General features: G+C 64.2%; 96 protein-coding genes, 1 tRNA gene and 2 pseudogenes (2 of these 99 cut by a window edge). 46 read left to right on the top strand and 53 right to left on the bottom strand.

Annotated features, from left to right (window positions below):
* The 3 genes from BN1263_RS01505 to BN1263_RS01495 form a co-directional block, all read right to left on the bottom strand.
* Positions 1-162, bottom strand: the start of a protein-coding gene (locus tag BN1263_RS01505; protein ID WP_019661650.1) for a gamma carbonic anhydrase family protein. Its footprint begins 369 nt before the window's first position; 162 of the gene's 531 nt are visible here — the first part of the coding sequence; its start codon is at positions 160-162; its stop codon lies off the left edge, out of view.
* 168 nt (positions 163-330) lie between these two features.
* Positions 331-2220 (bottom strand): tRNA uridine-5-carboxymethylaminomethyl(34) synthesis enzyme MnmG, encoded by a 1890-nt coding sequence (gene mnmG / locus BN1263_RS01500; protein WP_058979060.1) that lies wholly within the window; start codon positions 2218-2220, stop codon positions 331-333.
* 548 nt (positions 2221-2768) lie between these two features.
* Entirely contained in the window at positions 2769-3248 is a 480-nt protein-coding gene (locus tag BN1263_RS01495) for a hypothetical protein (protein WP_058979058.1), read from the bottom strand.
* A gap of 159 nt (positions 3249-3407) precedes the next feature.
* Between BN1263_RS01495 and BN1263_RS01490 the strand changes: the two genes are divergently transcribed.
* Both BN1263_RS01490 and BN1263_RS01485 read left to right on the top strand, forming a co-directional pair.
* Positions 3408-4370: a pyridoxal-phosphate dependent enzyme gene (locus tag BN1263_RS01490; protein WP_058979056.1), complete on the top strand. Its 963-nt coding sequence runs from the start codon at positions 3408-3410 to the stop codon at positions 4368-4370.
* Positions 4355-4999, top strand: a complete 645-nt coding sequence (locus tag BN1263_RS01485; RefSeq protein WP_058979308.1) for a YdcF family protein — start codon at positions 4355-4357, stop codon at positions 4997-4999. Before BN1263_RS01490 ends, BN1263_RS01485 begins: the two co-directional genes overlap by 16 nt.
* A gap of 114 nt (positions 5000-5113) precedes the next feature.
* Here BN1263_RS01485 and bioC read toward each other — a convergent pair whose 3' ends face one another.
* The 5 genes from bioC to bioB form a co-directional block, all read right to left on the bottom strand.
* Positions 5114-5998 (bottom strand): malonyl-ACP O-methyltransferase BioC, encoded by an 885-nt coding sequence (bioC, locus tag BN1263_RS01480; protein ID WP_058979054.1) that lies wholly within the window; start codon positions 5996-5998, stop codon positions 5114-5116.
* A gap of 12 nt (positions 5999-6010) precedes the next feature.
* A complete protein-coding gene (locus BN1263_RS01475) occupies positions 6011-6790 on the bottom strand; it encodes an SDR family oxidoreductase (protein ID WP_058979052.1) in 780 nt (259 codons plus the stop codon).
* A gap of 29 nt (positions 6791-6819) precedes the next feature.
* On the bottom strand, positions 6820-7599 hold the full coding sequence (gene bioH, locus BN1263_RS01470) for a pimeloyl-ACP methyl ester esterase BioH (protein ID WP_058979050.1): 780 nt from the start codon (positions 7597-7599) through the stop codon (positions 6820-6822).
* An 18-nt stretch (positions 7600-7617) separates the two neighbouring features.
* Positions 7618-8841, bottom strand: coding sequence for an 8-amino-7-oxononanoate synthase (gene bioF / locus BN1263_RS01465; RefSeq protein WP_058979048.1), 1224 nt, complete (start codon positions 8839-8841; stop codon positions 7618-7620).
* A gap of 67 nt (positions 8842-8908) precedes the next feature.
* Entirely contained in the window at positions 8909-9952 is a 1044-nt protein-coding gene (bioB, locus tag BN1263_RS01460) for a biotin synthase BioB (RefSeq protein WP_058979046.1), read from the bottom strand.
* Positions 9953-10250: 298 nt separating this feature from the next.
* On the opposite strand from bioB, the gene BN1263_RS01455 reads away from it, so the two are divergent.
* From BN1263_RS01455 to BN1263_RS01435, 5 genes are all read left to right on the top strand, one after another.
* Positions 10251-10568 (top strand): hypothetical protein, encoded by a 318-nt coding sequence (locus BN1263_RS01455; protein ID WP_021203351.1) that lies wholly within the window; start codon positions 10251-10253, stop codon positions 10566-10568.
* A 142-nt stretch (positions 10569-10710) separates the two neighbouring features.
* Positions 10711-12051, top strand: coding sequence for a chloride channel protein (locus BN1263_RS01450; RefSeq protein WP_058979044.1), 1341 nt, complete (start codon positions 10711-10713; stop codon positions 12049-12051).
* Positions 12052-12148: 97 nt separating this feature from the next.
* The gene (locus tag BN1263_RS01445) at positions 12149-12844 is read left to right on the top strand and encodes a ComF family protein (RefSeq protein ID WP_058979042.1); all 696 of its coding nucleotides are present in this window, start codon (positions 12149-12151) and stop codon (positions 12842-12844) included.
* A 58-nt stretch (positions 12845-12902) separates the two neighbouring features.
* A complete protein-coding gene (locus BN1263_RS01440; protein ID WP_021203354.1) occupies positions 12903-13454 on the top strand; it encodes an HdeD family acid-resistance protein in 552 nt (183 codons plus the stop codon).
* Positions 13451-13921 (top strand): SecDF P1 head subdomain-containing protein, encoded by a 471-nt coding sequence (locus BN1263_RS01435; protein WP_058979040.1) that lies wholly within the window; start codon positions 13451-13453, stop codon positions 13919-13921. The genes BN1263_RS01440 and BN1263_RS01435 overlap by 4 nt, the downstream gene beginning before the upstream one ends.
* A gap of 52 nt (positions 13922-13973) precedes the next feature.
* Here the strand turns inward: BN1263_RS01435 and BN1263_RS01430 are convergent, their stop codons facing one another.
* The 6 genes from BN1263_RS01430 to BN1263_RS01405 all read right to left on the bottom strand — a co-directional run bounded on the left by BN1263_RS01430 (position 13974) and on the right by BN1263_RS01405 (position 21304).
* Positions 13974-15752: an MFS transporter gene (locus tag BN1263_RS01430; protein WP_058979039.1), complete on the bottom strand. Its 1779-nt coding sequence runs from the start codon at positions 15750-15752 to the stop codon at positions 13974-13976.
* Between the two features lie 192 nt (positions 15753-15944).
* A complete protein-coding gene (gene nagA / locus BN1263_RS01425) occupies positions 15945-17060 on the bottom strand; it encodes an N-acetylglucosamine-6-phosphate deacetylase (protein WP_058979037.1) in 1116 nt (371 codons plus the stop codon).
* Positions 17057-17833 (bottom strand): DeoR family transcriptional regulator, encoded by a 777-nt coding sequence (locus BN1263_RS01420; protein WP_031270180.1) that lies wholly within the window; start codon positions 17831-17833, stop codon positions 17057-17059. The genes nagA and BN1263_RS01420 overlap by 4 nt, the downstream gene beginning before the upstream one ends.
* A 33-nt stretch (positions 17834-17866) precedes the next feature.
* The gene (locus tag BN1263_RS01415; protein ID WP_058979034.1) at positions 17867-19201 is read right to left on the bottom strand and encodes a D-tagatose-bisphosphate aldolase, class II, non-catalytic subunit; all 1335 of its coding nucleotides are present in this window, start codon (positions 19199-19201) and stop codon (positions 17867-17869) included.
* A gap of 17 nt (positions 19202-19218) precedes the next feature.
* The gene (locus BN1263_RS01410) at positions 19219-20157 is read right to left on the bottom strand and encodes an ROK family protein (RefSeq protein WP_058979032.1); all 939 of its coding nucleotides are present in this window, start codon (positions 20155-20157) and stop codon (positions 19219-19221) included.
* On the bottom strand, positions 20150-21304 hold the full coding sequence (locus tag BN1263_RS01405) for an SIS domain-containing protein (RefSeq protein WP_058979030.1): 1155 nt from the start codon (positions 21302-21304) through the stop codon (positions 20150-20152). The genes BN1263_RS01410 and BN1263_RS01405 overlap by 8 nt, the downstream gene beginning before the upstream one ends.
* Positions 21305-21626: 322 nt before the next feature.
* On the opposite strand from BN1263_RS01405, the gene BN1263_RS01400 reads away from it, so the two are divergent.
* From BN1263_RS01400 to BN1263_RS01380, 5 genes are all read left to right on the top strand, one after another.
* Positions 21627-24986, top strand: a complete 3360-nt coding sequence (locus BN1263_RS01400) for a TIM-barrel domain-containing protein (RefSeq protein ID WP_058979029.1) — start codon at positions 21627-21629, stop codon at positions 24984-24986.
* Positions 24987-25119: 133 nt separating this feature from the next.
* Positions 25120-28095 (top strand): TonB-dependent receptor, encoded by a 2976-nt coding sequence (locus tag BN1263_RS01395; RefSeq protein WP_058979027.1) that lies wholly within the window; start codon positions 25120-25122, stop codon positions 28093-28095.
* A 65-nt stretch (positions 28096-28160) separates the two neighbouring features.
* Positions 28161-29516, top strand: a complete 1356-nt coding sequence (locus BN1263_RS01390; RefSeq protein WP_058979024.1) for a Gfo/Idh/MocA family protein — start codon at positions 28161-28163, stop codon at positions 29514-29516.
* Positions 29517-29662: 146 nt separating this feature from the next.
* Positions 29663-30367, top strand: a complete 705-nt coding sequence (locus BN1263_RS01385; RefSeq protein ID WP_058979023.1) for a DKNYY domain-containing protein — start codon at positions 29663-29665, stop codon at positions 30365-30367.
* A 41-nt stretch (positions 30368-30408) separates the two neighbouring features.
* Complete coding sequence (locus BN1263_RS01380) at positions 30409-30723, top strand: hypothetical protein (protein ID WP_222102691.1); 315 nt, start codon at positions 30409-30411, stop codon at positions 30721-30723.
* A gap of 119 nt (positions 30724-30842) precedes the next feature.
* On the opposite strand, the gene BN1263_RS01375 is transcribed toward BN1263_RS01380, so the two are convergent.
* From BN1263_RS01375 to BN1263_RS01340, 10 genes are all read right to left on the bottom strand, one after another.
* Positions 30843-30919 (bottom strand) — tRNA-Arg (locus tag BN1263_RS01375).
* Between the two features lie 116 nt (positions 30920-31035).
* A complete protein-coding gene (locus BN1263_RS19885) occupies positions 31036-32154 on the bottom strand; it encodes an endo-1,4-beta-xylanase (RefSeq protein WP_080398759.1) in 1119 nt (372 codons plus the stop codon).
* A gap of 29 nt (positions 32155-32183) precedes the next feature.
* A complete protein-coding gene (locus tag BN1263_RS19880) occupies positions 32184-33248 on the bottom strand; it encodes an acyltransferase family protein (protein ID WP_167692769.1) in 1065 nt (354 codons plus the stop codon).
* Positions 33245-34573: an O-antigen ligase family protein gene (locus BN1263_RS19875; protein ID WP_080398757.1), complete on the bottom strand. Its 1329-nt coding sequence runs from the start codon at positions 34571-34573 to the stop codon at positions 33245-33247. Before BN1263_RS19875 ends, BN1263_RS19880 begins: the two co-directional genes overlap by 4 nt.
* The gene (locus BN1263_RS01365; protein ID WP_058979016.1) at positions 34570-35706 is read right to left on the bottom strand and encodes a glycosyltransferase; all 1137 of its coding nucleotides are present in this window, start codon (positions 35704-35706) and stop codon (positions 34570-34572) included. Before BN1263_RS01365 ends, BN1263_RS19875 begins: the two co-directional genes overlap by 4 nt.
* Before the next feature lie 9 nt (positions 35707-35715).
* Positions 35716-36636 carry a glycosyltransferase family 2 protein gene (locus BN1263_RS01360; protein ID WP_058979014.1) on the bottom strand — a complete coding sequence of 307 codons (921 nt, stop codon included), beginning with the start codon at positions 36634-36636 and terminating at the stop codon, positions 35716-35718.
* 4 nt (positions 36637-36640) lie between these two features.
* Positions 36641-38083, bottom strand: coding sequence for an oligosaccharide flippase family protein (locus BN1263_RS01355; RefSeq protein WP_058979012.1), 1443 nt, complete (start codon positions 38081-38083; stop codon positions 36641-36643).
* 44 nt (positions 38084-38127) lie between these two features.
* On the bottom strand, positions 38128-39210 hold the full coding sequence (locus tag BN1263_RS01350; RefSeq protein ID WP_058979011.1) for a hypothetical protein: 1083 nt from the start codon (positions 39208-39210) through the stop codon (positions 38128-38130).
* A gap of 4 nt (positions 39211-39214) precedes the next feature.
* Complete coding sequence (locus BN1263_RS01345; protein WP_144435313.1) at positions 39215-40000, bottom strand: WecB/TagA/CpsF family glycosyltransferase; 786 nt, start codon at positions 39998-40000, stop codon at positions 39215-39217.
* 10 nt (positions 40001-40010) lie between these two features.
* A complete protein-coding gene (locus tag BN1263_RS01340; RefSeq protein WP_058979006.1) occupies positions 40011-41177 on the bottom strand; it encodes a nucleotide sugar dehydrogenase in 1167 nt (388 codons plus the stop codon).
* A gap of 602 nt (positions 41178-41779) precedes the next feature.
* On the opposite strand from BN1263_RS01340, the gene BN1263_RS01335 reads away from it, so the two are divergent.
* The 4 genes from BN1263_RS01335 (at position 41780) to BN1263_RS20650 (ending at position 47247) form a co-directional block, all read left to right on the top strand.
* Positions 41780-44005: a polysaccharide biosynthesis tyrosine autokinase gene (locus tag BN1263_RS01335; protein WP_058979005.1), complete on the top strand. Its 2226-nt coding sequence runs from the start codon at positions 41780-41782 to the stop codon at positions 44003-44005.
* 107 nt (positions 44006-44112) lie between these two features.
* Positions 44113-45006, top strand: a complete 894-nt coding sequence (gene ubiA / locus BN1263_RS01330; protein WP_021201974.1) for a 4-hydroxybenzoate octaprenyltransferase — start codon at positions 44113-44115, stop codon at positions 45004-45006.
* Positions 45007-45383: 377 nt separating this feature from the next.
* A complete protein-coding gene (locus BN1263_RS01325; RefSeq protein WP_186008943.1) occupies positions 45384-46808 on the top strand; it encodes a short-chain fatty acid transporter in 1425 nt (474 codons plus the stop codon).
* A gap of 274 nt (positions 46809-47082) precedes the next feature.
* On the top strand, positions 47083-47247 hold the full coding sequence (locus tag BN1263_RS20650) for a hypothetical protein (RefSeq protein ID WP_005414774.1): 165 nt from the start codon (positions 47083-47085) through the stop codon (positions 47245-47247).
* A gap of 55 nt (positions 47248-47302) precedes the next feature.
* Here the strand turns inward: BN1263_RS20650 and BN1263_RS01320 are convergent, their stop codons facing one another.
* Entirely contained in the window at positions 47303-47929 is a 627-nt protein-coding gene (locus tag BN1263_RS01320) for a YiiX/YebB-like N1pC/P60 family cysteine hydrolase (RefSeq protein WP_019661619.1), read from the bottom strand.
* Positions 47930-48135: 206 nt separating this feature from the next.
* Between BN1263_RS01320 and BN1263_RS01315 the strand changes: the two genes are divergently transcribed.
* The 4 genes from BN1263_RS01315 (at position 48136) to BN1263_RS01300 (ending at position 52689) form a co-directional block, all read left to right on the top strand.
* On the top strand, positions 48136-48660 hold the full coding sequence (locus BN1263_RS01315; RefSeq protein WP_019661618.1) for a hypothetical protein: 525 nt from the start codon (positions 48136-48138) through the stop codon (positions 48658-48660).
* Between the two features lie 52 nt (positions 48661-48712).
* Positions 48713-49288, top strand: a complete 576-nt coding sequence (locus BN1263_RS01310; protein ID WP_229301578.1) for a hypothetical protein — start codon at positions 48713-48715, stop codon at positions 49286-49288.
* 122 nt (positions 49289-49410) lie between these two features.
* Complete coding sequence (locus BN1263_RS01305; protein WP_058979003.1) at positions 49411-51135, top strand: peptidoglycan-binding protein; 1725 nt, start codon at positions 49411-49413, stop codon at positions 51133-51135.
* 141 nt (positions 51136-51276) lie between these two features.
* Positions 51277-52689 carry a TPM domain-containing protein gene (locus BN1263_RS01300; RefSeq protein ID WP_058979001.1) on the top strand — a complete coding sequence of 471 codons (1413 nt, stop codon included), beginning with the start codon at positions 51277-51279 and terminating at the stop codon, positions 52687-52689.
* A 1-nt stretch (position 52690) separates the two neighbouring features.
* On the opposite strand, the gene BN1263_RS01295 is transcribed toward BN1263_RS01300, so the two are convergent.
* Genes BN1263_RS01295 through BN1263_RS01285 form a run of 3 tightly spaced genes read right to left on the bottom strand, consistent with a single transcriptional unit; the run spans position 52691 to position 55337 of the window.
* Entirely contained in the window at positions 52691-53362 is a 672-nt protein-coding gene (locus BN1263_RS01295; protein ID WP_058978998.1) for a VOC family protein, read from the bottom strand.
* Between the two features lie 54 nt (positions 53363-53416).
* Positions 53417-54460, bottom strand: a complete 1044-nt coding sequence (locus BN1263_RS01290; protein ID WP_448226375.1) for an alpha/beta hydrolase family protein — start codon at positions 54458-54460, stop codon at positions 53417-53419.
* Between the two features lie 49 nt (positions 54461-54509).
* The gene (locus BN1263_RS01285) at positions 54510-55337 is read right to left on the bottom strand and encodes an AraC family transcriptional regulator (RefSeq protein ID WP_058978996.1); all 828 of its coding nucleotides are present in this window, start codon (positions 55335-55337) and stop codon (positions 54510-54512) included.
* 201 nt (positions 55338-55538) lie between these two features.
* Here BN1263_RS01285 and BN1263_RS01280 point away from each other — a divergent pair, with 201 nt between their 5' ends.
* Both BN1263_RS01280 and BN1263_RS01275 read left to right on the top strand, forming a co-directional pair.
* Positions 55539-57941: a TonB-dependent receptor plug domain-containing protein gene (locus BN1263_RS01280; RefSeq protein ID WP_080398756.1), complete on the top strand. Its 2403-nt coding sequence runs from the start codon at positions 55539-55541 to the stop codon at positions 57939-57941.
* A complete protein-coding gene (locus tag BN1263_RS01275) occupies positions 57941-59242 on the top strand; it encodes an aminotransferase class V-fold PLP-dependent enzyme (protein ID WP_058978991.1) in 1302 nt (433 codons plus the stop codon). Before BN1263_RS01280 ends, BN1263_RS01275 begins: the two co-directional genes overlap by 1 nt.
* Positions 59243-59503: 261 nt before the next feature.
* On the opposite strand, the gene BN1263_RS01270 is transcribed toward BN1263_RS01275, so the two are convergent.
* Genes BN1263_RS01270 through BN1263_RS01255 form a run of 4 tightly spaced genes read right to left on the bottom strand, consistent with a single transcriptional unit; the run spans position 59504 to position 63376 of the window.
* The gene (locus tag BN1263_RS01270; protein WP_058978989.1) at positions 59504-61018 is read right to left on the bottom strand and encodes an aminotransferase-like domain-containing protein; all 1515 of its coding nucleotides are present in this window, start codon (positions 61016-61018) and stop codon (positions 59504-59506) included.
* Positions 61019-61027: 9 nt separating this feature from the next.
* Complete coding sequence (locus tag BN1263_RS01265) at positions 61028-61627, bottom strand: DUF6436 domain-containing protein (protein ID WP_021201963.1); 600 nt, start codon at positions 61625-61627, stop codon at positions 61028-61030.
* Positions 61627-61905, bottom strand: a complete 279-nt coding sequence (locus tag BN1263_RS01260; protein WP_019336318.1) for a hypothetical protein — start codon at positions 61903-61905, stop codon at positions 61627-61629. Before BN1263_RS01260 ends, BN1263_RS01265 begins: the two co-directional genes overlap by 1 nt.
* Positions 61906-61960: 55 nt before the next feature.
* Positions 61961-63376 (bottom strand): aminotransferase-like domain-containing protein, encoded by a 1416-nt coding sequence (locus BN1263_RS01255; RefSeq protein WP_058978987.1) that lies wholly within the window; start codon positions 63374-63376, stop codon positions 61961-61963.
* A 183-nt stretch (positions 63377-63559) separates the two neighbouring features.
* Here BN1263_RS01255 and cyoA point away from each other — a divergent pair, with 183 nt between their 5' ends.
* The 5 genes from cyoA to BN1263_RS01230 are packed head-to-tail and all read left to right on the top strand — an operon-like array spanning position 63560 to position 68105.
* Positions 63560-64465: a ubiquinol oxidase subunit II gene (gene cyoA / locus BN1263_RS01250; RefSeq protein WP_058978985.1), complete on the top strand. Its 906-nt coding sequence runs from the start codon at positions 63560-63562 to the stop codon at positions 64463-64465.
* Positions 64466-64470: 5 nt separating this feature from the next.
* The gene (gene cyoB, locus BN1263_RS01245) at positions 64471-66447 is read left to right on the top strand and encodes a cytochrome o ubiquinol oxidase subunit I (protein WP_012481499.1); all 1977 of its coding nucleotides are present in this window, start codon (positions 64471-64473) and stop codon (positions 66445-66447) included.
* A complete protein-coding gene (cyoC, locus tag BN1263_RS01240; protein ID WP_010482111.1) occupies positions 66444-67079 on the top strand; it encodes a cytochrome o ubiquinol oxidase subunit III in 636 nt (211 codons plus the stop codon). The genes cyoB and cyoC overlap by 4 nt, the downstream gene beginning before the upstream one ends.
* A gap of 1 nt (position 67080) precedes the next feature.
* Positions 67081-67413, top strand: coding sequence for a cytochrome o ubiquinol oxidase subunit IV (gene cyoD / locus BN1263_RS01235; RefSeq protein ID WP_005411473.1), 333 nt, complete (start codon positions 67081-67083; stop codon positions 67411-67413).
* An 11-nt stretch (positions 67414-67424) separates the two neighbouring features.
* Positions 67425-68105: an SCO family protein gene (locus BN1263_RS01230; protein ID WP_058978982.1), complete on the top strand. Its 681-nt coding sequence runs from the start codon at positions 67425-67427 to the stop codon at positions 68103-68105.
* Between the two features lie 104 nt (positions 68106-68209).
* Here BN1263_RS01230 and BN1263_RS01225 read toward each other — a convergent pair whose 3' ends face one another.
* The gene (locus BN1263_RS01225) at positions 68210-68788 is read right to left on the bottom strand and encodes a hypothetical protein (RefSeq protein WP_058978980.1); all 579 of its coding nucleotides are present in this window, start codon (positions 68786-68788) and stop codon (positions 68210-68212) included.
* On the bottom strand, positions 68788-70554 hold the full coding sequence (locus BN1263_RS01220; RefSeq protein WP_058978978.1) for a S8 family serine peptidase: 1767 nt from the start codon (positions 70552-70554) through the stop codon (positions 68788-68790). The genes BN1263_RS01225 and BN1263_RS01220 overlap by 1 nt, the downstream gene beginning before the upstream one ends.
* 309 nt (positions 70555-70863) lie before the next feature.
* On the opposite strand from BN1263_RS01220, the gene BN1263_RS01215 reads away from it, so the two are divergent.
* Together BN1263_RS01215 and BN1263_RS01210 are read left to right on the top strand one after the other, a co-directional pair.
* Complete coding sequence (locus BN1263_RS01215) at positions 70864-71304, top strand: DUF2231 domain-containing protein (protein WP_021201954.1); 441 nt, start codon at positions 70864-70866, stop codon at positions 71302-71304.
* On the top strand, positions 71297-72607 hold the full coding sequence (locus BN1263_RS01210; RefSeq protein ID WP_058978976.1) for a PQQ-dependent sugar dehydrogenase: 1311 nt from the start codon (positions 71297-71299) through the stop codon (positions 72605-72607). Before BN1263_RS01215 ends, BN1263_RS01210 begins: the two co-directional genes overlap by 8 nt.
* Before the next feature lie 132 nt (positions 72608-72739).
* Here the strand turns inward: BN1263_RS01210 and BN1263_RS01205 are convergent, their stop codons facing one another.
* Positions 72740-73402, bottom strand: coding sequence for an exopolysaccharide biosynthesis protein (locus BN1263_RS01205; RefSeq protein WP_058978974.1), 663 nt, complete (start codon positions 73400-73402; stop codon positions 72740-72742).
* Positions 73403-73551: 149 nt separating this feature from the next.
* On the opposite strand from BN1263_RS01205, the gene yidA reads away from it, so the two are divergent.
* The 3 genes from yidA to BN1263_RS01190 all read left to right on the top strand — a co-directional run bounded on the left by yidA (position 73552) and on the right by BN1263_RS01190 (position 77565).
* Positions 73552-74385, top strand: a complete 834-nt coding sequence (yidA, locus tag BN1263_RS01200) for a sugar-phosphatase (RefSeq protein ID WP_058978971.1) — start codon at positions 73552-73554, stop codon at positions 74383-74385.
* Between the two features lie 379 nt (positions 74386-74764).
* Positions 74765-77083, top strand: a complete 2319-nt coding sequence (locus BN1263_RS01195; RefSeq protein ID WP_058978969.1) for a TonB-dependent receptor — start codon at positions 74765-74767, stop codon at positions 77081-77083.
* Positions 77084-77178: 95 nt separating this feature from the next.
* Positions 77179-77565: a hypothetical protein gene (locus tag BN1263_RS01190; RefSeq protein WP_058978967.1), complete on the top strand. Its 387-nt coding sequence runs from the start codon at positions 77179-77181 to the stop codon at positions 77563-77565.
* Between the two features lie 188 nt (positions 77566-77753).
* On the opposite strand, the gene BN1263_RS01185 is transcribed toward BN1263_RS01190, so the two are convergent.
* From BN1263_RS01185 to BN1263_RS01175, 3 genes are all read right to left on the bottom strand, one after another.
* Complete coding sequence (locus tag BN1263_RS01185; RefSeq protein WP_058978965.1) at positions 77754-79253, bottom strand: YifB family Mg chelatase-like AAA ATPase; 1500 nt, start codon at positions 79251-79253, stop codon at positions 77754-77756.
* 650 nt (positions 79254-79903) lie between these two features.
* Entirely contained in the window at positions 79904-81148 is a 1245-nt protein-coding gene (locus tag BN1263_RS01180; RefSeq protein WP_058978962.1) for an HlyD family secretion protein, read from the bottom strand.
* Positions 81145-83253 carry a peptidase domain-containing ABC transporter gene (locus tag BN1263_RS01175; protein WP_058978959.1) on the bottom strand — a complete coding sequence of 703 codons (2109 nt, stop codon included), beginning with the start codon at positions 83251-83253 and terminating at the stop codon, positions 81145-81147. The genes BN1263_RS01180 and BN1263_RS01175 overlap by 4 nt, the downstream gene beginning before the upstream one ends.
* Positions 83254-83650: 397 nt before the next feature.
* On the opposite strand from BN1263_RS01175, the gene BN1263_RS01170 reads away from it, so the two are divergent.
* From BN1263_RS01170 to BN1263_RS01155, 5 genes are all read left to right on the top strand, one after another.
* Positions 83651-83917: a hypothetical protein gene (locus BN1263_RS01170; protein WP_058978957.1), complete on the top strand. Its 267-nt coding sequence runs from the start codon at positions 83651-83653 to the stop codon at positions 83915-83917.
* 112 nt (positions 83918-84029) lie between these two features.
* The gene (locus tag BN1263_RS01165; protein ID WP_080398755.1) at positions 84030-85115 is read left to right on the top strand and encodes a lanthionine synthetase LanC family protein; all 1086 of its coding nucleotides are present in this window, start codon (positions 84030-84032) and stop codon (positions 85113-85115) included.
* Entirely contained in the window at positions 85115-87133 is a 2019-nt protein-coding gene (locus tag BN1263_RS01160) for a lantibiotic dehydratase (protein WP_080398754.1), read from the top strand. Before BN1263_RS01165 ends, BN1263_RS01160 begins: the two co-directional genes overlap by 1 nt.
* A gap of 209 nt (positions 87134-87342) precedes the next feature.
* The gene (locus BN1263_RS20345; protein WP_144435312.1) at positions 87343-87894 is read left to right on the top strand and encodes a hypothetical protein; all 552 of its coding nucleotides are present in this window, start codon (positions 87343-87345) and stop codon (positions 87892-87894) included.
* Positions 87895-88027: 133 nt separating this feature from the next.
* Entirely contained in the window at positions 88028-88894 is an 867-nt protein-coding gene (locus BN1263_RS01155) for a S41 family peptidase (RefSeq protein WP_080398753.1), read from the top strand.
* A 369-nt stretch (positions 88895-89263) separates the two neighbouring features.
* Here BN1263_RS01155 and BN1263_RS01150 read toward each other — a convergent pair.
* Positions 89264-90203 (bottom strand): annotated as a pseudogene (locus BN1263_RS01150) (YifB family Mg chelatase-like AAA ATPase); the annotation flags it as partial.
* A 540-nt stretch (positions 90204-90743) separates the two neighbouring features.
* On the opposite strand from BN1263_RS01150, the gene BN1263_RS19870 reads away from it, so the two are divergent.
* Entirely contained in the window at positions 90744-91667 is a 924-nt protein-coding gene (locus BN1263_RS19870) for an RHS repeat-associated core domain-containing protein (RefSeq protein WP_251102154.1), read from the top strand.
* 587 nt (positions 91668-92254) lie between these two features.
* Here BN1263_RS19870 and BN1263_RS01140 read toward each other — a convergent pair.
* Positions 92255-92784: pseudogene (locus tag BN1263_RS01140) on the bottom strand (cold-shock protein).
* Between the two features lie 45 nt (positions 92785-92829).
* The gene (locus BN1263_RS01135) at positions 92830-93186 is read right to left on the bottom strand and encodes a hypothetical protein (RefSeq protein ID WP_058978948.1); all 357 of its coding nucleotides are present in this window, start codon (positions 93184-93186) and stop codon (positions 92830-92832) included.
* Between the two features lie 643 nt (positions 93187-93829).
* Between BN1263_RS01135 and BN1263_RS01130 the strand changes: the two genes are divergently transcribed.
* The 3 genes from BN1263_RS01130 (at position 93830) to BN1263_RS19860 (ending at position 101152) form a co-directional block, all read left to right on the top strand.
* Complete coding sequence (locus BN1263_RS01130; protein ID WP_058978946.1) at positions 93830-94432, top strand: DUF998 domain-containing protein; 603 nt, start codon at positions 93830-93832, stop codon at positions 94430-94432.
* 583 nt (positions 94433-95015) lie between these two features.
* Complete coding sequence (locus BN1263_RS19865) at positions 95016-97325, top strand: RHS repeat domain-containing protein (protein WP_186008941.1); 2310 nt, start codon at positions 95016-95018, stop codon at positions 97323-97325.
* Positions 97325-101152: an RHS repeat domain-containing protein gene (locus BN1263_RS19860; RefSeq protein ID WP_080398749.1), complete on the top strand. Its 3828-nt coding sequence runs from the start codon at positions 97325-97327 to the stop codon at positions 101150-101152. Before BN1263_RS19865 ends, BN1263_RS19860 begins: the two co-directional genes overlap by 1 nt.
* A gap of 499 nt (positions 101153-101651) precedes the next feature.
* Here BN1263_RS19860 and arr read toward each other — a convergent pair whose 3' ends face one another.
* A complete protein-coding gene (gene arr, locus BN1263_RS01110; protein ID WP_058978937.1) occupies positions 101652-102086 on the bottom strand; it encodes an NAD(+)--rifampin ADP-ribosyltransferase in 435 nt (144 codons plus the stop codon).
* A 126-nt stretch (positions 102087-102212) separates the two neighbouring features.
* Positions 102213-102464, bottom strand: coding sequence for a ubiquinone biosynthesis accessory factor UbiK (gene ubiK, locus BN1263_RS01105; protein ID WP_005411375.1), 252 nt, complete (start codon positions 102462-102464; stop codon positions 102213-102215).
* Positions 102465-102619: 155 nt separating this feature from the next.
* Between ubiK and BN1263_RS01100 the strand changes: the two genes are divergently transcribed.
* Positions 102620-102958 (top strand): P-II family nitrogen regulator, encoded by a 339-nt coding sequence (locus BN1263_RS01100; RefSeq protein ID WP_005411374.1) that lies wholly within the window; start codon positions 102620-102622, stop codon positions 102956-102958.
* Between the two features lie 216 nt (positions 102959-103174).
* Here BN1263_RS01100 and BN1263_RS01095 read toward each other — a convergent pair whose 3' ends face one another.
* The 3 genes from BN1263_RS01095 to BN1263_RS01085 form a co-directional block, all read right to left on the bottom strand.
* Positions 103175-103984 (bottom strand): S1 family peptidase, encoded by an 810-nt coding sequence (locus BN1263_RS01095; RefSeq protein ID WP_058978935.1) that lies wholly within the window; start codon positions 103982-103984, stop codon positions 103175-103177.
* A 91-nt stretch (positions 103985-104075) separates the two neighbouring features.
* Positions 104076-104723: a hypothetical protein gene (locus BN1263_RS01090; RefSeq protein ID WP_227844576.1), complete on the bottom strand. Its 648-nt coding sequence runs from the start codon at positions 104721-104723 to the stop codon at positions 104076-104078.
* A gap of 117 nt (positions 104724-104840) precedes the next feature.
* Positions 104841-105500: an RIO1 family regulatory kinase/ATPase domain-containing protein gene (locus BN1263_RS01085; RefSeq protein ID WP_058978933.1), complete on the bottom strand. Its 660-nt coding sequence runs from the start codon at positions 105498-105500 to the stop codon at positions 104841-104843.
* Positions 105501-105935: 435 nt separating this feature from the next.
* On the opposite strand from BN1263_RS01085, the gene BN1263_RS01080 reads away from it, so the two are divergent.
* Positions 105936-106841: an aspartyl/asparaginyl beta-hydroxylase domain-containing protein gene (locus BN1263_RS01080; protein WP_032954620.1), complete on the top strand. Its 906-nt coding sequence runs from the start codon at positions 105936-105938 to the stop codon at positions 106839-106841.
* A 118-nt stretch (positions 106842-106959) separates the two neighbouring features.
* Here the strand turns inward: BN1263_RS01080 and speE are convergent, their stop codons facing one another.
* On the bottom strand, positions 106960-107811 hold the full coding sequence (gene speE, locus BN1263_RS01075) for a polyamine aminopropyltransferase (protein ID WP_058978931.1): 852 nt from the start codon (positions 107809-107811) through the stop codon (positions 106960-106962).
* A 191-nt stretch (positions 107812-108002) separates the two neighbouring features.
* Here speE and speA point away from each other — a divergent pair, with 191 nt between their 5' ends.
* The gene (speA, locus tag BN1263_RS01070; RefSeq protein ID WP_058978929.1) at positions 108003-109892 is read left to right on the top strand and encodes an arginine decarboxylase; all 1890 of its coding nucleotides are present in this window, start codon (positions 108003-108005) and stop codon (positions 109890-109892) included.
* 37 nt (positions 109893-109929) lie between these two features.
* Positions 109930-110250, top strand: coding sequence for a DUF6122 family protein (locus tag BN1263_RS01065; RefSeq protein WP_058978925.1), 321 nt, complete (start codon positions 109930-109932; stop codon positions 110248-110250).
* A gap of 132 nt (positions 110251-110382) precedes the next feature.
* Here the strand turns inward: BN1263_RS01065 and BN1263_RS01060 are convergent, their stop codons facing one another.
* Genes BN1263_RS01060 through BN1263_RS01050 form a run of 3 tightly spaced genes read right to left on the bottom strand, consistent with a single transcriptional unit; the run spans position 110383 to position 112648 of the window.
* Positions 110383-111702, bottom strand: a complete 1320-nt coding sequence (locus BN1263_RS01060) for a sensor histidine kinase (RefSeq protein ID WP_058978923.1) — start codon at positions 111700-111702, stop codon at positions 110383-110385.
* Entirely contained in the window at positions 111699-112358 is a 660-nt protein-coding gene (locus tag BN1263_RS01055) for a response regulator transcription factor (protein ID WP_058978921.1), read from the bottom strand. The genes BN1263_RS01060 and BN1263_RS01055 overlap by 4 nt, the downstream gene beginning before the upstream one ends.
* Positions 112358-112648, bottom strand: a complete 291-nt coding sequence (locus BN1263_RS01050) for a PepSY domain-containing protein (RefSeq protein WP_010482069.1) — start codon at positions 112646-112648, stop codon at positions 112358-112360. Before BN1263_RS01050 ends, BN1263_RS01055 begins: the two co-directional genes overlap by 1 nt.
* A 152-nt stretch (positions 112649-112800) precedes the next feature.
* Here BN1263_RS01050 and BN1263_RS01045 point away from each other — a divergent pair, with 152 nt between their 5' ends.
* Positions 112801-113235, top strand: coding sequence for a PepSY domain-containing protein (locus BN1263_RS01045; RefSeq protein WP_043401290.1), 435 nt, complete (start codon positions 112801-112803; stop codon positions 113233-113235).
* Positions 113236-113317: 82 nt separating this feature from the next.
* Here the strand turns inward: BN1263_RS01045 and BN1263_RS01040 are convergent, their stop codons facing one another.
* From BN1263_RS01040 to BN1263_RS01030, 3 genes are all read right to left on the bottom strand, one after another.
* The gene (locus BN1263_RS01040) at positions 113318-113800 is read right to left on the bottom strand and encodes a hypothetical protein (protein WP_005411364.1); all 483 of its coding nucleotides are present in this window, start codon (positions 113798-113800) and stop codon (positions 113318-113320) included.
* A gap of 126 nt (positions 113801-113926) precedes the next feature.
* Positions 113927-115135 carry an NAD(P)/FAD-dependent oxidoreductase gene (locus tag BN1263_RS01035; RefSeq protein ID WP_058978919.1) on the bottom strand — a complete coding sequence of 403 codons (1209 nt, stop codon included), beginning with the start codon at positions 115133-115135 and terminating at the stop codon, positions 113927-113929.
* Between the two features lie 12 nt (positions 115136-115147).
* On the bottom strand, positions 115148-115343 hold the final stretch of the coding sequence (locus tag BN1263_RS01030; RefSeq protein ID WP_058978917.1) for a lipocalin family protein. Its footprint extends 299 nt past the window's final position; only the last 196 of its 495 coding nucleotides appear in the window; the start codon falls outside the window, past its right edge — the gene reads right to left on this strand; it ends in the stop codon at positions 115148-115150.

The raw sequence follows: 115343 nt of genomic DNA, 5'->3' as shown, positions 1-115343 counted from the left end.
GCCGATGCGCACGTAGTTGACGTCACCGCGGATGATCGTGCCCGGCCACACCGAGACGTCCTCGCCCAGCTCCACGTCACCGATGATCGTGCACGACGGGTCGATGTACACGCGCTCGCCGAGGACGGGCATCTTGTCGCGGAAGGGGCGCAGCGGGTTCATCGATGTCTCCGGAAATCAGGGCGTCCGCGACGATGATACGCGCTCGGCCAATGGCGACCCCGCCACCCGCAACTGCCGGAATGCCTCATGCATCCGTGTCGACCAAGGTCGACACCTGCCAGAACGGATCGCGCGCCGCATTGGTGGATGGCATCCACCAATCCCGCGTTACGCCACGCGGCCGCGGCGTGCACGCTCCAGGTGCACCAGAAGCAGCGAGATTGCCGCCGGGGTCATGCCCGGAATGCGCTGCGCCTGGCCGATGGTCTGCGGGCGCACGCGCTCCAGCTTCTGCAGCGCTTCGGCCGACAGCCCGCGCACCGCCGCGTAATCGAAGGCTTCGGCGATCGGCGTGGCTTCATGCCGCTGCTGGCGCTCGATCTCCTCGCGCTGGCGGTCCAGGTAGCCGGCGTACTTCACGCCGATCTCCACCTGCTCGGCCACCTTGGCGTCGGCCACGGCCGGCCCCAGCGATGGCACCTGCATCAGCTGCGCGTAATCCAGCTCGGGGCGCTTGATCAGGTCCAGCACGTTGGTCTCGCGGCTGACCGCCACACCCAGCGTGTCCTGCACTTCACGGCCCAGCGCATTGGCCGGGGTTGCCCACAGCGCGCCCAAGCGTGCGCGTTCGGCAGCAACAGCGGCCTGCTTGGTCTCGAACGCGTTCCAGCGGCGGTCATCCACCAGGCCCATCTCGCGGCCGGCCGGTGTCAGGCGCTGGTCGGCATTGTCCTCGCGCAGCTGCAGGCGGTATTCGGCGCGGCTGGTGAACATGCGGTACGGCTCGTTGGTACCGTGGGTGATCAGGTCATCCACCAGCACGCCCAGGTAGGCCTCGTCGCGACGCGGGCACCAGCCGTCCAGCCCGCGCACCTGGCGTGCGGCGTTGAGGCCGGCCAACAGGCCCTGCGCGGCGGCTTCTTCATAGCCGGTGGTGCCGTTGATCTGGCCGGCGAAGAACAGGCCGTTGACCAGCTTGGTTTCCAGCGAAGCCTTCAACCCGCGTGGATCGAAGAAGTCGTACTCGATCGCGTAGCCCGGGCGGGTGATATGCGCGTTGCCGAAACCGCGGATGCTGCGCACCATCTCCAGCTGCACGTCGAACGGCAGCGAGGTGGAGATGCCGTTGGGGTAGATCTCGACGATGCCCAGGCCTTCGGGTTCGACGAAGATCTGGTGGCTGGCCTTCTCGGCAAAGCGCACCACCTTGTCTTCGATGGACGGGCAGTAGCGCGGGCCGATGCCCTCGATCTGGCCGCTGTACAGCGGCGAGCGGTGCAGCGCGTCGCGGATGATCTGGTGGGTCTGTTCGGTGGTGTGGGTGATCCAGCAGCTGACCTGCTGCGGATGCTCGTCCACCGAACCCAGGAAGGACATCACCGGGCGCGGCGAGTCGCCGGGCTGCTCATCCATCACGCTGTAGTCCAGCGAGCGGCCGTCGATGCGCGGCGGCGTGCCGGTCTTCAGGCGGTCCACCTGGAACGGGCGCTCGCGCAGGCGCGCCGCCAGCGTGGTGGCCGGCGGGTCGCCCATGCGGCCGGCGGCGTACTGGGTCGGGCCGACATGGATCTTGCCGGCCAGGAAGGTGCCGGCGGTCAGCACCACGGCCTCGGCATCGAAGCGCAGGCCGGTCTGGGTGATGACCCCGCGCACGGCATCGCCTTCGATGACCAGGTCATCGACCGCGGCCTGGAACACCGTCAGGTTGTCCTGGCCTTCGACGATGGCGCGGATCGCCATGCGGTACAGGTTGCGGTCGGCCTGGCAGCGGGTGGCACGCACGGCCGGGCCCTTCGATGCGTTGAGCGTGCGCCATTGGATGCCGGCGCGGTCGGCGGCATGCGCCATCGCACCGCCCAGGGCGTCGATCTCCTTGACCAGGTGGCCCTTGCCGATGCCGCCGATGGCCGGGTTGCAGCTCATCGCGCCCACCGTTTCGATGTTGTGGGTCAGCAGCAGGGTGCGCACGCCGGTGCGGGCCGCGGCCAGCGCGGCTTCGGTGCCGGCGTGGCCACCGCCGATGACGATGACGTCGTAACGATGGAAGGACGGGTTCATGGGGGCTGTTCAGCTTGGGGCAGGCGCGGCCGGGGGCGGCGCAGGGGTGGCGATTTTAGCGCCATTCGGGGTCCGGACGCCGGCGCCAGCCAGTTGGCGGCGAAATCGGCCCTAAAGTTGGCAGGATTTTTGCAGATAACCCAATAGCACCCATCGTGGCTGGCGCCGTAGGCGCCCGTGACCGGAATTGGAACAGGGGCCGGTACAGGCGCACGGTGGGGGAGCAGAGGGCCGGCAGTCGGGGGACTGTCCGGCCCTGTTTTTTTGCGGCTGTCGGGAAGGCGCCATCCACGCATGGCGTGGATCTACTGAAGCTGGGGCTTTCGCCGGTTGGCGACCTGACAAAACAAACGGCCCCGCATTGCGGGGCCGTCTGCCTTCAGAGGTGCCGACATCCGACAGGGCCGGAACAGGGGGGATCCAGATGTTCCTGTCGGATATCGACGTAGAGCTTTTTGCGGCGGCCCGTGTCGTTTTTGTCACTTTGTGACGTGGGCCGTCACTGTCCGCGTAGAGTGCGGCTTGGACCGTGTGAAATGCAAGACGGTTCAGCGCTCAACTGTGCGCTGCGTCGCACGATCCATGTTGCGCCAAGGGGAACCGTTCATCCTCGGCGCACTCGGTGCCGGTGCCGGACGGGCCTGGGGCGCCGAGGGCTGGGCGTTCGACTGCGGCGGGCGGCGCATCGAATCCATGTTCCGCCACGGGGAACCACCGTTGTACGACGGCCGTGACGGCGGCGGGGGACGATGCTCGCCACCATTGCCCGGGCGCGGCGGCGGGCGGTGGTTGTGCGGCGGTCGGTAGATCGGGCGCGAGTAATACGGGTTGCCGTAGCCGCCGTAGTAGCCGCCATAGCCACCGTAGTAGGGGCCGTAGTTGTAGGGATAGCCGGCCGGGTAGCGGTACTCCACCGACGGCGCACCGTGGTAGTAGCTGCCGCTGCGGCCCCCGCCGACATAGTCGTAGGTGGTGCAGCCGGTCAGGGCCAGCAACAGGCCCCCGGCAAGCATCAGGCGCATTTTCATGGTGGGTCCCCCCAGAGGACGGGTGTGCAGTCAGCTTCGGGCGCCAGCGTTGAATCGGCCCTTAATTCTGCCGGCCAGGATGAATGGAGGCGTAGGCCTGCATGCTGGCATGACCTGCGCCCCGGTCGCCAGCGCGAAGCCATACGTTAATCTTGCGTCATGAGCGATTCACTGTTGCCCCGCGCCGATGACGTCCTGCTTGCTGCGGCGAGGATTGCCCCGCATGCCAGCGTGACCCCGGTACTGCGCTCGCGCATGCTTGATGCGCTGGCCGGCGCGCAACTCGCGTTCAAGGCCGAGCACCTGCAGCGCGGCGGCGCATTCAAGTTCCGTGGTGCCTGCAACGCGGTGTGGTCGCTGGAGGCCGATCGCGCCAGTGCCGGCGTGGTCACGCACTCCTCCGGCAATCATGGCGCCGCCTTGGCGCTGGCCGCGCGCACGCGTGGCATTCCCTGTCACGTGGTGGTGCCGGAAGGCGCGGTGGCGGCCAAGCTGGCCAACATCGCGCGCCATGGCGCCACCCTCTGGCGCTGCCCGCCGACCACCGCCGATCGTGAGGCCGCCTGCGCCAAAGTGCAGGCCGATACCGGCGCGACTCTCGTCCATCCATACACCGACCCGGCGGTGATGGCGGGGCAGGGCACCGCCGCGCTGGAGCTGCTGCACAGCGACGGCCCGTTCGACGTGCTGGTCGTGCCGGTCGGCGGCGGTGGCCTGGCCAGCGGCACCGCGCTGGCCCTGCAGCACGCCAGCCCGCAGACCCGCCTGGTGCTGGCCGAGCCAGCCGGAGCCGACGATACCGCGCGCTCGCTGGCCGCTGGCGAGCGGCAGGGCGCGTTCGCCCCGGACACGATCTGCGATGGACTGCGTACCCTGATCGGCGCGCCGAATTTCGAATTGCTGCGCGCGGCAGGTGCCGAGGTGATCGTGGTTGATGACACCGCGACGATGGCGGCGATGCGCCTGCTGTGGGAGGTGCTCAAGCAGGTGGTCGAGCCGTCGTCGGCCACCGTGCTCGCTGCCGTGCTGGCACAGCCACAGCGCTTCGCCGGCCTGCGCGTGGGCCTGGTGCTGTCTGGTGGCAATGTCGACCTGCCTGCGCTGCGCTGGGGCGCGCCATGAGCCGCGACCGGCACCGGCCCCGCACCGGCCTGCTGGGCTGGCTGTGGCGGCTGTTCGTGCTGCTGGTGGTCTGGCTGCTGGGCGTGACCGCCTGGATCGTTTGGGTAGGTGAGCGCGACCAGGCCGCCAAGGCCGACGCCATCATCGTGCTCGGTGCGGCGGCCTATGACGCCAAGCCGTCACCGGTGTTCGAAGAACGCATCCGGCATGGACTAGACCTGTACGAGGCCCAGTACGCGCCGCTGCTGATCTTCACCGGCGGCTATGGTGGCACCGGTGCGCGCTTCTCCGAATCGCAGGTGGCGCGGCGCTATGCGCTGAAGCATGGCGTGCCGGACGATGCGATCCTGATCGAGACCGCGTCGCGCAACACCGTGCAGAACCTGGTGGAAGCCAAGCGACTGATGGACCAGCGCGACCTGCACCGGGTGATCATCGTCAGCGACCCGCTGCACATGGCGCGCGCGCTGCGACTGAGCAAGGCACTGGGCATCGATGCGCTGGCCTCGTCCACGCCCAGCACGCGCTTCCGCAGCTTCCACACCAGCTGGCGCTTCCTGGTGCAGGAAATCTACTTCTTCCACCGCGACCTGGTGCGCCCGCCGCTGAGCTCGCCGGCCAATACCTGAGGGCGAAAGCCTGCGTTGGGCGCGGCGTCGCATTGGGTAGTGCCGGCCGCTGGCCGGCAGATGCCCACCATGGAATCGTGAGGTTGCCGGCCAGCGGCCAGCACTACCAGACGATCAGGTCTGCTTGCGGCGGATTGGAATCGCCGACACCGGCACCGAGGCGACGTCATGCCCGCCTTCGCGGATCGGCGCGCCCGGGTCCGGTGCCCAGGCGTGGGCATAGATCACTTCCCAGCTGCTGGGCAGCTTGCCGTCGGCACGGCGCATCGGCTCGTATGCAGCGGCGGCAGCGGCGAAACGACCACGCCCGGTCAGCGTATGGCGGCGGTCCACCCGCGCATTGGTCGCGCCCATCGCGCGCAGTTCGCGCATCAGCGAGGGCAGGTCGTCGTAGGTCAGGGTGAACAGATCGCGGTCCAGCACCGGGTCACGGAAGCCGGCCATCATCAGCGCATCACCGAACTGGGCGATCTGTGCAAAGCGGCTCACGTGCGGACGATCATCGGCGGCGGCGAACGCTTCGTTGAGTTCCACCAGGGTTTCCGGGCCGAAGGTCGAGCACAGCAGCAGGCCACCGGGCTTGAGCACGCGACGGAACCCGGCGAACACCGCCGGCAGGTCGTCCACCCACTGCAGGCACAGGTTGCTGAAGATCACGTCCACGCTGTTGTCGGCCAGCGGCAGCGCAGCGGCGTCGCCGCACAGGCGCTGGAACGGCTTCCACCAGCCGGCCTGGCGCTTGGCCTGGTCCAGCATCGGCAGCGCCACGTCCAGCGCGATCACCTGCGCCTTCGGCCAGCGCTTCTTCATCAACGCACTTGCATGGCCGGTGCCGGCGCCGATGTCCAGCACCACCTCGGGCTTGCGTGCCTCAAGGTAGTCCAGCGATTCGATCAGCCGCGACTGCACCTCGCGCTGCAGGGCGGCGGCAGCGTCGTAACTGGTGGCGGCACGCGCGAACGCGCGGCGGACATGGCGGGCATCGAAGTGGGACGGCATTGCGAAAGTCTCTTAGAACGTACCGGGGTAGGCGCCGCCGTCGATCAGCAGATTCTGCCCGGTGAGGTAACCGGCCTGTGCACTGCACAGGAAGGCGCAGGCGGCGCCGAACTCGTCCGGCGTGCCGAAGCGGCCGGCGGGAATCTGCTGGCGGCGACGTTCGGCCACTTCGCCAGCATCGCCGTCCTTGCCCGCACTGTGGGCGAAGTTGGCGCGCAGGCGGTCGGTGTCGAACTGGCCGGGCAGCAGGTTGTTGATGGTGACGTTGTGGGCCACGGTGCGGCGCGACAGGCCGGCGACGAAACCGGTCAGGCCACTGCGCGCGCCGTTGGACAGCGCCAGGATGTCGATCGGTGCCTTCACCGCCGACGAGGTGATGTTGACGATGCGGCCGAAGCCGCGCTCGATCATCGCGTCGACGGTGGCGCGGATCAGCGCGATCGGCGCCAGCATGTTGGCGTCCAGCGCGGCGATCCAGTCGTCGCGCTCGAAATTGCGGAAGTCGCCCGGTGGCGGGCCACCGGCATTGGTGACCAGGATGTCCACCTGCGGGCATGCGGCCAGCGCCGCGGCACGGCCGGCCTCGGTGGTGACGTCGGCGGCGACCGTGCGGACCTCAGCGGCACCGGGCAGGGCGCTCAGCCCTGCGGCGGCAACCTGCAGTGCCTCCTCGCCACGAGCCACGATCACCACGTTGACGCCCTCGCGCACCAGCGCACGCGCGCAGCCCAGGCCCAGCCCCTTGCTTGCGCCGCAGACCAGTGCCCAGCGGCCGTTGATACCCAGATCCATGCGTCAATCCTGCGGAATTCGGAGGGGGCTCATTGTCCGCCATCGGCCGGTGACAGGCCGGCAACGAAGTGTTGCAGGGCGGCGGCCACCTCATCGGCATGGCCGAGGAAAGGCGCATGTCCACCATGGGCGATCGTCAGCGCCTGCGCGCCCGGGGCCAGCGCCGCGGCGGCCTGCATCGCCACCGGAGACACCAACCGGTCTCGCTGGCCGGCGATCCACAGGCTGGGCTTGCCCAGCGTCGGCAGCGCGCCGCGCAGATCGGTGCTTTCGAGCAGGCGCAGGCCTTCCAGCAGGGCGCGTTCGGTGGGCGCACCGCGCTCGACCAGGCGCTGCCGCAGGGCGCGCAGCTCCTCGCGGGCGTGTGCCGAGCCCATCACGTCCAGCGCGAGGAAGCGTTCCAGGGTGCCGCCGAAGTCGGTGGCCAGCTCGCGCCCGAACTGCTCGAACACCGTCGGCTCCACCGCGTGCGGCCAATCCTCGCCACGCACGAAGCGCGGCGTGGCCGCGATCATCGCCAGCCCGCGCACCTTTGGCAGCGTCGCGGCAGCGTGCAGCGCGAACAGGCCGCCCAGCGACCAGCCGCACCACACCGCCGGCGGTGTGGCCGCGGCAATGGCACTGACCACGAACGGCAGGCGCAGCGGCGTGGTGTCCTCGCGGCTGTGGCCATGGCCGGGCAGGTCGACCAGGTGCAGGGTGAACTGGTCCGCCAAGCGCTGCACCAGCGGCGCGAACACACCGCCCTGCAGGGCCCAGCCATGGATCAGTACCAGGTCCGGCCCTTGGCCGGTGACGTCGATATGCATGGGAAAACGACTGCAGGCTCAGGCAAAGACAGGCAACGGCGGGGGCGCGGCGTCGCGCACCGCCAGGTCCACGCGATCGCGCGCGCTGCCGATCGCGTCAACCAGGCCACGCACCTGTTCCGGCGTATGCAGCGCGGACAGTGTCACGCGCAGGCGTGCCTTGCCTTCGGGTACGGTGGGCGGACGGATCGCGCCGACCAGCCAACCGGCCTGTTCCAGCGCCCTGGACATCGCCACGGCGCGTCGATCGTCACCACACAGCAGCGGCTGGATCGGTGTTTCCGAGGCCATCAGGTCCAGGCCATGGCGACGCGCTTCACTACGGAACAGCGCGATCAGGTCGGTCAGCTTGGTGCGACGCCAGTGGTCGCGGCGCGCCAGGCGCACCGCTTCAAGCGCCGCAGCGGCCATCGCCGGTGGCACGGCGGTGGTGTAGATGTACGGGCGCGCGGTTTCGGCCAGATGTTCGATCAGGTCGTCGCGGCCGAGCGCCAAGGCGCCGGAACCACCCAGTGCCTTGCCAAGCGTGACCAGCTGCAGCGGCACATCGTCCACGCCCAGCCCGGCGGCGGCCACGGCACCACGGCCATCACCGACCACGCCTACACCGTGCGCATCATCCACATAGAACAGCGCCTGTTGCAGGCGTGCCACAAGCGACAATGCACGCAGCGGTGCGATGTCGCCGTCCATGCTGAAGACACCATCGGTGGCCAGCATTGCCGCGCCGTCGGGCGCGTGCTTGAGCTGGCGCATCGCGCCTTCCGCATCCAGGTGCGGGTAGCGGCGCAGGCGCGCACCGGCCAGCCGGGTGGCATCAAGGAGGCTGGCGTGGTTGAGCTTGTCCTGTACGCAGACATCGTTCTCTTCGCTCAGCAGTGCCTGCTGCACCGCCAGATTGGCGGCGAAGCCACTGCCGAACAGCAGCGCACGCGGATAGCCCAGCCACTCGGCCACCTCGCGTTCCAGCGCCTCATGCAGGGCGTGGTGGCCGCAGACCAGGTGCGAGGCACCGGCGCCAGCGCCTTCGCGTGCGGCGGCGTCCTGCAGCGCGTTGACCACGCTGAACTGCTGGGCCAGGCCCAGGTAGTCGTTGCTGCAGAAGCCGGTCAGCCACTGGCCGTCCACTTCCAGGCGCACGCCATCGCGACGGGTGACCGTGCGTCGCGGGCGGCGACGGCCTTGGGCATCGCGCAGGGCGCGCTGGGCGTGGAGGCGGGCGGTCAGGTCGGGGCGGGCCATGGTGGCTGAATGCGTCGACGGGGCGGCTAGGGTAGCGCGTTGCCGCGGCGCCTGCTTGCGGCCCGTCTCAGGCCGCGTGAGCGCAGCCACAGCCGGGCGTATCGGCACTGATATCGGCGTGCACGGTGCCGCCGTGGTCGTGGCCCTCGGCATCCACCTGCACCGCCATCGGCTGCAGGCCCAGCCGGGCGAACAAAGCCAGGTCGCGCTCGCTCTCCGGGTTGCCGGTGGTCAGCAGCTTGTCGCCATAGAAGATCGAATTGGCACCGGCCAGGAAACACAGCGCCTGCAGTTCGTCACTCATCGCCTCGCGCCCGGCCGACAGCCGCACCATCGCGCGCGGCATGGCGATGCGTGCCACCGCGATCATGCGCACGAACTCGAACGGGTCCAGTTCGGCACTGCCATGCAGCGGCGTGCCCGCCACCTGCACCAGCTTGTTGATCGGCACCGAATCCGGATGCGCCGGCAGCGTGGCCAGTGCCAGCAGCAGGCCAACGCGCTGCGCGCGCGTCTCGCCCATGCCGACGATGCCACCGCAGCAGGTCTTCAGGCCGGCATCGCGCACGCGTTCCAGCGTATCCAGGCGGTCCTGGTACTGGCGCGTGTGGATGATCGAATCGTAGTAGTCCGGCGCGGTGTCGAGGTTGTGGTTGTAGTAGTCCAAGCCGGCGTCCTTCAGCGCACGTGCCTGTTCTCCACTGAGCATGCCCAGCGTGGCGCAGGTCTCCAGGCCCAGTGCCTTCACCCCGGCGATCATCGCCGCCACCTTCGGAATGTCGCGATCCTTCGGTGAACGCCATGCGGCACCCATGCAGAAGCGCGACGCACCGGCGGCCTTGGCCTGGCGTGCCTTGGCCAGCACCGCGTCCGTGTCCATCAGCTTCTGCGCATTCACCCCGGTGCTGTAGCGCTGCGCCTGCGGGCAGTACGCGCAGTCTTCCGGGCAGCCGCCGGTCTTCACCGATAACAGCGTGGACACCTGCACCTGCGACGGGTCGAAGTGCTCGCGATGGACTGCCGCGGCGCGGAACAGCAGCTCGGGGAACGGCAGATCGAACAGCGCCTGCAGTTCGTCGTGTTGCCAGTCGTGGCGGATGGCAGCAGCCATGGCGGGACCTTGGGTGCGAGTGGAGCGAGGGCGGCAGTGTGGGTGGGGGGGCACGGGCTGTCAACTTTTAGTTTGATGTTTTGGTTTACTTTGCCGTGACTGGAATGGAATCCCATACAAGCGATGGCCATGGCGCTGCATCGATTGCGGGCATCGCTGCTGCCGCGGCGAACCCCGTCCTCGGGCCGGGAGCGGGGGCAGCCTGCGCGGTGAGCTTGGCCCGAACATCGTCAGGATCGACCTGCGCAGCGCGTTGGACGTAACCTCAAGCACACACGTTCAATCGGGCAGCGCTGCAATGGACAATCCGGACAACTGGCAGCCGATCACCCGGGAAGAACTGGAAACCCTGGTCGCACGGCAGTTGCAGGATTGCTCACCTGTCCAACGAGCCACCTTCGAATCCCTGCGCGTGCCATTCCATGCGGTTCGGTTGCACAGGCTGGGCATGATTGAGTGGGTCTGGGCGGTCGCACAACTGCCCGAAGGGTTGCTGTACTACGAGGACGTTGAGGAAGGATTCGAGGTGGGCACGCCGGGAGAGGATGGTGTGTTGCCGAACCAAGGTTGTTCTCAGCTGACGCTGACCCACATTCTCCATCGTTTGGTGATCTGAGCATCAGATCTCGCAGATCGCTGCATCTGCCCGAGTTCAGGACGCTCTTCTGGCGGCATACGTGCATTTCACCGCATCCTGCAAGACCTTCGGCCACAGTGGCCGCTGTCTAACCAAAGCGCTGGCGCGCAGACTTTGACTCATGACCGATCTCCATCGCCTCCGCGGCCGCATCACCGCGCTGGTTCTCAGCGAAGCCTGGCGCCGCCGCGCCGCGCTCTGGGGCGGCGCCGTGGCCGTGGCGCTGGTGGCGATCCTGTTCGCCAAGGCCAGCGATGCGGCCTTCCATCTGTTCCAGCGCATCACGTCACACTCGCCATGGTGGGCCCTGCTGCTCACGCCCGGCATCTTCGCGCTGCTGGCGTGGCTCACTTCCGGCGTGCTGAAGCCCACGCGGGGCAGCGGCATTCCGCAGGTCATCGCTGCGCTGGACAAGGCCGATGAGCCGTTCCGGAAAACCAACCTTTCCCCAGCGGTTTCGGCCGGCAAGCTGCTGCTGACCTCGCTGTCGCTGCTGGGGGGCGCATCGGTCGGGCGCGAGGGGCCCACCGTGCACGTAGGCGCAAGCCTGATGTATCTGTTCGGCCGCTGGTTCGGTTTCAAGGATCCCCGCGAGCTCTCGCACTTCCTGCTGGCCGGTGGTGCGGCGGGTATCGCGGCGGCCTTCAACACGCCGCTGGCCGGTATCGTCTTCGCCATCGAGGAGCTCAGCGGCCGCTTCGAGCATCGTTTCTCAGGCACCCTGCTGACCGCAGTGATCGTCGGCGGCGTGGTGTCGCTGGGCCTGCTCGGCAACTACACCTACTTCGGCCATGTGAGTGCACGCCTGCCGCTCGGCCAGGGCTGGCTGGCCATCCTGCTTTGCGGCGTGGTGGCAGGGCTGCTGGGCGGCCTGTTCGCGCGTGCGGTGCTGGCCAGTGCGGCGGGCCGCCCGCGTTGGCTCGGGCAACTGCGGCAGCGGCATCCGGTGCTGCTGGCCGCAGGCTGCGGCATGGCGGTGGTACTGCTCGCCCTGGTCTTCGGTGAAGGCGCGTTCGGCACCGGCTACGAGCAGGCGCGCAGCCTGGTGCAGGGGCAGGCGCTGGTCGGCCACGAGTTCGGGTTGATGAAGCTGCTGGCCAATCTGGCCTCGTACGTGGCGGGCATTCCCGGCGGCCTGTTCTCGCCGGCGTTGGCGGTCGGCGCTGGACTCGGCCACAACCTGGCAGTGCTGATGCCGGGCGTGGACCCGCGCGCGTTCGTGCTGCTGGGCATGTGTGCTTACCTGACCGGCGTTACCCAGGCCCCGCTGACGTCGGCGGTGATCTCGCTGGAACTGACCGACAGCGGCGACCTGCTGCTGCCGATACTGGCCACGGTGCTGATCGCGCGTGGCGTGTCCGGGCTGGTGTGCAGGGTGCCGATCTATCGCGGGCTGGCGGAGTTGTTGATCGGGCCCGCCGCTACGCCACCGGCGACCGGACAGGGTGAACGCCTTTCCTGACGGGCGGCGGCCCCCGTCGCAGTTGAGGGCAGTTCCGACACTGCAATCGGTGCTTCGCCGATGGCCGCACGCGGCGTGCGCCATCAAGTATTGGGTGATGCGTACTTATCTCCTGCGTTCGGCAACCCGTGTCTCGCGCGCACTGCTTGGTGTGCTGCTACCGCTCCGCTGCCTGGTCTGCGGCGACCCGGGCCACGATGATCTTGATCTGTGCTGCGCTTGCCTGGCCGATCTGCCCTGGGCAGGCCGTGCCTGCCTGCGCTGCGCGTTGCCGTTGCCCGACACCGCGTTGATCGTCTGTGGCAGCTGCCGCGAGGAGGTACCGCCACAGACGGCTACCCACGCCAGCCTGCTGTACCTGCCACCGGTCGACCAGTTGCTGGTCCGCTACAAGTTCCATCAGGATCTCGCAGCCGGACGCCTGCTCGCGCAGCTGATGCAGCGCGCACCGCCGCCGTGGTGGTGTCCACCGCTGGTGCCGGTGCCGCTGCACAATCGCCGGCTGCGCCAGCGCGGCTACAACCAGGCGGGCGAGCTGTGCCGGCTGCTGCCGATGCCGGTCTGGCAGGGGCTGTACCGGCGGCGCCACACCGCGCCGCAGTCCGAGCGCACGGCCGAACAGCGCAGGGAAAATCTGTTCGATGCGTTCGATGTGCGGGGCTTGGTGCCAACGCGGCTGACCGTGGTCGATGATGTGATGACCACCGGCAGCACGGTGATGGAGGTTGCCGAGACGCTGCGCCTGGTGGGCGCTGCGGAGGTGCGCGTGTGGGTCTGCGCGCGGGCGCCGTGATCGCCCTCTTCATCCACAGGGGCTAGGATGAGGCCGGTTCCGGATCGAAGGAGTGGTCATGAATTCCCCCTTGTCTCCCTTGCTGTCGGCGGTTGGCCGCAGCTGGTGGATCCTGCTGCTGTACGGGCTTGTCGCACTGGGTTTTGGCATCGTTGCCATCGGCTGGCCCTTGTCCGCAGCGATGGCGCTGGCGTGGACACTGGGCGTGATGGCCATCGTTGAAGGTGTCATCAGCCTGTTCGCACTGATCAGCGGCGGCAGTGGTGCCTCGCGTGGGTGGCTGGCGCTGTATGCCATCGCCTCGCTGGGCTTCGGCATCCTGGCGGTGATCAACCCGCTGGCCACCGCCAGCGTGCTGGTGTTGTTCCTCGCAGCGTGGCTGCTGGTGGCGGGCATCTATCGCATCGTGTTCGCGATCCGCGTGCGCAAGCAGATCCAGGGTGAGTGGTTGCTGATACTCAGTGGTGTGCTTGCGGTGGTGCTGGGCCTGCTGTTTGCGGCCAACCCGTACGCAGGCGTGGCGGTGACCACGCTGTGGATCGGCATCGGCAGCCTGCTGTATGGGCTGCTGCAGGTACTGGTGGCATTCAAGCTGCGGAAGCTGAAGTGAGGGCTGCGCTTTCCCTGTTGCTGGGCGTGGCGTTGGCCCTGACCGGATGCAGGCCTGGCGCCACACCCGGTGCCTTGGCAGGCAAGGATCATGCGCCACGCCCCGGCGTGGATGTGCGCCTGAGCGCGGTGGACGCCTCCGGCAAAGGCCGGCCGGCGCAATGGCAAGGCGAAACCCTGGCCCTGCGCGAGCCGCCGATTGCGGGCAGTGCGGACATTGCTGATGTGCGCTACGTACTGGACGATGCCAAGCAACCCGGCCTGCAGATCCGCTACCGGCCTGAAGCGCACCAGCGCATCCACGATGACACGGCAGCACTGGTGGGCCAGCGGGCAGCGATCAGCGTGGATGGCCGTGTGCTGATGGTGGCGACGGTGCAGGGGCCGTTCGGCGAATCGATGATGCTGAGCGGGCTGCCCAGCGTTGCCGAGGCGCAGGAGCTGGCCAGGCACATCACCGGCGAGTGATGGGCGCGCCAACACCCTCGCGCTGCGCGCGGAGGTCGACCGGGGTCGACCGCTACCGGGCGAACCGCGCCTCGATCTCTTCCAGCGACTTGCCCTTGGTCTCCGGCAGCCAGAATGCGGCCACCAGGAAGAACACGAAGGTACACGCCGCCCAGAACACGAACATGCTGGCGTAGCCGTAGTGGCCCACCGTGGGCAGGAAGATCGCGGCGATGGTGGTTGAGACGAACTGGTTGATCAGCAGCGCGATGCTCATGCCGTTGGAGCGGATGCGGTTCGGCATCAGCTCAGACAATGCCAGCCACACGCATACGCCGGGGCCGACGGCGAAGAACGCGACGAACACCAGGATGCAGGTGGCCACCGCCCAGCCGTGTGCCGGTGGCGGCACCGGGCCAATGCGGGCCTGCTCGATGCGCAGTGGCGCCTGGCTGGCACTGGCCGGGTCGGCAAATGGATTCAGGTGGAGTTTGCGGAAGAACGCACCGATCACGCTGTCCGGCTGCACGGTGCCGGTGCGCTCGATGCGCAGTTCGCGATCAATCAGGTTGTCGCTGCGCAGGGCGCGCACATTGGTGAAATCACCATAGGCGTACGACACGGTCAGCTGCATCGGTCGGCCCTGGCTGTCGATGCCATTGCTCAGGCGTTGCCACTGCGCGTCATCCAGCACCAGCTGCAGGCCTTCGCCGCTGACCGCCGCCTGCAGCTGAGGCTGCACATCGGCGCGTCCGCGCTCGGCCTGGAAGAACAGCGTGGCCGCTGCCAGCAGGGCCACGCAGATGCCACCGCTGCCCAGCATCAGCAGAAACTTGCGGCCCTTGCGGTCGACCAGCAGCAGCGCGACCACGGTCATCACCGCGTTGAGCAGCTTGATCGCCACGTCGGCACCGTTGGCCACCGAACCGGACAGGCCAGCCTGGTTGAGGATGTTGACCGCGTAGGCCAGCACCGAGTTGATGCCGGTGGCCTGGGTGCAGGCCAGCACCACGCACGCGAGCACGAACGGCACCACGTAGCGGCGCCTGAACAGCGGGTCGCGCTTGCCGTCGCTGCTGCTCGATTCCGGCGCCTGGATCTGGGCCAGCGTGGGCTCAACCTCTGCGGCGGTGAGGACGCGCTGAAGGCTGCGGCGGGCTTCATCGATGCGGCCGCGGCGCACCAGCCAGCGTGGTGATTCGGACAGCCAGAAGATACCGGCGCAGAACAGCAGGCCGGGCGCCAGGCAGGTCCAGAAGATGGTGCGCCAGGCGTGGTCCTTCACCGTGAACAGTTCCTGCGCCTGCTGCGCGACCGGCAGCGAGCGCACGGCCTCGGCGGCGGCATCCACGGCATGGGCGTGGTACAGGCCGATCAGCGCGGCCAGCACCAGGCCAACGGTCAGCAGCAGCTGGAACATCGCCGCACCGCGTCCACGCCGCTCGGGGCTGAGCACTTCGGCCAGGTACAGCGGAATCACCACGCCGATCAGGCCGCCACTGATGCCCTGCAGCAGCCGCCCGAGCAGCAGCGGCGTGTAGCCCGAGGCCAGCGCCATGATCGGAATCGAGGCGGTGAACAGCAGGCCGGCCAGCAGCATCGCACCGCGGCGACCGATCAGGTCGGCGACCATGCCGGCGAACAGCGAGGACAGCACGCTGCCCAGCAGTACCGCCGCCACCACGAAGCCGAGCTGCTGGCTGCTGAGCTGCCAGGCGTGACTGGCGGTCGCCTCAAGATAGGGCAGGGCACCGGCGATGATGCCGATGTCGATGCCGTACAGCAGGCCCCCCAGGCCGCCGATGAAGAGCAGGTAGCGTACGGGCCAGCGCGGGGCGGTGCTTGCAGTCATCGGCAGTTCCTGTGGTAGCGCCGGGCCAGGCCCGGCGGCGGTTCGTCGCAGAGTGCATTCTGTAGAGCCGAGCCATGCTCGGCTGCTTTCCGTTCCGATATCGAGGTTCCCCATGCCGCGCTTCGCGCGGTGAGCCGAGCATGGCTCGGCTCTACAGGGAGCCCGCGCGGCATCCGGGCCGCATCGCTTGCGTCAGGTCAGATCGACCACGCGCCCACCAATGACCACCTGCTGCAGGCGCAGTTCGGCGTCCAGTACCACCAGGTCGGCGCGGGCGTCGGGCGCAATGCGGCCGCGATCGCCCAGGCCCAGGTAGTCGGCGGGGAAGGTGGAAACCCGCTGCGAGGCGTCGGCCAGGTCCAGGCCGACGCGCACCAGGTTGCGCAGCGCCTGGTCCATGGTCAGTGCGCTGCCGGCCAGCGAACCCGTCGCCAGGCGCACGCAGCCGCCGCACTTGTGCACGCGCTGCTCGCCCAGCGCGTACTCGCCATCGGGCATGCCGGTGGCGGCAGTCGCGTCGGTCACCGCGTACAGGCGCGGAATCGCGCGCGCGGCCAGGCGGATCACGCCGGGATGGATGTGCTGCAGGTCGGGAATGATCTCGGCGTACTGCGCATGTGCCAGCGCCGCCGCGGCGATGCCAGGCCGGTAGTGGTCGACGCCGGTCATGCCGTTGAACAGATGGGTGAAGCCGGAAGCCCCGGCCTGCAGCGCAGCAACACCTTCTTCGTAAGTGCCGGCGCTGTGGCCCAGCTGCACACGGATGCCCATTGCCGAAAGCGCGGGAATCAGCGCGGTGTGCTCGCCGATTTCCGGCGCCAGTGTCATCACCCGGATCGGCGCCAGCGCGTGCAGCTGCTGCACCAGTGCCACCGTCGCCTCGATCGTACGATTGGGCTGTGCGCCCAGCCGCTGCGGGCTGATGAACGGTCCTTCCAGATGCACGCCGGCGATGCTGGCGGCGTCGGCATCGGGCGCCGCCATCGCCGCAGCGACGCCGCGCAGCGCGTGCTCGATCTCGTCCAGCCCGGCGGTCATGGTGGTCGCCAGCAGCGTGGTGGTGCCGAAGCGCAGATGGGTGCGGGCGATGGTGCGTGCCACGTCGCCGCCCTGCATCAGGTCCACGCCGGCCGCGCCATGCACATGCAGGTCGACGAAGCCGGGCAGGATCACCGGCAGCTGCAGGTCGTCGGCGCCGCTGTGGTCGTCAACCTGCAGCTGGCGCACGTGCGAATCGAAGTGGACCTGGCCACGCCGCCAGCCCAGCGGGGTGAGGATGCGGCCATGCAGGGTGCGGGTGTCGGTCATGCAGTGGGCTCGGCGATGATCACTTCGATGCCCACCCGCTGCAGCCCTTCACGGGTTGCGTCGTCGATGCCGGCGTCGGTGATGATGGCGTGGATCTGATCGAGAAGTGCGATGCGGTGCAGGCTGACGCGGCCGAACTTGGAGGCGTCGGTCAGCACCACGATGCGGCGCGCGCGCTCGACCATGCGGTGGTTGAGGCGGGCTTCGGCTTCATCGTGGGTGGTCAGGCCGAACTGCAGGTCCAGGCCGTCCACGCCCAGAAACAGGGTGTCGAAGCTGTAGGAGTTGAGGCTGGCTTCGGCCTGGCTGCCCTGCAGCGACAACGACTGCTGGCGCAGCAGTCCACCGGTCAGCAGTACGTTGATGCCGGGCGCGTTGGCCAGTTCCCAGGCGATGTTCAACCCATTGGTCATCACCGTCACGTCGCGCTGGGTGCGCAAGTGGCGGGCCAGGGTCATCGTGGTCGAGCCGGAGTCGATGATGATGTTGTCACCGGGCCGCACCAGGCGCGCGGCACACGCGCCGATCGATTCCTTCAGCGGCAGGTTCAGTGCGTCCTTTTCGTGGATGTCCTGTTCCTGTGGCGGCGTGCGCACCAGCGTGGCGCCGCCGTGAGTACGATTGGCCAGGCCCTGCGATTCGAAGTGGGTCAGGTCGGCACGGATGGTCACCGCCGACACGCCGAAGCGCTCGACCAGATCGGCCACCTGCACCGAGCCGTGCTCGATCAGCAGCTGCAGGATCTGTTGCCGGCGGGAGCGGGTGTTGCGCATGGCCATTCTCGGTGTCGCGGGGAAAGGTAGAGATTAGCCGTTCGCAGCAACGGCGGCAGCTGCGTCTGCGTGATGCGTGCGGGTTCCGGCCTGGTTGGCGCTGCACGCACGGGCGTACTCGCCCAGGCACAGGCCGATGCGGTGCTGCACCAGCGCGGTGGGCGTGTTGGCCAGCGTGCCCTCACGCACGGCGCGGTACTGCTCCGGCAGGTACTGGCTGAGCAGTACCAGTGGCGGCGCGTGCTGTTCCAGGTTGGCGAACAGGGTCTGCACCGCCTGCACCAGCGCGGGCTCGCCCCAGTAGTAGCGGCAGCGGTCGCTGAAGGAATAGCTGCGCAGCAGGCGCAGCGCTGCCTCATCGCCCTGGTAGTAGGACTGCCAGTACTTCGGCTGCGCCACCATCACTTCATCCAGCACCTGCGGCAGGCGCGAGCACTGTGCGGCCGGCAGCAGTTCGGCCTCGATCGCGGCCAGCGCGAACAGCGCTTCGCGGTAGGCGAAGGTCGCCGCCGGGCCGACCTTGAGGATGGCGAAGTGGTCGCGCACCAAGGCGTGCAGGCCACTTTCGCGCTGGTAGTCGGTGGAATGCGCTTCGAACACGATGCGCGGCTGCTGTTCGAGGAAGTCGGCCAGCGTGCTGGCGGCGGCCGGGTCGTACTCGTGCACACTGCTGTGGTCGAAGTCCACGCCCGGTTGCACCACCATGGCGATCACGCGCTGCCACGCATCGCGCAGCTGCGGCGTATCGAACGCCTGCTGATGAATCGCCAGGGTCTGCGCGGCAGCAGCGGGCGTGGTCACCTGCAGGCCCTCGGCCAGCGAGGCTTCACCCCCGGGAATCGGCACCTCGGTACCGATCACGTAGACCGGCGGCGGCAGGCCGTGTTCGGCGGCGGTGCGTTCGGCAATCTCGGCCAGCTCGGCCGAACGCGCGGCGACGATGGCGTCGGGCAGCGGCACCGGGTCATCGGCGCAGGACATGCTGCAATCGAGGTGGATCTTGTGGAAACCGGCGGCGACGTAGGCTTCGATCAGCACGCGCGCGTGGGTCATCGCTTCGGCCGCCGGGCGCTTCTGCCAGGCATTCGGGCCGAGGTGGTCGCCACCCAGGATCAGCCGCTCGCGCGGGAAACCTTCTTCATCGGCCAGCGTGCCCACGTAATCGCGGTACTGCGGCGGGGTCATCCCGGTGTAGCCGCCAAACTGGTCGACCTGGTTGGAGGTGGCCTCGATCAGCAGCACGGTACCGTGCGCCAGCGCCACGTGCATGGCCGCACGCAGCACCTGCTCGTTGCTGCAGCAGACGCTGTACAGGCCGACGTTGGCACCGGCGCGGTGGGAGGCGAGCAGGGTCTGCAACGGGGACATGGTCAGGCTCCGGTCAATCAGGAAAACGAGGGCTGGCAGGCGAGCAGGGCGGCACCACGTGCGCCACCGGCATCGCCGAAGCGCGGGGGCACGATCGGGGGGACCTGCACGCCGTTGAACAGATGGGTGGCGATGGCCGCCGGGAGCTGCTGGTACAGCGGCGCGTACTGCGAAAGGCCGCCGCCGAGCACGATCACGTGCGGGTCCAGCGCCAGCACCAGCGCGGCCAGGCTGTGGCCGAGCAGGTCGCGGTGGATGTCCAGCGCCTTGCGCGCGCGGGCATCACCGGCTTCGGCCAGGGCGATCACGGCGCTGGCGTCGGCGGCGCTGCCACCAAGGTGGCGCTCGATCATCGCCACGCCACTGCCGGACACATAACGCTCCACGCAGCCCTGCAGGCCGCAGGCGCAGTCGATCAGCGGCAGGCCGTGGCGCTGCAGCAGATGACCGGGCACGCTCCAGTGGCCCCATTCGCCGGCAAGCCCGTTGAAACCGGTCAGCAGGCGGCCCTGCAGGCAGAAGCCACCACCGGCACCAGTGCCGAGAATGGCGCCGAACATGCTGGGGTAGCCGTCAGCCGCGCCGCCGTGCGCTTCAGACAGGGCAAAGCACTGCAGATCGTTGCCGAAGTGCAGCGGGCGTTGCAGGCGTGCCTGCAGATCCTGCGCCACGCATTGGCCGGTCAGTGCAGGCACGTTCGCGCTGAGTTGGCGGCCGCTGCGGCGGTCGCGCACGCCGGGCAGGGCGATGCCGATGGCCGCATCGCTGCGGCCGAGGGCGGCGTCCGCCTCGGCGACCAGCGCCACCACCGCCTGCAGGAAGCCGTCGTAATCACCCTGTGGGGTGGCCACGCGGCGGCGCCAGGTGACCTGCATCGCCGCATCGCACGCCACCAGCTCGATCTTGGTGCCGCCGATGTCGATGCCGTAGCAGGCGTGGGCGATCAGCTCAGCCATGGTGGATGGTGACGCCCTTGACGACGCGGTTGACGGTGCCGTCCGGGAACGGGTTGTCCGGGGTCAGGCCCAGCGCGGCCGAGCGCTGCAGCGCGAACAACTGCGCGAAGCCCAGCCACACCGGTGCCAGCCACGGATCGTCCAGTGCCGGCACGGTGAGGGTGTATTCGTCATCGGCGCCGATGTCCGAATGCGGGCCGATCGCCAGCACCTGGCCGGCCACGCCGTCGCGGCGCAGTTCTTCCAGCAGGTCCTGTTCGTAGCGGCGCGCCAGCGGCTGCACGCTGCGCAGCACCACCACCAGGGTGTTGCCGTCCAGCGTCGACTTCGGGCCATGGCGGAACCCCAATGGCGTGTTGGCCAACGCCAGCACGCGGCCGGCGGTCAGCTCCAGCACCTTCAGCGCGCACTCGCGCGCCAGCGCTTCCAGCGGGCCGCTGCCGAGGTAGATCACGCGGTTGAACGGGCGCTGCGCAAGCGTTGCCACTGGTGCGTCCCACTGCGCCTGGCCTTCGCGGGCCAGCGCGGCGATCTGCTTCAGGCGCGCCACGCGCGCATCCCACGGCGAGCGATCGAACACCGTCAGTGCCGCTAGCAGCATGCAGGTCAGGCTGCTGGTCATTGCGAAGGCGCGGTCGCAGCTGGCCGACGGCATCAGCAGGGTGCAGGTATCGGCATGCCCAGCGCCACGACGGGCCAGTTCGCCATCGGCGTTGCAGGTGATGTCCAGGAAGCGCGCGTCATCCACATCGCTGCGCACGCGCTCCACCGCGGCCACGCTTTCCGGGCTGGAACCGCTGCGGCCGAACGACACCAGCAGGGTCGGGCGGTCGCGCTGCAGGTACAGTGCCGGATGGGTCAGCAGGCTGGTGGTGTGCACCACGCGCACCTCGGCCGGCCACTGCGCATTGATCGCGTCGGCCACCATTTCGGCGATGAAGCCCGAACTGCCGGCGCCGGTGAACAGCACGCGCTGGTTGGGATCGTTGAGGCTGTTGCCAAGAAAGGCCTGCAGGCGGTCGCGGGCACGCGACAGGTCCTGGGCGAGGGCTTCCCACAGCGCGGGCTGCTGGGCGATTTCGGTAGCGGTATCGGCTCCGCCCAGGCGCTGCCAGGCGGACACATCGGAAAGCAGGGTGACGTCCATTCGGAGGTTCCAGTTGGGCCAGCGCACCATCTGCGTTTTCTTTCGAAATGTCAAACATCGAAAGTAAAAAGAAAGAAAACAGCGTGATGACTTTTCTTGCAGCCGAGTGCTCGGAAAAACGAAAGAACGGGGCGAATGCCGTATCGCACAATGCTTAACAGGCGGCTGCAAGCGTTTACACAAAGTATTGCAATGCAACATCTTTCGTTTCAAAGGAATATATCTTCCTTTTTCCTTTCAATTTGTTGACATCTTTCGAATCGCTGCCCTAGAGTCGGCCCAACCGCTTTCGAAACGCCCGGTGAACGGGTTGGGAGTCCGTGTGGAAATCTGCGTTCGTCGCTCGCCGCTGATGCTGGCCCTGGTGCCGGCCTTGATGCTGGCGTCCATGACGGCCCGCGCCGAGCCGGTCGGCAACCTGCGTTCGGTTGCCGCCAGCGCCAGCCGCGACGGCGTGCAGGGCTGGGACCTGCAGACCGACAAGGGCGCGCGCATCCGCATCGAACTGCCGGCCACCGACATCATCCGCGTGCAGGCAGGCCGCAATGGCACGCTGACCGGTGCCGGCGACAAGGCCGCACCGATCGTGCTGCCGCAGCCCAATGCCAATGTGCAGGCGCAACTGGAGGAAGACGCACAGGAAATCCGCGTGCGCACCGAGTCACTGGTGTTGCATGTACAGCGGCAGCCGCTGCGCATGCGCCTGGAACGGCTGGACAACGGCCAGCCCACCGCGCTGTGGCAGGAACTGCAGCCGCTGGACCTGGATGCCACGCAGAGCGTGCAGGTGCTGTCCTCGCAGGCCGATGAGGGCTACTTCGGTGGCGGCCAGCAGAACGGCCGCTACCAGTTCAAGGGCCGCGAGCTGGAGGTGTCCTATTCCGGCGGCTGGGAAGAGGGCGACCGCCCCAGCCCTGCACCGATGCTGCTGAGCAGCCGTGGCTGGGGCATGCTGCGCAACACCTGGAGCGATGGCAGCTACGATCTGCGCGAGGCCGACCAGGCCACGCTGCTGCACCGCGAAGACCGCTTCGACGCCTATTACTTCGTCGGCGCCGACCTGCCGAAACTGATCGAGCGCTACACCCAGCTGACTGGCCGCCCGAACATGGTCGCGCGCTGGGCGCTGTCCTACGGCGACGCCGATTGCTACAACGACGGCGACAACAGCAAGAAGCCCGGCACCGTGCCCGAAGGCTGGAGTGACGGCCCGACCGGCACCACGCCGGATGTGATCGACTCGGTGGCCAAGCAGTACCGCGCCCACGACATGCCCGGTGGCTGGATCCTGCCCAACGATGGCTACGGCTGCGGTTACAAGAAGCTGCCGGAAACCGTGCAGGGCTTGGCCAAGTACGGCTTCCGCACCGGTCTGTGGACCGAGAACGGCGTCGACAAGATCGCCTGGGAAGTGGGCAAGGCCGGCAGCCGCGTGCAGAAGCTGGACGTGGCCTGGACCGGCAAGGGCTACCAGTTCGCGATGGATGCCAACCGCCAGGCGTTCAACGGCATCCTCGACAATTCCGATTCGCGCCCGTTCCTGTGGACGGTGATGGGCTGGGCCGGCATCCAGCGCTACGCCGTAGCGTGGACCGGCGACCAGAGCAGCAGCTGGGATTACATCCGCTGGCACGTGCCGACCCTGGTCGGGTCGGGCCTGTCCGGCATGGCCTACGCCAGTGGCGATGTGGATGCGATCTTCGGCGGCAGCGCCGAGACTTTCACCCGCGACCTGCAGTGGAAAGCCTTCACCCCGGTGCTGATGGGCATGAGCGGCTGGTCGTCGAACGCACGCAAGCACCCCTGGTGGTACGACGAGCCCTATCGCAGCATCAACCGCGATTACCTGAAGTTGAAGATGCGCCTGACCCCGTACATGTACGGGCTGGTGCACGAGGCCGCGCAGACCGGTGCACCGCCGGTGCGCGGCCTGATGTGGGACAACCCGCGCGACCCGCATGCGCAGGATGAAACCTACAAGTACCAGTTCCTGCTTGGCCGCGACCTGCTGGTGGCGCCGGTGTACCGCAGCCAGGCCGCCAGCCGTGGCTGGCGCCGCGACATCCACCTGCCGGCCGGCGGCTGGATCGACTACTGGGATGGCCGCCGCGTGCAGGCCGGCGCCGACGGCCGCCAGCTCGACCGCCAGGTGGACCTGGCCACGTTGCCGGTGTTCGTGCGTGCCGGTGCGATCCTGCCGATGTACCCGTCGATGCTGTTCGACGGCGAGAAGCCGCTGGATGAAGTGACGTTCGACCTGTACCCGCAGGGCGATTCGCAGTACACGCTGTACGAAGACGATGGCAACACGCGCCGCTACCAGCAGGGCGAGTCGAGCACGCAGCAGATCCGCGTGCAGGCCCCGGCGCAGGGCAGTGGCCCGGTGCAGGTGCAGATCGATGCGGTGCAGGGCCAGTACAACGGCCAGCTGGCGCAGCGTCGTTATGGCCTGCGCGTGCTCAGCCGCCAGGCGCCGCGCGCGGTGCAGGCCGGTGGCCGCGCGTTGCCGGCGTTGGCCGATGCGGCGGCGTTCAACGGTGCGGCTGAAGGCTGGTACTTCGATGCCAAGGAGCGCCGTGGCACGCTGCACGTGCGTACCGCTACCCAGGACATCCGCCAGCCGCTTCAGCTGCAGCTGGACTTCGAGGTGGCCGCTGCGGCCGCCGACGATGCCTATCCGGCTGCGCCGGTACTCGGCCGCGAACTGCCGGCCGACAGCCTGCTGGTGGTCAATCGCCCGGCCGAAGAGCCCGGCCATGCGCTGGAAAATGCCTTCGATGATGACCCGGCCACCTGGTTCCGCAGTGTGCGCAACCAAGCCGTGCGCACCGGTGCGCATGAGTGGGTGATCGGGTTCGGCGAGCGCAGGATGATCGATGGCATCGACATCGCGCCGCGCAACGACAAGAACTGGAAGCACGGCCAGGTACGCGACTACGAGGTGTACCTGGGCGACAGCAATGGCGAATGGGGTGAGCCGATCGCACGTGGCCGCCTGCAGCTGAAGGAAGGCGTGCAGCGCATCGCGTTCCCGGCCCATGCCGGCCGCCTGCTGCGCTTCCGCGTGCTGAGCGTGCAGAACCCGGAAGGCGATGGTGCCAGCAGCACCGATCCGATGGTTACCGCCGCACAGGGCAGTGCCCGCGCCTTCGATGCGCTGCAGCCGCGCGACGTCGGCCCGATCGCACTATCCACCTTCCACATCCTCGAACACCAGGAACCGGAGCGACCGGCCCGGCAGCGCTATCTCTCCGAGCTGCCGGTGCCGGCCGCGCTGGCCAGCCAGGTGCGCGCCGACCAGTCGTTCCGTGGCGACGCCGGCATGCGCATGAACGGCCTGCAGTTCCGCCGTGGCCTGGGCGTCGGCGCCAACAGCCGCATCGACCTGCGCCTGCAGGGCGGCTGGCACCTGCTGCGTGCCGACCTCGGCATCGACGACGCCTGCCGCAGCGCCGGTGGCCTGCAGTTCCAGGTCTGGGGTGACAACCGCCTGCTGTACGACAGCGGCCTGGTGAAGGCACCCGGCGTGGTCAAGCCGGAGCTGGACATCCGTGGCCTTTCCACCCTGAGCCTGCGCACGCTGGGTGCGCAGGGCAGCCAACCCGCCCAGGTCTGTGCCAACTGGGCCAACGCCGTACTGATCGGCCAGGAGGGCGACTCCGCCAGCATCGTCGCCCCATGACCCCCTCGTAACACCGCTCCTCCCCCCGCCCATTCCGACTACGGCCCTCGTGGCCGTGGCCCGGGAGCGTTTTGCCCGCCGAACGCCCACGCGCTCACTTATTGCGCTGCACCCCTGCCAGGAGAGAACCCCGATGTTGCCCGCCCGCCACCACCGCCCCCCCTGTCGTTCGATCGCTCCGCTGTCGCTGGCCATCGCCGGCGTGCTGCTGTCGGTCGCCGTTCCTGCCTTCGCCCAGGAGAGCAAGGACAAGGCCACCGACCTGGCCCGCATCGAGGTCACCGGCTCCAACATCCGCCGCACCGACGTGGAAACCGCCTCGCCGGTGCAGGTGATCAGCAAGCAGGACATCCAGAACATGGGTGCGCGCACGCTGCTGCAGGTGCTCGACAACCTGCCGGCCGCCCGCCCGGCGCAGCAGGACGCGCGTTCGCTGTTCACCGGTTCCGACGGTGCTTCGCAGGCCAACCTGCGTGGCTTGGGCGCGCAGGGCACCCTGGTGCTGCTGAATGGTCGCCGCCTGTCGTACTACGGTGCCCCGGCCGGCTTCCAGACCCAGTTCGTCAACATCGATGCGATTCCGGCCGCGGCCATCGAGCGCATGGAAGTGCTGACCGACGGCGCCTCGGCGGTGTACGGCACCGACGCGGTGGCCGGCGTGATCAACGTGATCACCAAGCGCAACTTCCAGGGTGCCGAGGTCAGCTTCACCAACGATACGTCCTCGCGCATCGACTCCTACGGCGAGCGCCAGGCCAGCATCACCGCCGGCTTCGGTGACTTGGCCGAGAACCGCTTCAACATCTACGGCGCGGTGAACATGTACCGCCGCGACGCGATCCCGCTGAGCGATTTCTACGACAAGCGGCCCGACCAGTACTACGTCAACAATCCGAACTACCTCAACAACCTGCGCCTGGGCGTGGGCAGCAAGCCGGGTGAATTCAATCCGGGCACTTACTTCGCCTTCGATCCGGTCACCGGCCGCCGCGTGCAGGAAGCTGCGCCGGGCTGCAGGAACGTGCTGACCAGTGAAGCGGCCGGTCCGCGTTGCGTCTGGGAAACTTGGATGAACAACGAGATCGATGCCGGTGCCAAGTCCGAGCGCAACACCGCCTACCTCAACGGCACGTTCCTGGTTGGCGACAACACCGAGATCTTTGCCGAGGCCACCTACACCGACATCGACCTGCGCGCCAACGGCGGCACGCCGCGCACCTACGGCACCACCACCGGCAACCCGACCAGCTGGTTCTCGCGCAATACCGGCAACACCGTCAACCAGTTCCTGTACCCGTTCCTGGGCCCCAACAACGAATACAACCATGCCAGTCCGCAGTTGAAGGCGATGATGGGCGGGGTGGTCGGCCTGAACTACCTGCTGCAGGATGCCGGCCCGAACTATTTCGGCCAGCGCAATACCGACAAGAGCTACCGCGTGCTGGCCGGTGCGCGTGGCAACCGCGGTGACTGGAACTGGGAGACCGCCTTCGCCAGCGCCGGTACCCACTCCACCACCTACCAGACGATCAACGTCAACACCAAGGGCTTCGAGAAGGCCTTCGGCCCGTACACGATCGATCCGGGCACCGGCCGCGTGATCATCTCCGACCACCCGGCGTACAAGTTCGGCGAGATCAGCGAAGCCAACGCCGCGCTGATCCGTGAAGCGTTCCCGACCTTCGACATCCAGTCGTGGACCCGCCTGCATACCCTGGACGGCAAGATCGAAGGACCGCTGTTCCAGCTGCCGGCGGGCGAGATGCGCGCCGCGTTCGGCTTCAACGCCAGCCGCGAGACCTTCTACACCCCGGGCAATGCCGATGCGGCCAACGGCCTGATCACCCAGCAGGGTGGCTCGTGGTTCGATGGCAAGCGCAACACCTATGCGCTGTTCGCCGAGACCGTGGCGCCGATCACCGACAAGCTGGAACTGGATGCGGCGGTGCGCGTGGACAAGTACCCGAACTTCAGTGCCAACGTGGCGCCGAAGATCGGCTTCAAGTACCAGGCCTTCGACCAGCTGATGCTGCGCGGCACCTATTCCACCGGCTTCCGCGCACCGAGCCTGGCCGAGTCCGGCAACGGCGGCGTGTTCGCACAGCTCGGTGGCTTCCGTGACGAGCTGCGCTGCGGCGAGACCAACGCCATCGCCAACCTGCTGCTGAAGTCGCAGCGGCCGGGTGACGTCGACCTCGGCAAGAACCTGCTGAACGTCGACTGCAGCCGCACCGTGGCGCGCATGACCCAGCCGAACAAGGACCTGAAGCCGGAAAAGGCCAAGATCGCCACCCTCGGCTTCGTATACGAGCCAGCAACCTGGCTGTCGGTGTCGGCCGACTACTGGTTCATCTACCGTGACAATGAAATCGTCGCGCCGGACTACCGCCGCATGGAAGACATCATCTCGATGTCGCGCTCGCCGATCACCGACAGCGACCGTGCCAATCTTGCCCAGTTGGCGGCGATGTGCGCCGACCCGGCCAGCGGCGTGAGCTGCCCGGCCACCCTGCCGGGCTACTCCGCCGGCAACGTGGCCAGCGTGGTTGGCCAGTACAAGAACCGCGGCAAGACGCTGATCGACGGCTTCGACATCGACGCGCGCAGCCGCTTCTCGCTGGGCGACTGGGGCAACCTGAACATCGGCCTGGCCGCCACCATCGCCAACCGCAACCGCTTCTACATGGACGCGGAGAACGGCTGGTACTACGGCGACGTGGTGGGCTACTACAACAACCCGCGCCTGCGTGCCACGCTCAATGCCGACTGGACCTACAAGCAGGTCACCACCAGCATGTTCGTCAACTACGTGGGTGGCACCAAGTGGGCCACCGACCAGATCGACGAAGAGAGCAACAACAAGGAAACCTGCACCGGCGGCTACCTGGCCCTGCAGAAGAGCAAGTGCGATGGTGCACCGTCGTGGTGGACCGCCAACATGAGCGTCACCTGGCGCCCGGATGACGCGTGGAACCTGAGCTTCACCGTCAAGAACCTGTTCAACCGCCTGCCGTTCTACGATCCGAACAGCTTCCTGGGTGACTCCAGTGACTACGCCACCATCTTCGGTCGTGGGTACAGTGTGACCATCGGCTACCGTTTCAAGTAATTCCATTTGCGTGACCCGGCGGGCCGGCTACGGCCGGCTCGCTGCCAAGAGGAGAGATGTCTGCCATGAAGCGTAGGGAATTCATCGCGGCCAGTGCCGCTGTCGCCGCCAGCAGCCTGCTGCCGCAGACCCCGGCGTGGGCACGCGGGCGCAAAGTGCGCCTGGCCATGATCGGCACCGGCATGCGTGGCCTGGTGCTGCTGAAGGAGCTGGTGCGCCGCGACGATGTCGAGGTGGTCGCGTTGTGCGACATCGAGCCGATCATGCTCGGCCGCGCCATGGACATGGTGGCCAAGGCCGGCAAGCCGGCCCCGAAGACCTACGGCCAGGATCGCGACACCAATGCCTGGAAGCGCCTGCTGGATCAGAAGGGCATCGATGGCGTGATCATCGCCACGCCGTGGGAGTACCACGCGCCGATGGCGATTGCCGCGATGCAGGCCGGCGTGGCGGTGGGCTGCGAAGTAGTGGCCGGCATCACCCTGCAGGACCACTGGGACGTGTTGAAGACCCAGCTGAGCACCGGTACCCCGTACATGCTGCTGGAGAACGTCTGCTACCGCCGCGACGTGATGGCCGCGCTGCAGATGGTGCGCCAGGGCCTGTTCGGCGAGCTGGTGCACCTGCAGGCCGGCTACCAGCACGACCTGCGCGGCGTGAAGTTCAATTCCGGCGACCCCAACCAGCCCTATGACAGTGGCGTGGAATTCGGCCCCAAGGGCTGGAGCGAAGCCCGCTGGCGTACCGAGCATTCGGTGGAACGCAACGGCGAGCTGTACCCCAGCCACGGCATTGGCCCGTGCGCGATGTACACCGGCATCAATCGCGGCAACCGCTTCACGCACATCAACGCCTTCGCGACCAAGGCGCGTGGCCTGCACGAGTACACCGTGGCCAAGAGTGGCGGCACCTCCCACCCCAGCACCAAGGTGAAGTTCAAGCTCGGCGATATCGTCACCACCACGCTGGCCTGCGAGAACGGCGAGACCATCCTGTTGCAGCACGACACCTCGCTGCCGCGCCCGTACTCGATGGGCTTCCGCGTGCAGGGCACCAAGGGTCTGTGGATGGACGTGAACCATTCGATCCACATCGAAGGCCGCAGCCCGCCGCACCAGTGGGAGGAGTTCAAGAAGTACCAGGACGAGTACGAGCACCCGCTGTGGAAGCACAACGCCGACACCGCCGCCAGCGCCGGCCACGGTGGCATGGACTGGTTCGTCATCCATGCATTTGTTGAAGCACTGAAGGCCAAGGCACCGATGCCGATCGACATCTACGACGCGGTGACCTGGAGTGCGATCACGCCGTTGAGCGAGCAGTCGATCGCCAATAGTTTCCAGACGCTGGAGTTCCCGGACTTCACCGCTGGCGCGTGGAAGCAGCGCAAGCCGATCTTTGCGTTTGACGGGAAGTACTGATTTGCACATCAACGGCAACGCCGCACATGCCTGGCGTTGCCGTCTGCATCGGTCCATTGACACCTGTAGAGCCGAGCCAACGCTCGGCTGCTTTTCCCGCCGACCGCATTGAACTAGCGGCCCCACCACTGGCGGAGCCCCAGACCATGCCATGGCAGAAGATCAGCGAACTTCCTGACCAGCGATTCGTCGGCCCCTACGGCATCGAACTCTGGCGCATCCACGATGGCCGGGTGTTCCACCAGGGCCGACTGCTGCGCAAGGCCGATGCAGCGAGCTTCGAGTTCATTCCGGCGCACTTCTTCATCGCTCGCGATGCGCACGCGGTCTATCACGCGTGGACCCGGCAGACCTCCATCGACCGCGACAGCTTCCGGCAGTGCGGCGCCTACTGGCTGGACAACCATGCCGTCTACTTCGAGTACGAGACCTCGCTGAAGGCGCTGGCCGGGGCGGATTGCACGACGTTCCGTGATCTCGGTGGCGGCTACGGGGCCGATGACCATGGCGGCTGGTACTGCGGCCGGCGCATGAAGCACTGCCTGCGTGGCGACCAGCTGCAAGGGGTGCCAGAGGACCCGCTGTACGCCGTTGATGACAGCAACGTCTACTGCGACGGGAAGCCGCTGCCCGGGGTGGATCGCGAGCGCTGGCAGCTGCTGGATGGGTGCTTTTCGGGTGATGGCAGCCGGGTCTACTACCTGGAGCGGAAGCTGCCGCGGGTGGATGCGGCTACGTGGCGCTGGCTGGAGGGGAGCTGGTCGCGGGATGCGACGCAGTTGTTCACCCTGCATCTGGTTGAGAAGGACGCTGGGGTGCGGGCGCGGTTTGGGTTTGCCGCAGCACCCTGAAAGACAGGAGAGGAGGCCCGATGGTGGAAGGAAGGAACGTGGTGGAACTCCAGTCCGATAGAGTGGTGTTCTACTCCAGACAGGATGAGGCGAGCTTCTTCGCGCGGCTGCAGCAGCTGCCCTGCGTGGTCGACGTTGCAGGGAAGGGGCGGATTCTCCATATCCAGGTGGATCGCCAGCGGGTGGATGACGAGGCGCTGACGGAGCTCCTGGCGCTGTTCCATCGCTATCAGGTGGACATACGGCAGTTGCGGGTGTTTGACGAGCGGCGCTTCGCACGCTGGTTCAGACGACGCCAGAGCTACTGGCACGATGCCGTGTTCGGGCAACCGGGGCGCGCCGACATCGTCGAGTGAGGTGGGAAGGCGCCCCTCGACGCGTGCTGCTTCGGCCGGACACGGCGTCGCACGGCCGATGCTGCAGGCCATGGTGCGTGTGGGGCTGGGGCTCCTGCGCTGATGAGGGCAGGGAAAGATGGCGCGCCCGGAGGGATTCGAACCCCCGACCAATGGCTTCGGAAGCCACTACTCTATCCGGCTGAGCTACGGGCGCGTTGTGGTGAAATAAACTGAATTGACCGCTATGGCAATCATCGTCGGTCACTTCCTCCCCACTAGGGGCCGGTGATTGTAACCATTTCGGGCATGGCGTGGCTACCATTCTGAGCTTTAAGACCGGTCGGGTGCCGCCCTGAGCGCGTCAGCGATTGCATACCACATCGGCTTCTTCTCCAGTGAAGAGCTCAGCGGGTGGGGGCGCGGGACTGCTCCGTCAGCACGAATGAATCCTGGATCGCCCTTTCGCTGACGGGCTGCCATCCAGGATTGGCCATCATTAAGGCCCCAGCTGACTATGCCTATGACCTTAGGCTCATCCAGAGTCACGTTGAGGTATCGAGAAGTCATGCTCGCAACCTGAGCATCCCGCCTAGCAATGTCCTCACTAAAGTATCGATCATTAACGTCAAGCTCTGAAACTATGATCTTGAGACCCATATCAGCTACTTCCTTGAGGAAGTCACGCCAGATTCGATCATCGTACTTGAGCTGAGATTTGAGATGTGACTGAACTCCGAGAGCCTCGACGGGCGCGCCGCGCTTTTTCAATGACTCCAGAAGTTTCAATACTGTCCGTCGACGTCTATCCGCAAAAATTGCGGTCGATTCTAGATTGTAATCGTTGTAGCAAAGCAATGCACTTGAATCGCACTCCTTTGCTCTGAAGAATGCATCGGAAATGTAAGAGGGGCCGAGTGCCTTCATGAACAGGGAGTTTCTAAGTCCATTGGCTAGATGGTCGTTCGGCTCAATGGCTTCATTTACGACGTCCCAAGAATGGACTTTACCCTTCCAACGGCTAGCTGCGTAACTGATCCTTCGATCAAAAGCCCTTCGCATTGCTGTTTTATCAAGCGCTTTTACCCAGTCGGGCATGAAGGCATCATAGATGAGCGCGTGCCCTCTAAGTAGCAGGCCGTGCTGGAAAGAAAATTGAGCAACTAGATCGGCTTCCTCTGGCGTCTCATGATCCTGGTATTGCCACATGATCGGCCATTTCTGCGCGCGTTGAGCAGTGATGATTCCACAGTCGTCAATGATTGCCTTTGCTTGCGCGTCATTGGTCAGCTCGCTGACGTTGACGGCAGACCCGAAGAACAACCCCTTTCTCCTGGCAATATCATTCAGGCCAGATTTTCTGTCGCCACCTGCAACCTGTAAAGGTAGCGCATGAGCAGAAAGTGCAGGGACCAGTAGCGAACTTGAGATGAGGAAATTTCGCCTGTTCAATTGGTTGCCTCGGAGTTAAGTGTAAAAGGCTAGGCTTGCCGAAGAATGGCGTTGGAAACCAACTTCTTGGATGCCTTGGACACCGGGCGCTCAAACAGTGCGTACACAAGATATCCGACGAGCTCGCACGCAATGAGGCCGATGGCGATGAAGCCTATAGCTGATGGCCAGTCATTCACTTTAATACCCAGTGCGCCGAACAAGGCGCGCAGAATGCCCAGTGTGAAAATGTGTGAGACATAAAGAGAATAAGAGGATTCGCCCAGCGCCAACAATAGCCTGTTACCTTTCTCTCTTTTCGATGAGCTCTCGATGTCTAGGCAGCCGAGGACGACCAATACAGCCGGAATACCAAAGTATAGGAATCGAAGTCGACCATCCTCAGGCATCCATATGGCTGTGAGGATGAATAAGGCAATTCCAACTGATAATAGCGTCACTCCCCGCGTGCGATTGCCAAATGTTCCGCTTAAGAACATCTTCGCCGTAACCATGCCGGCCACAAATTCCAGCGTAATCGTCGATCCATAATGGGATAGATAGGTTGATTTCTCTCCAAGTCCTGATGAAAAAATCTCGGATGAGACTATCAAGGTCAATAGTGTGATTGAGATAAAGGCAATTCTACTTTTTGATTCCTTAAAGAACAGGGAAATCGAGAAAAGTGCGTAAAAGAACATTTCATAGTTAAGCGTCCAGCCAATGGAGAGTAGTGGCCGGACCCTGCCGTCGTCCCACTCATATGGAATGAATGCAAGTGAGTTAATCAGGGCTGATGTACTGTACTCGGTCGATCTAAACGTGGAAGGTGCAATAATGAGTAGGCTTGCTAAGAGCAAAGTAAATGCCCAATAGAGTGGCGCGACTCGAGCCAGTCGGTGGATGAAAAAGGGTAGTGGATCATTGTTGCGACCATGCGAAACGTACATCATTATGAATCCACTAATAACGAAGAACACGTCGACGCCAGCGGACCCGAACGGACTCTGGAATAGCTGTTTTATTCCGGGAAACTGTTCCCGTGCGTGGTGTATCACAACAAGTGCAGCGGCGGTCGCCCTCAAATATTGGAGGCTGTACAGTGTTCTAGTCACAGGCTTGGTCTCGTTACAGGCTGACGGCGGCTTAGCCTCGCTACAGGCTGATGCCTGCTTGTAGAGGCCATTTGGTAGGACGAAGCGGCAATCATTACCAGTACGACACAGAGAGGTTGCTGTGGATTCATGAACGTAGTCTCGAGAAGGCTGTGCAGAGCAATGAAGGTGATAAGACCGATCATTCCTCCTCGCAGGTCCGAGTCATTGTCTTGCAGCCTCAGCGTCCAGCGTGTCGGGGATAAGAACATTGAAATCAAAAACAGTGCGAATCCAATAAAGCCGGTTGCCACGATTAGGTCAAGATAGCCGTTATGCCCGTGAGCAAAGGTTAGGTACGACCAGTTGGCATATCCGGAAATGGCCGATTCCGCGCCTGCTTGAAAAACTGACCCAAAACCAAAGCCGGAAATTGGTCGGTCAATGATCATTGTGACTAGAATTGCCCACATTCCCGCGCGACCGGTGAAGGACTCAGGCGTTGTAAGGATTGATGAAATCTGTGGGAAAAATATCGCAATAGCGGCAGATGCTGCCGCGGTACCTGTCAGAATGAGGGCTGCGTATCCCAGTAGTCGTGAGCGAGACATCGCAATATGAGTGCACACGTACCCGATTAGCAGAGCCGGCAGAAGCATGCCAATCGATGTCTTTGAGTTTGATAGTATGAGTAATGCAAATCCGCCAAAGGTGCCGAGCAATGGCAGGAAAATTTTACGTAGCCGAATCGATTTAAAGCTGAAGCCTGGAAACGCGGAGAAGACGCCGAGTATTAATGCGATTGCGGCGACTTGGCCTGCTTGATTTTTATGATAGAACACACCTCTCCATGCACCCACAAGCCCGGAATCCATTTCTCCTGCTTGATGGATAGCATTAGGTATCAAAAGGCCGCTAATCAGGCTTGCGAATACTAGGGCGAACGATACATTTTTGAGGGTTTGAAGAGATCTTTTCGGGCCGACAACTGCTGTTGCAGAATAGATCCAGATAAAAATTATCGCGTTAAAGGCTAGTCGCCTAAAGGAAATTTCTGGCGATGTTGCCCATGTGACCGTAATCGACCACCACAGAAGAAGTGCAACAATCGACCAAGGGAAGAAGTGTCTTGAGATCTTTCTCGAAACAATGCCCTTCAGAAAAAAATATGCTGCAACAGCAATGAAGAATATTTGCCGAATAATTGACCCAGAGCCACCCTCATCCAGGTCTATTCTTGTTCCACGATCTTGAAATGGAATGTCTTGGACAAACAAGTAGACTAGGGCAATCGTAAAAATAATGATTGGGGCGGATAGTCGTGAGTGGCTGTTCTTCAATTTCATTTTTCTGTGCCGATGCTCGCGTAAATTTGTCCGAGAGCTCTGGTTCTTGTGGAAAGGTCAAACGTTCGAATGACCGCGTCACGCCTCATTACTTGAAGATCATGAGAGGCTTTATCATCGCGAATAGCGAGGTAAAGCTTCTCCGCCAGTGAATGAATGTCTCCCTGTTCGGCTAGAAGATCCCAGTCTCCCTCCCAGACGGCCTCGCGGACAGGCCCTTGATCGAATGCCACAACGGGGCAGCCAGTAAGCTGAGCTTCGAGGTATACCATCCCCAGTCCCTCATTGTCCCCGCTTTTGGCTGGCATCGATGGCATGCAGAATGCGCTCGCTGAGCTCATGTGCTTGAGTACGGTCTCCCGATCCTGAGCTCCCAAGAACTCAATGCGGTCCTGGAGATCCTCAGAACTGCGCATCAATGGTTCCATCTGGGGGCCGGAGCCGATGATCAGAAGCTTTCCTTCAAAGCCATTGGCCACCATCTTTCTGAATGCCGCGATGAGATAGTGGCATCCCTTTTTCTCTACCAAGCGACCGACAAAAAGGATGTTCTTCCGCGGCTCTGAGCTGACCGCTGGTGCACGATCCAGGTCCGTTCCGAGGTAGTGCGTATGTGTCCGTTCCGTCGGATATCCTTTGCTGATTGCAGTGTCACGCAGGAAGTCCGAAACCGGCAGGAATGCCGCAGCTCTTTGGCGCAGCCGGCCTGCACGAAGCACGTACGGCCATTTGAAGGGGAGCTTCTTTGCGAAGTAGCTCGCCTTCGATGTTACGTCAAATCCGTGGAGAGTGACGATCAGTGGAATTCCCAGCCTCTCTGCGATAGGGAGGATTTCCGCAGCATCGGTAGCGAAGTGCGCGTGAATTACGTCAGGGGCAAGTGCACGTACTTCTGCTGCAAGCCGAGACCAATTCGGTGCCAGATTGAAGAGTGTCTTTTGCATCAGCCGCGCAAACTTTCCGCCATGCGCATCGCGGTTCTTTACGTGCCGGAATCGATCAATGCTATCGCCAACAGCCTCCTCGCAGGCGAACGCGCACTCAATTCCTGACCTTTCCAAGGCATCGTAGTGGTCGGCGATGAATGTCTCTGAGCCTGCGAGCAGCCGAGAGCGATATATCAGGATCTTCATGCGTCTACTTCATTTTTTCGATGAGCGAAGTCCAACACCAACATCCGCGACTTTGCGATACCAACCGTTGGCAAGTGCAACCTGGAGGAACACGATAGCGGCGTGCTTGGGTGCATAGGTGCCCGTCACCGCCGCTTCTAACCAGAGAGTCAGCCCCTTCAGCGTCTGGCCGTGCTCGGCGTAAGCCTTCGCCACGCGCCAACCCTTGAATCCCCTCAGCGCTTTCTTGGTAAGAAGCTGCTGCGCCTCCTCCGCCCAGCGCAGCCGAACCGCAGGATCTGTCCTTGCCGAAATCCTGCTTCCACTCTTCACATCGTTCCAGACTGCGCCCGGATCGTTGATCATATGCCACCGGTAGCCAGCACGCTCCACGCGGATGGCGAAGTCGACGTCCTGACCGTAGGGCAGCCATTCAAGATATCTGGCCGTCCGGGCGGTCTCCGTTCGGACGACTACCGTGCTTGTCTGCACGAAGCCGGCAGCGCATGAAAGGTACTCGGAAATGGGTTCGCCCTCCTTAGGTGCTCGTGGCGGCTTCAGAAATTTCCGATCGCTGCCGCGATCAACAACGATTCGCGAGAACACCGCACTCCCCGGGTCTTTCTCGAGGTGCCGGATCGAGCGGCTGATGTGGCCTGGAAGGAATGTGTCATCGGAGTCAAGCAGAGCGATGTACTCTCCCTGAGCTTCAGATATGCCACGGTTTCGAGCAACATTTGCGCCTGAGTTGGCTTGGCGGATGCAACGCACTGCCGGGTTCGCGATAGCGGCAACGACTTCGGAAGTACCATCGGTGGAACCATCGTCGATGACAATGACCTCCAAATTGGGGTAATCCTGAGAGATCGCTGACTGCACTGCCGCCCCGATGCTATGCGCTCGGTTGTAAGCCGGGATCACGACGGTTACGAGTGGGTTTTCGGAGGTCATTGACTCAATCTCTGTTCCTGGTCTTTCGATATGCCGGTTTCACAATTATCAAGGCGGACAGCACAAGTGCCGCTAGGGCGACAGTAAGTGCGATAGCGACTTGGAGAGCTGGTGTGAAATCAAGGCCGCTGACACTGTAGGCGGCCAGGCCTGCAATGGCGCCTGGCGCAAGACCTCGAAGAATGGAAATGCCGCCGGCGCGACTACTCACTCCTGCCGTTCTCTCCGCCAGTAGCATGTTGGGGTACACAAGCAGAAGATTGGCAACAGTCGTAGCAATGGCCAACTCCATGGCACTCCAGTCGAGCAGCCATGCAAGGAACACCGTAGAAATGAGAAGCGTCGCGAAACGACTGAGCGTGAATGCAAACTGCTTGCCGGTCGCGCCTGCTGCAGTAATGAAAGATAGAAAAACTGCTCCAACCGGAAGCACCGCCGATTGGATCGCGAATACCTGGACGAACGGAACGGCGGTTCGCCAGTGGTCACCCAAGAGAAGAGGGGCCAGTGTCGGGGCGACTGCGGCAAGAACGAAGAACGCTGCACCTGAGACAAAGCAGATCGTTACGATGGCGCGTTCATAGATCTGGCCCGCGGATGATCTACTGTCGAGCGAGTGGACGGCGGCGGGGAACAGTGCACGTTCAAGGGCCTGTACGATGAGGCGAGCTGGCTGTTCTGTAATCCGCCTTGCCATGCCGTATAGACCGAGCGCCTCCGTGCCGATGAGGAGTGCGACGAAAATCTGGTCGATCGACTGGATCGCAGCCGTCAGCAGGTTCATTCCGAAAAGGGGCGCGGTAAATCGCACGACCGGCTTGATGTCGCCAGGTGTGCTTCGCAGGGTGGCCTTCTCGGCCGGCGCTGGGAAGCCCCGGTGCCGTGCTGTGATGTAGATGAGGAGAGTCTCAACACTCCGTTGGGTTAGTGCATAAACAGCGACCGCGTACACGTCGCGCCAAATGTACAGATATGCCAGTCCCGCCGCTACGGCAGCGATGCTGGCGATGGTCTCCGCCAAAGAGATCTTGGCGAACTCCATCTCCTTGCTGAGGCGCGCCTGAGCAACCACCGCCATTGATGAAATCGGGGCGCTCAGTCCCATTGCGGCGATGATGATGAAGTAATCCCACGATTGGTTGGCGTACCCGAATGCGAGACCACACGCAGCAATCAGGATGAAGACGACCAGTCCTGAAACAAAGCTTGCCCGGGCAGTTTCACGATGGAGTCCATCCATCCAGGATTGATTCTGGATTAGCGCTTGCGTGAATGTCCGTGTTCCGAGCGTAGTGGCAATCTGGAAGGGAATCAGTGCGAGCGTGACGATTCCGAATTCCGTTGGGCCCAGCACCCGGCCCATGAGAAGGATGAAAAGCATCTGCAGCGCGACACGCGCGACTCGACCGCCCGCGTTCCACAGGACCGCAACCTTCGTACGCGACATGAGGTCTGCCGCTGAACCAGCTTTGCTCTCCAATTTGATCGACCTTAGAGCCAGTTCGCTGCCTTGATGACATCAAGCGGCTCACCGCCAGAGGCCGGTGAGTTTGAGGTTTCGACCAGCAGCGCACACTCATGATGCGTTGCCAGGGCCCCCGGAATCTTGTGGAGCGTGTAGCCTTCGCTGGGATTCTCAAAGAATGCTTCAATGCTGCGCATCAGTGCACGCGCGCGGTCGCGCTCCAGCGCGGTTGCGGGTGTCGACTGTTCGGCGGCAGTGCGAAGTGCCTGGATGATGTCGAAGTCCAAGCAGTAGGGGACCTTCTCCATGAAAGGACTGTTGCCCAGCAGCAGCCTGGATGCCTCGGCCCGGATGGCTTCCACGGCCATGTATCTGCGCCGCATTACATGGTCGACCCAAAGAACATGCGCGACGCCGCCCATGTCGCCCAGGTCTGGTGCGTGACGCAGGCCGTACGCGATGCGGAACAGTTTCTGCAGAAGGTCGCTGCGGTAAGCCCGGAGCAGGCCAGTACGCGGGTCCATGAGGGCGTCTACGGCATCGCGACAGCCCGCGGCCAGGCCAGTACGGGGCAGCAGGTGGGGAACGTTCGCTTCCAGAGAGATCAGGATGGAAGGTACGCCGCCGATCCAGTGGCTTACCCGCCAATTGTGGTGGGCCCATTTGGCTGAAAACACCGGACGCAATGTCTGCGGGTCGGCAAGCTCGGGAAGATGGAAGGTTCGTCCCGCCAGAACCTTGGCATACAGCCCGGGGAAGCGCGTGCCGAGCAGGTTCAGGGTGCCGAACAGATAAGCACAGTTATGGACCGAGATTCCTTCCTCGAGCACCTCTGTGGTTTTCCATCCTGGCAGACGGGTCTTCGCAGCGAGCTCGCAGAACGCGTCCACGGCCGACGGGCTGACATCGTCCAGGTCACCCAGCAGGAACAACGAGTAGACCATGTCGCAATGGTTCTCGATGGATGCCTGGGGGCGTTGTCCATCCCCCGTCCAGAACGCGAGCAACGTCGCATGCTGCTGGCTGAAGTGCTTGCGAACGTTGGTCTTGAACGGGGTCATCTTCGTCGCGGGAGCTTCGGTGGGCAAGGGCGCAGCGGCAAGGGGCATGGGCTCAGCTTCCACGGGTGGTTGCGGTCAGCAACCGGAAGAGGGAGTAGGGATTGGTCACAACGTAGCGGAAGGCAAGTCGCCTCGGCTCCTTTGCAGCCCGGAACAGCCACTCGAGGCCGGCTTTCTGCATCCACTCGGGCGCACGCGGTGCATCGCCTGCAAGGAATGCGTACAAGCCGCCGCAGGTCTTGATCCAGCCGACGCCCTTGAGCTTGTGCTTGTTACGCAGCGCCCAGTGCTCCTGCCGCGGCTTGCCCAGCGCAACCCAAAGGACGTCCGCCCCGCTCGCACGGATCTCTGCGCAGACCTCGTCATCCGCTTCGGCGGAGAAGTAACCATCACGCCGGCCCACGATCTCGGCTTTCGGGTACATCTTCTGGATCGCAGCCACTGCGGCCTTGTTCTGGTCATCCTTGGCGCCGAGGATGAAAAACTTCAGCCCATGGGCTTCTGCTGCACGAGCCGCGTCATGGAAAAAATCGGTCGTCGCGATGCGCTCTGGCAATGGGTGCGCGGTCATGCGGCTGGCAAACACCACGGGCATGCCGTCGGCATGGATGATGTCCGCCTGCGACATTGCTGCAGCGAACGATTTGTCCCGGCCTGCGAGAGCAATGCCCTGCCCATTGGAGGAAAGTACGACGCGGGGCGTCCAGCGCTCACGGTCAGCGCGCGCCTGCAGGCAATCGCGGACCATGCAGTCTGCGAGCGCCTGCCGTGATACCGACGCAGTTGGCAGGCCGCCGACAGTTACGACGGGGAACGTGTAGGGAGAAGTATTGGTCATTGCCGACGACTCAGTTTGATCCGAACAGATCACGGGTGTAGACCTTCCCGCTCACGTCCTGAAGTTCATCAGTCAGGCGGTTCGCGATGATCACGTCGGTCTGCTCCTTGAACCGGCCCAGATCATTGACTACGGCGGAATGGAAGAACTGTTCATCCTTGAGTACAGGCTCGTGCACGATAACCTCAATGCCCTTGGCCTTGATCCGCTTCATCACCCCTTGGATGGCCGACGCGCGGAAGTTGTCCGACCCGGCCTTCATCACGAGACGATAGATGCCGACGACCTTCGGCGCCCGACGAATGACTTCATCGGCGATGAAATCCTTGCGCGTGCGATTGGCTTCCACAATTGCGTGGACCAAGTTCTGCGGTACGTCGCTGTAGTTGGCCAACAGCTGTTTTGTGTCCTTCGGCAGGCAATAGCCGCCGTAGCCGAAAGATGGATTGTTGTAATGCGTGCCAATGCGTGGATCCAGGCTTACGCCCTCGATGATCTGGCGCGTGTCCAGCCCATGGGACGCCGCATAGGTGTCCAGCTCGTTGAAGTAGGCTACACGCATCGCCAGATAGGTATTGGCGAAGAGCTTGATTGCTTCAGCTTCGGTCGAATCGGTGAAAAGGACAGGAACGTCATCGCGCAGCGCACCCTCCCGGAGGAGCTTGGCAAAAGTGGCCGCGCGCTCGGAGCGCTCGCCGACAATGATGCGGCTTGGGTGGAGGTTGTCGTACAGCGCCTTGCCTTCGCGCAGGAACTCGGGCGAAAAAATGATGTTCGACGAGTTGAAGCGTTTGCCCAGCTCTTTGGTGCCCCCCACCGGAAGCGTGGACTTGATAACAATCACCGCATCGGGATTGATCGACGAAACGTCGCGGATCACTGATTCCACGGAGCTGATATTAAAGTAGTTGGTCTGGGGGTCGTAGTCCGTAGGCGTCGCAATGATCACGAAGCTCGCGTCGGCGTAGGCTTCCTCTGGACTCAACGTGGCCGACAGCTGCAGCGTGCGGGTCGCCAGATAGTCCTCGATTTCGCGATCTTGGATGGGCGCCTTGCGCGCATTGATAAGGGCCACACGCTCTGCGTTGATATCCAAGGCCACGACCTGGTGGTTCTGGGCGAGCAGGACGGCGTTGGAAAGGCCGACATAGCCGGTACCAACAACAGCGATCTTCATCTCAATTCCTTTTGCGGCAATCTGGGGAGGCTGGGGGCATCAGCGGCGGCACCGCTGGCAATGCAGGTGACGCGGGGCGCCGGCCGTTCAGGCAGGGGAGTAGCGAGCCCACGCTTGGTTCGGGGGGTTGCGATGCTACTACAGGCGGCCTCGAGTACTCCCCAGATGGCAGGCTGGCGGCCCGACATTCAGGTAGGAACACGCGCAGCCGCGTCCGTGTGCGAAATCGCGCACGCTGCGAGACGGGTGAAAATCGTTCATGAGTGGCATCCTGCCGGTTTAAAGTTGGAGTATCGGATCGTCCATTCGCTCGAGGGGATCATCAAAAAATGTGACATGGGTCACTTTTGCAATGCTTCCGAGCGCGATCGTAACAGAGCACTGGGGATTCAGGGCCGTTCATTTCCCAACTGAGCGTCGCCATAGCCTGTACATGGGCTAAACTGTAGGGCTTGTTCTGCTGTGGACTGCTGGTCGCGTGGCGCAACGGCCTCGACCTCGCGCCAACACGCGTCGTTTCACCACGCTGCGTTGCTGGTGCTGTGCAACCTCCCAAGACCTGCCTCTACCTGGGCAGTTGTTCCCGAATTGAAGTGGAAGCGATGACGAAGCAAATGGACTCTCGAGCGGTCAAGGATGATGAAATCGATCTGCGTGAGCTGCTAGGGGCGCTAATTGATCGCAAATGGTGGATCGTTGGCACGACTGCCGCGTTCTTCATTGCTGGCGTTGCTTATGCGCTGCTCGCGCGCCCGGTTTACCAGGCCCAGGCGATGGTGCAGGTGGAGTCGAAGATGCCGAGCATCCCCGGCTTGGCTGATCTCGCCTCGCTGGGTGGAAGTGGCAGCACGGCAGCCACCACCGAAGTTGCTCTTCTCACCTCACGCACTGTCATTGGGGACGCGGTAGACAAGCTCAATCTGGAAGTGGCAATCGAACCCAAGCGCCTTCCGGTGTTCGGCAACTTCTTCGTCCGCCGCTTCAAGCCTGAAACCGAAGATCAGGTGGCGCCGCCGAAGTTTGGTCTGGCGCGCTATGGCTGGGGTGGCGACGTACTTGGCATACATCGTCTTGAAGTGCCGCTCCCGCTCGTTGGCACTACCATGGCGTTGAAAGTTGGCGATAACGGTAAGGACTTCGTGCTGTTTGATGAGGATGGCGACGAGCTGTTGCAGGGTCAGGTTGGCGTGCCCGCCAAGGGCCGAGGAGTCACTCTGGAAGTGGACACGCTCCGTGCCAACCCGGGGATGCAGTTCGAGGTGACCCGTCTGCGCCGCTTGGACGTTGTTGCAGAGCTGCAGGAAGACATCAAGGCAACGGAGCAGGGCAAGGAATCTGGCATCCTGCAGCTGTCCTACGAGAATGCCGATCCGCTGCGTGCCGAGGCCCTCGTCCAGCACGTAGCCGATGCCTACGTTCGGCAGAACGTGGATCGCAGCTCGGCCGAAGCCGCGTCCCAGTTGCAGTTTGTGAAGGATCAACTGCCGACCATTCGCCGCCAGGTCGAACAGGCTCAGGCCGCCATGAGCGATTACCAGTCGCGCTCGAAGGCCGTGGACATTACCATGCAGACCAAGGGTCTGCTGGAACAGGAAGTGGCCGTCGAGGCCAGCATCCAGCAGCTGCGCCTGAAGCAGGCTGAGATGGATCGCAGCTTCACGCGCGAGCATCCGGCCTATCGTGCACTGCTGCGCCAGATCGGTGATCTGGAAGCCCGCAAAGGCGGCTTCCAGAAGCAGGTCGGTGACCTGCCGGAAACCCAGCAGGAACTACTGCGCCTGACGCGTGACCTGCAGGTGAGCAACGAGCTGTACACAGCGCTGTTGAATCAGGCACAGCAGCTCGATGTGGCCCGCGCGGGCGCGGTCGGCAACGTGCGTATTGTCGATCCGGCCATCGTTGACATCGCCAACCCGGTTGCGCCCCGCAAGGCCCTGATCGTAGCCATCGCCACCCTCCTCGGCGGCTTCCTCTCGATCGCCTTCGTCTTCCTCCAGCGCATGCTCAACCCGGGCATCGAAGACCCGGCAGACATCGAGGCCCTGGGCCTGCCGGTCTACGCCGCCATCCCGCTCAGCGAGTCCAGCACCCTTCCGAAGCTGCGCAAGGGCAAGCACGGTACGCGCGTGGTGGCCGACGGTCGCCAGCACCTGCTGGCGGTGACCGCTCCGGCCGATCCGACCGTGGAAGCGCTGCGCAGCCTGCGTACCAGCCTGCACTTCGCCATGCTGGAAGCGAAGAACAACATCCTGACCATCTCGGGCCCGCGCCCGGGCGTGGGCAAGACCTTCGTGTCCACCAACCTGGCCGCGGTCATCGCGCAGGCGGGCCAGCGCGTGCTGGTCATCGACGCCGACATGCGCAAGGGCACCCTGCACAAGATCCTGGGTGTGTCGCACCAGAAGGGCCTGTCGGACGTGCTGGGCGGCAAGCTCAGCGTCGACGACGTGATCCATCCAGTGTCCGGCCTGGACAACATGCACTACATGGTGCGTGGTGACATTCCGCCGAACCCGGCCGAGCTGCTGATGCACCCGCGCTTCGCTCAGCTGCTGCAGGAGATGTCCGGCAAGTACGACCTGGTGATCGTCGATACGCCGCCGATCCTGGCTGTGACCGATCCGGCGCTGGTCGCCACCCACGCGGGCTCGAGCCTGCTGGTCACCCGTTTCGGCGTGAACCAGGCCAAGGAAATCGAGCTGACGCTGCAGCGCTTCGAGCAGAACGGCGTGCAGATCAAGGGTGCGATCTTCAACGCGGTCGAGAAACGTGCCACCGGCTATTACAGCTACGGCTATTACGAGTACAAGTCCGACGAGAAGGCCTGACCACTTCGCAGGGCAGGACACCGGGGCCCGGTGCGCGCAGGCGCATCGGGCCCTGTATTTTCCAGGCCCGCGCCGCAGTCCTTCCAGCGCAGGAGTATCCTATCGCCATGGCTGATACCCCCCTCATTTCGCCGCAGTCGCCGGCGACGCCGCGTTGGCGGCATTACTGGAGTCTGATGCGCGCTGATCGCCCGATCGGCACGCTGCTGCTGCTGTGGCCCACCTGGTGGGCGCTGTGGCTGGCCGCAGGCGGCCTGCCGCCGCTGTGGACCCTGTTCGTGTTCACCGCCGGCGTGTGGCTGACCCGCTCGGCCGGCTGCGTCATCAACGACTACGCCGACCGCTGGCTGGACCCGCACGTGGAGCGCACCAAGTCCCGCCCGCTTGCGACCGGCGCAATCAGTGGCCGCGCCGCGCTGGCGCTGTTCGCGGTGCTGATGCTGGTAGCGTTCGGCCTGGTGCTGACCCTGAACGGGTTGACCATCGGCCTCAGCTTCATCGGTGTGTTCCTGGCCGCCAGCTACCCCTACCTGAAGCGCTACACCCATCTGCCACAGGTCTACCTGGGCATGTCGTTCGGCTGGGGCATCCCGATGGCGTTCGCCGCCGTGCAGGGCGAAGTGCCGATGCTGGGCTGGCTGCTGTATGCCGGCAACATCCTGTGGTCCACCGCCTACGACACCTGGTACGCCATGGTCGACCGCGAGGACGACCTGAAGATGGGCTCGCACTCCACCGCGATCCTGTTCGGTGATCTCGATCTGGTCATCCAGGGCGTGCTGTACGCGCTGTTCCTGGCCACCATGGCGCTGGTTGGCGTGCGCGGCGGGCTGGGCGGCTACTACCTGGCCGGTGTGGCCGTGGCCACGGTGCTGGTGGTGTACGAGTTCTGGATCTGCCGCAACCGCGAACGCGGTCCGTGCTTCAAGGCGTTCCTGCACAACAACTGGGTGGGTGCCGCGCTGTTCGCCGGTATAGCCGTGGACCTGGCGCTGCGTTGAACCTACGGTGGGGTAGAGCCGGCCGCTGGCCGGCTGCACCCGTGTGTGATCCCGAGGTTGCCGGCCAGCGGCCGGCACTACCGTCCTCGGCCAGCTCTACGACGATTCCCGTGCATGGTAGAGCCGGCCGCTGGCCGGCTGCACCCGTTTGTGATTCCGAGGTTCCCGGCCAGCGGCCGGCACTACCGTGCTCCGCCAGCTACGACGATTCCCGCGCATGGTAGAGCCGGCCGCTGGCCGGCTGCACGACCATCCCGATTGGGAAATTGCCGGCCAGCGGCCGGCACTACCGTTCTGTGCCACCTACGACCAATAGGTGGCTGACAGCCTGCACCCCACCGCCCAGAATCGATCCATTGAACCTGGGAGGGTAGGCGATGGCCTCGAAGGCAGCAGTACAGGATGGCTGGATGGCGCGCGCAGCGCTGCGCTCGGCCGCCTGGGCGGAAAAGTGGTTCCCCGACGCGTATGTGTTCGCGGTGCTGGGCGTGGTCATCGTCGCGCTGGCCGCGATGGGCTTCGGCTCGACCCCGCAGGCCACCGCCAGCGCCTTCGGTGACGGCTTCTGGAGCCTGATTCCCTTCACCATGCAGATGGCCTTCGTGGTCATCGGTGGCTACGCCGTGGCCACCGCGCCGGTGGTCGCGCGCTTCATCGACTTCCTGGCCCGGGTGCCGCGCACCGGCCGTGGCGCGGTGGTGTACGTGGGCCTGGTCAGCATGCTCGCCTCGCTGCTCAGCTGGGGTTTCTCGCTGGTGTTCGGCGGCCTGCTGGTCCGCGCGTTGGCCCGCCGTACCGAGCTGCGCATGGACTACCGCGCGGCCGGTGCTTCGGCATATCTTGGCCTGGGCGCGGTGTGGGCCATGGGGCTGAGTTCCTCGGCCGCACAGCTCCAGGCCAACCCGGCCAGCATGCCGCCGGGGCTGGTGGAGATCACCGGCGTGCTGCCGTTCACCGAAACCATCTTCCTGTGGCAGTCGATCGCGCTGACCGCAGTGCTGATCCTGGTCTCGCTGCTGATCGCTTGGCTGACCGCGCCTGCGGCCGGCAGTGCGCGTACTGCCGAGGAGTTCCCCGGCGCCGCGCAGGCCGAGCCGGAGCCGCTGCAGCGGCGCACGCGCCCGGGCGAGTGGCTGGAATACAGCCCGCTGCTGACCGTGCTGCTCTCGTTGCTGGCGTTCGGTTGGCTGTTCAACGAGTTCGCCAACAAGCCGGTGGTCACCGCCATCGCCAACCTCAACACCTACAACTTCCTGTTCATTTCGCTGGGCCTGCTGCTGCACTGGCGCCCGCGCAGCTTCCTCAACGCGGTGGCCAAGGCGGTGCCGAGCACCACCGGCGTACTGATCCAGTTCCCGCTGTACGGCGGTATCGCGATGATCCTCACCCACGCCGCCGGCGGTGACGGGCAGACCTTGGCGCACCGGCTGTCGAGCCTGTTCGTGCACGTGGCCAGCACCGATTCGTTCGCGCTGGTGATGGGCGTCTATTCGGCGGTGCTGGGCTTCTTCGTGCCGTCTGGTGGCGGCAAGTGGATCATCGAGGCGCCCTACGTGATGCAGGCCGCCAACGAACTGAAGGCGCACCTGGGCTGGGCCGTGCAGGTCTACAACGCGGCCGAAGCGCTGCCGAACCTGATCAACCCGTTCTGGATGCTGCCGCTGCTGGGCGTGCTGGGCCTGAAGGCACGCGACATCGTGGGCTTCACCTTCATCCAGCTGCTGGTGCATATCCCGCTGGTGCTGGGCTTGCTGTGGCTGCTGGGGATGACGCTGGCGTACGTGCCGCCGGTGATGCCATGAATGCAGCGTTGGCTTCCCTGTGTGAGCCGGGAAAGCCAGCCTCGTTCAGCGCGTGTCTCCGGCTGCGAGCGCCATGAATGCGTGCAACGCCGATGACGGCATGAGCACATGCCGAACCCGCATGAATCCTTCAGGCGCTTGTGCCGCAAGAGGTTCCGCGCGTTCATTCACAGGCGTACACATGAATGTAGCCGGCCACCCACGTGTGATTAACCAATCGCTGCAGACGATGGTCCCGTCCACCGCATTCCGCGCGTGGCTTTGGAGATCGGACATGGCACAGCAGAACCAGAACCCGAACCAGAAGCAGCAGGGCCAGCAGAACCAGCAGGATCAGCAGCAGGGGCGCGGCCGCGACCAGCAGCAGCAACAGCAGCAGGAACAGCAGCAGCGCAACCAGCGCAACCAGCAGCAGGGTGGGCAGGACGAGGAAGAGTGACTTCGATGCCCCAGCCTGGGCAACCCGCGAAGCCCCGCCCTGTGCGGGGCTTCGCTTATTCCAGCACGCCGATGCGCTGCAACACCGGCGCCGCCGACATGTCATTGGGATTGGTGCCGGGCTGGTCCTGCGGCACGTCCATGCCCATGCCGCGGTACAGATCCACCCAGTGCCGGGCGATCTGCCCGGTCTGCGGGTTGCGGAAGTTCATCGGCTGCAACGCGAACACATGGTGCGCACGGAATGCGCGCTCGATGAAGTCCGAGCAGTAGTAGCTGTCCTCGTTCAACACGTATGACGTGTTGTACGGCTTGCCCAGCATCGTGCGTGCGGTCGCGATCGCATCCTTGATGGCGGCCTGCTGCGGTGCCTGCAGGCGATAGACCACGATCTGCCGCTGCCTGGCGCGGGCGTCCTGGCGGAACTCGACCAGGGATTGCCGGCGCGATCCCTTCTCGTCGGCGTGCAGTACCTCCCACCCCTGCGACGCCAAGGCGACAAGGGCCACGTGGTCGAAGCTGGGGCCGTGCTGCTTGCCGGTGGCATCGTCGATGGCCGCGCTGAGGCCGCTGCGGCCGGCGGTGACGAACAGCAGGTCGCCTTCCCGGACCTCCAGTGCGGCCACAACACCAGGCCACAGCGTCGGCGCCAGCAGGGAGAGGGCAAGCAGGAATGCGCGCATGGGGGCCAGGGTCGAAGCATGTGCGGCGTAGTCTAACGGCTGCTGCGATGACGTTGATTTCAGTCCAAGTGTGATATGAGTCTCAATTCAGCATGTCGGGATATTCCTGACAGCGGATGTTGAAACTGAATCGACAGAGGCATGGCTATCCTTGCCTCCCTACCGCGCCGGAACCGCGCGCGACCGCCCGGAATCAGGAGGATCCCTTGAACCAGCTCCGCCCCGTTGCCCTGCTTGCGCTTGCCCTGGGGCTTGCGCTGTCGGGCTGCAAGCCTGCGCCCCAGGCTGCCATCACTGACGCCGCCGCACCGGCTCCGAGCAGCACGGCCGCCGCCACGACGCCGGCCACGCCGGTTGCCGCGGCCCCGGCAGACGCGTCTGCCAGCTGCCCCCATCCGGTCTTCGACGACTTCCTCAAGCATTTCGGTAACGAGATCGCACTGCAGGAAACGTCCACTGCCGATCCGCTGCTGGACAGCCACATCGATGGCGACGCCGAGCCGGAGCCACGCAAGGTGGAGGAGAAGGTGCCGCTTGCCAAGGTCGAATGGCCGGTGATGCCGGACCCGGCCACGCTGCAACGCCAGGGCCGCGAGATGCAGGTCACCCGCCTGCCCGACGGCCAGGTACAGGTGCAGATGCGCACCCCCGATACCAGCGACCAGCAGATCTACACCTTTGCCCAGAAGCCGTGCTGGCAACTGGTCAAGCGTGAGGACGAATCGATCTGACCCCTGAGCGACCGCCTTCGGGCGGTCGTGTGATTCACCCAAGGAGCACCGCATGCGTCTGTCTCCCGTTGCCCCCGTGCTGGCCCTGATGCTTGCTGCCTGCAGCGGCCCTGAGGCGGCTGCACCGGCGGCGGCCCCCGCTTCTACTGACCCGGCAGCGTCGCCGGCCGCACCAGCGGCTGCCGTTGCGGACCTTCCCACCTCTCTTACGCGCGACGAGACCGGCATGCATATCGATTGCCAAGGCACCCGCCTGCACCTGGCGGCCCAGCCCACCCAAGACACGGACGCTTCCCGGCTGACCACGCTGGAAATCGAAAAGGACGGCGCACGCCAGGCCATTGCTGCGCCCAAGGAGATGGACGGCTATACCGCCGTTGGCCTGGCCTGCGTGCAGGACCGCAGCGGTACGCCGTACTTCGTCGTGCAGTACGGTGAACTGCCGTTCGGCTGCAGCTTCTGCGAGTGGTACTACCTGTACGACGCCAGTGGCCGCCAGTTGACCCACAGCACACCCCCGCTGCGCGGCGCGGAAGGCGAGGAGCAGGAGCCCAACAACGACGAGTACGAGACGTTGATCGACTCGCTCGGCATCAAGCACCCGGAGGTGAACTACATCGAAGACTGAGCGCAGCGGCAGGACGTCGCACGCGCGCTGTGAACGCAGCACCGCAGTACCGCAGTACCAGAAGTACCAGGAGCAGTACCCCTTAAGGAAATCCCCTTTTTCATAGAATGGATAGCACAGACATGGCAGACATCTACCAGGACATGGTCCAGCCCCGCGGGGCGGCCTACAGCAGTGACCGCATCAAACCGTGGAGCCACTACCGGGAGCCGATCGACCAGAGCGACGGCCGCCTGCATGGCAATTCCCGCCGGTGGGGCGATGCGACCCCGGAAGTACAGTCACGGGTGATCGACACGATCATCGAGTCGGCGCGCGAGAAGGGCCTGACCCCGCGCGAAACCGCGCACGTGCTGGCCATCGCCCGCGTTGAATCGGGCTTCAACCCCGATGCAGCCGCTGGCACCACCTCGGCCTCGGGCCTGGGCCAGTTCATTGACAAGACCGGCAACCACTACCACCTCAACAGCCGCAACCGCTTCGACGTCGGCGCACAGTCCGATGCACTGGTTGACCATTACATCGATAACCGCACGCTGGCGCACAAGCGCGGCCAGGGTGAGGAGTACATCTACAAGTACCACCACGACGGCCCGACCCGCGATTACGGCGGCCTCACCCTGTCTGAAAAGAAGGTGATGCCGTACGTGGACAAGTACGAGCGGTTCGTGGAGCAGCGCCTGGGCCTGACCCACGGCCAGTCCCATGGCAGCCACGCGGCCCCCGCCGCAGCTGCGGCCACCCACGCGCAGGCCAAGCCGGCAGCGGCGCATGCCGAAGGCCAGACCCGCACCTTCGAGCAGACGATGCAGGTGATGCTGCCCCCGCAGAACGGGGTCAAGCCGCACATTACCGGTGAGTTCGGCGAACACCGCGCGCACAAGCCGCACGGTGGCACCGACTTCAACTATGTCGGCGGCCAGCACGGCCGTAATCTGCAGCACCCGACCGTCAACGCGCCGATCTCCGGAACGGTGACGTTCGTCGGTGGCGACTACGGCACGGTGAAGATCAGGGATGCACAGGGCAACTCGCACGAGATCCTGCACCTGCACTCGACCCAGGTGAAGGAAGGCCAGCCGATCAAGGCGGGCGAGCCGATCGGCACCATGGGCGGGCGTGGCCCGGGCGGTGCGGGGCAGTATGCCCAGCACGTGCATTACCAGTTGAAGGATCCGCACGGCAGGCTGCTCAGCCCGCAGGACTTCTGGGACCACGGCAAGCTGAAGGAAACCGGCAAGGGTGGCCATTCGCATGACGCCGACCACAACGGTGTGCTGCGCCAGGGGGCCAAGGGCGAGGAAGTGACTGCGCTGCAGAAGGAACTCAACCGCCTGGGCGTGCGTGACGGCCAAGGCAACCCGCTGAGCGAGGACGGCAAGTTCGGTGCCAATACCAGGGACGCACTGATCGCCTACCAGAAGCAGCACGGGCTCACCGCCGATGGCGTGGCGGGTCCGGCGACGCTGGGCAAGCTGGCCGAAGGCCGCAGCCATGCCGAGGCGGCGCCGAAGGGGCCGCAACTGGGCGACAAGGCGCATCCGGATACGCCGCTGCACAATGCGATCCGTGGCCACATGCCGGGCATGATCTGCAACGAGATGAGCGCGCATGTGACCGCCCAGGCCAAGGCCGCCGGCATCGATTCACCGGAGAAGCTGCAGGGCGTCACCGTGCAGGATGGCAAGGCCTTCGTCATCGGCACCGTTCCCGGCTTCCGTACTGCGGTGGACATGACCCAGACGGCACCGAGCCTGCAGGAGACCAGCGCTGCAATGCTGGCCAAGCATGAGCCTTCGCAGCAACACGTGCAGGACGAGCAGCAGCGCGTGGCCATGGGCCGTTGACCGCTGCGTGTGAAGAGGTGTGTGGTAAAGGAGGCCGGCCGGGGTAATCCGGCCGGCTTTTCCGTTCATGGGGCAAGGACATACACGGATGCCGTTTCGCATGATGCACAGCACGCCGCCATTGCAAAGCATGGCGTCCACATGAGCCGGGTGCTGCGGTGGCGCAACGCATGGCAGCGGGTAGGGCTGGCACTGCTGCTCTGCCTGTTGCCGCCGCCAGTGCTCGCGGAGGCCGCGATCCCGGCACTGGATGACCCGGTGGTGGACACCGCCAACGCGCTGTCCGCCAGCACCCGCGCCACGCTGCGCGAGCAGGCATTGCAGCTGCAGGCACGCAAAGGCGCGCAACTGCAGGTGCTGGTGGTGCCCAGTGTTGGCGATGACGGCATCGAAGCCTATGCACAGCGCGTCTTCGAACAGTGGCAGCTGGGCCGCGCCGGTGTCGATGACGGGGTGTTGCTGCTGGTGGCAGTGCAGGACAGGCGCGTACGCATCCAGACCGGCTATGGCCTGGAAGGCACCATTCCCGATGCCTATGCCGCGCGCATCATCGACAAGGCTATCGTGCCGCGCCTGCGTGAGGGAGACCTGGACCAGGGCCTGCTGGACGGCAGCAAGGTGCTGGTGGCGTTGATCGATGGCGAGCCGCTGCCGCCCCGGGAAGATTCATCCGCACGCAACCTGTTGCCAGCGGATTGGCGCACAGGGGATTCGGTCGTTGCCCTGACGTTGCTAGTGGGGTTCCTGGCCGGTCTGTGGCGATCACCGCCGCGCCTGCTGGCCACCAGGACCGAGGCCGAGTTCAGCGGTAAACGCCGTGAGCGGCGGCGCAAGGCATTGGCAGCCAATGCGGCAATGCCCAGGCCGAATTGGCCGACATTGCCTGCCTGGGGTAGACCGCTGCTGGTAACGGCAGTGATGGCCGCTGGGTTGGTTTCGGCGACGCTGCTGCTGCCGCGGCATGTGCTGCCTGCGCTGTTCTTCGTGCTGTTACCTGCTGTACCGGTGGCGGCGCTGCTGGGATGGTGCTGGCGTCGCAGCCGTGGTGTGCGCATCGTGCTGTGCGGCATGTTGGCCGTCAGTATCGGTTTCTTCGCGGTGATGCTGGTCCGTGGCCAGTTGCCGCCCAGCCTTGCCCTGCACACGTTGCTGAACCTGGCGGTCGCCCTTGCCGCCATGCTGGTGTTCTTCCTGGTGCAGGCCGGCCGCGCGCGCTGGCGCAAGAACCGCAACAGCTTCGCCGTGCGGCTGGTGGTACTGGTGCTGTTGACCGGCGCCTATGCGCTGGGCGCGCTGCTGGCCATCGACCGGGCCAGCGACGGGAACGCACGCGTGTTGGCGATGATCGTGTCCAGCGTAGGCACGCTGTTCCTGTACTTCATCTGGCTGTTCACCCTGCTGCCCGGCGAAAAAGCACGCAGCGGACGAAGGTCGTCCCAAGGCTACCGTTCCTCGTCCAGCACCTCGTCGTCGAGTTCGTCCTCGAGCAGTTCCGGCGGCTGGTCCGGTGGTGGTGGTCGCAGCGGCGGCGGCGGCGCTTCGGGCAGCTGGTAGCTCAGGCCGCCCACACCCGCCAGCCCAGCGCGGCATCGCGCAGTTCGCCGCTACCGTTCACATCACCCACCTGCAGCTGCACGCCCTGGGCACCGGGCAGGTCTTTCTGCTCGGGGAACCAGCGCCGGTCCGCAGCAACCACGATCAGCAGGCCTTCGTCGTCGCCCATCGGCGCGAACTGCGGCGACGGCGGGCTGATCGGCTGCAGGCCGAAGCGCTGGCTGGACTGTTCGCGCACCGCATCGACATCGTGGCTGGGTAGGCCAACCTCGCTCAGGCAGGTCAGCTCGCTGCCATGGAAGGCGCCTGCGCGCGTGCTGACTGGCAGACGGCGCCGGCCGATCAATTCGAGGATCAGGCCATCGGGACCGGTGAAGTACACCGACTGCGACTGCCAGCTGCTCTCCAGCGCAAAGTAATCCAGGCCATCAGGATTACGTTGCAGCGGGGTACGTTCGCGCAACCAGGCCATCGCCCCGCCGAAGCGGTTGTCCGGTACGTTGAAGGCCAGGTGCACGCCACCGACGGGGTGACCACCCGCCGGCTGCAGTTCGATGGTGCTCCAGCCGATGTGCACATGGTTGCCGACCACGCGCTGCTGCAGCACATCATGGAAATACGCGGCCACGGAAGCGACGTCGGATACCGGCAGGGTGAGGTGCAGCAGGCGCATGATCGATTCTCCGTGGACGCGCCCACTGTAGCGCCGGGCCACGCCCGGCGGCCACTAGCGCAGTGAATGGTCGAAGAACCGCACTGCTGCGTCCACTGTCTGCGCGTGGGTCTTTGCCTTTGGCACTGACGTGCTGCAGAGGTCCTGCAGCCGCTGCTGCCCGGTCGGGGTGCATGCGGCGAGGAAATCGTAATGGCCGACACCTGGCAGCAGCTGCAGTGCAGCGCCCGCAATCACTGCACGCGCGGCCGCGCCATTGGTCTGTGGCGGCGCAACCGTGTCAGCCTCGCCAAGCACAATCGACACGGGTAGCCGCAACGAGGACAGCTGCTCGGGCGCGAAGGCCTGGATGATCGCCGGTGCCAGCAGGAACATCGCGCGCACGCCGGGAATGGCGCGTGCGTCGTTGGCGTGGGACATCCACGGCGACAGCTCGGCCGACGCCGCAGCGGCAACACGCGCCTCCATCGTGTGCGTTGCCGCTTCCTGTTGAGGCCGGCAGACGCCGTCATCCGGATGCGCCGTGCAGAACGCCAGCAGTCGCTGCAGGTCCGGTTGCGCCCCAGCCGCCAACAGCGCGGTGTAGCCACCGGCCGAGAAACCGGCAACACCCAGGCGTTCAGGATCGACATGCGGGCCCAGCACTGGATCGGCCTGCACGGCCGCCAGTGCGGCGCGCAGATCATCCGCGCGCAGCCAGGTCAACATGCTGCCATGGAGGGTCATCTGGTCGGCACCATTGTTGCCGGGATGATCGACCGCGATCACCAGATAACCTTTCCGTGCCAGCGCGGTGCCCAGCCAGCCCATCATGCGCGCGCTGCCGCCGTTGCCATGCGACAGCAGCAGTGTCGGCAGGGGAGCGCCTGCGGGCGGCGCATCCATCGCCGAGCGACCAACATCGAACAGGGGCGTGCCAGGCGGCCCGATGGTCACCTCGACTTCGCTGCTATCGGCCGGTGCCGGATACCACACCGTGTAGCGCAGGGTGTTGCGGTGCTGCGCATCGCGCACGGCGGCACTGGCCACCGTCGTGGTGCCATGGCGCTCGCCGGCTTTCCAGGTGTCGCCTGCGTGGGCGGAGAGCGCCGGTGCCATCAGCAGCAGCCCGACAATTGTGATGTTCACGCGCATCTTCAGCTCCATGTCAGCAGGGACCTTCGTCTACCGGCAGCCAGATCTCCACGCCGCCGTTGCCAGTGTGCTCGTTGAACCGGGCGTCGTAGCGCTCCAGGTCCGGCGCGTCGGCCAGGCTGAGGCCGGCGCTGGGCAGGTAGTGATCCAGCAACCAGAACCAGGTCGAGCGGATGGCCGAGATGTGCCCGCCGTGCCAGGCCACCAAGTAGCGTCGTGCGGGCACATCCACGCGCTGCCAGTGCGCGGGTACAGGGCCAAGTGAACCAATCGGCAGCGCGGCGATATAGTCGAAGCCGCCGTCGTCGTCGTTGTTGCAGCACACCCCAAAACTGACCGGGGCCGGCGCCGGCCATTCCCGGTTGAGCTGGGCCCACTGCCCGGGAATGGCACCGCCGCTGTTGCGGGTATGGCGCATGCCGATACCGGCCAGCTGGAAGGCCGGGGTGTCGAGCAGCTGTGGCGCCTCAGCGCAGGCAGCCGGCGCCTCGTCCACGCGGATCGCCTGCACCAGCGCCAGCCCATCGGTGCCCTGTTCGCGTACCCGTTCCGGTGTCTGCCCGAACTGTTCGCTGAAGGCACGGGTAAACGCGGCATGAGTGGTGTAGCCCGCGCCAATCGCCACCTGCAGGATGTCGCATGCGCCGTTGGCCAGCCGCTGCGCGGCCGTTGTCAAGCGGCGCCCACGCAGGTAACGGACCACCGACGTGCCGGTGCGGGCCTGGAACAGGCGCGACAGATGGAATGGCGACAGTCCCACCGCAGTGGCGATATCGGCCAAGGCCAGCGGCTGCTCCGCATGGGTTTCGATGTACCACACCGCCTTGCCTGCCGCACTCATCCTGTCGTTCCATGAATCCGATGCTGGACACAGTAGCGGATCGGCAGGCGCGGCGTTTAGCAGTTCTTGCGCCTGCGCGGACTCAAGCTGTCGCACTGACGTCATGCCTCCTTCACAGATCGCGCCGAGACTGCGCGCCTTGTCCAGGCCTGTTGTGTCCGCACAGGTGCTGGCCCAGTCGCGTCCTCCCGGAGCCCTGCCGTGCATCGTTCGAAGCTTTCGCGTTCCATCCTCCTTGCCCTTTCCATGGCCAGTGCAGGAGGCGCGATCGCAGCGGAGGCCGATGCGGTCGATGCCGCAGGCGGCAGCCGCGCCGTACCCACCCAGCTCGACGCGATGCTGGTCACCGGTACCCGCGCGTCCAACCGAACCCAGTTCGAAACGCTGGCGCCGGTGGACGTGTTCACCAAGGAAGACATCAGGTCCGTTGAATCCACCGACCTGAAGGACGTGCTGGCGCAGCTGGTGCCGTCGTTCGTGGTGCAGCGCCTGCCGATGGCCGACGGGCAGGTGTTCGTGCGTCCGGCCACCCTGCGTGGCCTGTCGCCGGACCAGACCCTGGTGCTGGTCAACGGCCGCCGCTTCCATCGCAGCGCGCTGCTCGGCAACCGCGGTGCGCAGGCCGCTGATCTGGCACAGATTCCCACCAGTGCCATCAAGCGCATCGAGGTGCTGCGCGATGGTGCGTCGGCGCAGTACGGCTCGGACGCCATCGCCGGTGTCATCAACATCATTCTTGAGGACGGCCCCGGCACCGGGATCACCGCCGGCTATTCGCAGTACGCGCAGGGCGACGGTGCCTCGCGCGACTTCAGTGCGCGCACCGGCTGGTCGCTGGGCGACTATGGCAGCCTGGTGCTGTTCGCCGAGTCGTCCAATTCAGACGCCACCTCGCGTACCCGCCAGCGCCCGGATGCGATCGCCTTCCAGGCTGTACATCCGGAGCTGGAGGTGGCCAACCCGGTGCAGCGCTGGGGCCAGCCGGAACTGGAGAGTCGCCGCGTCGGCTTCAACATGAAGGCCAACGCCAGCGACGCGCTGGAGCTGTATGCGTTCGGTCTTTACAGCCACAGCGATGGCGTCAGTGATTTCAACTGGCGCAATCCGGACACCACCACCGGCGCCTACCGCACCACCGTCATCTTCCCGGGCTGGAACCTGCGCTCGATCTACCCGGTGGGTTTCAGCCCGCAGTACGGCAACGTCCAGAACGACCTGCAGCTGGTCGGCGGCCTGCGCGGCGAGATCACACCGAAGCTGCGCTGGGACGTGAGCGCCTCGTATGGCCGCAACGCCATCGACTACAGCCTGAAGAACTCGATCAATGCCTCGCTCGGCCCGGCCAGCCCGACCGACTTCGATCTCGGCCGCCTGACCCAGACCGAGAAGAACGCCAACGCCGACTTCAACTATGAGTGGGACGTGGCCGCGCTGACCAGGCCGATCAACGTCGCCTTCGGTGGCGAGTTCCGCCAGGAGACCTACCAGGTGCGCGCCGGTGACCCGGCGTCGTACGCGGTGGGTCCGGGCGCGGCTGCAGGCCTGGAGGCCAATTCCAATGGTGCGCCCGGTTTCTCGGCCAGCCAGGCCGGGCAGTGGAGCCAGCGCAGCAAGGCCGCCTATGTGGATATGGAAGTGCCGCTGGGCGAGCGCTGGAGCATCGGTGCGGCCAGCCGCTACGAGGACTTCTCCAGCTTCGGCAGCACGCTGGACGGCAAGCTGTCGGCGCGCTTCGCGATCACGCCGGATGTAGCCCTGCGCGGTACCGTGTCCACCGGCTTCCGTGCGCCGACGCCGGCGCAGCTCAACACCACCAGTACCACCCAGGGCCTGGACACGCGCACGCTGCAGATCTTCACCAGCGGCCGCCTGTCGCCGAACGATCCGCTGGCGCAGCTGCTCGGTGCCAGGCCGTTGAAGCCGGAAGAATCGCGTACCGCCTCGCTGGGCCTGACCTGGCGCACCGACCTGGGCCTGTCCGGTTCGGTGGATGTCTACCAGATCAAGCTCAGCGACCGCTTCAGCCAGTCGGCCAGTTTCGCCATTCCGGCCGGTACGCCCAATCCGCTGGGCTATACCTCGGTGAACTATTTCACCAACGACTTCGATACCACCACCACCGGCGTGGATGTGGTCGGCAACTACCTGCGTGATCTCGGCGCCGGCCGCATGACGTTGACCCTGGCCTACAACTACAACCGCACCCGCGTGGACAATGGCAGCACCTCGGTGGCGACCAACGAAACCCAGCGCGTGCTGTTCGAAGACCGCCTGCCCGAGCACAAGGGCAGCCTGACCGGCGGCTGGGACATCGGCGCCTGGTCGCTGATGGCACGCATGCGCTACTACGGCGCCTGGACCGATTCCAGCGGCAATGCAGTGGGCGATATCTACCAGCGCTTCGGCGCGATGAGCTTCCTCGACCTGGCCGTCGGCTATCGCATCAACGAACATCACAGCCTGCGTGTGGGTGCCGACAACGTATTCGACCGCTATCCGGACGAAGCCACCTTCCAGGCCAGTCGCGGCCTGGTCTACTCGCGCAACGCGCCGTACGACACCGACGGCGCCAACCTGTACGCACAGTACCGGCTGAGCTTCTGATGGACCCGGCCCGCCGCTCCCTGTTGCGTGCCGGCACCTTGCTGCCGGCCGCAGCCGCACTTTCTTCACTGCCGGCCATGGCTGCCACGCGTTACGCTGCGTCCATGCAGATTCCCGCAACGACCGTGGCGCCGGACGTGCTGGCCCGCGATGAAAACTACTGGGCCGCCGTGGCCAGCCACTTCGATGTCACCGACGAAGTGAACCATCTGGAGAACGGCTACTGGGGCGCGATGGGCCGCCAGACGCTGGCCAGCTACCAGCGCCATACCGCGGAAGTGAACCGAGGCAACGCCTGGTATGGCCGCCGTGAGTTCCCGGCGCAGTACATGGCGGTGCAGCGGCAGGTGGCCGAACTGCTGGGCGTGGGCGCCGACGAGATCGCACTGACCCGCGGTGCCACCGAGGCGATGCTGGCGCTGATCGGCGGCTACAACCGCCTGCAGCCCGGCGACCAGGTGCTGTACGCCGATATCGACTACGACAGCATGATCGGCGCGATGCGCTGGCTGCAGCAGCGCCGCGGCGTGCAGGCCGAGCGCATCGCGCTGCCGGCAGTGCCCGACCATGCGCAGATCCTGCAGGCCTACGAGGCCACGTTCGCGCGGCTGCCTCGCCTGAAACTGGTGCTGCTGACCCAGGTCAGCCATCGCCATGGACTGGTGCTGCCGGTGGCCGAAATCGCCGAACGTGCGCGGGCACGCGGCATCGACGTGATCGTTGATGCGGCGCACGGGTTCGGCCAGATCGACTACGCGGTGCCGCAGCTCAAGGCCGATTTCGTTGGCATCAACCTGCACAAGTGGATCGGCGCACCGGTCGGCGTCGGCGCGATGTATGTGCGCAAGGGCCGCGTTGCGGACCTCGACCCGTACATGGGCGAGACCGACGATGGCCGCGTGGGCAGCCGTGTGCACACCGGCACGGTCAACTTCGCCGCTTACCTGGCGCTGCCAGAAGCGATCGCGCTGCACCAGCGTATCGGCGCGGCCAACAAGCAGGCGCGCCTGCGCTACCTGCGCGAGCGCTGGACCGTGCCTGCGCGGCAGATGGCGCACATCGAAGTGCTGTCTTCACCGGACCCGGCGTTGGCGAGTGCATTGGCCAGTTTCCGCCTGCGCGGGCGCACCAGCGTGGCTGACAACATCGCGCTGCAGAAGCGCCTGTTGGACGAGCATCGCGTGTTCACCACGCATCGTGACGGGTTGGACTCCGGCGCCTGCGTGCGGGTGACGCCGTCGGTGTTCACCCGACCGGAGCAGTTGGATGCGCTGGTGCAGGCGCTCTCTGCCCTGGCCTGATCATGAACGGTAGTGCCGGCCGCTGGCCGGCAACCTCATGATCGTCGCCCACGAGCAGCTGCCGGCCAGCGGCCGGCACTACCGATCGGGTGGGTGCCGACCGTTGGCCGGCACATCCCATTCCACGATCTACCTCCGATCTGGCGGGTGCCAACCTTGGTTGGCACATTCCAACCGTGCCGGGGAATCTTCCGCCGGCCAGCGGCCGGTACTACCGATCGGGTGGGTGCCGACCGTTGGTCGGCACATCCCATTCCACGCCTACCGCTCGATCGCCGGCAACGCATCGGACAACAACAACCGGTCAATCCGCCGCAACGCACTCTCCAGCTGCCGTCGGTCCGCCGCCAGTCCCAGCGACAACCGCACGCCGTACTGGAGCGAGACCCCCGGCGGACAGAACGCCGATGACGGCGCAATCGCCAGCCCCTGCAGCTGTGCGGTACGCACCAGCGTGGCGTCGGTCCAGGGTGCCGGTATCCGGCACCAGGCATGCAGGCCCTCCGCGCGCTGCAGCAGCGACGGCGCGAGCAGGTAACGTGCCATGCGCATGCGCTCGCGTGCCTCGGCGCGTACCTGGGCCAGCAGTGACTGCGCCGAACCATCCAGCAGCAGTTGGCTGGCCAATGCCGAGACCAGCGGATGGCCCATCAGCCGCGTCGCCCGCAACGCAGCCGTCATCGCCTCGGCGTGCGCAGCGCTCGGGCACTGCGCGAACGCGGTGCGCAGGCCAGGGCTGATCACCTTCGACAGCGTCGCCACATAGAACACATGGCGCGGTGCCAGCGTTGCCAGGGGTATCGGTGCATCTTCGGCAAGGTGCCAGTACGGATCATCCTCGATCGCCAGCAGGCCTTCGCTCTCCAGTACACGCGCCAGCGCCTCGCGCCGCTGCAGCGGCAGGGTCAGCGCGGTCGGGTTCTGGCAGGTGGGATTGAGATAGACCAGGCGCGCGCCGCTTTCGCGCGCCTGCCGCAGCAGCGCTTCAGGGCACATGCCGTGTTCGTCGCTGTCCACCGGCATCAGCCGACGCCCCAGCGCCGCTGCGGCCTGCAGCAGGCCCGGATAGACCAGCGCATCGCACAGGATCGTATCGCCATCGCGGCCCTGGCTGACCAGGATCGCGGCCAATGCCACCTGCGCGCCTTCGGTCAGCAGCAGGCAGTCGTCATCCACGGCGCCCAGCATCGGCTGCAGCCAATGCGCCGCAGCATGGCGATCAGTGGGGTTGCCGCCACCCAGGTGATACGTCATCAGGTTCGGCGCGTTGCTGCGTGCAAGCACGGCGGCGGCACCGCGGCGCAGTGTCTCGGCCAGCGCATCGGCATCGGGCACCGGCGGCACGTTCATGCTCAGGTCCACCACCTGGTCGAAGCCGGCCTTGGGCGGTGCGATGAAGCTGCCCTGTGGTCCACGCGCTTCGATCAGGCCACGCTTGCGTGCTTCATCGAAGGCGCGGGTGACCGTGGTCAGGTCGATGCCCAGCTGCTGCGCCAACGCGCGCTGCGAGGGCAGGCGCTGTCCCGGTGCCAGACCACCACGGCGCACCGTGCGTTCCAGCGAATTGACGATGCGCAGGTAGATCGGACCGCTGTGCGCGAGCACGTCCTGCACCCACTCGCGCGCTGCGACATCCGGTCGCGGCATGTACGGAGCATGTCGGGGCGTATCGTTGCTTCCAACGGCGGGAGCCTGTCCATAACCATCGGTCGGTTCGGACAGGTGACCGCCGTTGTTGTTTGCGGCGGTCGCGCCACCCAGAGCCAGTGATGTCATTGCGCGTCCTCAGCGCTTGGCCTGCCACGGGCAGTAGCAGCCCACGGCAAGCAGTCCTTTGGGGCGCACGGTTTCACCGCGCACCAGTCTGTCCAGCAGCGGTTCGACGAAGCTGTTGGCCGAGTTGCAGACCATGCCGATGCTGTACGGGCCGGCATACGCCAGATGGCCGTGCCGGTCCCAGATCGCCACGGCAGGGCTGGCCGGGATGTGTTCGATACCGTCGATGGTCGGCAGGTTGATCACCTTGTTGCGCAGCGGCTCGGGCAGCGCGCCCTGCGTGCCAGGGCGGCGGATCGCGTAGAAGTCGATGCCGGCACGGCGGTACATGCTGATCAGGTAGCTCAGGTGCGCACCGGTCTCGCGGTTGCACACGCCGCAGGCCGGGTCCCAGAAATGCACCACGCGGATGCGGCCGGTATCTCCGGCCAGATCGGCCGGCAGGCGCAGCTGCGAGTCGTCGAAGACGATGGCCTGTTCGGTGAACGTGGACTGCGCGCTGTAACCGAAGTACTGCCACAGTGCAGCCGCCACGCCTGCCATGAACAGGCAGGCGAGGGCGATCATCGTCGGCAGCAGCCAGCGGCGGCGCGGCGCGGCTGCGCCCATCAGGAGTCTTCCCGGCCGAACTTGTGCACGTACTGCTTGCGCATCTCGCGGCAGGAATCGGCCTGCGCGCGGCGCTGGATCTCGCTACGCGACGGATCCTCGCTGCGCTGCAGGCACTGCTCGATGGCGTGGCGTTCGGCGGCCTGTACGTCCACGGTCTGTGGCTGCAGGCAGACCCAGGCCAGCGCGGCCAGCATCAGCACCACAAAGCCACCGCAACCGGCCATCACCAGGTGGAACTTCAGTTTCTCGGCGCGCATCGATGCACGTCCCTTCATCCATACATTGCATACAAAATATCATTTTGTATGGATTGGGCGCCATGCGTTCGGTTCAGACAATGGCGTTGTGCCGGGCCTCGGGAACTTCGGACAGGATCTCGTTCAGCTTGGCCAGCGCCCCGGCCAAAGCGCCCTGGTCGACCGCGCCGCCCAGCGACAGGCGGATTGCGTTGCCCGGCGGCGGTTCTTCCACGCTGAAGGCATCCGAGCTGGCGATGCCCAGGCCCTGTTCCTGCGCGGCCTGGATCAGCCGGTACTGGTCAAGCCGTGGCGGCAGCGGCAGCCACACATGCAGGCCGGCCGGATGGGCCTGGACGCGGGTGGGCAGATAGCGGGCGGCAATGGCCTGGCGCTCGCGCAGCTCCTGCTGGAAGCGCTGCACCATGTCCTGGGCCTGGCCACTGCGGATCCACTGCGAGGCCACCGCCACCATCGACTGGGTCGGCATCAGTGCGATCGCGCGCAGGGCGTCCAGCACTGGCTCCATCGGCTCGCCGGCCGGCACCACCAGGTAAGCGGTGCGCAGGCCCGGGGCCAGGCACTTGGACAGGGTGGAGATGTAGTAGACCGGGCAGCCGGCGTCGCGGTGGGCGGCCAACGGCGGCGCGGCGTCACCAGCCAGCAACCAGTAGGGATCGTCTTCGATCACGGTCAGATCGTGGCGCTTGGCAACCGCCAGCAGGGCCTGCCGACGCTGCGCCGACATCGTCGCCGTGGTCGGATTCTGGATGGTCGGCACCAGGTATAGCAGGCGCGGCCGGCGCAGCTGGCAGGCTTCTTCCAAGGCGTCGGGCAGCATGCCTTCGGCGTCCATTGCCACCGGCACCACGCCCCGCTGCAGCACGCGCGCGGCGGCCAGCAGGCCCGGGTAGGTCAGCTGCTCGGCGGCGATCAGCTCGCCCGGCTGGGTGCGGGCCAGGATCAGCGCGCACAGCGCGGTCTGCGCGCCCGGGCAGATCACCACATGGTCCGCACCGACCATGCCCAGCATCGGCGCCAGCCACTGCACGGCGGCGGCGCGGTCCTCACGAGTGCCGGCGCCGACGTGATAGCTCATCAGTTCGCCCTGGCCCAGCTGCTGGCCCACGTGCTGGAAACCGGCCTCCATGCCCTGTGCGAACGGCGCGCTGCCCAGCAGCGGCGGGATGTTCATGCTCAGGTCCACCGAGGTGCTGCGGTTGCCGGCCGACAGCGCAATGAAGGTGCCGCCGGCGCCCTGCGCATCGAGCAGGCCGGCCTGGCGCAGCTCGGCAAAGGCACGGGTGACCGTGGTCAGGTCCACGCCCACCTGCTGGGCCAGGTCGCGCTGCGGCGGCAGGCGGTCGCCCGGGCGCAGCACGCCGTCATCCACCGCCTCGCGCACCTGCTGGGCAATCTGCAGGTACAGCGGGCCGGCGCCCTCGCGGAAGGGGCGGACCCAGGTGCGATTGGGGTGTTTCAGGCGGCGGCCGGCGGCAGGTGGCGTCATCGGTCAGATATTTCCATACGTGCAGATGCACAAGTCCATACAATGCTGTATTTTGTATGGGCTTGATTGGAGTGGCTCGCCTGCTTGTAGGCGACCTCGTACCCACAGTGTAGCCGCTCCACGCCCGGGCGCTGCGCGCAGGCGAGCCGGTCAAGCGCGCTTCTTCAACAGGGTTGACCTCCAATGAATATCTGCTGGAACCGCATCCGCCTGGCGCTGGTCGCCCTGGCCTGCGTCGGCCTGTCGGGCTGTGACTGGGTGCTGCTGGATTCGAAGGGCATGGTCGGGCTCGCCCAGCGCGACCTGATCCTGATCTGCATCGGCCTGATGCTGATCGTGGTGATACCGGCCATCGTGCTGACCTTCGTGTTCGCGTGGCGCTACCGCGCCGGCAACACCAAAGCGAAATACACGCCGGACTGGTCGCACTCCACCAAGGTGGAGATCGTGGTCTGGGGCGTGCCGCTGATCATCATCGCGGTGCTGGCGGTGATCGTGTGGAAGTCCACCCACGAGCTGGACCCCTACAAGCCGCTGGACGTGGCTGGCGAACCGCTGCACGTGGACGTGATCGCCACCGACTGGAAGTGGGTGTTCGTGTACCCGGACCTGGGCATCGCCACGGTCAACCAGCTCAACTTCCCGGCCAATCGTCCGCTGGCATTCAACATCACCTCCAACTCGACGATGAATACCTTCTTCATCCCGCAGCTGGGTGGGCAGATCTACGCGATGGCCGGCATGCGCACGCAGCTGCACCTGATCGCCAACGAACCCGGCCAGTTCCGTGGCATGTCCGGCAACTACAGCGGGCATGGCTTCTCGAACATGAAGTTCATCGCCACTGCCAGCAGCAACGAAGACTTCGAGCGCTGGGTGGCCGAAGTGCGCAGCGCGCCGGACGCGCTCAGCTTCACGCAGTTCAAGGCGCTGGCCGCGCCGTCGAAGAACGCACCGGTGCAGCACTTCTCCAGTGTTGAACCGCTGCTGTTCAAGAAGGTCATCGACCAGTTCATCGTCGTCGGTGAGAACACCGCTGCTGCTACCCCGGCGGGCGCTGCCGGCGGTGCTCAGGTTTCCCAGGAGTAACGAACATGTTGGGTAAATTGACGTGGGAGGCTGTGCCACTGCACGAGCCGATCGTCGTGGTCACATTGGCGGCCATGGTGCTGGGCGGCCTCGCGCTGCTCGGCGCGGTGACGTACTTCAAGCTGTGGGGTCCGCTCTGGCGTGACTGGTTCACCACCGTGGACCACAAGAAGATCGGCATCATGTACGTGGTGGTGGCGCTGGTCATGCTGGTGCGTGGCTTTGCCGATGCGCTGATGATGCGCGCGCAGCTGGCGGCGGCCGGGCCAGGCAGTGACGGCTTCCTGCCGCCCGAGCACTACGACCAGATCTTCACCGCGCACGGCGTGATCATGATCTTCTTCGTGGCCACCCCGTTCGTGGTCGGCCTGATGAATATCATCGTGCCGCTGCAGATCGGTGCGCGCGACATGGCGTTCCCGTTCCTCAACGCCTTCAGCTTCTGGATCTTCGTAGTCGGCGCAGCGTTGATGATGATCTCGCTGGGCGTTGGCGAATTCGCCATGACCGGCTGGGTCGCCTATCCGCCGCTGTCGGGCATCGAGTTCAGTCCAGGCGTGGGTGTCGACTACTACATCTGGGCATTGCAGGCGTCCGGTGTCGGCACCTTGCTGACCGGCGTCAACCTGTTTATCACCATCCTGCGCATGCGTGCGCCGGGCATGACCCTGATGAAGATGCCGGTGTTCACCTGGACTGTGCTGGTCACCAGCGTGATCATCATCGCCGCCTTCCCGATCCTGACCGTGGCGCTGGGTGCGCTCACCCTGGACCGCTACCTGGACTTCAACTTCTACACCAACACATTGGGTGGCAACCCGATGATGTACGTGAACCTGGTGTGGGCCTGGGGCCATCCGGAGGTGTACATCCTGGTGCTGCCGGCGTTCGGCATCTTCTCCGAAGTGACCGCCACGTTCGCGCGCAAGAAGCTGTTCGGCTACAAGTCGATGGTCGGTGCCACGCTGGCGATCGGCATCCTGTCGTTCATCGTCTGGCTGCACCACTTCTTCACCATGGGCTCCGGTGCCAGCGTCAATGCCTTCTTCGGCATCATGACGATGATCATCGCCATCCCCACCGGCGTGAAGATCTTCACCTGGCTGTTCACCATGTACGGCGGCCGCGTCGAGTTCAGCGTGCCGATGCTGTGGACCATCGCTTTCCTGGTCACCTTCACCATCGGTGGCATGACCGGCGTGCTGCTGGCCATCCCGGGCGCGGACTTCCTGCTGCACAACAGCCTGTTCCTGGTCGCGCACTTCCACAACACCATCATCGGCGGCGCGCTGTTCGGCTACCTGGCCGGCTTCGCCTACTGGTTCCCGAAGGTGTTCGGCTTCACCCTCAACGAGCGCCTGGGCAAGTGGTCGTTCGCCTGCTGGGTGATCGGCTTCTACCTGGCCTTCATGCCGCTGTACATGCTGGGCTTCATGGGCATGACCCGCCGCATGAACCAGTACGACAATCCGGCGTGGACGCCGTACCTGATCGCCGCCTTCATCGGTGCACTGTTCGTGTTCGCGGGCATCATCCTAATGCTGGTGCAGATCTACGTGAGCGTTCGCGACCGCAAGCGCAACCTGGACCTGACCGGCGACCCGTGGAATGCGCGCACGCTGGAATGGGCCACGCCGTCGCCGCCGCCGTTCTACAACTTCGCCGTGGTGCCCAAGGCCGATGAGCTGGACGCCTTCCACGAAGCGAAGAAGCGCGGCCTGCCGCCGCCGCCGAAGAAGTACGCACCGATCCACATGCCGAAGAACACCGGCGTGCCGCTGATCCTCAACATCTGGATCCTGGTGCTGTGCTTCGCCCTGGTCTGGCACATCTGGTGGATGGCCGCGGCCAGCTTCATCGCGATGATCGTCACCCTGATCGTGCGGTCCTACGACGAGGACGTGGACTACTACGTCAGTTCCGAAGAGGTGGCGCGCACTGAAGCGGCCAACCTTGCCAAGCTGAAGGAGGTACGCGCATGAACCTGTTGACCCGCCCCGAGCTGGCCACCGGCACGCAGGCACACGAGGACCACCACGAACACGACCACAGCCACGAGCAGGGCGGCATGAAGGTGTTCGGCATGTGGGTCTACCTCATGTCCGACCTGGTGCTGTTCGGTTCGCTGTTCGCCTCGTACGCGGTGCTCAGCACCGCCTACGCCGGCGGCCCCACCGGCAAGGAGCTGTTCTCGCTGCCGTTCGTGATGGCCGAGACCTTCCTGCTGCTGGTCTCCAGCATCACCTACGGCCAGGCCGTACTGGCGATGCACCGCCACGACACCTCGGCGGTGCTGCGCTGGCTGGGCGTGACCTTCGTGCTCGGTGCCTCGTTCATCGGCATGGAGATCTATGAGTTCTCGCACCTGATCCACGAAGGCGCAGGCCCCAGCACCAGTGCCTACCTGTCGGCGTTCTTCGCGCTGGTCGCCACCCACGGCCTGCACGTGGCCAGCGGCCTGATCTGGATGGCGGTGGTCATGCACCAGGTCTACCGCCGTGGCCTGACCCCGACCAACATCACCCGCGTGTCGTGCCTGAGCCTGTTCTGGCACTTCCTGGACCTGGTGTGGATCTGCGTCTTCACCTTCGTCTACCTGATCGGAGCCTTCTGACATGGCCCACGTCGAAACCTCGCGCGCCGGCAATGCGCACGGCTCCACCAAGTCCTACCTGATCGGCTTCGTGCTGTGCGCGCTGCTGACCGTGGTGCCGTTCGCACTGGTGATGAACCCGGTGCTGTCGCGGCCGCTCACGCTGTTCCTGCTGGTCGGCTTCGCGGTGGCGCAGATCCTGGTGCAGCTGGTCTATTTCCTGCACATGGACCGCAAGTCCGAAGGTGGCTGGAACCTGGCCAGCTTCGTGTTCACCCTGGTGATCCTGTTCATCATCGTCGCGTTGTCGGTGTGGATCATCTGGAGCATGCACTACCACATGATGATCAACTGAGCCTGCGAACCGTGAAAGGCATCGCGTTCCCCCAACGTGGCCTGCGGCTGGCCGCAGGCCTGCTGCTCGGCCTGCTGGCCGGCTGCAGTGCGCAGTCGCGCATGGACTTCTACTCCAAGGACATCGCCTGCGAAGAGCTCGGCCAGCACTGGTCGATGCCCGACAGCCGCGGCGCCTTGCGCGGGCCCAAGGATCTGGAGGGGCAGGTGACCTATCTGTTCTTCGGCTTCACCAGCTGCCCGGACGTGTGCCCGACCACCATGGTCGAGCTCAGCCAGGTCAAGCACCTGATGGGCAAGGATGCCGACCAGCTGCAGGTGGTGTTCGTCAGCGTTGACCCGGCCCGCGACACCCCGGAGGTCGCGCGGACCTACGTGGAAGCGTTCGACCCCAAGGCAATCGCGCTGGTCGGCAACGAAGCGCAGCTGGCGGCGATGGCCAGCGACTTCAAGGCGTTCTACGAAAAGGAACCCGGTCAGGTACCGGATACCTACACGATGAGCCACATTGCCGGCGGCTACGTGTTCGACCGCCAGGGTCGACTGCGCCTGTTCGCGCCCTATGGCATGCCGGTGGACAAGCTGTTTTCCGACGTGCAGCGCCTGCTGCTGGAGCCCGCTCATCCCGCCGCCGGCAACGACGCACTGGCCAGCTGCAGTCTCAAGCAAAGCGACACACTCGCCGCGCGCTGACGTCACCTCCACTGCGGTGGGTGCCGACCGTTGGTCGGCACTTCCCCACACACCCATCCCCGGCCGGCCAGGAGAGCCAACCGGCCGGGGCACCACTCAACGCCTTACTTGGTCTCTTCCCACTGCACCACGTCCGGCTCGGTGGCGCGGATACCGGCGGTGGACAGCAGCTTGGTGCTCGCATCCAGCGCCGCGTTCACCGACGGGTACTCCACGATGGCCTGGCCAGAGGCCTTGGAGACCTTCACCACGGTACCGCCAGTGGCGGCGGCTGCGCGCTGGGCCGAGGCTGCATCGGTGAAGAACACCTTGACCCGCGACGTCGCCACCACCGGCGCGCCGTCACGTGAGACCGCCGCCGCGAACTTGCCGGCACCGGCATCAGCAGGCGCCGCCGCTGCGCCATCCAGCGTACGCTTGGTACGCGAGCTGGTGGTCGCCGCCGCCTGCGGGGTGATCGTGAACTGACCGCCGCTGGCCTGCTTCACGGTGGTCGAGGGGGATAGCTGGAAGCGCGTGCCGCCCACATCGAACGAACGGCCGGTAGCGGAGGCCTTCAGTTCCTGCGCGTCCACGGTCGACAGGGTCCTGGCTGGAGGGGTCTGCCCCGAGCTCTGTGCCCAGGCAGGGGAGGTCATCGCCGCGAAGGCGAGCGTGCTCAACAGAATGGTGGTCTTCATCATCAGTGCCCCAGAACGCGGATCTTGAAGAATTCGAGGTTGCCGCGCGAAGCTGCGGTCGCGACTTGCCCCATGTCGGTCACTTCCAGCGTCCAGGTGCCGCTGGCATTTTCATCCAGGAAGGCATTGCTGGACAGCAGGTCCCAGCTGGTGAAGTTGCTCTGCGCGCCACCCGTGCCCGAACCGATCGCGGTGAACGCCGGCTGCACCACGCTGCGGGTGCCGCTGGGCGACACCAGCACGAACTGCAGCTGGCGCGTGTTGCGGTGGTTGACCCGGAAGCCCAGCTGCACGCTTTCGATGTTGCGCGCGCCGTTGGCCAACTGGAAGGTCAGGCGTGCGGCGGCAGCCGAGGTGTTGCCGATGGCCACGGTACGCGTGGTGTTGCGCCAGCCGCTGTCGACCAGCGCACCGAGCGGCTGGAAGTTCTCGGCGACCTGCACTGCACGTGCAGCGTTGACCACGCCGAAGCCATACCAGTTGCTGTAGGCACGGCCGGCAGCATTCACCGTCCAGCCCGGCACCAGCGTGCGGCCGTCGGCCAGCGTCACCGCCGGCTGGTTCGGGTGGTTGCGGGTGGCGGTGGTGGCCAGGATGTACTTCACATCGCGATAGGACAGGTTCGGGTTGGCTTCCAGCACCAGCGCCGCCACGCCCGAGACCATCGGCGCCGACGCCGAGGTGCCGTTCATCTTGGCGGTGTAGTTGCAGGTGCTGTCGATGGCCGACAGGTTGCTGTCCAGCGTGTTCTGGCGGTTGGTGTTGGTGTTGCTGCCCTGCGCGCATCCGGTCACGTCGGTGGTGACGATGGCCGGGTCGTACGCGCGTGCCACCAGGCCGGGGGCGTACTGGGCCTGCAGGCCGTACTCACCGCCAAAGGCCGAGACCCACAGCGCCGAGCCGGTGGAGGAGTAGGACGAGCGCACGCCATCGGCACGCACCGCGCCTACGGTGATCACGTTGAACAGGTTGTTGCGCGGATCGCGTCCGGCCGGCACGCAGCCGGTATTGCGGTTTTTGGTGTCGGTGGTGCAGACATCCTGGGTCTGGCTGATCGAGGCATTGTTGAAGTTGTTGCCGGCCGACTTCACGTAGATGCCGCCACGGCCACCGCGCGTGCCCGACAGTGCCTGCTCGTACGAACGAATCGTGTTTTCGCTGTACGCCAGCGGCAGGTTCGGATTGCCCGGGCCGGCACCCCAGCTGTTGTTGAACACCTGCACGTCGGCCGACTCCGCGCCGTCCCACCAGGCGTACTCGATGTTGCTCTGCTGGTTGCCCAGGGCCGAGCGCGAAATCGGGTTGAAGCCTTTCAGCGTCGCCGCCGGCGCCACACCGCGCACGCCCAGGTTGTTGGCGCCCACCGCGCCCGCAATGCCGCCGACCATGGTGCCGTGGTTGTCGACATCCGGGTTGGTCGGGGTGGGGTTGTTCGAGCCATTGGTGAAGTTCTTGCCGGCCACCGCCGCCACGTTGGCGGCCAGGTCCGGGTGCGCGATCTGCAGGCCATCATCGACGATGGCGATGGTGACGCCCTGGCCGCGGATGCCGTTGCGGAACAGGCCATCCACGTTCAGGTCGTTGCCGGCCACCGGCAGGGTGTCAGCCGGGACCGTCTGCCCGGTGTTGAGCAGGTGCCACTGTATCCCCGCCAGTGGATCGGCCTGTTGGGCCTGGGCGGTGACGGCCAGGCTGCCCAGCACCAGGGCAGTGGCAAGGGCCAGGCGCGCAGAGCGCGGTGGCGCGGAGCGTTGCGTGTGTCGCTTCATACACGAATCCTTCTGTTGTGAATCGGCATGGCAGGACGGCGGGGCGGAACTGCCCCATCGCAACGAGCCAAACGCGACACAACGAAGAACCCCCTACCTCTTCACACACCCAATCTGCAGATGTGCCGATTGCGTCACAAACGCTTATGCCACGGGGTAATGACGACTGCCGAGCCCCGCATCTGGTGGACGCCAACCCTGGCTGGCACCCGCATCCACGCATGGCGTGGATCTACCATGTGTCATCGCGCGCCCTCACATCGCGCTGTGCTACTACAGCCCGTGCACCCTTCCGCACGGAGCACGATGATGGTCAATCCGCTCGCCCAGGCCCATCGCGGCCTTGGCACCACGCTGTTCAGCCTGTTGAATCCGATACCCTTCGGCTTCTTCGTCGGCGCACTGATCTTCGACGCGATCTATCTCAACAGCGCCGAGGTGATGTGGGGCAAGGCAGCCGCCTGGCTGATCACCTTCGGCCTGCTGATCGCCATCGTGCCGCGCCTGATCAACCTGTTCGCGGTCTGGCGCCGCAACGGCACGGCCACCCGCATCGACCGCATCGACTTCTTGCTCAACCTGGTCGCGGTGGTGCTGGCCATCTGGAACGCCTTCGTGCACAGCCGCGATGCGTACGCCGTTGCGGTGCCGGGCACGATCCTGTCGGCGCTGACCGTGGCCCTGATTGCCTTGGGCCTGATCCTGCTGTCACTGCAGCCGCCGGTGCTCCAGGGAGGTCGTCATGGCTAAGCACATCCTGCCCACCATGGGCGCCCTGGCGCTGGCCGTGATGCTGTCGGCCTGCGCCGGCAAGGCTGAATACCATCCCGCCGACCAGTCGGGCCCGCAGCCGCCGCTGCCCAAGCCGGCCAACTTCCTGATGCCGCCGATGCAGGTGCCCAAGGGCGTCGGCTGGGCTGATGGACAGACCCCCACGGTGGCCGAGGGCCTGAAGATCGAGCGCATCGCCGCCAACCTGCAGCATCCGCGGCGCCTGCTGACCCTGCCCAATGGCGACGTACTGGTGGTGGAAGGCAACGGCCCCGGCGAAGAACCGGTCACCACGCCCAAGCAGTGGATTGCCGGCAAGGTCAAAGCGCGCTCGGGCAAGGCCGGCAAGGGCGGGAACCGGGTCACCCTGCTGCGCCGCGCGCCGGGAACGAACACGTGGACCCAGCATGTCTACATCGAGGGCCTGCATTCGCCGTTCGGCATCCAGCTGATCGGCGACACGCTGTACGTGGCCAACACCGGCAACATCATGCAGTACCACTACGTGCCCGGCGAAACCCGCATGTCGGACAAGGGCCGCGAGTTCACCGACCTGCCCAGCACCATCAACCACCACTGGACCAAGGAACTGCTGGCCAGCCGTGATGGCCGCAAGCTGTATGTTGGCGTGGGCTCCAACAGCAACATCACCGAGAACGGCCTGGCCGTCGAATACCGCCGTGCGGTGGTGCTGGAAGTGGACGTGGCCACCCGTGGCAGCCGCATCTTCGCCTCGGGCATCCGCAACCCGACCGGCCTGGACTGGGAGCCGAGCACCGGAAAGTTGTGGGCTGTTGCGAACGAACGCGATGAGATCGGTGCCGACCTGGTGCCGGATTACCTGACCTCGGTGAAAGAAGATGGTTTCTACGGTTGGCCCTACAGTTACTACGGTCAGCACGTGGACGAGCGCGTGCAGCCGCAGCGGCCGGACCTGGTGGCCAAGGCGATCGTGCCGGACTACGCGATCGGCTCGCACGTGGCGCCGCTGGGCCTGCTGTTCTATACCGGCCAGGCACTGCCGGCGCAGTACCACGGCGGTGCCTTCATCGGCGAACACGGCAGCTGGGACCGTTCGCCACTAAGTGGCTACGAAGTGGTCTACGTACCGTTCAAGGACGGCAAGCCGACCGGGCGGCCGCAGACCGTGGTCAGCGGCTTCGCCTCGAAGGACGAGAAGACCCTGATGGGTGCACCGGTGGGCATGGCGATGGACGCCGAAGGCGCGCTGCTTGTGGCCGACGACGTGGGCGACGTGGTGTGGCGGGTGTCGGCGAAATAGCTGTGTAGCGTCGAGCCACGCTCGACTGCTGTGGATCCGACCTTTGTAGAGCCGAGCCCATGCTCGGCTTACGGGGCGCAGCGCGCGGGTTTCCGTGCACCGAGCGAACAGCAGCCGAGCGTGGGCTCGGCTCTACAGTTCGGCGGTACTGCTGCGGAACCCGCTGAACACCGACTCGGTGGCAAACCCCACGCCGCCCAACAGCACGCCGAAATACACCACCGTTGCCACCACGAAACCATAACCGGCCGCCACGGCCGCGCCATCGCGCTGGATGAAGCCAATCGCAAACGACATCAGCGCCAGTGCCGGCAGCGTGTTGCTGAAAGGAATCGGCCCGGCCGGCGCCATCAGCAGCAGGGTCGCGAACACCAGCATCAGGTTGTTCAGGCGCATCATCTTCTTCGAGCGCACCATCACCGCCAGCCGCATCGGCCGCGAAAGCCGCTCCATGCGGTGCACCCACTTCAGCGCACGGCTGAGGTTGGCCTTCAGCTTGTCGGTGGCGATCTCGCGGCGCGCCAGCTTCTGCGGCACCCACAGCGGGCGGTCGCGCACACGGCTCAGGCCGATCAACAGGATCGAGGCGCCAAACACGGTGCTCAGCCCTGGAATCGACACCGGGATGATGAAGATGGCCGAGAGCAGGATCACGATCAGCAGCAGGCCCTCATCGCCCAGCGCGCTGAGCAGGGTGCCGACGCGCACCTGGTCGCCGGGCAGCTCCTCGATCATCTGCTCGATCTGCTGGGCCAGGGGCGCGCTGTCATTGGTTTCGGGGGCACGGTAGGTCATGCGTCGCAAGGTTCTCCAGGGAAGGGCGGTCAGCGGGCCGTCTTGCGGTGGGGGACGCACAGGCCCCTGAAGTATCCCGGCCAACGTGGGCAAAGAGGTGAACCGGGCATGAGGGGGTAAACTGGCGTGCCCCGCACGAGTTGAACGCAATGGACATGGGCCGCAGGCAATCGACCATCGAACTGGTCGCCATCGACATGGATGGCACGCTGCTGGACCCATCGCACCAGCTCACCGCACGCGCTCGGCAGGCCATCGCGCAGGCGCGCGCGCTGGGCGTGCACATCGTGTTGACCAGTGGCCGCCCGGTTCCGGGCCTGGCGCCGTACCTGCACGAGCTCGGCATCACCGGCAACGACGACTACTGCATCGCCTGCAATGGCGGCCTGGTGCAGCGCATCGGTACGCGCGAAACCGTGGTCGAGTATCCGCTCAGCTTCGACGACTTCCTGTTCTGCGAGCAGGTCGCCCGCGACCTGGGCGTGCACTTCCAGGCGCTGGACAGCCAGCGCATGTACACGCCCAACCAGGACATCAGCTACTACACCGTGGCCGACTCGCATCTTTCGCGGATGCCGCTGTCCTATCGCCGCGTGGAAGACATGGACCCGTCGATGTCCTTCATCAAGCTGATGATGATCGACGAGCCCGAGGTACTGGATGCCGCCATCGCGCGCCTGCCCAGCGAACTGACCGAGCGCTTCGCGGTATTGAAGAGCGCGCCGTACTTCCTGGAAGTGTTCGACCACCGCGCAGGCAAGGGCCCGAGCCTGCAGAAGCTGGCCGAGCATCTGGGCATCGACCGCGCCAACGTGATGGCCATCGGCGACCAGGAAAACGATCTGACCATGCTGCAGTACGCCGGTACCAGCGTGGCGATGGGCAATGCCATCGACGCGGTGAAGGCGGTGGCGCGGTTCGAGACCACCAGCAATGCCGATGAAGGCGTGGCGCGCGCGATCGAGCGTTTCGTCCTGCAGTAACCACGCGTCCCTATGCCCTGGTAGGTGCCCACCTCATCCGCCCCGGTGGGTGCCAACCTTGGTTGGCACACGAGCACCGACCAAGGTCGGCCCCCACCACGCCGAAGCTATACCCACGTATAGCCCACCCATCCCCACCGCCATCGGCGCTGTACCACGGTGCAATGGCGGATGCGGCAGTGCGATGTAAGAATTTCGCACGTTGAAATCACGCCATCGAATTCTGAGGCAGAGGATCGTCTTCCTCTGCCACTGACCGGCGCGCACTGCGCCGTCACCCCCAACGCAACCGCATCGCCAGCCAGGGCGCCGACACCGGTGCTGCAACGCGCTGGGCGTGCGCCTGCGCCGCTCTCTCCCTGCACACGGATTTACTGCCATGAACACCCCACCCACGACGCGCCTCGCCCTGGCCATCATCGCGGCCATCACCGCACCTGCCTACGCAGCAGACGCGCACGACGCCGCGCTCGACACGCCCACCACGCTCAATGCCCTGCAGGTCATTGCCACACCGCGCGGTGCGGCCGTGGCACCGACCCAGGTGATCGGCCCCAACCGCTACATCATCAAGGCCGAAGACCTCGACGCGATGGTCACCGGCAACAACGGCCTGGCCATGCTGAAACAGGTGCCCGGTGCCAGCTACACCGCCACCGACGGGCTGGGCCTGGATATCTCGGCCACCAGCCTGTTCGTGCGCGGCTTCCGCATGAACGAAATGGGCATCACCTTCGAGGGTGTGCCGCTGAACGACAACGGCTTCCTCTCGCTCACCGGCACCAGCGTGGTGAACGTGGGCGTGCCCGATGGCATCGGCGCGATCACAGTCAGCCCCGGTGGTGCGCCGGTCAGCGTGTTCTCCAGCAGCGTCAACGGCGGCAGCCTGGAATACCGCCTGCGCGACCTGCAGGACACGCCCAGCCTGCGCGTGAAGCAGGGCGTGGGCAGCAACAACACGCTGGTCACCACCGTGTCCGGGCAGAGCGGCCAGCTCGGTGAGCATGGCCCGAAAGTGCTGGTCGACCTGCAGCGCGTGTCCACCGACAAGTACCAGGGCGAGGGCACGCAGAACTTCCTGCGCGGCGACCTGAAGCTGCAGCAGGACGTCGCCTGGGGCGATGTCACCGTGTTCCTGTCCGACAGCAAGGCCAAGGTCTGGGGCTACAACAACATCTCCTTCGACATGATCCGCAAGCTGGGCTGGAAGGCCGACATCTTCTATCCCGATTATGCGTGGGCGTGGTACGTGGCCTCGCCGGAAAACGCGGACAAATCCTGCGGCGCCTACACCTGCGGTGAGCTGTCCGAACTGATTCCGTACGACACCGGCCAGACCACCCGCGACCGCGTTTCCTCGATCAACCATCGCTTCCAGATCACCCCGGCGCTGAGTGGCAACGTGCAGCTGTACAACGCCAACAGCCACACCCAGGCCACGCTGACCGACCCGACCGTACCGTCGCCCAACGGCGCACCGTTCTCCGAACAGGTACAGACGCCGCGCCTCAACCGCCTGGGCGGCATGGTCAACCTGCAGTTCGAGACCGGCGCGCACACCTTCACTGCCGGTTTCTGGCAGGAGAAGAGCAAGGCCGCGGCCAAGACCGAGTGGTACCAGCAGCCACTGCTGGGCGAGGGCCCGCCGCTGAAGGCCACCGGCCCATTCGATGTGTATGGGCCCGCATTCAAGACCGACAACGCATCGAGCTGGGTGACCCGCTCGCGCCAGTTCTACCTGCAGGACGGCATCGTGCTGAACGACACGCTGAAGCTGGGTGTCGGCTTCAAGGCCGTGGACTTCCGCACCCGCGGTGGCGGCCTGGGTGATGCCAAGGACCGGCCGGTGAACGGCACGCTGCGCGCGAAGAGCAACTTCCTGCCGCACGTCTCGCTGTTCTGGAGCCCGACCGAATCCACCGACGCCTTCATCGACCTGGCCAACACCATGAACGGCTACCGCGTGGCCCAGCGCGGCAACATCGGCTACACCGCCTCGGCATGGACCATCACCGACCAGGAAGAGTTCGACCGCGTGGCCGGCACGCTGCGCCCGGAGAAGAACTGGAACCTCACCGTAGGCGCGTCGCATCGCTTCGATCGGCTGACGATCACCGGCGACGTGTTCTACAACGACATCCGCAACCGCCTGCTGTCGGCCGCCATCGGTACCCAGTTCGCGCAGATCAACACGGTTCGGCTGATGCCGAAGATGCATGTGATCGGTGCCGACCTCGGCATCACCGCCGACCTGACCGACCACCTGCAGTTCTATCAGGGCGTGGCCGTAGCCCGTTCGTACTACGACAGTGATTTCGTGGTGGGCGACACGGTGTACCCGATCAAGGGCAATGCCCAGCCGGGCTACCCGCAGATCTCGCTGGTCAGCGACCTGTCCGCCCACTTTGGTGACTGGCGTTTCGGTGCCACCAGCACCTCGTACCTGCGCCAGCCCTTCACCTACGAGAACGACATCCGCGTGCCGACCTTCTGGCAGGTCAACACCTACGCCGCCTACCGCTTCGGTGCCGATAGCGCGATGCCGGGGCTGGAGCTGCGGCTGGACGTGAGCAACCTGTTCAACCGCCACAACATCGGCACCGCCACCATTGCCGGCTCGTCGTTCTCGGGGGATTACCAGACCCTGCAGCGCAGCGCGCCACGGCAGCTGATGTTCAGTACCTCGATGGCGTTCTAGGTAGATCCACGCCATGCGTGGATAGCTGACCCCTGCCAGAAGCACGCCTTGCGCAATCAACAGGGATTTTCTGACGGCGACGCAAGGTTCCCACAATGTTGCTGGGTCATTCTGTTGGCATGGCACAGCAGACCCCGCCAACCCGGTTGTTCGGCATCCGAGGCCCAGTACGGCCCCGGCAAGCGCTGTCCGTGGCGCTCGCATTCGACCTGCGGGCCGAATACCAGTTCTGGCAGGTCTACGAACGCATGGTCCGCCCGCTACCCGGCGGGGGGCTGCCTCAAGCGTGGCTGGTGTGCCAGAAGGTGTATCGCGACCGTTGGCAGCACCCGGACGACAGCGACGAGGCGGCGTTGTCGCGGGTGCTGTTTGGCGGGAACATGACGGCTGGCCGGGCGTCGGAGCTGGCGGAGCTGCACGCGCTGGTCAGCCGTCGGGTGGCGCTGCTGGCGAAGCGGGGACGGGTGGATTCCGCAGCGTGATGCGCGGGGACGGCCTTGACGTCGCCCGGAGGGCCATGACCCGCTTTGGTTGCCCCGCTGCCGTGACCCGCGCTTGGTAGAGTCGACTGTTAGTCGACTGCCCTTCGCGTCGGCCCACCAAGAGACCGCGCTGCGCGCGCGAGTCGACTAACAGTCGACTCTACCAGCGACCACTCGGGACGGTGCTTCTAGGGCTTTCCCCGATCCAACTGTCGGTAGCCGATCGCCTCGGCCAGATGCGCCGTCTGGATCACCTCGCAACCCGCCAGATCCGCAATCGTGCGCGCCACCCGCAGAATCCGGTGCATCGCCCGCGCCGACAGCTGCAGGCGCTCGATGGCCTGTTCCAGCATGTCCTGATCTGCCTCGCTCAGTCGGGTACAGGCCCGCAGTGCCGCCGGCGGCAGATGCGCGTTGAGCCCGCCACGCACCTGCTGCTTGGCATGGGCGGCTTCCACCCGTGCACGTACCGCAGCACTGGGCTCCCCCAGCGGCGTGCTCTCCCGCAGCTCCACTGCGTCCATGCGCGCCACACTGATATGCAGGTCGATACGGTCCAGCAACGGACCAGACACCCGCGCACGGTAACGGTTGATACGCTCGTCGCTGCACAGGCAGCGGTTGCTGCGGTCACCGGCCCAGCCGCAGGGGCAGGGATTCATCGCCGCCACCAGCTGGAACCGCGCGGGATACTGCACGCTGCGTGCCGCGCGGGCGATGCGGATGTGGCCGGACTCCAGCGGCTCGCGCAGGGTTTCCAACGCACTTCGATTCCACTCGGGAAGCTCATCGAGGAAAAGGACACCGTGATGGGCCAGCGAGATCTCGCCAGGGCAGGGCGGATTGCCGCCACCCACAAGCGCCGCCGCGCTCGCACTGTGGTGCGGTGCCCGGAAGGGCCGCTGCCGCCATCGTCTTGGGTCCAGCCCCTCACCGCTCACTGAGGCAATCGCGGCCAGCTGCAACGCCTCGGCTTCCTCGGTGTCCGGCAACAGGCTGGGCAGGCGCGAAGCCAAGAGCGTCTTGCCGCAGCCAGGGCTGCCGATCAGCAGAAGGTGATGACCCCCCGCTGCGGCAACCTCCAACGCGCGCCGCGCATGCGCCTGCCCGCGCACGTCGGCCAGATCGGGCAGCGGCAACGGTGACGTGTCCACGCGCTCCACGGGTGGCAGCAGGCGCGGATTGCCCAGCCCGGCACAGCACTCCAGTAGCGTGCGCGCCACGCGCACATCAGCGTGCTCGGCCAGCGCCGCCTCGGCGGCATTCCCTGGCGGCACCACCAGAATGCGCCCGGCGTCTGCCGCAGCAATCGCCGCCGGCAGCGCTCCGGCCACCGGTCGCAGCTCGCCGGTCAGCCCCAGCTCGCCCAGGAACTCGTACTGCAGCAGCGACTGCGGATCGACCTGGCCACTGGCCGCCAGGATGCCCAGCGCGATGGCGAGGTCGTAACGCCCGCCTTCCTTGGGCAGGTCGGCGGGTGCGAGGTTCAGCGTGATGCGTCGCTGCGGAAAGTCGAAGCGCGCGCAGAGCAGGGCGGCACGCACGCGCTCGCGTGATTCGCGCACGCTGGTCTCGGCCAGGCCGACAATCTGGGTGGCGGGTAGGCCGCCAGAGAGATGCACTTCCACCCGCACCAGCGGGGCATCGACCCCGGCGCGTGCACGGCTGTGGACCAGCGCCAGGCTCATGTGTGGTTTCCTGCAGATGGATGTTCGATGGTGCGGCAGGCATTCGGCATGGCGCCATCGGGCATTGCGGGTGAGACGCCTAGGGGGATTCTGGTCAAGGGCGATCCTTTTCCCTGAACAGATATCGCTGCGCATCAGGAGTCGCCTCGCTGAAGTGCCAAGATCGCGCCATCGATCTAGGATGGCTGTGGCTGTGGCTGTGGCTGTGGCTGTGGCTGTGGCTGGTGCTAGCTGCTAGTTTGATCTGCTAGGGGGGAATTTGCGGACTGGCTTGAGGAATGCAAGCGCAGATTGGGGAACGCCCTGCCAGCAATGTCGGAGGGCGTACACACGCAGCACGAGCGGCAGCTGAGTAGATGCAGGACGCCAATGCTGGAGCGATGAGAATGCTACAAGGAACGACCGAGGGAGATTTTAGGTGGGCTGATGCCAGCCGCCGACGCCCAGCAATTGTGGGCCGGATCCGCCACAATGAAAACTCGCTTCCAGAGCCCTCTACTGAGGGGAGGGCTTTGCCATGTCAGTCTGCTTCTGAATCACTGGGCCCCAAGTGACGCCTCAGCGTGGATGTCGTATCGGCCCCCTCGGGCCAAACCTGCAGCATTGCTAGAGGTAAGCGGAAGGAATCGCCGGGCCTCTGCGTGCTAGTTCTAACTGGCGCCGAACAGGCGCCCAGAGACAGAGTAAAGAGGTTCCAGCACCCATTCGTAGATCTTTCGTCTATCGCCAACGATGTCAGCGTCAACCCGCATACCCGGCCTTAGCGGCTCTTGTAGCCCATAGGCTTGGACGGTCTGGCTGCGCAGGGAAACAAGAACCTTGTAAACCGGTTCTGATACAGAAGCCTCCGCAGAGCTGATCGCGCTTCTGGAGATCTTCAGAACGCGACCTTCATGGGCTCCAAATTTCTGGTAGGGGTAGGCCTGATAACGCAGAAGGACTAAGTCCCCTTCCCGGACAAAGCCTATTCCCGAGCTAGGAACAAGAAGCTGAGCTTGTAACATAGACCCTTCAGGCAAAAGACTCAGGAGGGGTTCGCCTGCAACAACCGACTTCCCTGGCTCTACCAGCCTGCTGGCAATCAAACCTGCTACTGGCGCTCGAACCAAAACCTCTCCGCCGGCGCGTGTCTGCACCTGCTCCTGACGAAGCTGTGCCAAGTCGCCGTTTGCTCCGGCGGAAAGAGCTCGCTGGCGAAATGGTATCTCGTGGATGGATTGGCGAACATCACTCAGTTCTCTACTTAACGCAATCTTCTGTCGCTCAAGGACCTGCATGGCATTCGTCAGTTCAAGCACGGATTGCTCTTGCTGATTCAGCTGCACAATGCTCACGTACTGCTGGCCCACAAGCTGCCGATAGCGGCCCAGGACCTCATTGCCGATCCGGACCTGCTCCCGCCTAGTCCCAATTTCGAGGTCAAGGTTAGCGATCTCTCTAGCAAGCCCCTGCTCGCGATCCAGCAGGCCGGTTCGCTGCAGTATGATCTGGCTCGATTGAGCCTTCATGCTTTCACTAAGTTCGTTCTGCCTAATAGTCATCTGCTTCTGAACCACATCGAGAGAATCCTCGCCTGAGGCAATAGCACGAGGAATGCTCATCAGGACAAGGGCTGCACCGCTCCGCACAGACCCACCTTCCTCGACGGCCACGCTCGATACGAGACCACCTGAGGGTGCCACCACCGTAGCCAAACCCAAGTCAGGCACAAGTTGTCCCGTCACCCGGGATCTTTTGCTGTATTCCCCAAACCATCCGATGGAGATGATGCCTATCGCGGCAGCTAGTGAAATCAGCATTAGTACCCAGAGTTTCAGGGGCTGCGAGACAGATATCGTTCCAAGCCATGAATCGCGTCTAGCGTCTATCGCCTCCCTTCGAAAAAGTGCGCTCATGACGTCGCCTCCTCCACAAATCTGAGGGGCGAACGATCGTACTGAGCGACATCGCTTACCAGTCCGTTCTCAAGAACAATGACGCGATCAGCGCTAGCAATCGTCTCTGGGCGATGAGCCACAATGATGCGACTTAGGTCCATCTGTTTAACAGCCTCGTTCACCAAGTGCTCTCGACGCACATCGAGGTGACTCGTGGCTTCATCCAGGATCAGCAGTTTCGGTTTTCTGTAAAGAGCACGTGCTAGAACAATCCTCTGCTTCTGGCCACCCGATAGTGTGCTTCCCATATCACCAATCAGAGTTTCATAACCCATTGGCAGTCCGCTTATGTCCTCATGAATGGCTGCAAGCCTCGCCACTTCAAGGATCCTGTTCTCATCGATGTTGTCATCGAAGAACGAAATGTTCTCGCGAATCGATCCTGCGAAAAGCTGGTCATCCTGCATTACTGCACCAATCAATGAGCGGTATCTTGATACACCCATGTCATCGATGTTGTGGCCATTGACCTTGATTGTTCCTTCGATTGGTCTAAGGACGCTGAGGAGTAGTTTTATAAGCGTTGTCTTCCCCGCACCGGAAGCGCCAATGATCGCGACAGACTGACCGGGCTCTACCGTGAAGGAGCAGTTCCTTACAATCCAAGGTTCACCATCTCCATAGCGGAAGCTCAGCCCTTCAATCTCAAGTTTTACGCCACTACTTAGATCAATTCCATATCCGGGTCGATCGTCTGTTTCCGGTTCGGTGAGAACGACCTCCGCGAGTCTCTCTCCATGCAAGCGCAACATCCTGAACTCAACGGCGCGATCAATAAGTGCCGATACGCGCAATGCGAACTGGTCCTTATACGCGAGATAAGCTACAAGCATGCCGACGGAGAACACTCCCTTCATTGCAAGTGAGGCGCCGATCCAGATGACCGCGACCTTCTCCAGACCGAAGATCAGCTGATTCGCGCCGGTAAACAAAAGCGAGAATCTCGAGACCCAAAGATCACGTCCTATTGATTCGCTGACCAGGTTCTGGAACCCAGACTTTCGGCTGCCTTCCTTGCCACCGATCTTGATTGACTGGATGCCACGAATAGACTCCAGCAGAAAGCTTTGCTGCTTTGCTCCAGCCACTAGTTGCGCTTCAGTGCCTGATCGTAGGGGCATGAAGGAAGCAAGGCGGGCGATAAAGTACGTGCACAGTGCTAGCAATGTGACAAGAGTCAACTTCCAGCTGTAGATGGCCATTACTAGCAGCGTGATGGTCGCCATCAGGCCATCAACAAATACTTCGACGAAGGTCGTCGTCATGGTCTTCTGGATCGCCTGGATGCTGCCCATGCGCGACACTACATCGCCCAACTGCCGCTTCTCAAAGAAATCGAGCGGAAGTCGAGTCAAGTGTCGGAACACGCTTACCGTCCACTGCATGTTGACGGTGCTGGATAGATGCGTAATCGCCCAGCCTCGACAGATGCCAGTCGCAACCTGAAGAACAACCAATGCTCCGAAAGCCACGCCAAGGATGGTTAGAAGATCGCTGTCCGCTGACAATAATACGTAGTCGACCACCCACTGCATGTAGAAGGGTGCAACCATCGCCAACGTCTGGAGTGCGATGGATATGCCGAGGATCAATGCGAGGGCACGCTTGAGTCCAACTAAGTTTCCAGTCAGTTGTCGCAACGAGACCCGGCGCGGTGCTGGAGCCGCTTGAAAGTTCGTCGATGGTGAAGCTTCAAGAGCAATGCCAGTGAACTTTCTAGAGAACTCAGCGAGAGGCACCTTGTACCGACCAATCGCGGGGTCCAGCAACGTTGCCGATCGCCGCCCGACGTCGACAAGAACAACGAAGTGATTGAACTCCCAGTGCAGAATGCATGGAAGTGCAAGCAGCTTGAGCTGATCCATGTCCACCCTCAGGGGACGACAGTCAAGCCCCAGCCGACCACCAAGCTCAACAAGGCCATGCAAAGTCATGCCCCGAGCCGCATTGGGATAGGAAAGGCGCGCTTCTCGCAAGGACACCTTTCTTCCGAAATGACTGCAGACCATTGCCATACAAGCCAGCCCGCACTCGGCCGACTCTGATTGCCTCACAACATCCATGTACTCTGCTCCAACTGCTGATGGAGTCCGCGGCTTGCGGCGCACTTGCCGCTAATCGCGATCGAACTCCGGCCCTTGCGTGACAAGCCGGCAGCCACTCTTGAGCATCACAGTGCTGGTGTCAACTTCAATTTTTCCTTGCGTTCTCGAAGGTGATCTCGTAGGTTCATAGCGAACCTAATGATGCGCGGCACGGACGCCGAAAGAACATGCAAGGAGTGCCATGTGTGTAGTACACAGACTAGGCGTAGTCCCAGTCGGCATCACACAGAAGATTCGCTGTCGCCCACCGAGGCCAGCTCCATGCTTTGATCTCAGGCCATAGCTCTGGCCGCCACCAATTTGCCAGATGGACTGGCGAATGCAGGGACGTTTTGTCCAAGAAAAAGGAGTTGTCATGAACAAGAAGCTTGAGTTGAATGCGCGCAGTCTGCAGGGGTTGAGCGAAGAGGAAATGAAGCAGGTTGCTGGTGGAGGCTGGCTCACCGACATCATCGGTACGCCGTCGGTCTTCAGCTGTGGTGGCGACCAACCCACTGCTTGGTGCACCGCTTTCGGTGGCGGCGGCGGCAGCGGCGGTAACGGTGGCGGTAGCAGTGGTGGAGGCGATAACGATAGCCCGGCACCGACCACGATGAATGTCTGCAGCCCTGGTCCCGCCTAATTAGCAATTAGTCCATTTGGGAGGGGGCGTCCTGCCCCCTTCCTCGCGGCCGGACAGCTTGATCATCCGCTGGTCCCGCCCGAGTTGCGTTGAGTAGTTCTGGAATTTCTTGATGAACATCCAAGATAGCGCATCGGTTGTGGCAGCGATCGCGCGAGCGGTGGCACATTCGCCACCCAGTAGGACCGCCGAACTAGCGCGAGGGGATTCAGGTAGAGTCGTGCTGCTAGGAACGTGTCTTGCTCTAGATGGAGGACGCGATGAGTTAGCTCTCCTTTCCAAGGAGATCGACCGTGTGCTGCAACAACTGAAAGACGCTGAAATGGGGCCGGCACTCTTCACTGGGCTCGCGGGAGCCTTCTGGACGCTAAGGCACTTCGCCGCTTCCGCAGCGATCCAGCATCAATTGGACGGCTACGACAGCATTCTACTTCCCAAGCGGCTACTTCACGCGCCTTTGGATATGATCACTGGATTGAGCGGAATTGCCATCTACGCGGCAACCAGTGAGAAGTCACAACTCTCAAAGGCCTGTGCTCTCGAGCTTGAGACGATGTTGCATAGGCCTGTTCGTCCTGGTGAGGATCTCGGTATTTCCCATGGCGTGGCGGGCACGTTGCTTGCCAGCATTACGGTGGCGCGCCGAAAGGCGGCCGATGTGTCGGATCGCTTCTGTGCCGCGCTGCGCCGGGCTTGTGAAGATTATTGCTCGGTGATCGAGGAACAGAAATTCGTTGTCGGTTACAGCGCTAACGATGGAAAGTTTGGGCGGCTAGCGTGGTGCTACGGCCCGCTGTGCTCGGCACTAGTTCTTGCTGGGGCAGGAGTCCTGTTCAGCGAAGTGCGCTTCACTTCGGCGGCAATGGAGATCATGCGCGGAGTAGATGGGCGGGAAAGGCATCTATGGGGCGTCGAGGACTATGGTCTCTGCCATGGAATCGCAGGGGTTGCTCTGATGCTCTCCGAGATAGAGCGCCTCACGGGCGGATCCTTCAGCTCAACGAAGCTGGCTATCAATGAGGCAACGGACACTGCGACCGGCATCCTTCAGTCTCAGATAATCAGCTTGGGTCCAGATCAATCATGTGGTGAGTTCAGTCTCCTGGGAGGGCAGTGGGGCCTCCTGCTGTGGTGGATCACCCAGCGGTTCCCGGAGGCGCCAGCGTACTGGAAAGCTCTATTCGTAGGAGACATGTAATGTCGCTAATTTTCCAGCGTCGATGGAGTGGTTACGCTGCGAGCAGAATTCTCTCCGACGCCGGAGGCAGTATTCCCCTCCATGATGGTCTTGTTGAGAGTGATCTCTGGGATTACCAAGACTTTAGGGCCAGCCTTTCATTGGCGAACCCTTCCCTTCATGGTCGCCTTCTCTCAGGAGATCTGGATCGCCGATCCTTGGCATCCTTGGTCAAGTATGCATCTAGATTTGCGTTCCGGGCGACGCCCACTGGAATGCTTGGTTGGTTTGATCATGCATCTAGCGTCCATGCTGAAGGATACGTCGAAGTTCACCATTCCTCGTCTGTCGCAGGCGGGCAGGGTGCCTTAAACACCGATGTCAAAAGAATGCTCATCCTCAGCCCAACTGCCTATGTAGTTGATGGCGAGGTCAGATACTATTGCCGAGAGAAGGACGAGGCGAGAACAGAGGTTCTTGAGTGCATCTCACGCACGGAAGTTCTCGACCTCATACTTAAGCATCTCAGCGACAGCCACAAGGTCACTTTCGATGATATGCGTACCTTCGTGTCGGAGCTAGCAGATTGCTCTATTGAGGACGCTAGTAAGTATGTTTGCTCTCTCGAGAAGCGTGGCCTGCTCGTCGAGCTTAAGGCGAAGAAGCCCGGTCTCGGGAAGCCTCTGCGCTTATTCACCATTGATTCGGGCCAAGCTTTCCCTTCAGTCGTGTCTCTCTTGGATCAAGAAGAGACTGCCTTGGGGGGGCAGGACTTTTCAAGCAAACGGCCGCTCCACGTGATTTCTCGATTGTCATCTGCAGCCGAGCCCCCGCCCTCCCATATTGCGGAAGAAGTGAGGCAGGCAACGGCGGCGATCCATAGTTGCTCTGATCCACTTGCGCGTTTCAAAGCGGACTTTGAGCACAGGCACGGCGGCGCTTGGGTTCCACTTCTTATGGTCCTTGATGCCGAAGTTGGTCTACCCTTCTCGCCAAAGCTCGCCAAGGTTTACACACGCTCATCAGACCTCTCTGCGAGCGCGAGCGAAGTTGCCAGTAGAGTCCGATCTCGGTTGGACCGGCTTACGAACGAGTTCGAGATTCGTATTGACGACATCATCAAAGACGTCATGCGTAGGGGCGGTAGCGCCACCGGCGGCATAAGCTTGCTTGAAAAGAACTCAGGGGGGCGTGAGGTATACACACTACGGCGGTGGTCGAGCGCAGGCATCTTCAGGCCGGTCATGCGCGGACTTTCGGAGGATGACTCCCGCTTGTTGGAGATTCGAAGAGCGATCGCCTCCCATGAGAGGTCTGACCTCGTATTTGCCGAAGTGGTGGATATCGCGCCAGACTCGGTGGCGGACATCGCGCGCTATCCAAATTTCACAAGCCACGTCATTGATATCTCGGGTACTAATTCGGGTCCTAGTCAAAGTCGAATTTCATTGGGCCAATTGGAGGTCAGCGTTTGCTCTGGCCATGTCGTACTTAGGCTCGCAGGTACGTCGACTCAGGTCGTTCCATTGCTAGGGAATGCACTTACTCCTGGCTTGGATGGCGGAGCTGTATCCTCGTTTCTCAACCTCATCGAAATTCAGGAAGCGCGGGGATTCTCCGATGACTGGATACGATCAGTAAGTTCGGCTGAGTACCACCCATCCATCCTGTTTGGCTCGATTCAGTTATCCCCCGAGCAATGGAAGGTGGCTGCTTCTGACTTCATCCGTGATGGCCGAATGGAGTTGCCTAACGTATTGCATGGGAGGGCGCTGCCCAGATTCCTGCGCTACGGCGGCGGAGATAGGGTTCTCACTCTTGATCGGAAGTCGCATCACTCGATCTCGGTCTTCCACGAAGAGCTGGAACGAAAGGGTGAGCTCTGGATTGAGAAGAGCCCAAATCAGAACCCGTACTCCGTCTCTTCCGATCACGGCGAATACGTCGTTTGCGACTTTGCCGGAATGATTAAAGGACGGGGGGGCGTTTTGATCAGTTCCAGAGATCAGGGGATGAAGACTGGCTGTTCTTTGAGATGAAGGGCACAAGCGCTGGCCTCCGCGCTTGCGGCGCGAGAGCAATTTCAGAGGCCCTGGCTACGGTGCGAGATTCCGGAGTTACTCGCCCGAAATGGCACTACCTATTCTATGGGGTCACGTTGAGATTTCGTATCCATATTTCTCGTTGTCTTCATCAAAGGGTTAGGGAGGCTGTCCTTCGTAGCTGTATTGGCGCTGGCGGGCTGTCGATGCTTGACGTTTCCGAGAGGCGCTATCTTCCCGAGTTTTCGAGGTATGGCAGCCTTATTGATGAGGTGGAGGATTACTGGACATTTGACAGCGAGAGACGGCTTGCTGGGCTGCGCGCTGATGTCGCGAAAGATCACTCGCTTTCAGCAGTTCGTGCTGTGCTCCAGGTCGCGCAAGATCTCAGATGCGGGCGAGCGAAGTTGGTCGACAGATTGCTGCGGGCCCGCCGATACTTCCAGCAGGAGTTTGGTCTATCCGAAGAAGATAGGGCCTATCTGCGGGAGGTGCGGAACTCCACTCGTGGCAGTGCCGACGTCCTCGATCTGGTAGGTCGGCTTTGTGGTGCAGAGTCGGACCGTTCAATCGTGGAAGACGACGAGCATCTTGAGTCCCGCGCTAATGCAATCGAAGTCTTTTTTCACGAGATAGCTCACATTTCTGTCGCACGCCTCTCGGGTGCGAATCCTAGAAGGCGGGAATGGGCAGCCTACGAGACTATCCATTCGCTTGTTCAGCAATTTCAGGCGCAACACGCGCATCATAAATCCTAGTCTCGGACTAATTAACATTAATAGATTATCAGTAGCTTCAATTTCCGCGGCTGTCGCCGTCATACTGGCTGCGGCTTTGGTGTTTCAGGATAGAATCCGCACTCGAACCCCAGCGGGATTCGCCGGTGTTGCGATGGAGAAAATTGATGAGCGCTCTCCGTATGCTGCTGACCCTCGCTGGAATGTGGCCAAGAGCGAGCTTCGGCATTTGGTGAGTATGGGGGCCACGAAGTCCGATGTCATTCTGAAGATCAATGCGACTTTGCGTCTTCTAGGTGATGAGCACTCCATGCTGGTTGATCCTGTGACCGTCAAGGAGAAGATGTCTGCCTTCAAGGGCGACGGTACCCCTAGGCGGATTGAAGTGGCTTCGATCGACGACTATATGTACGTCAAGTTGCCTACACTCACTGAGTTCGACGAAGCGATTGCCGCGAAAGCCAACGCTGATGTCAGCAATGGGGGCGCTGCGGCGGAATGCGGGGTGATTCTGGATCTTCGTGAGAATGGCGGAGGCAGCATGTGGAAAATGATTTCTGCGATCGCACCGCTCGTAGGCGAGGGGCGACTCGGATACTTTGTTTCTGGGGATGGTACGCGCCAGGCTTGGGGGATCCGGGAGAACAGAGCTTTTCTTGGGGAGAAGTCGATGGGTGCAATTCCGGCTTATGGGAAATCCATGCTTTCCGATTTGCCGGTGGCTGTGCTCATTGGACCCGGTACGCTGAGCTCCGGCGAAGTCGTTGCCTCTGTCTTCTCTACGCGCAGCAAGGCACGCTTGTTTGGCCAGCCTACCGGAGGAATGGCTGACGCTAGGGAGGCATTCTCTTTGGGAGACGGGAGTATTCTTTTCCTTACTACGGCCAGGCTTGCCGGTCGTGATGGGGTTACCGTTCCTGGTCGTCTAAGGCCCGACGTTTGGATCTCTCAGGAACGATCTGAAGAGAAGGATCTCACCCTTGTCGCCGCCGAAGAATGGCTTCAAAGCGGCTGTCGATAGACCGTTAGGGCGCGATGTAGATCTCCACTAGCATTACTCAACCATAGCAGCTGGTCGCCTTTCGCTAGAGCGGTAGGAAGGGTCGATTGCTGCGTCCGGTAAGCATCCCTTGGCCGATACCGGTCAAGGGGACCCATGTCCTGAACGGCGAAATTTCTTTCAACGAACAAGAAGGGCATGTCCGCTCGCCCGTGCGGTTCGCCGAGATGACGCCTCGAAGGGGAAGTGCCTCAAGTAGCTGTCGTTGCACAGTTGCTTGGACCAAGTGCGAGGAGGGGCTTCATCAGTGTCTACCAACTCCACATGGATCGCGGTCCACTCGAGAAGGCTGTTCTGCTTCTGTAACGGGCCGAGAGTGCGCAATGCGAAAATGGTTGTCATACAACTTGACAGCCTAAGGGTGAGCTCATCAAGGAACAGGACTCCATGGTAGGCCAGTGATATTTCACCGGGGGCAGGGCGGGTTGCCCCCACCCACCAGCGCCGCCGCGCTCGCGCTGTGATGGGGCGCTCTAAAGGGCCGCTGCCGCCAACGTCTTGGGTCCAGCCCTTCGCCACTCACCGACGCAATCGCGGCAAGCTGCAGCGCCTCAGTCTCTTCGGTATCCGGCAACAGGCTGGGCAGGCGCGAGGCCAACAGTGTCTTGCCGCAGCCAGGACTACCGATCAACAACAGATGGTGCCCACCGGCAGCGGCCACTTCCAACGCGCGCCGTGCATGCGCCTGCCCGCGCACGTCGGCCAGATCGGGCAGTGGCAATGGTGTCGTGTCCACGCGCTCCACGGGTGGCAACAGGCGCGGATTGCCCAGCCCGGCGCAGCATTCCAGCAACGTACGCGCCACACGCACATCAGCGTGCTCGGCCAACGCGGCCTCTGCGGCATTCCCCGGCGGCACCACCAGAATGCGCCCGGCTTCGGCGGCTGCAATCGCGGCGGGCAGCGCACCGGCCACCGGCCGCAGCTCACCGGTCAGGCCAAGCTCGCCCAGGAACTCGTATTGCAGCAGCGACTGCGGATCGACCTGTCCGCTGGCCGCAAGAATTCCCAAGGCAATCGCCAGGTCGTAGCGACCACCTTCCTTGGGCAGGTCCGCAGGCGCCAGGTTCAACGTGATGCGCCGCTGCGGAAAGTCGAAGCGCGCGCAGAGCAGGGCGGCTCGCACGCGCTCGCGGGATTCGCGCACGCTGGTTTCCGCCAGGCCCACGATCTGGGTGGCAGGCAGGCCGCCGGAGAGATGCACTTCCACCCGCACCAGCGGGGCATCGACCCCGGCGCGTGCACGGCTGTGGACCAGCGCCAGGCTCATGTGTGGTTTCCTGCAGATGGATGTTCGATGGTGCGGCAGGTGAGCTGCGGCCAACCATCGGGAATTGCTGGTGAAGCGGCTAGGGGGATTCCGGCAGACGGTTGGGGCATGCCTTCCTCCTCTGCGGAAGCAAGATTCGGCCATCAAGTGAACGATGGACGCCAATTCGCCGTGCTACTCAAATTGACGTGCTACTCAAATTGAATAGCGTCGGTTACACATGGCCACGCATTTCCAAGCGCTACGCCAATTCCACTTGGGGCATCCAGGTGGTGCAACCATGGATGCTTCTGGAAAAACAGCGTGGCAACAGCCACCGCTTGATTCACATCGACTCGCATTGGTTTTCAATGTGACTTCCCCAGCCATCGGGGGCTGTGATATGAAGACGGAATCTTGCTGGAAGGCTCTTTCAAGGGGATGGGGGGAATGGAAACGTTTGAGGAGGCTGATCGTCGTGTTTCCCTCGTCCTTTGGGGGGTGGCGAAGCGCATTCCCGAACGGGGCCCCGTGGGGGCCTGACTCTGTTGCACACTAATGATGAGCCTGGCGCTGACGCCATCGGCAAGTGCCGAGACGGTCACCTACATTCATACCGATGCGCTTGGTTCGGTGGTTGCCGAGACCGACGCCAATGGCAACGTGGTCAAGCGCTATGACTACGAACCCTATGGGGCCGTTGTTGGCGGGCAGGTTGCGGATGGACCTGGATATACGGGACACGTGAGCGACGCTGCCACTGGGCTGAGCTACATGCAGCAGCGCTACTATGATCCCCAGTTGGGACTCTTCCTCTCGGTGGATCCGATCTCTACGCATTCAAGCACGAAACACTTCAATCGATACAGCTACGCTTATGGCAATCCGTACTCCTTCACCGATCCGGACGGAAGGGTTCCGGTAATGCCATTCATCTACGGCGCCGTCCTGGGCGGCCTCGCAGACATCGCGGTCCAGAAAGCCATGAATCCGGATAAGCCTATCGACAAAGTGGAGGCTGGCATTGCTGCTGCGGTTGGCTCAGTCTCCGGAGGCGCTGGTGGAGTGGCCGTTGCGGCAGTGGGTTCCGGCACGATTTCGGTAGGGCGTGCGGTTGCCATACAGACCGTGGTCAATGCGGTGGCGGGCGGTGCTGGCTCCGCCGCAGAGAGCGCAATCAAAGGGCAACCCATCACGGCGGAGGGCGTCGCTTCAAATGCGATTGGCAGTGCAGCGGGTGGATTGGCAGCCTCCGGGGTTGGCGTTGCCATGGGTGATTTCGCAGGCCCAGCTGCACGCGGATCACTCCAACGGCTGAGTCAATCCCGCGGCCCAGGTGGGCCGAACATGGCAAGTGCCACTGCGTCAACCGGAACTGCCATTCCCAGGCAATCGGCACTCCAGGGTGCGGCGTCCCAAGCGGGTCAGGGCCTGGCGGGAGCAGGGGCGACTATCGTGCAGAAGGAACTGGAGAAGAAAAAATGAGTCCCTTGTTGAAAGGCCTCATAGGCACTCAGCTTCTCGCTGCGGTCTTTGGCGTTTCTTACTTCGCAGTTCTCACGTACCGCAATTACCCGGACGCTATGCATACGGGATTGCGTATTTGGGGCTACTTCGCGGTGATCTTCCTATTCCTTCATCTGTTTCTTGCGCTGAAGCAGTGGTGGGAAAATTCGCGTCGAAGGCGATAGGCGTGCCCCCTTCCGTGATCTCGTTTGCACTAGAGAACAAGTCGCCCAATGGGCGGCTTGTGCTTTTTGCGGGGAGGTTCACCGGCCTTCAAGTGAAAGCATGCCAATCTCCACATTGGCTGCTGGAAAAGCTGCGTTCACTTCAAGTCCCTGGCGGCTTGCGAGTACTGATGGCCCTCTCGCTCGCCATGGGCCTGCCGGGGTGCGGGGAAGAGGTGGAGAGTTCAACGTATCCCATTGGCCAGACGGGAGAGACGTGCACCGCCTACAAGGGCTTCGACCGCCAGCCTCCTGAAGTAGTTGTGGCGGAGCTTGGCCCCTCGCGATCGAGCATCGGGCGGCCCCTTGCTGTTCAGACGCAGCGCCACTGTGAGCGTCAGCCTACGATGGCACTTCAGCGCTGAAGTAGTTGGTGGGATCGGCTTGGCGGTGTCCTCGGGCCCCAAGCAGACACCGCTGCTCATCCTGCACCAACCCATTGAAGCGCCCAAACCGGGCCTCAACCCACGAAGGCCCCGCGCTTTCCACCAGCAACCGCCCTTGGCTCTGGTGCAGATCCAGCCAGCGCTCGAAGCTGATGCGCAGACGTTCGATATTCGGTGCCCGCCAGCGGGCATCGGCAGGCATGCGGATCAGCACGCGCGAGGGCGCGTTCTCCACCTCCATCACCAGCACGCCTTGCACCGGATCTCGAAGGACGTCGCCCCGGCATGGCGCGTGTGCAGTTCAAAGCCCTCGCGGGCCTTCGCGGTCACGAAGCCGAGCGCATCACTGTGCAGCAGGCGGTAATCGGCCGGCTGCAGCTTCTGGTAGGCCCACACCTGATCGCCCGCGGGCTCGGGCCGCTCTACCCACATCGCGCCGATCACTGCGATGCACACCACCGCAGCGGCCACGCCCTGCATCTTCATACGTCACCCCGCACACAGGCAGAAAGGTCCGCGCCATAAGCGCGCTCAGTCCTTGGGGCGCATCCGCTCGTGGATGAAGGCGGTCAGCGCCAGATCGGCCATCACCAGCCCCTCCATCACCCGGTCGCCCACGTACTGCTCCGGCTCGCTGTTCTGGCGCGTGCGCTCGGCCGCCAGCAGGATCTCCTGCACGATGCGCTGGCCGGTGAGCGCGCAGTCGGCGTCGGACAACGCGATCTGCCGGCTGCGCAGGTGGTGCCGCTCGGGCCAGGGCTGGCCGTCGGCCGCAGCGCCCGCACCGATGGCGTGCAGGATGGCGATGAGGCTGTTGGGGTCCAGCGCAGGCGCGGGTGACGGTGCTTCCTGGATGGGGCGTGGAGGAGGGGAGTGCGGTGTGGTCATGGCGGGCTCCGTGCAAGCAGGCGGACGCCGCCACCGATAAAGGTGGCGGGCAGAGCGTGGCTCGAAAACCGGATGTTGGGAACCGGCGGGGACAAGACCCCCACGCCCCGCCCGCCATAGCCGGCAGACGGATTGCCAGCCGGCACCACGCGCGGTGGTGCCGGCTGGCAAGCGCAAACTACTTCCCAACAAAACGGGCTTTCGAGTCCCGACCACCGATGCACGGTGGCGCAGTAACGATTACCTGCTGTTGTTCGGAATGCCAACGGGTAGGGGTCAATGCCGCCAAAACCCGAGACGCTTTTGGCATTGTCGCATAGCACCGGAAGCGGCGAGAGCCTTGGCGTGCCAAGCGGAACGGCACTTCTGGAACGGAGTCGTCAGAACCTTCCGCCAGAGATGCAAGGCGCGGCAAATGCGACAGTACTCGCCCATCGGACATGTGTGATCGCCCATGCAACCGAACCGCTGCGACACCCGCTAGTTGGTTTAGATGACTTCTTGCCTATTGAACCTATCGAGCGCCACGCGCAATCTGACTACTGCTGTAGTCAATCAAGATCGTCCTGCCCGCAGTAGGAAGGTTCTGCAGTGTTCGATTGGATTCCACCCACTGGCGCAGGCCAAACAAGGACCACTGCACGTGTCACGCCGCAGCCGACTGCTTCTCTGCGCGGGTCTGGTCCCGCTTCCCTGGTTCCTGTTCTGGACCAGCGTTGCCGCCGTATTCGCGCCGGGCTACAACCCGCTTGCACAGCACGCCAGCGAGCTGCTGCAGGCGCCAACGCTTGCAAGCATCTGCGGCAGGATTGCGGCTATCGGCTCCGGTATGGGCTTCGTGGCGTTCTCCATCGGGGTATGGCGGGAGTCCGGCCGGCGGATTGCCGTAGGTGCAATCTGCTGGTTGGTCTTTGGCATTTCCATGCTGACCAACGGGCTCTGGCCCATGGGCCATCCGATGCACGGCTTCTACACCATCGGTATCGCAAACATCATTGCACCGGCGATGTCGCACATCGAATTGAGCGCATGGTCTGCCAACCGAAGGGCGTACTCCGTGACTGCTGCGGTGAGCGTCGTGAGCATCGTCTATCTCTGGTTGAACGTGGTGGGAGCGGACCCGGAGGGGTTCAGGGGGCTGACGCAGCGCCTGTTCTCGTCGATCAACTCGCTGTGGCCGTTCCTGGTTGCGTTGTATCTGGTGCGCAGGAGCTTCAATGAGCTGACGACGCATCCGGTGAATTGAGGGGTAGGCATGGGACGGACATGGAGGGCCATTGAGCGCGTGGAGCTGAGAATGTGGTGAAGATTCTTCGCCGTTGGCTGATCTACGTGCGAGTGCATCAGGATAACTTTGCTGCGTGCATCGTCGCTGGGTACGGAACCACTCGACGCTAGCGCTACGCCCTTGGCAATAGCGGGTGCTTGTCAAGGACCTTTCTCCCCTCAGACTACGGCTAGGTACCCAAGCTGATGCCGGCTGGCATGCGCGAACCTCATCACAACGGCGCGCTTTCGAGTCCCTACTGCCGTTGCAGGGTGGAAGTGGCGATTATCTGCCGTTGTGTGGAACGCCAAGGATTTGGTCGGAGACCGCCAGGGTCCTAGTCGCTTTTGGCGTGGGCGCATAGCGCGGAAGTTGTGCAGATTCGTTGGGGACCCGTGTTCACGGATCCTGGAAGTAGGAGAATTCCTACGGCGAGTTGCGGCGTTCACTGACCTGTGCGTATCGAAATCTCAGTGCAGAATCGGCGTCGCTGCATGAACGGATTGTTCATTTTCGCCAGGGGAACGTTATGGGATCCAGGTGGTTGCGGTTCGCACCAGTATTGCTGTGCCTCGTTGCTTCGTCTGTTGCTGCCCAGCAGCTTGTGCAACCAGAATCGGAGTACGCGAATAAGGTGGGCAAGGCACAACAGATGGGGCGCCTTGACGAAAAGACCTTCGGCGAGAACATCTCACTGTTCAATGGTCAGCTCAGCTTTTCGGTAACCGATATCGCGATCCCAGGAAATGCCGGACCTCCAGTGGAACTGGTTCGGAAGCGCTCGATAAGCGAGCGCTATCTCTATCAAGACAGCAAACCTGGCGATCTTGCCGGCTTCTACGATTGGGACATCGATATTCCGCATCTTGAGGGCGTGTTCAGCAGCCGTGGGTGGGTGGTTGGGCCCGACGACGACGCTTCGCGCTTTCAAAGGTGTTCCCAGCAGAAAAAGCCCTACATCGGCGACGGCATGGGCAGTTTTCCGGAAGCCGCATTCTGGAATGGATATGGATTGAATCTCCCCGGCGATGGAACATCGCAGTTGTTGGTGGCTTCTGCTGGCGTGCCAATGCCTGCCGATGGGCTGACGTATGCATGGGTAACGACGGGTAATGTCCGGATCCGTTGTCTGCCGCAGACGCAGAATGGAGTACCGGGCGAGGCCTTTCTTGCATTGGCGCCGGATGGGACCAAGTACTACCTGAACTGGGTGGTCACCCGGGAAATGCCGTTGTTCAGCTACAGGGACAATCCGCTGGCACCGACCCGCGTTCTTTCGCGCAGCCATGTGTTCTTTCTGGCGACTCGGGTTGAAGATCGCTTCGGCAACTGGGTCAACTATGCCTACTCAGGCGACAAGCTCACCTCGATCAGCAGCAGTGATGGGCGATCGATAAGCATTGCCTACAACGGCGAACGAATCTCCAGCGCTTCGGCAAATGGTCGCACGTGGACCTATCAGTACCGCGAACCAGGTGCCCTTGGATCGGGCATCGACGGTGGCTTGGCGGCGGTTGTGCAGCCTGACGGCACTCGCTGGACCTACACGGTTACAGGCACCCTCAGGCCGCCCACGTTTGGTCCTACACAGGAAGGGTCAGAATGTGATCCGCGAATGGGAACCGTATACGGACCCTACAGTTACACCGTAGGTCACCCATCAGGTGCCACCGCAGCCTACTTGCTTGCCTATCGCTATTTTTACCGGGCGACAGACATAAGCCCCTGCTCGTCGCCGGAACAGATTCCCTATACCGGCGTCTGGAGCCTGCAGCAGCGCACGATCACGGGCGCCGGCCTGCCTACGATGGCGACGTCCTACTCCTTCCAAGACGGATTCTCCGCCGGCGGTCGATGGACGACGATTACCCAGCCGGACAGTAGCGTCGTGAGCTATCGTTTCGGGGTGCGGCCGCGCATCGATGAAGGAAAGATTCTGGAAACGCGCACCGCCAACGCTGCAGGAGCCACGCTGGAGGGTGTGACCTACCAATACCTGGCCAAGGAAGACGCCGCAGGGCAGTTCATTCCTCTAGTGGGGCAATCGCTGAGCATCATGACGCCCGCGGAGGGCCTCATCCAGCCGCAGAAGCTGGCAGTAACCCTCCGCGAGGGGACGTCCTACACCGAACGGGTAGATCGCTTCGACGCATTCGCAAGGCCGGTGGAAACCTATAGTGGCAGCGATGTCGGTGTATCCAAGGACCGGACCACGTTCCATGACGATCTCTCTTCCTGGACATTGGGACAGAAGGCGCGTGTCGTCGATATCGACACGGGGATCGAGCAAAGCCGGACTGAGTACAATGCCCAATCGCTTCCACAAGCAACGTGGCTGTTTGGCAAGCTGAAACAGACGCTTGCGTACGACCCATTGGGAAACGTGGTGCAGGCGAAGGATGGCAACGGCAACATTACGCAGATGCAGGACTACAAGCGGGGTACTCCCCGCCGTGTTATCTACGCGGATGGCACCAGCATCTCTGCCACGGTAGACGACAATGGCTGGTTGCTGAGCAAGACCGACGAAACATCAGCAACGACGGTATTTGCCTACGATGCGATGGGACGCGTGAGTCTGATCCGCTATCCGTCGGATGACACCGTTGGCTGGAACGATACCGTCATCAATCACCAACGTACTGCCGGTACTGAGCGAGGCTTGGCTGCTGGTCATTGGCGAGAAATCGAGGCAACAGGGAATGCGCGTCGGATTACCTATCGCGACGCACTCCTGCGTCCAGTGCTGAGGGAGGAGTACGACGCGACAAGTCGAAGCTCCACGCTGATGCAGGTGATTAGCGCGTACGACCACGCTGGAAGAACCACCTTCCAGTCCAATCCGGGCCGCTATCGTCTGGGGGAGCCGTGATGAGCATCCTGATGAATTCGGCGCTCACTGAGCGACTGGGCTGGATTCGTGCCATGGCAGTGGTGGTTCTGGTTCTGGCAGCCAGCCCCGCCGCGTATGCCCAGGCATGGGTGAAGCTGACCGGCCCCGCACAGACGGTGTATACCGCGCCCGCTACCGTCAGCATGACGGTCGGGTATGGCAGCACCAACGGCGGATCAAAATCGGAGTACATCGACAACGTACGCCTGACACAGAACGGAGTTCTGCTCAGCAATTTCGCCAACGGAACCTACACCGTTTACGGACTCCCACCTGGTACGTACCAGTACATGCTGACTGCCCAGGGCATCCGCAATCTCAACGGTGAGGAAATTGTCCGGTCGTTGCAGAGCGGACCGGTGGTCATCACGGTCAATCCACCGCCTGCACCCGTGGATTCCGCTGAGAAGGTTGCTGCATCGCTCAATACAGATCGGGTGGTCGCGGGGCAACCGTTCGTCGCAACTGTGACCATGAGGAACACGGGCGAGACCACCTGGTCACCGGAGGGAGGCTATGCGCTGAGCATGCCGGACAACGGGCTGGTCTACTGGAACGCAGCGAGCTCAGCCGTTCCTGCGGTCATACCTCCCGGTCAAAGCGCCACTTTCAACGTCACGCTTACACCCAGCACAGGGGCTGCCAATGGAGGCTGGTATGGCGTGACTTTCCAGATGCAGCGGAATGGAAGCTGGTTTGGTCTGAGCACGGGCCAGATTGGCTTCTTTGTGTGGCAGCCGGTGAACAGCGCCGAGTTTCAGAGTCAGAGCGTTGCGCCTGCAATGAAAACGGGTAGCACCCAGACGGCGTTTGTTAGGATGAAGAACACGGGCGATACGGTGTGGCAACCGGGTAGCCATTGGTTGGGGGCGCAAAACCCGACCGATTCCACCCAATGGGGAGCGGCGCGTACCGCGCTCCCACGAGCCGTAGCGCCAGGGGAAGTTGTGGATATCGCTGTCCCGCTGCAGGCGCCAGCGACGCCAGGAAACTACAACTTCCAGCGGCAGATGTGGGCGGATGGCAAAGGATGGTTTGGCCCTGCGACGTCGAATGTAGTGATCAGTGTGGCGGCACCGGTAAACAATGCGCGTACGGAGGAGGGAGGAGGCATCCCGGTTGAAGTGCAGGCAGGGAGCACTGTCCAGATGCGTCTTCGCTTTCGAAATACTGGCGAGACGACCTGGAGCAGTGGTGCAGGCTACAGCCTTGCAACGGAAAGCCCTTCGGACAATACCGTCTGGGGTGCAGCGCGAATCCCCCTGCCGCATGATGTTCCAACGAATGGAATCGTCGAGTTTCTGTTCTCCATAACTGCGCCATCAACGGCGGGTCAGTACCCTCTCCAGTGGAGGATGAATCAGGAAGGCGTTGGACGCTTCGGAGACGCTACCGCCAACACAAATACTCGCGTCGTCCTTCCACCATTGAAAGGTGTCTGGACCGAATACGATGCACTGGGGCGGGTGACATCGATTTCAAAGGATACTGACGCGGGACTCGCAACGACCGTTGTGGCCTACGAGCCCGGGAATCGGAGAGCGACGACCGACCCTCGGGGAGCCACTACGAGATTCCAGTATCAGGCTTTCGGTTCCCCTATCCAGTCGGCTGTGATCGCAATCAGTGCGCCCGAGGGGCAGTTTACTGATATCCCCCGCGACAGATATGGGCGCCCGACGGCCATTGTGCGTAGGGATGCTACTGGCAGCATCCAATTGCGCAGAACTCTGGTTTACGGCGAGGGCGGAAGCCTGTGCAAGTCGATCGAACCGGAGTCTGGCAGCACAGTGATGGGATATGACGGCGGGGACAATACCATCTGGACAGCGAGCGGCTTGGACCTTCCGGATCCGGGCAACTGCGATATAGCTGCCGCCCATGGCTCGCCTCGTCGTGTCGATCTGACTTATGACGCTCGCAATCGGGTGTCTACGCTCTCCTTCCCGGATGGCAATGGCAATCAAATCTGGACCTATGCCGCAGATGGGTTGCCTGCGCGCATCTCTACGGCTAATGACGGAGGAGCAAATCACACCATCAATGCCTACAGCTACAACAAGCGCAGGCTGCTGATTGGAGAGTCGAGTTCACAGGAGGGATGGTACACGTGGGGACTTGGCTATTCCTACGATGCCAACGGCTCGCGTAGCGGGATCCAGTATCCCAGTGGCCTGTATGTGGCCTTGGCGCCTGATGCTCTCGGCCGGGCAACCCGGGTTGGAGACTACGTGCTTGGCGCGTCCCATCACCCGGCAGGTGTTGCAAGCCGCTTCACGTATGGTAATGGCATCAGGTTCGAGCAGGACCTGAACGTCCGAGGGCTCCCGGCGCGCCTCAGTGCGCTTCCGAATGTCAGTATTCTGAACTACGACTACGATCTGAATGGAAACGTTGTCACGATTGCCGAAATCGGACAAGGAAGCCGCAGCCGCACGATGATGTATGACGGTTTGGATCGTCTCACCCAGGCCACCTCCGCCGCCTTTGGGGGGGATGGTGTTGTTCGTTTCACGTATGACGTCTTGGACAATATGCAGAGCGCAAAGCTTGCGGGTGGCAAGGATCATTCCTACTACTATGACCAGCACAATCGTTTGACCAACGTCAGATCCAGTGCTGATGCGACAACGATGGGGCTGTCCTACGACGTGCAAGGCAACCTGTCGATGCGAAACGGGCAGAGCTTTGTCTTCGACATAGGCAATCGAATGAGACTGGCGCCGGGCCCTGAGACATACCGCTACGATGCGCATGGTCGGCGCGTACTGGCATGGTTGCAGGGTAGTGGTTCCATTCACTCGATGTACGACAGGGAGGGAAGGCTCCGTCGCCAGCAGAGCGAGCGTGATGGGACATCCAGAGAGTACCTCTACCTGGGAGAGCTGCTAGTCGCGACATTGGAGACTGGAAGTGATGGCGTGACCCGGCCCAAGTACCAGCATCTCGATGCGCTGGGATCGCCCGTTGCGGTCACAGACACGGCCGCAGCCGTAGTCCAGAGAAGCGTTTACGATCCTTATGGGGAATTGCTGGAGCGCCCTCTTGCTGATGGCGTCGGCTATGCTGGCCATGTGAGCGACAGCACTAATGGTCTGTCCTACATGCAGCAGCGCTACTATGATCCGCAGGTGGGGCGGTTTCTGTCAGTGGACCCAATCGCTGCCCATAGAACTCCAGCGGGATCGTTCAATCGTTACTGGTACGCCGACAACAATCCGTATAGATATATTGATCCTGATGGCCGTTCCAGCATGAATCTGTTCGGCGACCACGATCCGGCGGGATTAAGGAGGGCTGGAGACGCGGTAGATTCACGCTCAATGTTTACGCTCACCGCTCACGCAAATCCAGATCTGGTACAGGACCAGCGCAACTCAACGCGCTACACGGACTTCAAATCGTCGGAGTCCCTTGATCGCGCTCGAAGTGACTTCGGCTTGAAACGTGGGCAAACCGTATTCATGGCTGCGTGTCATTTAGGCGTGGCCCCAATAGGATTGAACAAGTCAATTGGCCAGCTATGGGCCGATCTGAACGATTCCACCGTCTATGCGCCGAGTGGTTTTGTCATGTATCCCACAAACTACTCAGGTGGCCCTGTTACCCTGCGTGTTAACATGCAGCAGGACGGCAAGGGCGCGCCAGGTGTCTGGAATCGATTGACTCCAGGCGGTACGGGAAGTTCAGGCCCAGCCATCAAGACGATTCGATTCAATGCAAACGGCTCGACGACCATAACATTTGCTGGATCACAGACTGGAAGTAGGCTTCCTCTTACTCAGACCATCGGAAAACCAAAATGACAAGCCTTAAGGCTTCGTTGCCAGCTTGGCTGATGTTGCTTTTTTCGGCATGTGGCAATTCCGGAGGAACCTCTTCCGAGAAAGCCACAGGCGATGTGATCGCAGGGAGCAGAAGCGAAAGCTACGGCCCCGAATCCGCAGCACAGATGGAAGCCAGGGCCCGCTCTGGCGATGGGCACGCTCAGGGGTTGGTGGAGAATCACTACCGCGAGATAGGCAATGCAGCCCTCTATAGGCAATGGATGGAGGAGGGGGTTTCGAGAGGAGATCCTGCGGCGATGCAGCGCCTCGCTTCCCATCTCATTTCGTTGGGGGGGAGGGAGAATTGCCGCCGGGCTGAGGTGATGCTGGTGCGGGCGCGCGCGCTTGTGACAGACGACGATGCGTCGTTCCTTGGAGCGCTCGACTCCACGATGCGACGGCTGAAGGGCGAGCTACCGGGTAGCACACCCTGCAAATAGCGGCCGCAGGGAAGCGCTGATCTTCCTCCTTATCAGTGTCAGTTGATGATCTCCCCACTCCCCGAAGCAACAAACGCCTTCAACTGCCGAACGAATTCCGCGTCGTAGAGCTCCCACTCCACAATCTCCCCAACCACCCGCAACGGCTGCGCACTCCGATACGACCGCGTCGGGTTCCCGGGAAACTTCTTGTTGGTCACGTTCGGATCGTCCTCGAACGGCCCGGTCGGCTCCACCACATACACGCGCGGTCGCCCTTCACCGCGAGCCATCTCCGCAGCCAGCCCGGCGCCCTTGGGAATCGTGGTGAAGTAGATGTGGTTCATCACCACGCTGTCGCGATAGTTGGAGCGGAAGCCCGCGCTCAGCAGCTCGCCCACCGCCAGATCAGCGCGGGTGCCGTGATAGAACGGGCCGGCGATCTGGTCGCAGGTGTCATGCGAAACGGGTGTCCAATCGGTGTCCTGCGCCATCGCTGCTGCCCCTCTCTGTGCTGCCGGATCGACAGGCCGGCGAGTCTAGGGCGTCCGGTGGGCCTTGCTGCAAGGGCCCATCCGGGAAATAATCTGTAAACGGGAGGCGCAGTGCGCCTCCTTTTTTCATTCTGCGGCGCCGCGCCCTTCCAACTCGCGCACGGCCGTTTCCAGCGCGTCCAGCTTTTCGCGGGTCTTCAGCAGCACGGCGCGCTGCACTTCGAACTCCTCGCGGGTGACCAGGTCCAGCTTGGCCAGGCCGGCCTGCAGCGCGCTCTTGAAGGTGGCCTGCAGTTCCTCGCGCGATTCGCGCAGGCCCGGCGGCACCAGGTCGCTGAGGCGACGGGCGAGGTCATCGATTTGATTCAGGTCGATCATGGGGTGCTCCGTGGGGGTGGGCCCGTGCATCCGGCGCGGGCAGGCCGTTCGGGCACAAGGATACTGCCGGCACCCACTGCCCGGACAGGCGGCAGCGGCTTCGCACGGGCCGCGTTCAGGCGCTATCCTCCACGCCGGAAAACAGGAGATAGACGATGAAGATGGTCATGGCGGTGATCAAGCCGTTCAAGCTCGACGACGTGCGCGAAGCGCTGGCCGAGCGTGGGGTCACTGGGATCACGGTGACGGAAGTGAAGGGCTTTGGTCGCCAGAAGGGCCATACCGAGCTTTACCGTGGCGCGGAGTATGTGGTCGATTTCCTGCCGAAGGTGAAGCTGGAAGTGGCGGTGACGGATGACCAGGTGGAGGCGGTGGTTGAGGCCATCGTGAAGGCCGCCGGCACCGGCAAGATTGGTGACGGCAAGGTGTTCGTGTACGACCTGGGCAGCGTGGTGCGTATTCGTACCGGTGAGCTGGACGCGGACGCGTTGTAAGTGCATCGCCGGATGCGCGAACGCGACTGGTCCCGGGAACGCTACGGGGTAGAGTCGACTGTTAGTCGACTATCGCGCGCAGCGCGGGCATTTCGGTCACGGACGGGAAGAGCAGTCGACTAACAGTCGACTCTACCCCGTCAGGCATTCAATGCCACCAGGCTATACGGCTCTGTCGCTTGGCCGGCGGGTTGCTTGAGTCGAGCAGACTCGACTCTACGGCGCGGTGCGTATCATGGTGTCGATCCAGTCGGCATAGCGCGAGATGCGCACGTTGTGCACCACCTGCCCGTAGTAGCCGGCTTCAAGCGCATGCTCCGGCACTGCGGTGATCCACGAGCCCAGGCCGATCAGCTCCCAGCCATGAGCGCCGTGGATCATCAATGGGCCGCCGCTGTCACCGCTGCCGAGCACGCCCTCCAGTGGCAGGCCGCCGTCGGGCCCGTCGAATCGATACCAGAGATAGCGGCCATTGCCACCTGTCACTGCGTTTTCGGCGCGGCGCAGTACGCCGCGGTGCGATCCACCCGGCGCCAGCCCGGTCATGCCGGTGCCCGTGGCCCCCTTGCCGACCAGAGTAGCGATCTTTCCCGCTTCGGCCTGCCCGCGATAGAGGCGAACCGGCGCAACGTCGCTGACCGGTGCGGCCAGCTGAATCAGGGCGATGTCATCGGAGGCGGCCAGGAAGGCGTGGATGGGGCCTGGGTTGCCTGACACCAGCGCCGCCTGGCCAAGCGCTTCGGGCATGCGCCGGTAACCGGGATGCACGAACACGCGCTCGACACGGTACGGGCGACCGTTGATCTGCACCTCGGTGTCCATGCCTTCCATGGGCGCGGCGTGTGCGGCGGTCACCACCCAGCGCGGCGCGATCAGGACGCCGTGGCCCTCCCCGGGCAGGTCGGTCAAGGCCGGGAATGCGGATGCCGGTACGCGGTAGGCGCTGTCATCCACATCGCTGCGGATGACAATGGCGTCGGCGGAGAAGGGCAGGGTAGCCCAGGCGAGAAGAAGCCAGCGGCGCATGGTTCGCAGTCTTGTGCGTGGAAGGCCATGACCCTAGCCGGGATCGGATGGCGCGAACACCCGTGTGCGACGAAGTGCCGTCCCGGCGTGATCAACCGGGCGGAATGAGGGGTGACGACCGCCACTCCGGCAGACCGAGCGCGCGGCGGGTGCGCGTCACGATGGCGCCGATCTCTGCCTCGAAGCCGCCATCAGGTTGCAGCAGCGGCGTGAGTTCGGCACAGCGTTGCTTCAGCACATCGACCCATGGCGCTGGGTGGGTCTCCGTAGCGGCCAGTGCCAAGTGCCTGCGACCCTCGTCGTAAGCGCCCGCCAGCCCGGCAGTGATGCCCGCATGGATGTGTTCGCGGATGCCCGGTTTGGGGTGATGACTCATCAATGTACGCACGTGCCCCGGGGTGGGAAAGCGGTCACGCAGGGCCATTACCTCGGCTGCGGCCTGCTCGGCCAGTGTCTGTGCGGCCGAGGCAAACTCGGCGGTCTCGGTGAAGGGTTGGAATCCGGCAACGCGGCCGCCCACGTCGAAGGACAGGTAGTCCTTTTCTTCCCAGAGCCAGCAGGCGCCGACATTGAGATAGCTGCCCCTGTCCCATGCCGAAGGCTGGAACTCGACCACCCCGACCCACCAGCCCTGGTCGTCAAGCCAGGTGCGCGAACGGCCTTTCTGCACGCAGCCCAAGGGGCGCAGTATGGATCTTGCGGCTGCAGTCAGCAGGCGGGTGTGTTCAGGTGTCGGCATCCCCAGCATCCTTGCGAGTGGCGTGCCGACGAGTATCGCAGAGCACATCGGGCGTGTGGCCCGGGGCAAATGCAGGGGCAAACCGCAGTCGCGCAAGCAATGCAGGGCGAACAGCGCTTACCGCCGCTTGGCCCACTTGTAGAACCGCTTCCAGCCCTGGCGCACGGCTGCCACCCAGCCCGGGTCGGCCACCAGTGCGGCCTGCGCGGCACTCGGGGCCTGGCCGGTCATGCGCTGGCGGATCTTCAGCAGGTTCTTCATGTCGCTGCGGCGCATCTGCCGGCTGAGCGGGTTGCGGCGCAGCCAGCGCGGTACGCGCCAGGCCGAGGTGAAGTCCAGCAGCACGGGCACGCCGCCGCTGACCACCACGTTGGTGCCATGCAGGTCGTTGTGGGTGATGCCGGCGGCGTGCAGGCGGCTGAGCGCGTGCTGCAGCTGCTCGAACACTTCATTGCCCACGGCCTGCGCGCTGCTCAGGGTCTGGCCCGGGATGAACTCCATGCCCAGTGCCAGGCCACCCAGGGTGCCGAGCAGCGCGGGGGCGTGCTTCCAGCCGCCCAGGCGCTGCAGCATGCGGGCTTCCCGGCGCACCATCAGTCGCGCGATCAGCGAAACGGGAGTGCCGCGGTAACGGGAATAGTCCTTGATGACCGCCTCGCGCCCGTCCAGGCAGGTGCGGTAGACGTCGGGGGCCAGGAAACGCTCGCCGCGCTTGAGCAGCAGCGGGGAGGCGGCGTCATCGCCGCAGGACCGGGATGGCAGGGCAGGAAGATGCATGTCGGGGTCTCGGACGACCCGGTGGGTGGCGCAATGCGTCAAGCGAACCGGTGTTACAGGGAGTTACTAAGTTTTCGTTAATTTTAGTACTCGCCAGTTCGCTATTCCACGATTTGTCGGAGAAATGTCGGGGTCGTGGCTGGAACAGTTCGTCGCGCAGAATCGGACAATTCTGTCTCACTTATTCCGGTTGGCCTTTAGCATCAACAGCTTGCGCGCCCAGCCCTGCGCCTCCTTCGCAACCGGATGAACACGGCGCACGGGCAACTTGACCCCGGCGCACGGCCTGCCGACCATAGGCTGTTAATCCGCGACATCGGCGGCCGCCCCCTCCGGCACGTCCCCGTCCCCTGCCGCGTTCCCCACCGGTGCTGGCCGCCTGGCCGTGCATCGCCCCGTTTCCCGTTCCGGCCGCGGCTGGAGGAAAGTGCTTTGATCATCAAAATCGTCATTGCAGCGCTGTTCGTGGCCTGCGTGCTGTACATCCACTTCCGTGGCAAGGTCCGCGCGCGCTGGTCGCGCCAGCTGCTGGACCACTCCAGTTTCATGGCCCCGATCAACGTGGTCATGTACATGTTCTCGAAGGTACCGACCACGCCGTTCCTGGACCCGGGCAAGGAGTTCCCGCAGCTGGAGCCGCTGCGCCAGAACTGGCAGATGATCCGCGACGAGGCGCTGGCGCTGCGCGACGCGCAGAAGATCGCCGCCTCCAGCACGTTCAACGATGCCGGCTTCAATTCGTTCTTCCGTCGTGGCTGGAAGCGCTTCTACCTGAAGTGGTACGGCCCGTCGCATCCGTCGGCGAAGACGCTGTGCCCGAAGACCACGGCGCTGATCGAGTCGATCCCCGACGTGCGTGCGGCGATGTTCGCGCAGCTGCCACCGGGCAGCGAGCTGCGCCCGCACCGCGACCCGTTCGCCGGCTCGCTGCGCCTGCACCTGGGCCTGAGCACGCCCAACGACGATGCCTGCTACATCGAAGTGGACGGCATCAAGAAGAGCTGGCGCGACGGCGAGTGGATGATGTTCGACGAGACCTACATCCACCATGCGCACAACGAGACGCAGCAGGACCGCGTGATCCTGTTCTGCGATATCGCCCGTCCGCTGCGCTTCGGCCTGCCGGGGCTGTTCAACCGCGCGGTGGCGGCCACGCTGCTGGCCGGTGGTGCATCGCCGAACCTGCCGGGTGACCCGACCGGCGGCGTCAACAAGGCCTTTGGCAGCGTCTACAAGGTGCGCCTGAAGGCCAAGGCGCTGCGCGAGCGCAGCGTGGTGGCCTATCAGCTGATCAAGTGGGGCCTGGTGGTGGCGGTGATAGCCGGTATCTGGGCGCTTTGATCGTTACATGAGGTTGCCGGCCAGCGGCCGGCACTACCGGAACATGAAAAAACCCGCGCTGTCGCCAGCGCGGGTTTTTCTTTTGCATGGGTGGGTGCCGACCGTTGGTCGGCACGCCTTACTTCAGTGCCGCCTGCACGAACGGCGGGGTCACCAGCACGCCGGTGTGCAGCGCGGCGGTGTAGTACAGGGTGTTGAAGGTCTTGGCGGCCGAGTCGGCCTGGCGGAAGTCGAAGCTGCTGTCGCCCTTGCGCGCCATGGTCACGCTCCACCAGCCGGTGGGGTAGCACGGCTGCGGGAACGGCAGGGGCTTGAACGAGCCGAAGCCAGCCTTGCCCATCTCGGTGCGCATTTCGTTGATCAGCTCCAGCTGCATCAGCGGCGACTCGGACTGCTGCACCAGGATGCCGTCGTCCTTCAGGGCCTTGAAGCAGCTCTCGTAGAAGGCCTTGTTGAACAGGCCTTCACCCGGGCCGACCGGGTCGGTCGAATCGACGATCACCACGTCCACGCTGCCGGCCGGGCAGTTGGCCATGTAGGCCACGCCGTCGTCGAACAGCAGTTCGGCGCGGGCGTCGTCGTTGGAGTCGCACAGTTCCGGGAAGTGCTTGCGCGCCATCACGGTGACCTGCTCGTCGATGTCGCACTGGGTCACGCTCTCCACGCCGCTGTGCTTGAGCACTTCGCGCAGGGTGCCGCAGTCGCCGCCACCGATGATCACCACGCGCTTGGGCGCGGCATGGGTGAACAGCACCGGGTGGCTGATCATCTCGTGGTAGAAGAAGTTGTCCTTGCTGGTCAGCATGATGGCCCCGTCGATGGTCATCAGATTGCCCCAGTCGGTGGTCTGGAAGATCTCGATCTTCTGGAACGGCGACTGGACCTCGTCCAGCTTGCCGGTGATGCGGTAGCCGATGGCCGAGCCGGTGCGCTCGAAGTGTTCGATGTACCAGTTGTTGCTGTCAGTCATGGGAAAACAGTCCTGTTCGGAGGGGTGGAGCCGGGCTGGCGGGCGGGGCCGCGTGGCACAGATGCCACATCCGGACGGATCGGCCCGTTCAGGTTGGAACCTGTCACGGGCGCGGGCGCGCATGATAACGAACCTGTGGGCACATAGGCGTTATCATGCCCCCCCTTTTATTGCCAACAAGGCCGACTGAAATGACCGATTGGTCCCTCGACCAAGCCCGCAAGACCTACTCGATCCCGCATTGGGCGGACGGTTACTTCGACGTGGATCAGGCCGGGCACATGGTGGTGAGACCGACCGGGGCGGACGGCCCGGTGGTATCGCTGCCCAAGGTGGTGGACGCGGCGCGCGCGGCCGGTGCCAAGCTGCCGCTGCTGGTGCGCTTCCCGGACATCCTCGGCCAGCGCCTGGGCAAGCTGCAGGCGGCCTTCGCCCAGGCCCAGCAGGACTGGGAGTACAGCGGCGGCTATACCGCCGTGTACCCGATCAAGGTCAACCAGACCCGCGGCGTGGCCGGCACCCTGGCCAGCCACCACGGCGAGGGCTTCGGCCTGGAAGCGGGCAGCAAGCCTGAGCTGATGGCCGTGCTGGCGCTGTCGCGCCCGGGTGGCCTGATCGTCTGCAACGGCTACAAGGACCGCGAGTACATCCGCCTGGCCCTGATCGGCCGCAAGCTGGGCCTGCAGACCTTCATCGTCATCGAGAAGCCGTCCGAGCTGAAGCTGGTGCTGGAAGAGTCCAAGGCGCTGGACGTGAAGCCGGGCCTGGGCGTGCGCATGCGCCTGGCCTCGCTGGGCGCCGGCAAATGGCAGAACAGCGGTGGCGACAAGGCCAAGTTCGGCCTGTCACCGCGCCAGCTGCTGGACCTGTGGAAGTCGCTGCGTGACACCGAGTACGCCGACTGCCTGAACCTGCTGCACTTCCACATGGGCTCGCAGATCTCCAACGTGCGCGACATCGCCAACGGCATGCGCGAAGCCACCCGCTACTTCGTGGAGCTGTCGCGCCTGGGCGCGAAGATCACCCACGTCGATGTGGGCGGCGGCTTGGGCGTGGATTACGAAGGCACCCGTTCGCGCAGCTTCTGCTCGATCAACTACGGCCTGCATTCCTACGCCAGCAACATCGTGCAGCCGCTGGCCAATGCCTGCGAAGAGTTCGGCCTGACCCCGCCGCGCATCGTCACCGAGTGCGGCCGCGCAATGACCGCGCACCACGCGGTGCTGATCGCCAACGTGTCGGAAGTGGAAGAGGCGCAGGAAGGCCGCGTGCCGGACCAGCACGACGACGAACCGGCGGCGATCCGCCACCTGCGCGAAATCCACGACGAACTGGACGTGCGCCCGGCGGTGGAGCTGTTCCAGGAAGCGCAGCATTTCCATGCCGAAGGCCTGGCCAGCTACGCGCTGGGCCAGATCGACCTGCCGCAGCGTGCGCGCATCGACGATCTGTTCTACGCCATTGCCCACGGCGTGCGTGCGCGCCTGAGCTATGACGAGAAGAGCCATCGCCCGGTGCTGGACGAACTGAACGAGCGCTTGGTCGACAAGTACTTCGTCAACTTCAGCGTGTTCGAATCGATCCCGGACGTGTGGGCAATCGACCAGGTGTTCCCGATCGTGCCGATCGAGCGCCTGGACGAAGCTCCGGACCGTCGCGGCATCATCGCCGACATGACCTGCGACTCGGACGGCATGGTGGAAACCTATGTCGAGAACGAGAGCCTGGACAGCTCGCTGCCGTTGCACAAGATGAAGCCGGGCGAGAGCTATCGCATCGGCTTCTTCATGGTCGGTGCCTACCAGGAAATCCTGGGCGACATCCACAACCTGTTCGGCGATACCGACGCGGTGGAAGTGCTGGCCGATGCCGATGGATACGCCATCACCCAGCAGCGCCGTGGTGACACCACCGACGTGATGCTGGATTACGTGGGTTACCGCCTGGACGAACTGCGTGCGACCTATGCGCAGCGCGTGGCCGAGGCCCAGCTGTCGCCGGAACGCGCGCAGGAACTGTCGGACGCGCTGGAAGCCGGCCTGACCGGTTACACCTACCTGTCCGACGAACCGCTGGTGTGATGGACGGCACCGGGCCCGCCCGGTGCCACCGTTGCCGATGAGCGCGCGCGCGATCTTCCACCTGTTCCTGCATGCCGCCGTGCCAGCCCTGCTGGCATGGCTGTTCTGGCGCAAGCGCTTTGCCTCGGCGTGGCTGCTGATGCTGCTGGGCTGGATCATCGACCTGGACCATCTGCTGGCCGACCCGATCTATGCACCAAACCGCTGCAGCATCGGGTTCCACCCGCTGCACACCGCACCGGCCATCGCGGTCTATGCCGGGCTGTGCGTGCCGAAGAAAACGCGGTTGTTCGGTATCGGTCTGATCATCCACATCGTGCTGGACGCGAGTGATTGCTGGTGGATGCATCACCGTTGATGCTTGGTGTACGGCGACCGGTCGGATTGGCGCTTGGTAGAGCCGGCCGCTGGCCGGCTTCCCCAAGGCGTTCCCGGCGACCACGTGGTTGCCGGCCAGCGGCCGGCACTACCCACTGTTGGGTTGGTCGCGTCACCCCACCGGCAACCACAACGTTGCGCGCAGGCCGGGCTGCGCATTTTCCAGCGCCAGGCGCCCGCCATAACTGGCGGCGATATCCTCCACGATCGCCAGTCCCAATCCACTGCTGCCCTCGCGCTCATCCAGCCGCACACCGCGCTGGGTGACCTGTGACAGTGACTCCGCGGCCAAGCCCGGGCCGTCGTCGCGTACTTCGATGCGTAGCTGTCCGTCGCTGATGTCCGCGGTGATGTCTACCTGCTGTCGCGCCCAGCGCCCGGCGTTGTCCAGCAGGTTGCCCAGCATCTCCTCCAGATCCGCACTGGCGCCGGCGAACTGCAACGCTGGATCGATACCTGCTGCCGTGAACGCAATGCCGCGTTCGCCATGCACGCGTGCCATCAACCGGCATAGCGCCTGCGCGACAGTCGCAACGTCGCTGCGCTGGCGATGGTCTGCGGCCAACCCTGCCGCCAGGTAACGGTCAACACTGGCCTGCATGCGTGCGCTCTGTTCGCGCACGGTGGCGCGCCAGTGCGTACCGTCGCCGTCGGCCTCGGTGGCCAATACGCTCAGTGGTGTCTTCAGCGCATGCGCCAGATCCTGTGCACTGGTGCGCGCACGCGCGACCATGCGCTGCTGGTGGTCCAGCAGCGCGTTGAGTTCTTCACCCAGCGGCGCGACCTCCGCGCCCAATCCCTGCGTATCGATGCGCTGCGCATCGCCGCGCCGTACCTGTTCCAGCTGCACACCGAGGCGATGCAGCGGGCGCAGGCCGAAGCGCACCTGGCTGGCCAGCACCGCCAGCCACGCAGCGACCAGCACGCCCAGCGCGATGGCGGTGCGCTTGCGGAACGCGGCGACATCGGCATCCAGCGCGCTGCGATCGGTGGCGACCACGGCTACGAACGGTTCGCTGGCGCGTGGCAGTCGCACCTGCTGCACGCGTGCGCGCAGCGATTGCTGCAGCGGCCCGGCCAGGTTGCGGGTGGCCGGGCCGGCGGCCGCGGCCGCCAGCGTTTCATCCCACAGCGAGCGCGACTGCAGCAGAACACGGCCATCGGCACCGGCTATCTGCCAGTAGGCACCGGAGAACACGCGCTGGAAACGCGCGTCGTTGGGTTCCTGGCGCAGCTGCAGCTGGCCGTCGGAAGCAACTTCCATCTGCGCGACCAGCGTCAGCATGTCCTGCTGCAGTTCGTGGTCGAGGCGGTCGCGCGCGCTGCGCTTGAACAGTTCACCCAGCAGTGCACTGGCCAGCAGCGAGACCAGCAGCAGGCCGACGCCGCCGGCCAGCAGCAGCCGCCGCCGCAGCGAGGGCTGCCGCGTCACGGCGCCGCCAGCCGCCAGCCCTGGCCGCGCACGGTCTGGATCAGTTCGGTGTCGAGCTTGCGGCGTACGCGCCCGAGCAGCACATCCAGCGCGTTGGAGTCCGGGTCGTGGCCGCCTTCGAACACCTGCTCGCCCAGGCGATCACGGCCGATCACCTGGCCGCTGTGGTGGATGAAGTAACTCAGCAGGCGGAACTCCTGCGGGCTCAGCGCCAGCGGCTGTCCGTCCAGTTCGAAGCGGCCGGCGTTGACGTCCAGCTGCAGCGGCCCGCAGTGCAGGCGCGGGCTGGCATGGCCATGGCTTCGGCGGATCAGGGCGCGCAGGCGCAGCACCAGTTCGTCGGCCTGGAACGGTTTGGTCAGGTAGTCGTCGGCACCGGCATCGAAGCCGGCCAGCTTGTCGTGCCAGCGCCCGCGTGCGGTCAGCACCAGCACCGGAAAGCTGCGGCCATTGCCGCGCCAGCGCTCGATCACGCTCAATCCGTCAAGCCCGGGCAGGCCCAGGTCAACGATGGCCGCCTGCAGGTCTTCGATCTGGCTGATCTCCTCGGCCTGGCGGCCATCGGCAACCACATGCACCACGTAGCCGGCCTGCTCCAGCAGGGGCACCAGGCGCTGTGCCAGTGCGGCATCGTCTTCGGCCAACAGGATGCGCATCAGTCGTCGAGCTCCGTCTTCAGCAGCTTTCCGCTGCGCGCATCATAGTCCAGCTCCACCACCACGCCGTCGCCGCGCAGGATCTCCACTTCGTAGACACCATCGTCCAGCTCCACTTCCAGCAGCTGCCCCGGAAAGCGCTTGAGTGCATCGCGCACCACGCTTTCCAATGGCACGTAGCGGCCCTGCTGCACGGCACGGCGCGCGACCTGCTGCGCCGGGTCCTGGACGGGCGCGGCGGCGGTCGGGGCGTTGGCCAGGGCCAGCAGCAGGGGCAGGGTGGAGAGCATCGGGGCGCAGGGAGGGCTGTAGGAACAGGCGTGAGAGTGCCGGGGGTGACTAACAGCTGGCTAACAGTGCCGGCTAGGGCGCTGTTAACCACGGGGTGCATCGTGGCGTTGCCGGGATGGTCCGGCCACGAACACGAACAGGAGAACCCCCCATGTTGAAGTCGCTCACCCTCGCCACTGTTGCCCTGCTGACCGTCGCGCCGGCCGTACAGGCCGCGCCGCTGGGCATGGCCCAGGTTGAACAGACCCTGCGCAAGGCCGGCTACACCCAGATCCACGAGATCGAGCGCGATGACGGCCTGTGGGAGGCCGACGTGAGCCGCGCTGATGGCCGCTTCAGCGAGGTCTATGTGGACCCGAAGACCGGCGAGATCTTCGACGAGCACAGCGGCCGCGCGCTGCTGACCACCGAGCAGGTGCTGGCACGGGCACAGGCGCATGGCCTGCGCGAGATCCATTCGCTGGAACGCGATGGTGCGACCTGGTCGCTGGAGGCCCGCAATGCACGCAACCAGAAGGTGGACGTGCGCCTGAGCGGGTATGACGGCCGCATCCTGCACAGCGAGCGCGATGGCTGGCTGGATTGACGTTGGCCTCTGTAGAGCCGAGCCCATGCTCGGCTTTCCGGCCAACCGTAGCCGAGCATGGGCTCGGTTCTACAGGGCTGGCTTACCAGCCAAACGGCGGCGGGTAATCCCAATAGCCCGGGCCGCGGCCGTAGTAACCGCCGTACGGGCCGAAGAATCCCGGGCCCTTGCCTTCGCTCACGTGGATGTTGACGTTGACCCCGTGGGTCTTGCCCTCATCGGTGGTGTAGTTCTTGCTCAGGTTCAGCGTGGCCGCGTTGTAGTGGCTGTTGCCACCGTTCTTCGAATAGCCGATACCGGTGGTGAAGCTGCCGGACACCTTGACCTTGTCGTCGGTGACGTCGGCGATCTTCGCGTCGTCGTGCACGCGCGGGCCGCTCTTGTCACCGTAATAGGTGCCGGGCGGGTCCTGCTGCAGGGCCGGGTCGTTGAGGTAGCGCATTGGCGCCTGCGGCAGCGTCAGGTCCAAGCCAGCGGCCTGCGGCGCAGTGGCGCCAGCGGCGGACTGGGCCAGCACGGTTCCCGGCAGGGCCAGGCACAGCAGCAGGGTCAGGGGGCGGATCATGACGGCGCTCCAGCGGACAGGTGGCCACGCAACACGCGGCGGTACAGGCCGACGCTAGCAGGGGTTGCTTGAATGATGCCTGTCGGCACCGGATTGGGGTAGAGCCAGGCCGTGCCTGGCCGCAGGTCACAACCGCCCGAATCCGAACAACCCCTCCAGCGCATGCCTGCGCCGCTCGATCCGGGCCCGCAGCAGCTGCGCGCCGATCATCGAATAGGTGATGCCGTTGCCGCCGTAGGCCATGGCGAAATGCACCCGCGGCCCCCACTGGTCGTGCGGGCCAAAGAACGGCAGGCCGTCGGCGGTTTCAGCGAAGGTGCCGGCCCAAGAGAACGCCGGTACCGGATCCAGACGCGGGAACCAGTGCAGCAGCTGATCCATCAGCTTGTCGGCCTTGTGCTGCACGCGCCGGTCGCGGCGAGCCGGAATGTCGATGGCGTCATCCAGCCCGCCCACCAGCAGGCGGCGGTCGCCGGTGGCGCGCAGGTACAGGTACGGGCGTGCGCTCTCCCACACCATGGTGTTGCGCAGCCGGCCGAGCGCGCCCGCATCAATGGGATCAGTGATGAAGGCATAGCTGCTGCGGTTGCGTGCGACCCGCTGCTCGAGCCAGCGCTGGCTGGCGTAGCCCATCGCCAGGACCACATGGCGGGCGCGGACCGTGGCGCCGGCCTCGGTCAATGCGGTTACGCCCTGCGCGCCGGGCTTGAGCGTGTGCAGCACCGTGCGGTCGTGCACATGGCCACCGCGCCGGCGCACCCGTTTGAGCAGGCCGTAGGTAAGGCAGTAGGGGTCAACCCGGGCCGCCTGGCGGGTCAGCAGGGCGCCACCGGCGTCCACGTCGAAGCGTTCGCGAAGGGCTTCGCGGTCCAGCCAGCGGGCGTCCAGTCCAATGCCGCGGCGCGCAGCACCTTCGGCCATCAAGCGCGGCACGTCGCGCCGCCGGCTGGCCAGATACAGGCTGTCCATCTGCTGGAAATCCACGTTCTTCAGTCCACGTGCCACTTCGCCCAATGCCGGGATCGCATCGGCACAGGCACGGTAGGCCAGGGCGGCCGCATCGTTGCCATAGCGCTGGGCCAGCTCCAGCAGGTGGGTGTCGATCTCGTACTGCAGCAGCGCGGTGCTCGCGGCCGTGCTGCCCCAGCCGATGTCGCGCTGCTCGATCAAGGCCACGTCATGGCCATGCCGGGACAGCTCGTCGGCGATGAGTGAACCGGTGATGCCGCCACCGACCACCAGCACGTCGCAGCGCAGGTCCTTTTCCAGCGGCGGGAACGCCTGGATCAGTCCGTTGCGTATGGCCCACCACGGGTAGCCACTTTTCAGGTCCATGAAGTGTGCTGCTCAGGCGGTCGGGTGGCCGGTATGCGGGGTCTGGATCAGTTCGGACAGATCGAAGCCCTGCAGGCGCGCTGCGGCCAGATAATGTTCCTGCACGGTGGCGTCCAGCTGCGGCTCGCGTGCCAGCAGCCACAGGTACTTGCGATCCGGGCTGCCCACCAGCGAAACGCTGTAGTCCGGGGCGATCTGGATCACCCAG

The organism is Stenotrophomonas thermophila (assembly GCF_001499715.1).
In the GTDB taxonomy this organism is placed as follows: Bacteria; Pseudomonadota; Gammaproteobacteria; order Xanthomonadales; family Xanthomonadaceae; genus Stenotrophomonas; species Stenotrophomonas hibiscicola.
The sequence above is the reverse complement of the archived record's forward strand: the minus strand, read 5'-3'. Positions and strand labels throughout refer to the sequence as shown.

Excerpts from the sequence above, each read along its gene's own strand:
- mnmG (WP_058979060.1), bottom strand. The coding sequence starts at position 2,220 with ATGAACCCGTCCTTCCATCGTTACGACGTCATCGTCATCGGCGGTGGC.
- BN1263_RS01495 (WP_058979058.1), bottom strand. The coding sequence starts at position 3,248 with ATGAAAATGCGCCTGATGCTTGCCGGGGGCCTGTTGCTGGCCCTGACC.
- BN1263_RS01490 (WP_058979056.1), top strand. The coding sequence starts at position 3,408 with ATGAGCGATTCACTGTTGCCCCGCGCCGATGACGTCCTGCTTGCTGCG.
- bioC (WP_058979054.1), bottom strand. The coding sequence starts at position 5,998 with ATGCCGTCCCACTTCGATGCCCGCCATGTCCGCCGCGCGTTCGCGCGT.
- BN1263_RS01475 (WP_058979052.1), bottom strand. The coding sequence starts at position 6,790 with ATGGATCTGGGTATCAACGGCCGCTGGGCACTGGTCTGCGGCGCAAGC.
- bioH (WP_058979050.1), bottom strand. The coding sequence starts at position 7,599 with ATGCATATCGACGTCACCGGCCAAGGGCCGGACCTGGTACTGATCCAT.
- bioF (WP_058979048.1), bottom strand. The coding sequence starts at position 8,841 with ATGGCCCGCCCCGACCTGACCGCCCGCCTCCACGCCCAGCGCGCCCTG.
- bioB (WP_058979046.1), bottom strand. The coding sequence starts at position 9,952 with ATGGCTGCTGCCATCCGCCACGACTGGCAACACGACGAACTGCAGGCG.
- BN1263_RS01455 (WP_021203351.1), top strand. The coding sequence starts at position 10,251 with ATGGACAATCCGGACAACTGGCAGCCGATCACCCGGGAAGAACTGGAA.
- BN1263_RS01450 (WP_058979044.1), top strand. The coding sequence starts at position 10,711 with ATGACCGATCTCCATCGCCTCCGCGGCCGCATCACCGCGCTGGTTCTC.
- BN1263_RS01445 (WP_058979042.1), top strand. The coding sequence starts at position 12,149 with ATGCGTACTTATCTCCTGCGTTCGGCAACCCGTGTCTCGCGCGCACTG.
- BN1263_RS01440 (WP_021203354.1), top strand. The coding sequence starts at position 12,903 with ATGAATTCCCCCTTGTCTCCCTTGCTGTCGGCGGTTGGCCGCAGCTGG.
- BN1263_RS01430 (WP_058979039.1), bottom strand. The coding sequence starts at position 15,752 with ATGACTGCAAGCACCGCCCCGCGCTGGCCCGTACGCTACCTGCTCTTC.
- nagA (WP_058979037.1), bottom strand. The coding sequence starts at position 17,060 with ATGACCGACACCCGCACCCTGCATGGCCGCATCCTCACCCCGCTGGGC.
- BN1263_RS01420 (WP_031270180.1), bottom strand. The coding sequence starts at position 17,833 with ATGCGCAACACCCGCTCCCGCCGGCAACAGATCCTGCAGCTGCTGATC.
- BN1263_RS01415 (WP_058979034.1), bottom strand. The coding sequence starts at position 19,201 with ATGTCCCCGTTGCAGACCCTGCTCGCCTCCCACCGCGCCGGTGCCAAC.
- BN1263_RS01410 (WP_058979032.1), bottom strand. The coding sequence starts at position 20,157 with ATGGCTGAGCTGATCGCCCACGCCTGCTACGGCATCGACATCGGCGGC.
- BN1263_RS01405 (WP_058979030.1), bottom strand. The coding sequence starts at position 21,304 with ATGGACGTCACCCTGCTTTCCGATGTGTCCGCCTGGCAGCGCCTGGGC.
- BN1263_RS01395 (WP_058979027.1), top strand. The coding sequence starts at position 25,120 with ATGTTGCCCGCCCGCCACCACCGCCCCCCCTGTCGTTCGATCGCTCCG.
- BN1263_RS01390 (WP_058979024.1), top strand. The coding sequence starts at position 28,161 with ATGAAGCGTAGGGAATTCATCGCGGCCAGTGCCGCTGTCGCCGCCAGC.
- BN1263_RS01385 (WP_058979023.1), top strand. The coding sequence starts at position 29,663 with ATGCCATGGCAGAAGATCAGCGAACTTCCTGACCAGCGATTCGTCGGC.
- BN1263_RS19875 (WP_080398757.1), bottom strand. The coding sequence starts at position 34,573 with ATGAAATTGAAGAACAGCCACTCACGACTATCCGCCCCAATCATTATT.
- BN1263_RS01365 (WP_058979016.1), bottom strand. The coding sequence starts at position 35,706 with ATGAAGATCCTGATATATCGCTCTCGGCTGCTCGCAGGCTCAGAGACA.
- BN1263_RS01360 (WP_058979014.1), bottom strand. The coding sequence starts at position 36,636 with ATGACCTCCGAAAACCCACTCGTAACCGTCGTGATCCCGGCTTACAAC.
- BN1263_RS01355 (WP_058979012.1), bottom strand. The coding sequence starts at position 38,083 with ATGTCGCGTACGAAGGTTGCGGTCCTGTGGAACGCGGGCGGTCGAGTC.
- BN1263_RS01350 (WP_058979011.1), bottom strand. The coding sequence starts at position 39,210 with ATGCCCCTTGCCGCTGCGCCCTTGCCCACCGAAGCTCCCGCGACGAAG.
- BN1263_RS01345 (WP_144435313.1), bottom strand. The coding sequence starts at position 40,000 with ATGACCAATACTTCTCCCTACACGTTCCCCGTCGTAACTGTCGGCGGC.
- BN1263_RS01340 (WP_058979006.1), bottom strand. The coding sequence starts at position 41,177 with ATGAAGATCGCTGTTGTTGGTACCGGCTATGTCGGCCTTTCCAACGCC.
- BN1263_RS01335 (WP_058979005.1), top strand. The coding sequence starts at position 41,780 with ATGACGAAGCAAATGGACTCTCGAGCGGTCAAGGATGATGAAATCGAT.
- ubiA (WP_021201974.1), top strand. The coding sequence starts at position 44,113 with ATGGCTGATACCCCCCTCATTTCGCCGCAGTCGCCGGCGACGCCGCGT.
- BN1263_RS01325 (WP_186008943.1), top strand. The coding sequence starts at position 45,384 with ATGGCCTCGAAGGCAGCAGTACAGGATGGCTGGATGGCGCGCGCAGCG.
- BN1263_RS20650 (WP_005414774.1), top strand. The coding sequence starts at position 47,083 with ATGGCACAGCAGAACCAGAACCCGAACCAGAAGCAGCAGGGCCAGCAG.
- BN1263_RS01320 (WP_019661619.1), bottom strand. The coding sequence starts at position 47,929 with ATGCGCGCATTCCTGCTTGCCCTCTCCCTGCTGGCGCCGACGCTGTGG.
- BN1263_RS01310 (WP_229301578.1), top strand. The coding sequence starts at position 48,713 with ATGCGTCTGTCTCCCGTTGCCCCCGTGCTGGCCCTGATGCTTGCTGCC.
- BN1263_RS01305 (WP_058979003.1), top strand. The coding sequence starts at position 49,411 with ATGGCAGACATCTACCAGGACATGGTCCAGCCCCGCGGGGCGGCCTAC.
- BN1263_RS01300 (WP_058979001.1), top strand. The coding sequence starts at position 51,277 with ATGAGCCGGGTGCTGCGGTGGCGCAACGCATGGCAGCGGGTAGGGCTG.
- BN1263_RS01295 (WP_058978998.1), bottom strand. The coding sequence starts at position 53,362 with ATGCGCCTGCTGCACCTCACCCTGCCGGTATCCGACGTCGCTTCCGTG.
- BN1263_RS01290 (WP_448226375.1), bottom strand. The coding sequence starts at position 54,460 with ATGGCACCGGCGCTCTCCGCCCACGCAGGCGACACCTGGAAAGCCGGC.
- BN1263_RS01285 (WP_058978996.1), bottom strand. The coding sequence starts at position 55,337 with ATGAGTGCGGCAGGCAAGGCGGTGTGGTACATCGAAACCCATGCGGAG.
- BN1263_RS01275 (WP_058978991.1), top strand. The coding sequence starts at position 57,941 with ATGGACCCGGCCCGCCGCTCCCTGTTGCGTGCCGGCACCTTGCTGCCG.
- BN1263_RS01270 (WP_058978989.1), bottom strand. The coding sequence starts at position 61,018 with ATGACATCACTGGCTCTGGGTGGCGCGACCGCCGCAAACAACAACGGC.
- BN1263_RS01265 (WP_021201963.1), bottom strand. The coding sequence starts at position 61,627 with ATGGGCGCAGCCGCGCCGCGCCGCCGCTGGCTGCTGCCGACGATGATC.
- BN1263_RS01260 (WP_019336318.1), bottom strand. The coding sequence starts at position 61,905 with ATGAAGGGACGTGCATCGATGCGCGCCGAGAAACTGAAGTTCCACCTG.
- BN1263_RS01255 (WP_058978987.1), bottom strand. The coding sequence starts at position 63,376 with ATGACGCCACCTGCCGCCGGCCGCCGCCTGAAACACCCCAATCGCACC.
- cyoA (WP_058978985.1), top strand. The coding sequence starts at position 63,560 with ATGAATATCTGCTGGAACCGCATCCGCCTGGCGCTGGTCGCCCTGGCC.
- cyoB (WP_012481499.1), top strand. The coding sequence starts at position 64,471 with ATGTTGGGTAAATTGACGTGGGAGGCTGTGCCACTGCACGAGCCGATC.
- cyoC (WP_010482111.1), top strand. The coding sequence starts at position 66,444 with ATGAACCTGTTGACCCGCCCCGAGCTGGCCACCGGCACGCAGGCACAC.
- cyoD (WP_005411473.1), top strand. The coding sequence starts at position 67,081 with ATGGCCCACGTCGAAACCTCGCGCGCCGGCAATGCGCACGGCTCCACC.
- BN1263_RS01225 (WP_058978980.1), bottom strand. The coding sequence starts at position 68,788 with ATGATGAAGACCACCATTCTGTTGAGCACGCTCGCCTTCGCGGCGATG.
- BN1263_RS01220 (WP_058978978.1), bottom strand. The coding sequence starts at position 70,554 with ATGAAGCGACACACGCAACGCTCCGCGCCACCGCGCTCTGCGCGCCTG.
- BN1263_RS01215 (WP_021201954.1), top strand. The coding sequence starts at position 70,864 with ATGGTCAATCCGCTCGCCCAGGCCCATCGCGGCCTTGGCACCACGCTG.
- BN1263_RS01210 (WP_058978976.1), top strand. The coding sequence starts at position 71,297 with ATGGCTAAGCACATCCTGCCCACCATGGGCGCCCTGGCGCTGGCCGTG.
- BN1263_RS01205 (WP_058978974.1), bottom strand. The coding sequence starts at position 73,402 with ATGACCTACCGTGCCCCCGAAACCAATGACAGCGCGCCCCTGGCCCAG.
- yidA (WP_058978971.1), top strand. The coding sequence starts at position 73,552 with ATGGACATGGGCCGCAGGCAATCGACCATCGAACTGGTCGCCATCGAC.
- BN1263_RS01195 (WP_058978969.1), top strand. The coding sequence starts at position 74,765 with ATGAACACCCCACCCACGACGCGCCTCGCCCTGGCCATCATCGCGGCC.
- BN1263_RS01190 (WP_058978967.1), top strand. The coding sequence starts at position 77,179 with ATGTTGCTGGGTCATTCTGTTGGCATGGCACAGCAGACCCCGCCAACC.
- BN1263_RS01185 (WP_058978965.1), bottom strand. The coding sequence starts at position 79,253 with ATGAGCCTGGCGCTGGTCCACAGCCGTGCACGCGCCGGGGTCGATGCC.
- BN1263_RS01180 (WP_058978962.1), bottom strand. The coding sequence starts at position 81,148 with ATGAGCGCACTTTTTCGAAGGGAGGCGATAGACGCTAGACGCGATTCA.
- BN1263_RS01175 (WP_058978959.1), bottom strand. The coding sequence starts at position 83,253 with ATGGATGTTGTGAGGCAATCAGAGTCGGCCGAGTGCGGGCTGGCTTGT.
- BN1263_RS01170 (WP_058978957.1), top strand. The coding sequence starts at position 83,651 with ATGAACAAGAAGCTTGAGTTGAATGCGCGCAGTCTGCAGGGGTTGAGC.
- BN1263_RS01165 (WP_080398755.1), top strand. The coding sequence starts at position 84,030 with ATGAACATCCAAGATAGCGCATCGGTTGTGGCAGCGATCGCGCGAGCG.
- BN1263_RS01160 (WP_080398754.1), top strand. The coding sequence starts at position 85,115 with ATGTCGCTAATTTTCCAGCGTCGATGGAGTGGTTACGCTGCGAGCAGA.
- BN1263_RS20345 (WP_144435312.1), top strand. The coding sequence starts at position 87,343 with ATGCTTGACGTTTCCGAGAGGCGCTATCTTCCCGAGTTTTCGAGGTAT.
- BN1263_RS01155 (WP_080398753.1), top strand. The coding sequence starts at position 88,028 with ATGGAGAAAATTGATGAGCGCTCTCCGTATGCTGCTGACCCTCGCTGG.
- BN1263_RS19870 (WP_251102154.1), top strand. The coding sequence starts at position 90,744 with ATGAGCCTGGCGCTGACGCCATCGGCAAGTGCCGAGACGGTCACCTAC.
- BN1263_RS01135 (WP_058978948.1), bottom strand. The coding sequence starts at position 93,186 with ATGACCACACCGCACTCCCCTCCTCCACGCCCCATCCAGGAAGCACCG.
- BN1263_RS19860 (WP_080398749.1), top strand. The coding sequence starts at position 97,325 with ATGAGCATCCTGATGAATTCGGCGCTCACTGAGCGACTGGGCTGGATT.
- arr (WP_058978937.1), bottom strand. The coding sequence starts at position 102,086 with ATGGCGCAGGACACCGATTGGACACCCGTTTCGCATGACACCTGCGAC.
- ubiK (WP_005411375.1), bottom strand. The coding sequence starts at position 102,464 with ATGATCGACCTGAATCAAATCGATGACCTCGCCCGTCGCCTCAGCGAC.
- BN1263_RS01100 (WP_005411374.1), top strand. The coding sequence starts at position 102,620 with ATGAAGATGGTCATGGCGGTGATCAAGCCGTTCAAGCTCGACGACGTG.
- BN1263_RS01095 (WP_058978935.1), bottom strand. The coding sequence starts at position 103,984 with ATGCGCCGCTGGCTTCTTCTCGCCTGGGCTACCCTGCCCTTCTCCGCC.
- BN1263_RS01090 (WP_227844576.1), bottom strand. The coding sequence starts at position 104,723 with ATGCCGACACCTGAACACACCCGCCTGCTGACTGCAGCCGCAAGATCC.
- BN1263_RS01085 (WP_058978933.1), bottom strand. The coding sequence starts at position 105,500 with ATGCATCTTCCTGCCCTGCCATCCCGGTCCTGCGGCGATGACGCCGCC.
- speE (WP_058978931.1), bottom strand. The coding sequence starts at position 107,811 with ATGACTGACAGCAACAACTGGTACATCGAACACTTCGAGCGCACCGGC.
- speA (WP_058978929.1), top strand. The coding sequence starts at position 108,003 with ATGACCGATTGGTCCCTCGACCAAGCCCGCAAGACCTACTCGATCCCG.
- BN1263_RS01065 (WP_058978925.1), top strand. The coding sequence starts at position 109,930 with ATGAGCGCGCGCGCGATCTTCCACCTGTTCCTGCATGCCGCCGTGCCA.
- BN1263_RS01055 (WP_058978921.1), bottom strand. The coding sequence starts at position 112,358 with ATGCGCATCCTGTTGGCCGAAGACGATGCCGCACTGGCACAGCGCCTG.
- BN1263_RS01050 (WP_010482069.1), bottom strand. The coding sequence starts at position 112,648 with ATGCTCTCCACCCTGCCCCTGCTGCTGGCCCTGGCCAACGCCCCGACC.
- BN1263_RS01045 (WP_043401290.1), top strand. The coding sequence starts at position 112,801 with ATGTTGAAGTCGCTCACCCTCGCCACTGTTGCCCTGCTGACCGTCGCG.
- BN1263_RS01040 (WP_005411364.1), bottom strand. The coding sequence starts at position 113,800 with ATGATCCGCCCCCTGACCCTGCTGCTGTGCCTGGCCCTGCCGGGAACC.
- BN1263_RS01035 (WP_058978919.1), bottom strand. The coding sequence starts at position 115,135 with ATGGACCTGAAAAGTGGCTACCCGTGGTGGGCCATACGCAACGGACTG.